The organism is Collinsella sp. AM10-26 (assembly GCF_003472525.1).
GTDB lineage: Bacteria > Actinomycetota > Coriobacteriia > Coriobacteriales > Coriobacteriaceae > Collinsella.
On the sequence record NZ_QRMC01000005.1, the window covers coordinates 114,293 to 227,220 of the forward strand.

The following is a 112,928-nucleotide window of genomic DNA, read 5'->3' on the forward strand; positions in this document are numbered from 1 at the left end:
CCACCCGCTGCGTCCGTTTGAGTATGCACTTAGCAAAGCACGCGACTTCTCGTTCTCGCAGATCGACACCGGCTACGAGGTGCAAAACCCCACGGGCGGTACCATCAACCAGGAGATTCCCGAGGGCAAGGCGCTGTGGTGGGCCGGTATGGTCTCGAGCGTGTCCAAGCGCGTGACCAAAAACGGCGACCCCATGGGCATTGTGCAGCTCGAGGACATGGAAGGCGAGGCCACGGTCGTGGTGTTCCCCAAGACCTACAAGGAGGCTGAGGGGTATCTGTACGGCGAGGTTGATCCCGAGACCGGCGCGCAGCTGTCCGATGCGTTTGTGCGCATTAAGGGCAAGCTCGAGCGCTCGGATCGCGGCGACCAGATCATCGCGCAGGAAATCGTGCCGCTGGAGCTTAACGAGGAGAACAACAAGCCCAGGGTGTTTGAGGTCATGGTGCCCAACAGCCGCTTTAGCCAGGGCAATATGGCGCGCCTGGCCACGGTGCTCACCACCAACCCGGGCGGCGACCGCGTGGAGATCTTTATCGAGCAGGTGGACGGGCGCGTGTTGCGTGCCGAGGTACCGGCCAAGGTCAACGCGCGCTCGATTCCGCTGCTGGCCGAGGCCAAGGCCATCGTTGGCAACCAAGGCCGCGTGACGGTTATCTAGGGGTGCCTTTGCCGGGGTAGCTAATTTGGGACGGGGCTATTTTAGCTATCCTTTGACTGACGGCGAATGAGTCGGGGTCGGAATGCGTCTCAACCGACATATGGGGGTAGCTAAAATAGCCCCGTCCCAAATTAGCTACCCTGTGTGGATTGGAGGAAGTGATGGCACAGGGGACGTTTGTGCAGGCGCTTCGCAAAGAGGCGGCGTTGAGCGGCACCTTTATGAAGGGGCGCTCGCTCATGCTCAATGGCGCCGTGCTGTCGATTGAGGACAGCGGCTCACGCTTCTCCAAAAACGTGACGGTCGAGGGCTCGGTGCGCGGCTCGCGCGGCGACCTGTACAAGACGCACGTGGCGCTCGACATGGACGAGCACGAGGTTGTCGACTACGACTGCGATTGCCCGGCCGCCTTTCGCTATTCCGGCATGTGCAAACACGCTATCGCCACGGCGTTGGCGTATCTGGATGCCAGTGGCGCCGAGCCCGTCGAGGGCTTGCGCACGCCGGTTCGCACGACTACGGTACCGCCCGCACAATCCAAGCAGTCCGCCCGCCCCGCGCCCACCGCATCCGCGGTCAACCCTAACTTTCCCTTCCCGGCGCCCGTTCCCACGAGCCCGAGCCTTATGGCGGCGCTCTCCGATCTGTCGGAAGCGCGCATGGACGAGCTCGTGGTCATGCGTCGCAAGCTCGCCGGCGCCATTGATCCCGATGCTCCCAAAGCGGTGCTGGAGCCCTCGTTGGTGCCGTACTACAATCCGCTGTTTGGCGAGCGCTTTAGCTGGGCGCTCGAGTTTCGCATCCGCTGCGGTTCGGTGTCCTATGTGGTTAAGGATATCGACGGCATGGCCGATGCCTATGTGCGCGGCGGCACATTTTCTTACGGCAAGAAGCTTACGTTTGCCCATGTGCCCGAGGCCTTCGATGACGTGTCGACAAAGTTGCTCGACCTTGTCACGATGACGGTTGCCTACCTGAGCGACATCACGAGTTCGCGCTCGGCGTCGTACGACTTTGCCCGCAGCGGTTTTGTCACCGAGCGTCAGTTGCCGCTATCCGAGTATTCCATCGTGTCCGTGCTGGACCTGCTGCGCGGTAGGACCATTTCCTTTGAGCCTGCCTGGTCGCGGGGGACGACGACGCATCGCTCCTACGAGGTGGCGGTCGAGCCGTCGCCGCAGGGAGAGGACGAAGCCCCGACTTGCCGCCCACCGCTCCTCGCCGCAAAGATTGCTCCGGCGGCGGGAGGTAGCTATGACCTGCGCCTGCCGGCCGATATGTATTGTTTCGCCTCGGACAACGTTGCCTACCTGGTCGACACACGCCGCGCGCGCCGTACCGACGCGGCGTTTGCCCAACACGCGGCGTCGTTCCTGTCGCGCTTGTTGCCCTGCCGCACGCCGGCCCATATCGCCGCCGACCAGGTGGGCGAGTTCTGCCGCATGGCGCTGCCGATCTTGCGCGACTACACCGACCTGACCGCTCCCGCCGCCCTTGATGCCGTGGCACCCGAGGCGAGCTTCCATTTTGAGATTGGCGTCGACGATGGGCTCGTGACCTGCATAATTACGGTTACCTACGGCGACTGGTCGGCAGATCTCTTTAGCCTGGGCGCTCCGGGCAGCCCCTTCGAAGAGCGGCGCCCGGGCGTTCCGCCGCGCGACGAGGTGGCGGAGTTTCGCGTTATGGACACGGCGGCCCTGTACTTCGATTTCTACGAGGGCGGCCTGGCGTTTGAGGAGCGCGATGACGAGAGCTTGTTCTGCCTGCTGACCGAGGGCCTGTCTGCCCTGTCCGAGTTGGGCGAGGTTATGCTCAGCGACCGCCTGCGCCAGATCTCGGTGCGCCCTGCACCCAAACTTTCGGTGCGCGCCACCGTTAAGAGCAACTTGCTCGACGTCGAGTTGGGCGCGAGCGGGCTTTCCGCGGCAGACCTTGCCGTCTATCTCGATTCGTACAAGCGTCATCAAACGTTTGCGCGCCTTACGTCCGGCGACATCATTCGCCTGGACGAGGGAGCCCGAGCCGCGTTTGGCCTCGCCGAGGACCTGGGTGTCGATGCTGTCGACCTGCTCGACGGTGTGTCGCTTCCCGCGTCGAGTACCCTGTTTGTCGATAGCATGCTTGCGCACACGCCGGCGCTCGAGGCCGATCGCGACGCCGCGTTCCGTCGTACCGTCGAGCGCCTGGACACGCTCGGCAAGATGGACTTTACGGTGCCCGCCTCGCTCAAGGCCACGCTGCGCGGCTATCAGGTCGACGGATACCAGTGGCTCGGCTCGCTCGAACACCTAGGCCTTGGCGGCATCTTGGCCGACGACATGGGCCTGGGCAAAACGCTCCAGATGATCGCGCATATCCTGGCGCGCGTGGAGGCGGGGGACACCAAGCCCACGCTCGTGGTATGCCCGGCCTCACTCGTGTACAACTGGACTGCCGAGCTGGAGCGCTTTGCGCTCTCGCTCGATGTGTGCGCCATCGTGGGCGCCAAGGCGCAGCGCCGCGTGCAGATTGCCGGCGTGGCCGAGCATAACGTGGTCGTGACGTCGTATGACCTTATGCGCCGCGATATCGATGAGTACGCCGGGCAGGATTTTGCCCGCGTGGTGCTCGACGAGGCCCAGTACATTAAAAACCCACTCACCCAGGTGGCGCGCGCCGCAAAGCGCCTGCCGGCCGGCGTGCGCTTTGCCTTGACGGGAACGCCTATCGAAAACCGCCTGTCCGAGCTCTGGAGTATCTTCGACTTTTTGATGCCGGGCCTTCTGGGCACGCGAGACTCATTTGCCAAGCGCTTTGAGAGTCCCGTCGAGCATGCCGAGGGCGACAGCGCCGCCCGCCTGCAGGCGCTCGTATCGCCGTTTGTGCTGCGTCGTGTCAAGGAAGACGTGGTGGCCGATCTGCCAGAAAAGATCGAGGATACGGTCATGGCGCAGCTCACCGGCGAGCAGCGCAAGCTCTACCTGGCCAACCAGGACCGCATCGCCCAGCAGGTGCAGCATCGCGAAGCATCCGAGTTTAAGAAAGACAAGCTCAAGGTGCTCGCCGAGCTTACCAAGCTGCGCCAGATCTGCTGCGACCCGCGTCTACACTACGAGGATTACAAGGCGGGGAGCGCCAAACTCGATACGTGCATGGAGCTCGTGTACGGCGCCCTCGACGGCGGGCATCGCATCCTGTTGTTCAGCCAGTTTACGGGCATGCTCGATATCATCGGTAAGCGCTTGGCCAAGGAGGACATCGCTTTCCTTAAGCTCACGGGCGCTTCGTCTAAGGAGAGCCGCGCCAAGATGGTCGCACAGTTCCAAGCGGGCGAGGTTCCGGTCTTTTTGATTTCGCTCAAGGCGGGCGGCGTGGGCCTTAACCTGACGGCGGCCGACGTGGTCATTCACTACGACCCGTGGTGGAACGTGGCCGCACAGGATCAGGCGACCGACCGCGCGCATCGTATTGGCCAGCAACACACCGTGACCGTGTACAAGCTCATCGCCAAGGACACGATCGAGGAACGCATTATGCAGATGCAGGAGTCCAAGCGCGATCTGGTCAACAGCGTGCTCGGCGGCGACGGCATCTCGTCGGCGCTGTTTGCCCGCGAAGATGTTCTGACACTGCTCGGCGGCGACGGGCGCTAGCTGCGCGCGGGGTGGGATTGCTGGAGTGGGCAGGACGGTCGACGCATTTTGGCCCGACCGCTTGCCTGATCCGTTATGTGTTCATTTGCTATGCCGTGGATGGTTTGTCTGCATTTGGGCATAAGAACCATCAGGAATATTGGCACATCAGCAAAGGAGAACATCATGGCGAAATTCTTTAAGGATCCCGACGGTAAGCTCATCGCCGCTCTCGGCAACGACGTTGCAACCCCTGCCGGCTGCACGGAGCTGACCGCGAACACCGAGGACGCGGCGCACGAGAAGCACGTGCCCGTCGTCGAGACCGAGCGTGACGGTCACGTGATTCGCGCACGCGTTGGCTCGACGGAGCACCCCATGCTGCCCGAGCACTACATCGAGTGGATTGCCCTTGAGGCCGAAGGCCGCCTGGAGGTCCATTACCTTGAGCCCGGCATGAAGCCCGCGACGTTTTTTGCCGGCGGCTCCAAGACCGGTACCGTCTATGCCTATTGCAACCTGCATGGGCTGTGGTCCGCGACGTTCTAGGAGCGCGCCCCCGCTCGGGGTATCATAGCTAGCATATGCACATGCGAGCGCCGGCTGCATTATGCGGCCGGCGCTTTTACTACGATAACGACGATTTACGACGGAAAGGGCTGGGCCATGAAGCTCGCACTTGCACAGATCGATATGCGCCTGGGTGATATTGAGGGCATTTGCGGCCGCATCGAGGACCAGGCTCGCCTGGCTCATGAGCGCGGCGCGCGTGTGCTGTGCGTTCCGGCCCCGCTCTTTATGGGCGCCCTGCCCGGCGGCCTGGTGGGCGCTGCCGACTTTGAGCACGACATGCTTGCCGGCTTGACTGGTGTCGCCGAGCGTATCCAGGAGCTTGACATGATCTGCATCGTGCCCGCGGCGGTTTCGTTTGAGGGCCAGCCGCTGCTCGACTACATGATGCTTAAGGACGGTCATGTGGTGCCGGCGCGTTCGAGCATTGCCCTGCAGCGTGGCGAGAACAACGACACGCGTTGGGCGCCGCCGGTGTTCGACGTGGACGGCGTGCGCATCGCCGTGATTTTTGACTTGGACCACGAACTCGAGATGTTGCCGACCGGTGTCGACCTCATTGCGTATTTCCAATTCAATGCGTTTGACATGACCGACCGCGAGACTGCCGCCATTGCCGCCGTTCGCAGCGGCGCCTACCGCAAGATCGCATCCAAGCGCAGCGTGTGGTTTGCCTGCATGGCGCCGGTCGGTGCCTATGACGAGTCGGTGTATACCGGCGGTTCGTTTGTGCTCGACGACTGCGGTCGCGTGGTGGCCCAGGCGCCGTGTTTTGAGGAGAGCCTGCTGGTTCAGGAGATTCAGCGCGGCGTGATGCTCGATGCCCTGGAAGATCACGAACTGCCCGAGTTCCGTTCCGAGGAGTGGCTGTGGCAGGCACTGGTGCTCGCCGTGCGCGACAACGCCCGAGCCCACGGTGCGTCGCGTGCTGTGGTGGCACTCGAGGGTGACTTGCCGTCGTCCCTGCTGGCGGCGCTGGCCGTCGACGCTCTGGGCCCGCGTAATGTGATTGGCCTGGTGCTGGGGCGCAACCGTATTTTTACGCCGGCGCAGGAGAAGGTGGAGGCCGCCCGCTGTGCCGCCGTCCGCGCCATCGCCGAGCGTCTGCACATTCGCACTGTCGAGCGCGATGCACCGGATGCGGCGCGTGTGCTCGATCGCGACGTGTCGGCGGGCGATGCCGAGCGTCTGCGTTCGCGCGCGCTGGGCCTCATGCTGGAGGATACGGCGCTCGAGCTGGGTGCTATGGCACTGAGTCCGCTTTCCAAGACTGAGTACGCGCTGGCGGCGCCCGCGCTTTCCGGCGGCTACCAGGGCGATTTTGCACCCTTTGGCGATGTGTACCTGTCGACGCTTGAGTTTGTGGCGCGTGTGCGCAACCGCACGTCTGCCGTGGTGCCCCAAGAGCTCGTGACGCTCAACGCGGTGGAAGATTGTATGGAGCGAGTGCTGGCGCAGGCGCTCTCGACGCTTGACGGTCCGGTCGATATGCTCGACCGCGCGGCACAGCTGCTCGGCGGGCTTGAGCCGGGTGAGGTCGATGGTGCACTCGAGGCGCACGTGGACCGCAATCGATCTTTCGACGACATTCCGATGGCCGCTGGCAAGCCTGAGGCCTGCTCGCTGCTGCTGATGCTCGTTCGACAGGGTGAGGCTGCCCGCCGCATGTTGCCGACGGCACCGATCGTCTCATCCCGCTCGTTTGCCGAGCGCTCTTGGCCGTACATGCTCGCGTGGTCCGACCTGGGGCTTAACGGCAAGGAGCGTATGTCGGTCGATTCGCTGGCGCGCGCCGAGGTGCGCCGTTTTGCTGACGAGGATACGAGTGAGCGTATGCGCGGCGAGATGATGGGCATACTGGGCGAGCTACTGGGTATTTCGCCCGAGCAGATGGAGGAGCTGCGCTCTGAGGACGGTCAGCGTCGTTTGCACGAGGGAATGAAGAAGTTCGAGGGCGAGGTTCAGGACGCCATCGATAAGATGATGGGCGGACAGGGCGGCTCGCAAGGTGGTCCCCAGGGTGGCCCGATGCCGCATCCGCCGGTTGATCCCCGACAGTTCCCATTCTTCTCGCAGAACTAAACTGGGGATGGGATTCGCTCCCAACCCCGATACTTCAACTAAGCATCTTGACCCCGTTGTGTTATTCTAGAACAGACGTTCGTGAATGATGCGCGAGGCCTTGCCTTGCGCCGTGCTTTTGGCGAGGGGAGGCTGGCTTGGTTATCTTGGGTATCGACCCCGGTTTGGCCCATACGGGTTGGGGGATTATCGAGGAGCGGCGTGGCGAGGTTCGCTGTCGTGCCTATGGCTGCATCGAGACCAGTGCTGGAAGTCCGCTCGCGGGGCGCCTGTCACATATCGCCCGCGACCTCAAGGGCGTCGTCGAACGCTACCGTCCCGATACCGCTGCTATCGAGAGCATCTACTTTGGCGCTAACGTCCGCTCGGCCATCCCCACGGCGCATGCCCGCGGTGCTGCGCTCGTGGCGCTTTCGGAGTGCGCGCTCGAGATCGGCGAGTACACGCCTATGCAGATCAAGCAGGCTGTGGTGGGTACCGGTGCCGCAGATAAGCGGCAGGTCGCCTACATGGTGCGCACGCTCACGCAGCTCGATCACGACCCGCATCCCGACCATGCCGCCGATGCCCTGGCCTGCGCCATCTGCCACGTTAACCTCAGCCGCACCCGGGCGCTTACCGGCGGCGAGTTCTATCAACAGAGAGGAACCGGATACTGATGATCTCCCAGCTCCACGGAACGCTTGTCGAGGCCACGATGAGCTCTGCTGTCGTCGATGTGTCGGGCGTTGGCTTTGAGCTCGGCATCTCGGGCAGCACTGCGGCCACGTTGCCGACGCCCGGCGGCGAGGTCCGCCTCTACACGCGTATGCAGGTGCGCGAGGACGCCATGACACTTTTCGGTTTTTCCTCTAAGGATGAGCGCACGATGTTTGACCGGCTCGTGTCTGTCTCGGGCGTTGGCCCGCGCTTGGCGCTCGCCGTGCTTTCCACCTATACCGTGGGGCAATTGTATTCGCTGGTGATGGCCGAGGACGACAAGGGCATGGCCAAGGTGCCCGGTGTGGGCAAAAAGACCGCGCAACGTCTGATCCTGGAGCTCAAGAGCACCTTTGCCAAGGACAAGGGCTTTGTGCCGGTCGATGTGATTCCCGGTCAGGTTTCGATGCCCGTGCCCGCCGCCGCTCCCTCGGCCATCGACGATGCCCGCGCGGCGCTCCTCTCCATGGGCTTTAGCCCGCAGGAGACCGATGTTGCCCTGAGCGGGTATGATGGGCAGAATATGCGTGTCGAGGATCTGCTCGGCGCGGCGCTTAAGCGACTTGGAATGGATGCGTGATGTGGGAAGCCGATGACTCTCAGGACCTGTGGGCGACGCCCGGCAACTCGCCGGCGGCATCCATGGCGCACGGTGAGCGCATGGTGGGCTCGGAGCTGACGCCGGAGGACCTCGATGTCGACCGTACCCTGCGTCCCCAGCGCTTGGATGACTACTGCGGTCAGGAGCATATCAAGCAGAGCCTGCGCGTGCTGATCGAGGCTGCACAGAGCCGTGGCGAGACGCTCGACCACGTGATCTTCTCGGGCCCTCCGGGTCTGGGCAAGACCACGCTGGCTACGGTTATCGCCAACGAGCTGGGCGCTCAGATCAAGACGACGAGCGGCCCCGCTATTGCGCGTACCGGCGACCTGGCGGCTATCCTTACCAACCTGCAGCCGGGTGACGTGCTGTTTATCGACGAGATCCACCGCCTCAACCGTTCGGTCGAGGAAGTTCTGTATCCCGCGATGGAGGACTTTGCGCTCGATATCGTGATCGGCAAGGGTCCGGCTGCGCGCTCGATTCGCTTGGATATTCCCAAGTTTACGCTGGTAGCGGCAACGACCCGTTCGGGCATGTTGACCGGCCCGTTGCGCGACCGCTTTGGCATTTCATATCGCCTGGACTACTACACGGTCGAGGAGCTCGCCCAGATTGTGACGCGCTCGGCGACTATCCTGGGCGTGACGATCGACCATCCCAGTGCGCTCGAGATCGGCTCGCGTTCGCGCGGCACGCCACGCCTTGCCAATCGCCTGCTCAAGCGCGTGCGCGATTACGCGCAGGTGCGCGGCAGCGGCCCCATCGAGCTCGATATCTGCCGTCAGGCGCTCGAGTTTTTCGAGATCGACGAGCTTGGCTTGGACTGGATGGATATTCGTATCTTGGAGACGCTTGCCAAGACGTTTTCCGGTCGTGCCGTGGGACTTACGACCCTTGCCAGCGCGGTGGGCGAGGACCCGGGAACGCTTGAGGATGTCTATGAGCCGTATCTGCTGCAGTGCGGGTTGATGATTCGCACGCCCCAGGGCCGCCAGGCAACGCTTCGTACCTTTGAGCACCTGGGGATTGAACCTACCGTTTAGGGCGCTTTGTTATGGCGGGCTGTTGGGCTATCGCTGGGCATCGGGTAAACAAATCGCCGTTCATCGGTTATGGGTGTTTTACTATTGCGCGCCCGTGCTATGCTGAATTGGTCTTTTTCTCATTCGGTAACGAAAGGACCGCCCATGCCTACTGACATCGAAATCGCACGTTCTATCACGCCGCTGCCTATTACCGAGGTGGCCAAGAACGCCGGCGTCGACGTTAAGCACCTTATTCCGTATGGCTTCGACAAGGCTAAGGTCGACTATTCACTGCTCAACGAGCCGACTGATCACCAGGCTAAGCTCGTCCTCGTGACCGCTATCAACCCAACGCCTGCGGGCGAGGGCAAGACCACCACGACCATCGGTCTGGCCGACGGCCTGCGTCGTCGCGGCGTCAAGAGCGCCGTGGCCCTGCGCGAGCCTTCGCTCGGTCCCGTGTTTGGCGTGAAGGGCGGTGCCGCCGGTGGCGGCTGGGCGCAGGTCATCCCCATGGAGGACATCAACCTGCACTTTACCGGCGACTTCCATGCTATTGGCGCCGCCAATAACCTGCTGGCCGCCATGCTCGACAACCATATTCAGCAAGGCAACCAGCTCGGTATCGATGTTAAACGTATCACTTGGAAGCGCGTCGTCGATATGAACGACCGTCAGCTGCGCCACGTCATCGACGGCATTGGCGGTAAGGCCCAGGGTGTGCCGCGCGAGGACGGCTTCGATATCACTGTTGCCTCCGAGGTCATGGCAATTCTGTGCCTGTCTACGAGCATCAGCGACCTCAAGGAGCGCCTGGGCGAGATCGTCGTCGGCTACAGCTTTGCCGGCGAGCCCGTCCGCGCACGCGACCTTAAGGCCCAGGGAGCTATGGCCGCACTGCTCAAGGATGCGCTCAAGCCCAATCTGGTGCAGACGCTCGAGGGTACGCCCGCGTTTGTCCACGGCGGTCCCTTCGCCAATATCGCCCACGGCTGCAACTCCATCATGGCCACGCGTATGGCTATGCGTTTTGGCGATGTCGCCATTACCGAGGCCGGCTTTGGTGCCGATCTGGGTGCCGAGAAATTCCTGGACATCAAGTGCCGCATGACGGGCGTTCGTCCCAACGCCGTCGTGGTTGTCGCGACCGCTCGCGCCCTTAAGTACAACGGCGGTGTTGCCAAGGCCGACCTCAACGAGGAGAACCTCGAGGCCCTCAAGGCCGGCATGCCCAACCTGCTGCGCCACGTCGACAACATCCAGAACGTCTACGGTCTGCCCTGTGTGGTCGCCATCAACCGCTTCCCGACGGACACCGAGGCCGAGCTTGCGCTCATCGAGTCCGAGTGCCAGAAGCTGGGTGTCAACGTGAAGCTGTCCGAAGTTTGGGCCAAGGGCGGCGAGGGCGCGCTCGATCTGGCCGATGAGGTCATGCGCCTGATTGAGCAGCCGAGCGAGCTCAAGTTTGCCTACGAGGACGGTGCCGATGTGGCCGACGCCCTGGAGGCTGTCGCCACTAAGGTCTACCGCGCCGATGGCGTCGACTTTACGCCGGCTGCCAAGCGCCAGCTCGCCGAGCTGCGCGAGAACGGCTTTGGCAACCTGCCGGTGTGCGTTGCCAAGACCCAGTACAGCTTTAGCGACAACGCCAAGGCGCTGGGCGCTCCTGAGGGCTTCCGCATCACGGTGCGCGAGCTCAAGGTTTCCGCCGGTGCCCACTTTGTGGTCGCGCTGACCGGCAGCGTTCTGACCATGCCGGGCCTGCCCAAGGTTCCCGCGGCCGAGAACATCGACGTCGACAACGACGGCAACATCACCGGCCTGTTCTAAGCCTGCTGCTCATAGCCGCTTGCCCGCCCCGCCGCGCCTACCAAGGCCCGGCGGGGCTTTTGTTTCTGGCCGCGCTTGTCTTGTAGATACCGACGGGCTCTGCCCATCATAGGCTTTTGCGCGGGTAGAATGCATGGATAACTTGATGCTTACAGGCGACGGAAAGGAATCGCTGCATGGATCAGGACAAGACAACCGTGATGGGCGGCTACGGTTCCGCGCAGGCTGGCGATAGCGCCGATGCGACCCGCGTTGTTCCCAACCCCGGCTATACCGACCCCGCCGCGACGCAGCCTTCTGCCGAGCCCACCCGGGTTATGGACTATGGCGACACGGCGCAGGATTCTTACGCTGCATCTTCGCATGGCCCCTATGGCAACGCAGCTCCGGACCCGTTTGATTACGCGCCGCAGGATTCTTATGCCGCCTCGACGCCGAATCCCTATGATGACCTGCCGCAGAATCCCATTTCGCAGCCTCAGCAGACGACGTATATGCCTCGCACGGCGCAGCCTCGCTACGAGTCGCGGGAGCCGTATCGCGAGTACCCCAAGTCGATTCCGCAATATGGCGAGGACGAGGAGAAGAAGCCGTCGCGTTCGTCGAGCGTGATCAAGAAGATCCTCATTGTGCTGGCGATCTTCTTTGCCCTCTCGATTGTGTTCGCCATTGTGTCGGGCGTGCTCAACAAGCGGGGCGCCACGACTGATACCACGGCCGAGCAGGCCGAGACTACCCAGTCCGGCACCGTCGACCTGAGCGATATCCCGGGTCAGTACTGGTCCAACGCCAAGAAGCTCCTCAAGTCGCGCGGGGCCGATCTTTCGAACGCCGTGATCCTGACCGATGACGGCTCGACGCCCGTTGTCGATGCTAACTGGGTCGTGACGTCTGCCTACTACAACGGCGATGGCAACCTGGAGGTCCAGCTTACGCACAAGGACGGCTCGTCGGGTAATGCGCCCGGCGACCAGGGCGGCGCGGACAGCTCGAGCTCCAACACGCTGGAAGACCTGAGCAACAAGGCACAGGAGCTGGGAGATAAGGCCCAGCAATTGGGCGACACGGCTCAGAACCTCGGCGATACCGCACAGAACCTGGGCGATATGGCAACGAACGCCTGGGATGCCCTGCAAAACGGCATTTCGGGCGCGCAGGGGAACTAGCGGTCGAGCAGCTAGAGCCTGAGCAGTGCAAACAAAAACGGGGCGCAGGATCGCGCGACCGGCGCGTAGGCGCGTTGGTCGGCGGTTCTACGTCCCGTTTTGCTGTCGGTTACAGCTGCTCTGCCGGACGCTCGGGCGAGCTAAAGCCCGAGTCAAATGTGACGACGCACGAGACATCGGGCCGGCGCTCGTGCACGATGCGCGTGACGAGCTCCAGCAGCTCCTCGTCGGATATGTCAAAGTCGTCGGGACGCACCAGGTCAAACGAAACGAACCCGTCGTGCTCGTGCAGGTCGTGGATGGAGAGCGCGGGATCGATCTGCATGACGCCGCGCTTGACCCAGCCGCGCAGGTCGTCGCCGGTGGTGGCGATGGGGTCGCAGTGCAGCGTGATGTCGATGCCCATCTGGCGCTTGATGTCGTGCTCGATGGTGTCCAGGATCTCGTGGTGCTCAAACGCGTCGCCCTCGCCGGGCATCTCCACGTGGGCGCTGGCAAACTGGCGGCCGGGACCGTAGTCGTGCACCATGAGGTCGTGCGTGCCCAGGACCTGCGGATACGACATGATCTTGTCGCGAATCGCTTGAACAAGCTTAGGGCTGGGTGCCTGTCCCAACAGTGGACTGATGGCGTCGCGCACGAGGCCCATGCCGCTGATGCAGATGAAGATGCCCACGCCCAGGCCTGCCCAGCCATCGAGGTCAAAGCCGGTCGTTTGCGAAATAAGTGCTGCCGTCAAGACCGCGCCCGAGGTGATGACATCGTTTTTGGAGTCCTGTGCTGTGGCGATGAGCGTCTCGGAATCGATTCGGTTGCCCAGTGCGCGGTTGAACGCGGCCATCCAGAGCTTAACGAGCATGGACAAGACGAGGGCGGCTAAGGAGAGCACCGAATATGCGGTGGGGGAAGGCTTGATGATCTTAGTGACCGACTCGAGGATCAGGTTGATGCCGACGGCGCAAACCAGGACGGCGACGAATAGGCCGGCTAGGTACTCATAGCGGCCGTGGCCATAGGGGTGGCCTTCGTCTGCCGGGCGGCTGGCAAGGCGGAACCCAAGCAGGCTCACGATGTTGCTCGAGGCATCGGAGAGGTTGTTGAAAGCGTCGGCGATGAGGGAGACGGAACCGGCGAGCAGGCCCGCGATGCCCTTGGCCAGGCACAGGGTGATGTTGAGGCCAATGCAGATGAGGCTTGCGGCAAAGCCCGCGTTGGTGCGGGTGCCGGCATCGACCGGCTCGCCCTCGCTGCCGGGAACAAGTTTATGTACCAGTCGATGAACAAATAGCATGGCGATCGTCCTCACAATCATTGTTAAGGGGATAGTGTAGCTCGCGCGGGGGCGCCGTGCACCGATGCTCAGAAAATGCAGCAATAGTCTGCCGGTGCTAACGAGCGAGCCTTCTCGTCTGCCTGGGTGGTCCATTTTGGGCCACATGGGTATGGGCATGTGACTGTTTGCTCGACATACTTAATGTCGACAGTCCCTGTGCAAAGGAGGACGTTTCCATGGACGAGATGTTTGCCATTAAATGTCAAAACTGCGGTGGCCCTATGTACTCGCACCAGGCTAAGCGCAGCTTTGAGTGCGCCTATTGCGGTGCAGTCACTCCGTGGCAGGCCGATGCGGGGGAGCCCAAAAGCGCCCTGGGTATTCGCCATACGCCGCTGACGGTGGTTGACGGGCTGCTCAAGCTCACGCACGTCTCGCAGCTCGAGCGCCCAGAGGACCCGGACTGGTATTTCTTTAATTCACACTGGCGCAATCAGTCGGTTCTGGAGCATCTGCTGTGGGAAGATCGCGGAACGGCGCAGGAGTTCCAAGAGGCGACGCATGTGAGCATTCCCTGCCCCTTCTGCGGCGCGTCCTTTGAGGGGTCATCGACCCAGCGCGTGTTTGAGTGCCCGTCCTGCGGCAACAAGATCGGCGTTGCCGACCTGCTCAAGCCCGGTACGTTTAGCAAACGCCTGACCATGGGCGTGGGTGCCGAATACGTTCCCGAACAGGGCGTCCCCTGTGAGATATCGCCACAGCAGGCGCGTGCCAACGCACTGCAGCTGGTGCGCCAGTACCCCGACGCCTTTGCCGGGCACGACGTGGAAGACGCGATTCAAAATGACATGATGCTCTTCTACTTTCCCATGGCGCTCGCGGACTTGCGCATGATGGCGTCCTTCCCGAGCAAGGGCCTGAGCAAGGAGACCCTGGTGTACTACGAGGTGCTCGACTGGGCGTATCCGCGGGCAAACTACCTGGACGTTCGCCTTATGGGCATTCTGGAGCCGTGGGACTTTGGCAAGGTGGGGCCGTTCGATCCTGCCATGCAGGAGGGCGATTTCCGCGTTGTCTCCGTCGATGCGTCCACCAAGGACCAGGTGGTCATTGATAAGCTGGCGCTCGACGTTGCCGGCAACGATGCCGAGGCGGTGCTGGGGCTCAATAAAAAGAGCATCCGCACCTGGGCGCGTAAGGCCCGCAAACATAAGGACGGCCTGGTGATGGTACCGGTCTACTTTGTCGATCGTCCGGCGACGGACAGCCGCGATGGCGAACAGGTGCGCATTGCCGTAAACGGCCAGACGGGCCGCGCGGCGGCGGTAGTGTTTAGCGACAAGCGCGAGACGCATGTGGTGGCACCGCTCAATCCCAACGTGATGCTGTCGAGCGAAAGCACCGTGCACGCCACGCCCATCGAGGTCAAATACGTTAAATCGCCGTTCCTATACCAGATCGTGCGCCGTGGAGACGGCGAGCAACCACGTCAGGTGGCGGCAGCTGCCGAGGGCTCTTACCGAGAGGAAAAGCCCAAACGAAAGGGCTTACTCGCTGCGATCTTTGGTAAGTAGGGGAGTGGTGCCGGTTGGCTCGCGAGAGTGCAAAACATCCCGCCCGTGATGGCAGATGTAAATAAACGGTGGAACGGCTGTAAAAGAGTCTTGCCACTGGGTAAAATCAGGATGTGCCGCGGAACCCGCTCCTTAGCTAGTCACACTTCGGAGACGCGGGCAACGCAGGTACAAGTGTTTTAAGGGCCGGCTGCAACCGGCCCTTTCTTTATGACTCCCTTCGCTATCCGTTACTGCTTATATTCCTGCCAGATCGAGTAGAGGTTCCGTGCAATGCCGGTCACATACATCGAGAGGCGCAGGATTTCAAGAAACAAGTTCATAGGCTTCACCCCAATCGGAGATCGGAGCGTTGCCCGCAGGCGGATTCCGCGGCAATCATAATTCTACCTCACGGGCCGCGGTGGAGGATAGCCTGCCCCCTGGTTTGGAGCAGTGTCGATCTAACGGGCAATCAAGCCTCTAGCTCTCTTTGAATTGGGCAAGCATCTGCCCGAAGAAGCTTAGTTCGGATGGCTCATAAATGAGCGAGCCGCCATCTTCGGTCCGGTAGACCCCGCAGGGGAGGTAACGCCCGTCGGGGAGGACATAGAGGTTGGCTTCTTCCTTCAGTCCTGCTGGAAATAGCGGAATCCCGTTTTCGTCCACTTGGAACTCGTCTATATTTGCGATCTTCCTCTCCATGACGCCTCCTGCCTTATTTCTTGAATGGCGCCCTAAAACAGGCAGCTCTCAATCAGCTCTTTTCCGCGTAGGGCGTCGACCCACTCCTGTGGGATGGTTTTGAGACCGTAGGCCGTGCCGGCGAGGGCGCCGGCGACGGCTGCGGTGGTGTCGGTGTCGTCGCCCAGGTTGACGGCGGCAAGCACGCAATCTTCGTAACTGTTGGTGTTGACAAAGCACCAGGTAGCGGCTTTAAGCGTGTCGCGCACGAAGCCGCCGGACCTGATTTCGTGCTCGGGCACGCCTTTCAGATGGAGTGCCCACGAGGGGAGCACGTCGTTCATCACATCCCTCATCAGCTCGACATATATGATGCATGCGTCGGTTGACGTTCTGTGGGCGTGCGTAATCGCGGAGACCTTTCTGACCTCTTCGTCCGTCGCATCGGTGAACGCCAGGGGAGCGATGCGCATGAGCGATCCGTTGCCATTGTCGCGCTCGCCGGAGCCACCTTTGCCGGCGTGCAAGGCGCAGGCGGTCGTACCACCGTAATCGAAAACGCCGTCAATCGTATACTCGCCACGGGCAATCCAGCTTACGAACTTGTCGCGCATGTCTGCGGTGTCGATATGCCCGAGCTCCCTAATCGAGTCGCAGGTGGCAAGCGTCATAGATGTGTCGTCGCTCCAAGTGCCGGCGGGCTGCCCATGCGTGCCGTAGCCGATCATGTCCGTGCATTCGAACGTGTCGCGGGGCCTGAACTCGTAGGGAACGCCCAACGCGTCGCCGACGGCAAGCCCGTAAATACAGTCGCGTAGCGTTGTTTTCGGTCTGTCTGTCATGGGAAACACCTCTCGTACTTTGGATTGAGGATGCGCGGCTACCTGCGGCAATATGTTCAGTTCGATTCGCGACGCAGTGCGTCGCGAATCGAGAGAACTCAATAGTCAATATGCCAAAATGGTATGCCTAGACGTCTCTTTACACGGCAACAGGCATTTCTTTTGGGCGTCCTGCCTTTGGAGCGTCGGCGAGTCGTGCCTCGATGGAAGCTTTGGACACCATGCGCTTGGTGCCATCCTTCCATGAATCCAACAGTCCAGCATTTATCAGTTGCGATACTCTTGCCGAGCTAACGCCAAGTATGCGCGCGGCATCCGCTGCGGTGACGGCGGGGATATCGTTGAGTTCGCGACTGACGGCCACGGCGATAATCTTGCCACCGTGCTGCGGCTCGTGGCCAAAGTCCGGCGCAGGCAGGTCAACGCCGCCCATTAGGTGGTCATCGACCATGCATGCGAGAAAATCAGCGGCGCTTTCGACAGCGTCGTTTAGGTCGGATCCGAACGTTCCACCTCCGCCCAGCGAGCCACATGGCACAGCGTCGACAACGCCGTCCGAATCAAAGAACTCGAATTCCCATACGTAAACCATGTAAGACCTCCTTTAAAAGGCGATACGAAATGTGATGAGGATGAGCTATCGAAGCCCTGCCTGCCTTAGGATTCTTTTGGCAATTTGCTCCTCGATCTCTCGATGGCGTTTCACGAGCACGAGCTTGTCGCCTTTGACGAACTTCTCGTGATTGGTGCCTCCTTTCGAGATGAAGCCGGCTTCTTCGAGGATACGGATCAATTCGCGTCTCTGCATCTCAGCCTCTTTCAATAACTATATATTAGCACTTACTAAGGGTTTTAGACTTAAATCTTAGCCATTGCTAATCCCTTGTTTTATTTCACCATCCTTGGATAACGGCTTATAGTCCTTGCGGTATTAGTTTATTTGCTCGTGCGAACACGATTTGATGCTCCGTGCGCGACCGCGAAAAGGGTTTGCGGTGACTAAAATGTGACCATAGAGACAGTTTTAGCGAGCCCCACGGGAGTGACGCGCATGGACAACAATACGCTGCTATTCCAGGACAAAGGTTCGGGTAGGTTTAAAGACGTTAAGATCTACCCGAATCGCCTTGAGGTGCTTAAGAAGGGCGTTCTCGGCGGCAAGCACACCGAGATTGTCTATCTTAAGGACATCACGGGGGTCAACAGGGTCAAGGGCCGCGACGTTTTCCTGCGCAACAGGTTGTTGACTGCTTGTGTCTTTAGCCCGAGCAGCCGCTTCCAAGCTCAGGAGTTTGTGAATGCGTTGAACATGGTGATGTGACCGGGCGCTTTCGAACACAAAAAGCCGGGATGCAAGGAGTCGCACCTTGCATCCCGGCTGAGCTAAAACGGCGCTGCTGCATGCCGTTGGAGCTTTAGCGCTTGATCTCGATATCCTCGAGCTTGACGTCCATGGCCTCGGTCTTTGCCTTGGCGATGTCATCGGCAAATTCCAGGGACTTCATCATGGCTTCGACGGCGTCCTTGTGCTCCTCGACGTTGTCGATGCGCACGTAGACGCTGCCGCCCTCAACGTCGGTGAAGTACTCAGTCGTTACGCCGCCCGAGTGCGTGAAGTAAGCACTGCGCCAGGTCTTGCCGTTGTATTTAACGGGGTCGTTTTCGGTCCATCCGGAGTTGGCCTTCCACTTTGCCTCGTAGTCGAACAGCTCGTCGGCGTTCTTGTCAGAGTCGAAGACAGGGATGAAGCGGTCGCTGGCGTGCTCGCTCTCGGTGAACTTAAACTGGGCCCTGTCGGCGGTATCGCCTGCGACGTCGGTGATCTCGACGCCCTCGGGGACCTCGACCTTAAACCAGATGAAGTCGGTCCTCATGTCCACGGCCGGCTTTTCTGCGCCGCCGCCCCCACCGCTGCCGGCGGCGCCGCCGCTTCCACCACAGCCTGCCAGGGCAACTGCGGCAAAGAGACTGATGCAGAGGGTGAGAATCGCAAAGGCTTTCTTTTTCATGGTCGTGTCCTCCTCGGTCTGTAACCGTCCATGGATTACCTGTCTTTACTGTACGCGCGAGCGGCTCGTTCGGGTGGGCCACATGTCCCATTCTTGGGGCCGGATTTGCGCCGACAAGTGGCAATATGTCGCGATATAAGTAGGGGAGGACCGGCTGATCCGATCCTCCCCCGGCTGGGCGTCCGATCATGTAATGACTGCGCATGCGATGCTGCGTGCGAGCCCCTAATGCTTGATCTCGATGCTCGAAATCTCGACTTCGCGTGCCTCGGAAACCGCCTCCGCCATGTCATCGGGGAACTCGATGGAGTTGAGGAGTGCCTCGGCTTCTTTCTTGTGCAGTTCGAAGTTTGAGATAAGGACGTAGACGCTTCCCGGTTCAACGTCGGTAAAGAGGAGTGTTGAGATGCCACTGTTGTCCTCGTACGTTTCGACGAGCCATGTCCTGCCGTTATACTCGACGGATCCGCCATCCTTCCACTGGAACGTATCCCCCTTCTTTTCTGCCTGGTCGGCGTGGGACTCCTCAGCTGTCAGCGCTTTTTTCCAAACGGGGATAAAGCGATCGCCCGAGGCGTTCTCATCTTCGGGGAAGGTGAGCTGAATCCTATCTGCATTCTTGCCGGCGGAGTCGCTTACGCCGACGCCCTCGGGCATCTCGACCTTAAACCAGATAAAGTCGGTCTTCTTGGCAACGGGGGCTTTTTCCTTGCTCTCGCTCTTGGCGGCGCTGCCGCCCCCGCCCGATGCGCTCCCGCCGCAGCCGACAAGGGCAAATGCGGCAAAGAGGGCGATGCAAAGGGAAAGGATTGATAGGGTCTTTTTCTTCATGGTGGCGTCCTCCTTGTCTGTTAGGGGCATCGTGTGCAGCGGTTCGCCAATCGGCGGTTGCGCATGCACTGATGGCTTTATTTGCTGTGCGGTGATTCCTCCGTTCTTTGTCCGGCGCCGTGGCGAGCGTTGCCCCAGCATGGGGCTCCTTATCTATATGTATGCCCCAGTTGCCGCCGTCCGAGAGTCCCGAAACGTGGGCCATGTGTCTCATGTTTGCGTCGCTGCCGCCTATCGTGTGCCATAGAAATCCGCGATGGCCAGGTGCGCTGACGCTCATGTGCTTATGGGCTAGACTTAGCACCATTACGTGTTCGATGCGGTTGGTTGGCGGTTGCCGCCCGATCGATGTATATGACTTGAAGGTGCGTGCGTATGAGCCAAGAGATGATGGATAAAACCTGTCGAGAGTTTGCCGAGGCGCTTGCCGCACGCGAGCCGGTGCCCGGCGGCGGCAGTGCGAGCGCCTTTGTGGGCGCGCTGGGCGCCTCGCTTTGCGGAATGGTCGCTCGTTATGGAGCAACCAATCCCGCGCTTGCGGATCGCGCGGACGATCTGACGCGCACATTTGCCCAGGCAGACGAGTTGGCGCAGGAACTTGTGGGTCTGGTTGCCGAGGATGTTCGTGCATACGGCCAGGTGTCCGCGGCATACGGTATTCCTCGTGATGATCCGGCTCGACCCGCGGTGATTCAGGATGCGTTGCGCGTGGCGGCCATGCCACCGTATCGGATTATGGATGCCTGCGGACGCGCGCTGGCACTGCTCGAGGACATGGCCGACAAGGGCTCGCGTCAGCTGCTGTCAGACGTGGCGTGCGGTGCCGTGTTCTGCCGCGCCGCCATGCAGGGCGCGAGCCTGACGCTTTTTGCCAATACCACGTCTATGAAAGACCGGGCGCGCGCCGAGGAGCTCGAGGCGGCGTGTGATGAGCTGCTGGATACGTGGCTGCCGCGCGCCGATGCGCTGGCGCGCCGTGCCGCCGACGCCGCAAGGAAGAGGGGATAGCCATGGCCGTGCTGCTTAAAGGCGCTCCCGTTGCCCGCGCTTTGACTGAGGATCTCGCTGCTCGCTGCGCGGCTTTGCGCGAGCACGGCGTTGTTCCGACGCTTGCTATCGTTCGCGTGGGCGAGCGCGAGGACGATCTATCCTACGAGCGCGGCGCCCTCAAGCGCTGCGAGAAGGTTGGCATCGAGGCTCGCCGTGTTTTGCTTCCTGCCGATGTTTCGCAGGACGAGCTGATGGCTGCTATCGAGGGCATCAATGCCGACCCTGCTGTTCATGGCTGCCTGATGTTTCGTCCGTTGCCCGCTGGGCTTGACGAGGATGCAGTTGCCGCAGCACTCGATCCCGTCAAGGATGTTGACTCCATGACGCCGGCCTCGCTGCTTACCACGCTTTCGGGGCGAGGCGAGGGCTTTGCCCCCTGCACAGCCGAAGCCGTGCTTGCTTTGCTTGATCATTACGGCGTTGAGCTGGATGGGGCCAAGGTCGCGGTCGTTGGTCGGTCGCTGGTGATTGGCCGTCCCGTTGCCGCCTTGCTTACGGCTCGCAATGCCACCGTGACGACGTGCCATACGCATACGCGGGACCTTGCTGCCGAGTGCCGTGCTGCCGACATTGTTGTTGCCGCGGTTGGACGTGCGCGCACGATTGGCGCGGATGCGGTTCGCGAGGGCCAGACGATCATCGATGTTGGCATTAACTGGGATGAGGACGCTGGCAAGCTGGTGGGTGACGTCGATTTTGTTGCCGCGGAGCCGGTCGTTAACGCCATCACGCCCGTGCCGGGCGGCGTGGGCGCTGTGACGACGGCGATTCTCGCTAAACACGTGATTGAGGCGTCGGAGCGCGCATCGAAATAGGCGTTTTGGGCTGTTTGAGGGGTTAGCGATATACCACGTGGTCAAAAAACGTCAAATATGAGTACTGTTGCCAAGATAGTCACATATGTTTTTATGTCTTTTGGGCTCCCTAGCGATATTTATTCTCGCTAGGGAGCCCATTTTATTGAACCTATGGGGAATAACGTTGTCCTACTTTTAGACAAATGGGGATTTTCGGCACCTATTACAAGGAAATTTGCTGCTACTAAATTGGTGACAGTACTCATATTTGGCATTTTTTGACCACAGGGGTTGCCAGCGCCGTGGTTTCGCCCTTTCTGCGGCGAAGCGATACACTGTTATCGTTTGATTTCTTCGCTCAAGGAGGATGCGCATGCCGTGCACAACGATTTTGGTTGGTAAGAACGCGAGCTACGACGGGTCGACCCTTGTCGCCCGCAACGAGGACTCGTCCAACGGGGTGTTTGAGCCCAAGCGCATGTGCGTGGTGCATCCCGACGAGCAGCCGCGTGTCTACACGAGTGTCCTGAGCCACCTAGCCATTGAGCTGCCCGACAATCCCATGCGTTACACAAGCGTCCCTGACGTTATCCCGGGCCACGGCATCTGGGCCGAGGCCGGCTTCAACGAGCTCAACGTTGGCATGTCTGCAACCGAGACGCTTACCACCAACGAGCGCGTCCGTGGCGCCGATCCGCTTGTCGACTACGTGCCCGCCAAGGGCAACGAGGGTGAGGACGGCTATGTGCCGGCGCAGTCTGGTGGCCTGGGCGAGGAGGACATGGTGACCCTGGTCCTGCCGTACGCTAAGTCTGCCCGCGATGGCGTTCGTATCCTGGGCGACCTGCTCGAGCGCTACGGCACCTACGAGAACAACGGCATCGCCTTTAGCGACGTGGACGAGATCTGGTGGCTCGAGACCATCGGCGGTCACCACTGGATTGCCAAGCGTGTGCCTGATGACGCCTATGTGACCATGCCCAATCAGCTGGGTATCGACAGCTTTGACCTGGATGACGCCGAGGGCGCCCAGGTCAACCACATGTGCTCTGCCGACCTGCGCTCCTGGATGGCCGAGTGGCATCTGGACCTGACGCTGGGCGTTGAGGGCGACGGTCCGGCTGTGGTCTTTAACCCGCGCGAGGCCTTTGGCTCGCACAGCGACAGCGATCATGTCTACAACACGCCGCGCGCGTGGTACATGCAGCGCTGCCTCAACCCCAGCGATGTGTGGGACGGCCCCGACGCCGACTACACGCCCGAGAGCGACGATATCCCCTGGAGCCGCGTGCCCGAGCGCAAGGTGACCATCGAGGACATTAAGTATGTGCTTTCGAGCCACTACCAGGGCACGGAGTACGACTGCTACGGCAGCAAGGGCACGCCTGCCACGCGTGGCGCTTATCGCCCCATCGGCATCAACCGCAACAGCCAGCTCGCCGTGTTGCAGCTGCGCCCCTATGCGCAGCCGGCCTATCGCGCCGTGCAGTGGATGGCCTTTGGTTCCAACTCGTTTAACGCGCTGGTTCCGCTGTACGCCAACGTCGAGACCATGCCCGAGTACTATGCCGATACACAGGCTCGCGTGACGTCCGAAAACTTCTACTGGGCCAACCGCCTGATCGGCGCGCTGGCTGACGTTCGCTTCCATGAGTGCGGCCGCGCCGTGGAGGACTATCAGGAGAAGGTCGGTGGCATGGGCCACAAGCAGATCCATGACGTCGATGCTGCCGCAGCCGTTCTGCCCGAGGCCGAAGTGCCTGCCGAGCTCGCCCGCGCCAACGAGGAGTTTGCCGAGCGCGTGCGGGTGGAGACCGATGCTCTGCTGGGCAAGGTGCTCTACACCACGAGCTGCGCCATGAAGAACTCTTTCGCGATGAACGACAACGTGAGGTAGGGATTTCCCGTCGATCGTATAGCACTAAAACGCTTTGTCGCTTTCGCTCAATCTTGGGTACAAGAACGCCAATGCAGTTGTTTGTGATTGGAGCCAACCATGGTTATGAAACTCGATCAGCTTGTTAACGGTGCCATCAACGTGGGCTTCGGCGCCGCCGCCGTTGCCGTCGAGGGCAGCAAGAAGGTTCTCGACGACCTTAATACCAAGGGTGAGCAGGTGCGCAAGGACGCAGGCGCCCCCGATATCGCCCGCAGCGTGTCCGACATGTTCGAGCAGGCTGGTGGCACTATCTCCGACCTGACCGAGCGTCTGGGCATGCAGGGCGAGACCGCGGCCCAGCGCGTGCTCGACGAACTCATTCTGGCTCGCGTCCGCGTTATGACCGCTCCCGAGCGCACGGCCTTCCTGGCCCATGTGCGCGACATCGTCGATTCGGTCGAGGACAACGTGACCTCGGTGCCCGTCGAGTCCGTTGAGCCCGACGATGCGAAGGATACCGAAGAGGCCGAGTAGCAGCGCAGATGGCAGATTCCACCACCGATTACAACAATCTAGATCCCTTGGGTGACGAGGCGGCGGTTGTCGATGAGGTCGATGCCGCCGTCTCGGGCGCTCGCAAGAAGCCGCGCGCTGTCGATATGGTCCCCGAGGAGCCCGAGGCGATGGCGCCGGATGAGGAATACCAGCTCACGCCGGCGGGTCGCCGCGAGCGCATCGGGCAGATTGTTCGCCTGGTCAAAAAGTACCGCGTGTGGGATAACCTCACGCCGGTTCGTTTGCGCCGCCTGCTCGAGGAACTCGGCCCCATGTTCGTTAAGATGGGGCAGATTCTGGCCAACCGGTCCGAGATTCTGCCGCAACGCTTTTGCGACGAGCTGCGTCGTCTGCGCTCTGACGTGGAGCCGGTGCCGTACGAGGTCGTACTCAGTTGTCTGGAAGAAGAATACGGCCTGCGCCTGGGGGAGATGTTCGATGCGATCGACCCAAATCCGCTTGGTAGTGCATCGCTTGCGCAGGTGCATCGCGCCCGCCTGGTGACGGGCGAGGACGTGGCCGTTAAGGTGCAGCGCCCAGGTGCGCAGCAGGTTATGGCACAGGACATCGATATCATCCGCTCGGTGGTGCGTATCGTTTCCAAGTTCGTCAACACCGATCAGTTTGTGGACCTGCACGGCGTGGTCGAGGAGCTGTGGACCTCGTTTCGCGAAGAGACCAACTTTTTGGCCGAGGCAAAAAACCTCAACGACTTCTACGAGTTCCACAAGAGCGTTCATGGCGTGACGTGCCCTAAATCCTATCTGGACCTGTGCACCGAGCACGTGGTGGTTATGGACTACGTCGACGGCATTTCGATCGCCGATCCTGAACGCTTGGTGGCCGAGGGCTATGACTTGGAAAAGATCGGTGCCGCGATTGTCGAGGACTACTCGACGCAGGTGCTCGATGACGGCTTTTTCCATGCCGACCCGCATGCGGGAAACATCATCCTCAAGGACGGCATCGTTTACTTTATCGACTTGGGCATGGTCGGACGCATGTCGAGCCACGATCGTGGCATCGTTAAGGACATGATTTTCGCCGTGGCCGAGGGCGACGTGCCCAAGCTCAAGGATTCGCTCATGCGCTTCGCCGTGACGCGTGGCGACTCGGCCGAGCTCGATCATTCAGCGTTTTTGTCCGATCTTGACTTTATCGTGGCTGACTTTGCGGGCCTTGACCTGAAGGATCTGGATATCGGCGAGTTTTTGACCTCGCTGTTAAACCTCGCGCGTAAGAATGACGTTGAGCTGCCGAGCGTGGTGACGATGTTCGCGCGCGGCATGGTGACGCTCGAGGGTTTGCTGACCGAGTACATGCCCAACGTCAACATGATCCAGATCATCCAGACGCATATTAAAAACGAGAAAAGCACCTATGCGCGCGTGCGCGATATGGGGAGCGATCTTGCCGCGAGCAGCTATCGCGCGGCGAAGGGCTCGCTCGAGGCGGCCGAGTATCTGGGCTTGGCTTCGCGCATGCTCACGCGCGGCCAGCTTAAGGTGAACACGCAGATCATGAGCAGCGATAAGGCGCTGCGACAGCTGGGTGGAATTATCGACCGCATGTCGATGGCAATTGTGATCGCCGGTCTGTTTATCGGTTCGTCGGTGGTGTACTACGCACGCATCGAGCCGGTTGTGTTTGGTATCCCGGTCATTGGCTTTATGGGCTACGTGAGCGCGCTGGTGCTGGCGCTTATGCTGGGCCGCAATATCTGGCTCAACAGTCACGGCGGCAAGCACTAGAGGCTGCGACTGTCACCGCATTTTCCTATCGCAAACAATAGCTTTTACCTTGGGCTTCGCCTGCGTGCGAGGCCCTTTTGCGTGATAGCATATTGACAGTAATAATAGATGGCCTAGATGGTGGTGCGGAGACGCACGAATGCGCGGTTTACCTGCGCGTTTGGGAGAATCGGGGTGCAAGTCCCCGGCTGTACCAGTAACCGTAATTCCTCTTGGCTCGGGATGTTCGCGTCGCAGATCGGACGGCGCGCCTGAGCCGTTAAGGTTAAGTCGGATCGCCTCCCATCTTGCACGCGACCGCGGCTCATGCCGTCGGTGTGCATAGGGCTCTGGAGGGAAGGGGGACCCCGATGGGGGTACTCGAGCGCAACATGCGCGATGACGTGGGGCAGCCTCAAGGCAACGCTTCAAGTACAGACAATGGGGGACAAATGGATATGTTTGAGGACGAGCGCGAGCGCGCCTCGTTGCATCGCCGTGGCGCGATTGCACGCGGTGTAGCCAAGCGCGGCCTGGTGGCATTCCTGGCCTTCGCGATGGTCTTTGGCACCATGCCGGCTCAGCTGTGGGCCGAGGGCGCCGAGGGCATTGCCGAGGCTGTGGCTCAGGCTGCGACGCCGAGTGAGGGCGCGGGGGCCGCGGGCGGTACTGCCGACCAGGGCAAGGCCGAGGTTTCGGATTCCGGGAGCGCGCCTGCAGCTAGTGCCGACACAACAGAGGCAGCAACTGGCGACGAAGGCTCGGCGACGGGGGAGAGCCCTGCCACGAGTGAGCAGTCTTCGACGGCATCCGCTGGCCAAGCAGGATCTGCCGCCGCGGCTGCCGTTCAAACAGAGAACCCGACAGAAACCGGCGATGTCGCCAAGAAGCAAGTCGAGGTCTCGTTCTCGATTATCGGCACCGATGCCGACGGCAAGGCTCAGACCTGGGTGGCACCTACGCAGCTTAAGCTCGACGAGGGCTCGACGGCTGCGGACGCCTTCGTTAAGCTGCAGCAGAAGGTGGGCTTCAAGGCGAAATACGATCCGAACACGGCATACGGTTTCCACCTCGAAAGCATCACGTCCCCGAGCGATGGCCGCACGCTTGCCTTCGATCCGGCGACTTATGCCTACTGGCAGCTGTTTGTCGACGGCGCGTCTTCCTCGGTTGGCGCGAGCGGCGTCAAGCTCACCCAGGGGCAGAAGATTGAGTTTGCCTATACGGCTGGTAGCTCGTCCCCTGTCGTTAAGGACCAGGTTGCCGCAAATGTGACCGTCATTGGTCGCGATGCCCAGGGCAAGACTCAGACTTGGGTCGATAATGCGCAGTATGTGGTGACGTCCGGCTCGAGCGCACTTGACCTTACGAAGGTCGCGCTTGAGGCGAATGATATTGACGCCGTTGCTGCGGGCTCCTTCATTCTGAGCCTTAAGTACAACGGTGTTGAGCTGGGTACGCCGCTCGATTATTCGACCTATTGGCAGCTGTTTATCAACGGCAAGTCGAGCGACTACACGGCAGACAATGTCACCATCCATGCCGGCGATACCGTCACGTGGTTCTACGGTGGCTGGGGCGACCAGTTGCCCTCCGATTCCGTCCATGCTTCCGTTCAGGTCCTCGGTAAGGACAAGGACGGCAAGCAGCAGGTTTGGGCTTCGACGGGTCAGATGAGTCTCAAGGTGGGCTCTACTGCCAAGGATCTGCTGGAGCAGACCGGCCTTAGGCTCGATTCTAGCGAATCGTCTTGGGGCTGGTTCCTCAACGGCATTTATTCGCCGTTCGACGTCGACGGTAAGCCCTATGTCGGGGATGCTGCAACCAATAGCTATTGGCGCTTCTACGTAAATGGCGAGTTCAAGAACGTTGGCGCTGGTGCCTACGAGCTCCAAGAGGGTGACGCCGTCACCTTTATGTATGGTGCTGACGCCGATGCCCTTCCCGGTCAGGTTCTTGGGTCTGTCGATGTTATCGGCCCCGATGTCAACGGCAACAATACTCGCTGGGGCTCGGCAAGCAATGTTTCTTTGCCCGAAGGCTCTACTGCCCAGAACCTTATTGAGACGGTTCTGAAGGCCAAGGGCGTTACGTACGACGGCTCCCAGAATGGTGAGTACTGGTTCCTCAATTCCATCAAATCGCCGTTCGAAGACAAGGCGTACGGCTATGATGGTGCGACCAAAAAAAATTGGCACCTGTATATCAATGGAGAGCCCTCCTTACTCTGCGCCAACCAGATTACGCTCAAGAGCGGCGATAAGGTTACGCTTGCCTATACCACTGACGATTCGCCCATGCCTGATCCCGACAAGATTGTCGTGGACCCGAGTGCGACGACTCCTGATTGGGATGCTGAGTGGGCTGGCTACGGCAACAGTGGCAACGGTTCGACCGTAACGGATGCCAAGACGCCTGTGCAGGCCGCCGGTCTTAAGTGGGCCTTCGATTGGAAGGCCGAGTCTGGCCAGCAGTATGCCAACTGCAGCGAGCCCGTTATTGCCAATGGTTTTGTGTACATCGCGACCGAGAACGAGCTCATTAAGATCGATTCGTCCACGGGCAAAAAGGTTGCCTCTGCGCCGCTTGCCTCCAAGGTGAGCTATACCTCTCGTCCGATCTATACCAATGGCCTTATCATCGTTCCGCTCAACGGCGGTGCGGTCCAGGCGATTACTGCAGACAAGCTGATCTGCAAGTGGCTGACGCCTGGTTTGACGGACCTGACGCAGAGCTCCTGCACCGTCGTTTCGGACGGCGAGTACGTCTATGTAGGCTCGGTCGATATTTCGTATGACGAGAATTACAACGCGACCTACGGCAATGGATCCTTTGCGTGCATTAAGATTGCCACGGGCGAAGTTTCTTGGCAGAACATCGACCCTGCCGAGGGCTATTACTGGACTGGTGCGGCTTTGACGGATAAGTATGCCATCGTTCCTACGAGCGCGGGTACGCTTAAGTGCATTGATAAGACGACGGGCGATGTCGTTTCGACCATGAAGCTCAGCGCTGTCGCAAATGCCGATTGCATTGCCGATCCGTCCAATGGTTCGACCTTCTATCAGATGACGCACGACGGAAAGCTCCATGTGATTTCGCTCTCGGCGAAGGGCGTGTTGAGTGAACAGAATACGGTTGATCTAGGCCTTACGAATAATCTGAGCGCCCCTGCGGTGTCTGGTGACAATCTGATTGTCGGCGGACAGACGGCTACTGGCTCTGCTCTGGTTCTCTATAACCTGAAGACGGGTAAGACCACGATGGTCGCTGCTGCCGACGGCAAGGCGCTGCCGGCTGGCCTCAACGGTATTGCTGCTACTCCGCTGGTGAGCGTTCAGGGCGGCAAGACCTATGTGTACTTCACTGTTAACAGCGCGGATAGCAAGGATTACGTCAACTACTCTGCTGGTGGTGGCGTGTATCGCTATACGCTCGGCGATGCAGAGGCGACGCAGATTTATGATGCGGCTGGCCATTACCAGCACTGTGACTCTCCGGTCATTGCCGATGCATCTGGCAACCTGTACTACATCAATGATTCGGGCACGTTGTTTAAGCTTGGAGCTGTCGAGTCTTGGACGGTTGCCTTTAATTCCAACGGCGGGTCTGCTTGCGATACTAAGTTTGTTGCTACGGCCGATGGCAAGCTGGTCAAGCCGGCCGATCCGACGCGCGACGGCTACACTTTCGGCGGTTGGTATGCCGATGAGGCTTGCATGCAGGCGTATGACTTTAGCACGCCGGTGACGGCCGACCTGACGCTGTATGCCAAGTGGACCAAGAATGCCACCAACCCTGGCGGTAATGGCGGCGCTGGTTCCAATGGCGGCAGCGGTTCTGGTACCGGTACTGGTTCCGGCGCTGGCGCTGGCGCGGGTTCTGGCTCCGGCTCGAAGGGCGGCGCTATCGCCCCGGGTCATAAGCCGACGACCAAGACGACGGTGTCGACCAAGACCGAGACCAAGGACAACAAGTCCGACAAGAAGTCCGATTCCAAGTCCGATACGGGTGCTGCTTCCACGACCACTGCTAAGAAGTCCTCTGGTGCTTCCGAGCAGGAGGCTGGCACCAACCCGCTCGCCATTGTTGGCGTTGCCGCCGGCGTCATCGGTCTCGCCATCGTCGGCGTGTTCGTGTTCACCAAACGTCGGTAGGTGAGGGCTGTGTCCAATAAATCCAAGGACGCTGACCCCAAGCAACCAGATTCCTCGTTCATTCAGTTCGACGATGCAAAGCAAAAGGGCGCCGCTTCGGCGGCGTCCGCCCCTCGCCGCAAGGCGCTCCTCGGCGTTCTGACTGCCGCGTGCGCCATTCTGATCGTCGTCTCGCTGGGCTTCGTCCATCCTTCCGAGAGCGGCGCCTGGTCCATCGACTGGATCGTTCAGACCGTGACGGGGGAGAGCGTTGTCACCAAGGACACCAAGGCGTCTGGCTCGACTACGACTTCGGGCGAGACCAGTTCCAAGGATTCCAAGTTATCGAATGACGCAAAAGATGAGTCCAAGGACTCTGATGGGTTCAAGTCCAAGGACGATTCCGAGTCTTCAAACAAGGAATCGGATAAAAGCTCGGATAGCAAGAAGTCCGATGGTCAGGACGGCAAGAAGTCTGGAGATAAATCCGCTGTCCAGAATACGGGAGCCGGCGATACTTCCAATGTGTCTGGCGGTGCTTCTTCGGGCGGCGGTCAGTCGTCTGATGGAGCCTCCAGCTCTAATGGCGGAAGCGCTCCCTCGGGCGGCCAGGGCGGCTCGCAGGAGTCCAACTACGTAACGGTGACGGTTTCGGTCACATCGAGCGCCGTGGGCAATCCTGTGTCTTCTGGTGGCACCTTCACCTTTAACGAGGGCGCTACGGCCTACGATGCCCTGTGCGCGCTGGGCCTTTCTGTCAACGCACATGGCTCGTCGTACGGCACGTATGTCTCCGCGATTGGTGGTTTGGCCGAGAAACAGTACGGCGGAACGAGCGGCTGGATGTACTCCGTCAACGGCACAACGCCCATGACGGCCTGCAGCAACTACGTTCTCTCCAACGGCGACAACGTGGTCTGGTATTACGTTGCAGGCTAGAGGCCTCGACATAGCGCGCCGGACGGGCGGTTCGGACTAACATCCGGGCCGCCCGTTTTTCATGCGAATTGGACTGGGTCGCCGGGGACCTCGACAAATAAAAAACCGGTTGGAATGGGAATTCCAACCGGTTATACATTCAAGCAAATATTGAATCGACTATGAGCGAGCGCCTTCGAGGAAGAAGCGGCGGCTAAAGTAGTTGTACCAGGTGACCAAGAACGTGGCGATGGCCTTCATGGCCTGGTAGCCGATGCTCAAAAACGTGACGCCCACAAACATGTACAGGTCGTTGAGACCCAAACCGATCACCGACAGGATGGTGAAGATCGTGAACTCGCGCTTGCGGCTCATGCCCTCGCGGTGGTCGAACACGTACTTCATGCTGAGCCAGTAGTTGACCACGACGGACGTGATAAACGAAACCGTGGTGCTCATCAAAAAGTCGAGGTGGAACAGCTCGACGAGCGCAATGAGCATGCCCCAGTCGATGCCAAAGGAGATAAGGCCCACGACAGCGAACTTGAGGAACTGCTTGGTATGAGGTTGTGCCAGTGCCTTGCGCACGTAATCACATCCAATGCGTTGATGAATCGAGCAACGAGTTACTTTAGAGCTTTTGAAAGGGAAACGTAAGGTCTTTGGCAAGAACTATACGAACTCGCCAAATATTCAAGAGGTAATCCGCGAGCGTTACAAATTTGCCCGTAAACGAGCAAGGCCCACGGACAACGCCGTGCTCGACGAGCGCCGTCCGTGGGCCCCGTAGCGCAAGGATGTCGAGCTACTTAGTCTCCTCGCCCTCCAGGAAGATCTTGCGCGTTACAAAGTTGTAGACCATGACAAGCGCGGTGGCGCAGATCTTGGCGATATTGGCCTCGAGCCCCAGACCGGCGTTGAGTGTCAGCACGATACCGTCGTTGAGTGCCAGGCCGATCACGGACAGCACGACAAAGATGATGAACTCGCGGCGGCGGCTCATGCCTTCCTTGTGCGCAAACACGTACTTCATGCTCGCAACGTAGTTAAAGATGAGCGAGACGATAAAGCCGCTGGTGTTGGCGATCAGGATGTTAAGGCCCAGACCGTAGTGGAGCAGATTCATGATGCCAAAGTCGATGACGGTGGCAATGACGCCGACGACGCCAAACTTCATGATCTGCGCAAGGAGCTTTTGCATGGTACCTGCCTTAGGGTGGCGCCGCTGCGCCGCGGGGATGACAAACTCAGCAAGTTTAGCCAATCCCCGCAAGCGGGGCTAGGCGCGCTTCTCGATAGCACCGTTTCTATATGCATCGAGCAGTTGGCGTAGGTCCTGGATCTGGCTGCGGATCTTGGCGCCGGTATCGGTGTCGCTCACCATGCGGCGACGGTCGGCCTCGTCAAAGCGGTTGGTCTCGCTTTCGATATCGATGTTGCGGGTGAGCGCTTCGGCAACGGTGGTAAAGGCCTGGTGCGACTTGAGGCGGCATCCTCGCGAGCTCGAGATGAGCGTATAGCCGGCGATGCCCGTTTTGGGATGGTAGGCGCGACAGAAACCGCCGTCGATGACCAGCAGCTTGCCGTTGGCGCGGATGGGCTGCTCGCCCTTGGTGGTCTTGACCGGGGTGTGGCCGTTGATGATGTGGCCCGTCGGCGAGCAGGCCATGGGGGCGACGCCAAACTCGCGCATGATGTCGTCGCAAACGGACGAGGACGTGGTGAGCGTATAGTACGGGTCCATCGGCTCGACCCACGTGCTCTTGTCGGCGATGTAGGCGCGCTCGAACGTGCGCACCACGCGTCCGCTGGCGGGCGAGTTAAAGCCGATCCACAGGTACCACATCCAGTCGAGGGCATCGCGGTCGCCGACGCGCCAGGCGCGGCGGGCGATATGGTCGCAAAAATCAAAATAATCGCGGCCGGCGTGCCAGGTGCCCAGACAGTTCATGCTGCCAAAGGTGCCGTCTTCGTTGAGCGGTACGCAGCCGTGGAACAGCAGATTCCCGTTGGCGACCTTATACAGGGAGCCGTGGGTATAGAGGAAATCGATGTGGCGATGCAGGTGATCGGCGGTGACAAACTCGGATACGAGTTTGTCGATGATGTGCTGTTCCTCGGGCGTAAGCGTGTAGGGGTCCGCAGGATCGACGGTGGGGAAGTCGTTGGTCGTGAGCGGCCATACGCTGCCGTCGGCAAGCGTGACCGTGCCGGTGTCGTGGTCGATCTTGTCGAGCAGCAGACGGTCTGCCATGTCGAACTCGGGGTGGCGCTGGATAATCTGGCCCTCGAGCTTAAAAAGCAGGACGTTGATGGCTTTGATCAGCGGGCTGATGGGCTCGCCGGAGGTATAGGTAGCGTCGGCGAAGGCGACAAGCTCACGCAGCGAGATGCCGTAGTCGTTCTCGAGAATCTCGTAGTTGTCGTAGCGCAGGTTGTTGCGCAGCACCGTGGCGATGCAGGCGGGCTCGCCGGCGGCGGCGCCCATCCACAGCAGGTCGTGGTTGCCCCACTGAATGTCGAGCGAATGATAGGTGAGCAGGCGGTCCATAATCTTGGCCGCGCCGCCACCGCGGTCGAAAATGTCGCCCACCAAGTGCAGATGGTCGACGGCGAGGCGCTTGATGAGTGAGGCGAGCGACTCGATAAAGTCGTCGGCGCTGGCGGTCTCCAAGATGGATTCGATAATGCGCTCGTGATAACGCACGCGGTAGTTGTTCTCATCCGGATGCGTGTGCAGCAACTCGTCGATGATGTAGGCGTAATCGCGTGGGATGGCCTTACGCACCTTGGAGCGGGTATAGCGGCTCGAAAGCGAGCGGGCAACCACAATGAGTTGGTCGAGTATGGTCTTGTACCAGGTGGGCGAGTCCTCGCGCCGGCCGCGGACAAGATCGATCTTCTCGCGCGGATAGTAGATGAGCGTGCACAGCTCGCCCTTTTCGTCAAAGGAGAGCGTGTCGCCAAAGATCTCGTCGACATGCTCGCGCACGACGCCCGAGCAGTTGTTGAGGATGTGCATAAAGGCTTCGTACTCGCCATGCACATCGCTCATAAAATGTTCGGTGCCCTTGGGCAGGTTGAGGATGGCCGAGAGGTTGATGATCTCGGTGAATGCGGATTGCTCGGTGGGGAACTGTCTCGACAGCAGGCGCAGATACTTGAAGTCTTGCGGATTGCGATCGAATGCGACCATGAAGCACCTTCCGATGTGGTTGGTAAAACTGATAAAACAGCGTCAAACGTTTATCAGTATGCGCCGCTTTTGTTTCGATTGGGGATAGGCGGCCGAATTGTTGGCCGAACGGTTTGATAAATCGATTTAGTTGAGGTAGATATGGCGGTTGGATGGAGACGACAGAGGGTGTTTTCTCAGATATTTATGCGTGGGGTCGGTGGAGACGATGGTGGTAAAGATGTTCGCTATCTTTGGTTCGATTTGGTAAATAGTGAACATATGTACCGTATGTAGGCTCACTGTGCGATAATTTGCGCAGCAATGAGTAAGGAGCCTCATATGAGTGATTTTGTCCTGACCTGTGAATCTGCCGCCGACCGAACTCGGGAGTTCTTTGCGTCGCGCAATATCCCTGTCGTGTGTTTTCATTACGAGATCGACGATGTTGTCTATACGGACGATCTGTATCAGTCGATTACGCCGGACGAGTTTTTTGCCCAGATTGCCGCGGGTGCCATGCCCAAGACGTCTCAGGTGAGCGTGGGTGAGTATGAGGAGTTTTGGGAGCCGATTGTTGCCGAGGGTAAAGACGTGCTGCACCTGACGTTGTCGTCGGGTATTTCGGGCACGTATGGATCGGCCTGCGTTGCGGCACAGATGCTCGCGGATCGCTATCCTCAGGGCGGCACGGTGCGCGTCATCGATTCGCTGGCGGCGTCTTCGGGCTTTGGCCTGTTGCTGGAATATGCCGCCGACGTGCGCGATAGCGGGGCTTCACTCGATGAGACGGCTGCCTGGATCGAGGAGCACAAGCTCAACCTGCACCACTGGTTCTTCTCGACCGATCTGTCGAGCTACCTGCGCGGCGGTCGCATTTCGGCTGCGAGCGCGATCATCGGCACCGCGCTTAAGATTTGCCCACTTATGACGGTCGATTGCGAAGGTAGGCTGTCGCCACGTGAAAAGATACGCACTAAGAAGCGCGCGATTTCCGAGATGGCTAAGACCATGTTGGCACACGTGCAGGACGGTGCGGACTATTCGGGTAAGTGCATCATGTCGCACTCGGCGTGCCGAGAGGATGCCGAGGCAGTTGCGGCGCTGATTGAGGAACAGGTTCCGCAGCTCAAAGGCAAGATTGAGATCAACAATATCGGTGCTCTGATTGGTTCGCACACCGGGCCTGGTACGGTGGCGCTCTTCTTTATGGGCGACAAGCGCGTGGATTAATTTGCCCCATCACGTCGCCGCATGATTGCTCAAACGAAAACGGCCCGCCTCACGTTTGTGGGGCGGGCCAAGTTGTTTTGCTAGCGTTTCTTTCCGCGGAAGAAAAAGCCGTGTAGTGAAGGCTTGAGGCCGCGGTTGGCGCGACGTTCCTCAACACGCTCGTGGATCGAGGCGACGCGCTCGATGACCTCGTCGGGAATTGGCACGTCGGGATTCATATTCTCGACCTGACTGACCTCGGCGGCGGCGACCTGATCAATAATGGGTACATTTTCGCGCGAAATAACGGGCGTGGCGTCTTCCTTCATCTTGCGATAACGCTGCATCATGTCGGTCTGTAGCTGTTGTGCCGAAGGCGGCGTCCAGATGATGGCGTTGGCGCCGGCGGCGATGGTCTCGCGAATGCTTTCGGGCGTCTTGCCGCCCGGCGCGATGAGCGGCAGGTTGGGATAGTGCTCGCGCAGCTCGCGCAGGACCTGCGGCGTGTTCTTACCGGCTGCGATGTTGAGGATCTTGGCGCCGGCGCGCACTTTGGCGTGAGCATCGTCGTCGCAACGAACGACCGTGGCGATGACGGGGATGTCGGCGATGTTGGTGATGTGCTCGACCATCTCGGCGGTGGCGGGGGAGTTGACCACGCAGCCCGCCGCGCCCTGCATCTCGGAGACGGCTGCCATCTGCACGGAGCGCTTGCCGGTGGTCGTGCCGCCGCCAACGCCCACAAAGACCGGGCACTCGGCAACTGTCAGCAGCGCCTGCGTAATGGCGGGCTGCGGCGTGAAGGGGTAGACGGCAAAGACGGCATCGGCATTGGAGTTGCGGATGACCGCCACGTCGGTGGTGTAGATGAGCGATTTGATGCGGCGGCCAAAGAGCGTAAAGCCGCTGGCCTCCTCGATCTCATCGGGCATGCGGAGGGCCGCCTTGCGCAGACGCCCGTCGATGGGCAGCGGCTCCATGGGCAAAAGGCCATTGGGGGTTACGGCTACCTGGGGCTCGGTAAATTCGTCCGCAAGCTCAACCTCGGAAAAATCGACCGAGGCGACGATGTCCTCGTGAACCTCGGCGGGAACATCGATGGGGGCTTGGTCGTTTGTCGCGGTGGGCGTGTCGAAGGAGCTGGTGCCGACGAAGGCATCGACGCGTTCGTTTAGATCGTTGAGGGTATCCATGGAGGCTCGATTCTATGTGATGACGGCCGGCAGGGTGCCGGCAGCGTTGTGCTTGCTAAATCGTTTGACGAGTTGATTTTTCCCCGCCGCGTCATCCGTTAGACCGAAGAGCCGGCGAACGTGAAGGAGCTGTGGTGGCGGGAATCGAGGTGCTATCTTGAAAGTCCCGTATGCAAAAGAAAGGTGACGCGGTATGGAATTCTCGGCAATGTTGGGCTCGATTGGCCTGTGTGTGGGCGCAATCGTTGCCGCCGCGGTCATCTACTTTGTGGTCACGGCCATTAAGGGTAAAAGGGCCGAACGCAAGGAGCGCGCGATGCTTAAACAGCATCGCGACCAGCGGGGCAAACGCGCACGGAGATAGCTTGTTGAGTTTTGGATCCGTGCGCTAGCTGCGTTTTCGGATCAGGGCAATGTAGAAGCCCTCAAAGTCGCGGCTAGGCGGAATGGTGAGCGTGCCGGGCATACCGTTGGCGACGGACGAGACATGGCCGGCGGCGATGGCCTCGGTGAGGGCGTTGCTCTCGATACGTGGCTCCTCACCAGCTTCCTGGGCGCGGCGTGCCTCACTTTCGCTTGGCGTGCCGTCGAGGGGGATGAGCTCGCAGTCCATATGCTTGTCGAGGGCCTCTTGCAGGGCGTCCTCGTTTTCCTGCGGCAAGATCGAACAAGTCGAATAGACGAGCGTGCCGCCCGGTTTGAGGGCTCCCATGGCGCGGTCCAGAAGCGCGCGCTGCGAGCGGGCGCACTTGCTCAGCAGCTGCTCGGTGAGGCCGCGTAGGCTCTTTTCGTTGTCGCTGATAACGGTGCCCGTGCCGGTGCAGGGGGCGTCGAGCAGGATACGGTCAAAGCGGAAGAACTCGTCAAGCTCGCGCGCGTCAATGCGCATGACAGGCACGTTTTTCGCGCCCTGGCGACCCAAATTTGCCTCGAGCTTTTCGGCGCGGGGAATACTCATCTCGCAGGCGGTGAGGTGTGCCTGTCCCTGGGTGAGGGCGGCGATCTGCGTCGTCTTGCCGCCGGGGGCCGCACACATGTCCAGGATGTCCTCGCCGGCCTGGGCGCCCAGCACGAGCGGCGGCATCATGGACGACAGGCTCTGCAGGTAGATCTTGCCGTCGCGATAGATGTCGAGGCCCCACAGGTCGGAAACCTGGGCCTCGGGCAGGATGAAAGCGTCTGGGTACCATGCGACGGTGCGATGGACGATGCCGGCGGCGTCGAGTGCCGCGGCAATGTCTTCGGCGGATGCCTTGAGCGTGTTGGCGCGCAGCGTGACGGGGCGTGTGGCCGCGGCGCCGAAGCCCTCGATCATAAGCTCGGCATCGGTGGGCGCATAGGCGCCGGCAACCGTGTCGACCATAAAGCGCGGCAGATCGGCGGCGGAGGGTTGGGCGGCAAGCTGGTCGGAAAGCTCGGTAGCGGCAAACTGCCTGAGCTTGAGCTCGGGCTTAACCTGCTTTTTCTGCTTACGACGACGCGGCTTGGACATCCGTCTTTCCTTCCTGTTCCACTCAAGTAGTCAATTTGGGACGGGGCTTTTTTAGCTACCCCGTCTGTTTTGGCAAGCGCTGCAGCCAAGGATGGGACGGGTAGCTAAAAGCCCCGTCCCAAATTGACTACAGTGCCCTACTGGTTGTCTAGTACTGGCTCTCGTGCTTGCTAAAGAAGTCGAAGCGCGGGGGCAGCGGCTTCACGCGGTGCTCGCCGGGCTTCTCGCCCAGGCTCTCCACAAGCTCGTCCGTGGAGGCAAAGATGTTATCCCAGCTGAAGAAGGCGACCGGGTCGACGTCGAAGTACTCGCAGATGAGCTCGCAGCCGGCCGGCACAATGCCGTGCATGAGGACGGTCGCCACGCGTAGCTCGGTAAAGGCGTCGATGAGGGCCTGCGTCATGGCGGCGTTGGTCTCGGCGCCCTCGAGCTTGTTGGCGGCCTTGGAGGCGTCGCTCCAGCGCTTGTTGGCGGCACGCAGGTAGTCGTCGCACACGGCGAGCGCGCGGTGCGTCTCGAACTTGTACATGGCCTGCTCAAAGGCAAGGGCGGCCTGCTCGGCAGCCTCGACCACGGCGGCAGAGGCCGCGCCGGCAGGAATGCAGCCGTTGCGATAGGGGCTCTCGTCGCCTTCCTTGACGGCAACGCCGTAGAAGCAGCTGCGGGCCAGGCGGTTGAACACGCCGGTCAGCAGCGCGCTCTCCTTAAGGGCCGGGTCGATAACGCGCTTGTCGTCGCAGGCGCGCACCTCGTTGCCGTCCTTGTCCTTGCCGGTCACGCGCGTGTCATATGCCTTGGGGCTAAAGCTCACCGGCTTCTCGGAAAGGCCGAGCGACAGCCAGTGCGCACGCATCTGCTCGCAGGTGTAGTGGTTGAGCAGGTCGTCTGCCGGTGGGGGAGGCGTCTGCGAGGACGAGCTGGCCTTTTTGCCCATGTAGAGCAGGTGGTAGCATGCGCTGACGGTGCTCTGCGTGAGGTCCCAACCCAGGGCCTCCCACATGGCGGTCTGCGCGATGCAGTAGAAATAGATGTTGTCCTGACCGATAAACTGGTAGATCTGAGCGTCGTCAGAGCACCACCAGTCGCGCCAGTCGAGCGAGCTGTGCTGGTAGGTGGGCACGGGGACCTGCGTGGAATCGGCGGCTGGCTCGCCCATGAGGGCGGCGTCCTGGGCGGCGACACCCTCGGTCACGCCGGCGGCGCGGGCGTCGCGGGCGAGTATGGTACGGGTGTAGCTGATGGGCGCCCACAGGCTTTCGGGCCAGCACCAGCAGGTGACGTCGGTCACGCCGTCGACCTCGGGCACCGGAACGCCCCAGTCGATGTTGCCGGTGATGCGGAAGGGCACGAGCGCCTTGCCGCTGCGGAAGCGCACGCCGCCGTTGGCGAGCACTGCGTGGGCATCGTCGCGCTCCTTCCAGCTGGGGAAGGTGACGGTAAAGCTGCTCTTGTTGCCCTCGGGCTCCAGGACGGTGTGCTCAGGAAGCTGATCCTCGACGGCATCGAAGGCCTCGCGGAACTTGTTCTGGATGTAGAGCTGAGCCGGCAGCAGCCATTCCTCCATGGTCTTGGAGACCACGGAGCGAACCTGCGGGTTCTGGGCGAGCTTGGCGGTATAGGTCTTCATAAAGTCGAGGTAGGCCGGCAGGTCAAAGTAGAGGTTGTCGACCGGGCGCAACTCGGGCACCTCGCCGGTGAGCTGGCTCTTGGGCGCGATGAGCTCCTCGGGCTCAAACTGGTGGCCCAGATCGCACTCGTCAGCATAGGCCTTCTCGGACTTGCAGCCCTGGATGGGGCAGCGGCCGATAACCTGGCGGCCGTTGAGGAACGTGCCGGCCTTGGCATCGTAGAACTGCAGCGTGGAGCGCTTGGAGATGGTGCCCTGCTCGTGCAGGCGCTCGATAATCTCGGCGGTCACCTCGTTGTGAATCTGCACGGCCGGCTCAAGACCCGAACCGCCGTAGATATCGCAGCTGATGTTGTAGTTGTTGAGGGTCGCGGCCTGGCGGGAGTGATTGGACTCGACATACTCGCCGATGGACTTGTCGAAGCCCTCGTTCTCCTTGAGCTTGCGGTAGCTCTCCATGATGGGCGAGCCGTAGCAGTCGGTGCCCGAGGTGAAGATGACGTTCTCGCGGCCCAGGCGGTCGCGCAGGAAGCGGGCGAAGAAGTCGGCCGGGACAAAGACGCCGCCGACGTGGCCAAAGTGCAGGCCCTTGTTGCCGTAGGGCTCGCCAGCGGTAACGATGGCGCGGCGCGGCCAGCTGGGACGGTCGTTCATGGAGTATTTAGATGCCATGGGACTCCTTCGCATAGGTGAAAGCGCGGCCGGCGCAAGGCCTGGCGGCGCGGTGGTCAATTCGTGCATATCGTTCGACATTATCGCACATGCGGGTGGGTGCGTGGCAGGGGCGCTATCCTAAGATGCTATGAATGAGATTTCCAACATACATGCGTTTGAGGACGAGGATTTTCTGCACGCCTGCTTCGTGTGGGGGATGGCCGTGCTTGGCGTATTTGCCGTGTGCCTGGTGCCGGTGTTTATGCTGCTGGGCGGGCCTGCGGACTTGGATGCGGCCGAAGCGGGCGGCTGGATGGCGGTTGTGGGCTGGATGGTCGGTGTGATCGCGGTTTCGGCGGCGGCATTTGCCGTGCACGAGCTGTTACACGCCGCGTTTTTTAAGCTGTTGGCGCCTGCGGGCGCGCATGTGACCTTTGGGGCGAATCGCGAGACGGCGATGATCTACGCCTGTGCCGAGGGCGTTGTGTATTCGCGCCGGCGCTACATTGCCATTTGCCTGGCGCCCACGGTGATCCTGACGGCGGCGTTTGCCTTGGGGTTTGCATTTTCGGGCTATCCGCTGCTGTGCTACCTGGCGGCTGGCCTGCATTTGTCGGGCTGTGTGGGCGATTGGTATTACGTGTGGACCATTTTGCGCGACCGCCGTATTGTCGCCTGCGAGGACACGTCCTTTGGCGTGCGCTTTTTCGCAAAGTAGTCTTTTTGGGACGGGGCTATTTTGACTACTTTCCTGTTGATACAGATATTTGGAACTGCTTTACATCAAAAGTAGTCAAAATTGACCCGTCCCAAAAAGACTACCCTGGGCAAAGATTGGGAGGAGATGTCCATGAAGCCGTTGTTGCTGCATGCTTGCTGCGCGCCGTGCTCGCTTGAGCCGGTTCGCCTGCTGCGCGAGGAGGGGTTTGAGCCCACGATCTGCTGGACTAACCCCAATATTCAGCCGCACGATGAATGGCGGCGGCGTCTGGACGAGCTGCGCCGGTGGTGTGCCGGCGGCGACATCGAGCTTATCGAGGCCGGAGAGGACCGTGAGCGCTGGGAGGCCGGCGTGGCCCCGCTGGGCGCCGATCGGCCCCGTCGCTGTCGCACGTGCTATGCCCTGCGCCTGGCCGAGGCATGCCGTGTGGCTCAGGAGCGCGGGTTTGAATATGTAGGCACGACGCTCGCTGTCTCGCCCTATCAGCTGTTCGAAACGTGCAATGATGTGCTCGAGCGCCTGGCTGCCGCCCGCGGGCTCACGCCGGTGATTCGCGATTTTCGCCCGTATTATCCCGAGGCCACGCGTCGTTCGCGCGAGCTGGGCATGTATCGGCAGAACTACTGTGGCTGCCGCTTTTCGGCCGTCGAGGCGGCCATGGACCGCGCCCGCATCCGTGACGAGCGCAAAGCTTCCAAATAGTAGTTCTTTTGAGCTGGCAGCCTGCTAGGATGTAGAGCGGACTTTAGCTATATAAGGAGAATCCGACGTGTCTATGCGTACTGATGATTTTGACTATAACCTGCCCGAAGAGCTCATCGCCCAGGCTCCTGCCGAGCCGCGTGACTCCTGCCGCCTGCTGGTGGTGAATCGCAAGGGATCTGAGGCGGGAACGCCGCTGGAGCACGGCGGTACCGTTGAGCACCGTATCTTCCGTGACATCATCGACTATATCGAGCCGGGCGACGTACTCGTCATCAATCAGACGCGCGTGATGCCGGCCCGTCTGATCGGTCGCAAGGCGGGCTCGGGCGGCGTGGTGGAGACGCTGCTGCTTAAGCGCCGCGAGGACGTGGATCCACTGGGTCACGTGTGGGAGTGCCTGGTTAAGCCTGGCAAGCGTCTGAAGCCCGGCGCTCAGATTGAGTATCGTGCCGGTGGCGCCCATGCGCCCGAGGGGGCTCCCGTGGTGCTGACGGCCGAGGTCGTCGACTTTGTTACCGATAGCCGCGGCGGACGCCTGGTGCGATTTGAGCCGGCCGGTTGCAATGCCGCCGGCGACCCGCGCACGCTCGACGAGGCCATCCATGCTGCCGGCCACGTGCCGCTGCCGCCCTACATTACCGATTACGAGGGCGATCCCGAGAAGTACCAGACCGTCTATGCCATGAAGGAGGAGCACTCGGCTGCCGCCCCCACGGCGGGCCTGCACTTTACCCCCGAGCTCATGGCTGCTATCGAGGCCAAGGGTGCGAAGTTCGCCGCTGTCGAGCTCGAGGTGGGCATCGATACCTTCCGTCTGGTGGAGGAGGACGACCCCACGCAGCACGTCATGCACACCGAGCGCTACCACGTGTCGCAGGAGGTTGTCGACGCCGTGCACAAGGCCAAGGCCGAGGGTCATCGTGTGATTGCCGTCGGCACCACCGCAGTGCGTTCGCTCGAAAGCGCCTTTGATGCGGATGCCCCGGTGTTCGATCCGGCTGTGACGGCGCGCTATTTTGAAGGCCGCGAGGACGGCGCCGACACGCTCGGCCGCGGTGACATCGTGGTGCGCGAGAATGCGACGACACAGCTCTACCTCATGCCCGGCTCGACCTATCACGTGGTCGACGCGCTGATCACGAACTTTCACGTGCCGCGCTCTACGCTCATGATGCTCGTGAGCGCGCTTGCCTCCCGCGACCAGATCATGGATGCCTACGCCGCCGCCATCGAGGAGCGTTACCGCTTCTTCAGCTTTGGCGACGCGATGCTCATTTGTTAGTTACGCGGTTCTACGAACCGCGTAACCACCTGACGCTGCCAAAGCATCGGCCTTGCCTTGGCTGTCAATGTGGCACTCAATGGACGTTCTTGTTTGACTGGTCGTTTAAGAACGTCCCCAAAGACTACTTGCTTGCGAACAGCCAGACTAGGATGATTACCAGGATTGCGGCGACGATGCAGACAATGGCGCCGGTGAATTTGATGCGGGAGTCGCGGGTACGCTCGCGCACCGCGTCCTCGGCGGCCTCGAGCTGGGCGACTTCTCGCTCGGTCTCGGCATGCTCGGCTTTGTCTCGGGCCAAGGATCCTGCAAGCGACTCAGTGATCTCTGGGTGGTCGTGCACCTCGGTCGCCTGTTCGATGATCGACTGCGCATGTGCGGCATCTGCTTGGGCATTGGCGATGGTCTGCTCCTGGTCACGGCGTGCCTTGTCCTCGGCAGTGATCTTCTCGCGCAGCTCGCGCTGACGAGTCGCGGCGGCCGTTTTCGCCGTCTGCAGCTCGTCGCGCGCGGCATCGGCTTCGGTCGTCACGGCTTGGTGCGCGCGCTTTGCGTCGGCGATAGGGGCTTGAGCCTGCTCGACGGCCTGCTCGGCTGCGGCAAGCGAGTGCTCAAGGTCGGCGGTGATGCGCGGGACATCTTCTTCGGCTTTACGCAGGGCATCTGCCGTGTCGGAGATCTGCATCGAGAGCTCGCTGGTGCGTACCGTATAGTTGGCGGGATTTGCCGAGGGATTGCGTTGCAGCTCGGCATACTCATGACGCAGCGTCTCGAGCTGGGCGCGCGTGGCGTCGACGGTTTGTTGTGCGGCCGCAATGCCGGCGTCTCGCTCGGTCTTCACCTTGTCGCGGATGCGCTTGGAATCCTCAAGACGTCGAACGAGGCGGTTGCCGGTCTCGCGCGAGCTCGCCTCGCGGGCCTCCACGGCGTCGAGCGCGGCCTTCAAGCGGAGTTCAGTCGCGTCATCCTCTGTCTTCATTTGTTCGAGCTGGCCCTTGAGCTCTGTCGCCTTGGCGGCGTGGGCATCACGGTCAATCTCAGCGGCCGCTGCAGTCTTTTGGGCCGTGGCAATCGCCTGGCGCTGGTCGGCGACGATCTGGTCGTAGCGGCCTGCGATATCCTGGCGCGTCTCGAGTTCCTCGGCCTGATCGGCAATGCGCTGCTCAAGTTCGGCCAAGTGGGCGCGGGCGTCGGAAAGTGCCTTTTTCGCGGCGTTCATCTCACGCATGGCCGAGGCGCCCTGGGCGATAAAGGTGCCCACGGCGTTCGCAGTGTTCGAGACAGCGGTCCCCAGATCGCGGCTCGCGGCGGGGGAATGCGGGGCGGTCGGGCGAGCGGTGTCGGCAGCATCCGCATCGGCAGCCTGCGGCGCGGCGATATTGCCGGTACCGCCCTCGACCACAGAAAAGCCTGCTGCGTGCGGATCGACCGCGTCGGCGCCAATCGTGGGGTGCTCGAGCTGCAGAAACGAGGGCATGGTGCTGCCCTGGTCGGCGACCGGAGTCTCGCCGGGCACGAAGGTCGAGGCCGCCTCGGCGGCCTCCTCTTCCTCGGCGTCCACGTCGGCATCGGCGACGGCGTCTTTCATCGCTTTGACAGCATCCATCATGGAGTCCATGACGGCATCGAGCTCTTCTTCCGAAGACACCTCGATGGGGCCCGCCGCCTGTGGTGCGGGTTCCGTGTCAGGTTCGGCATGGCTCAGCTTCGGCTGCTCGCTTTCGTCATGCTCAACAGTATCGTCTGTGTCTGTTGCCTTATCCGCACCGGCGTGCGCATCTGCACCGGCGTGCGCATCGGTGGAGGCGTCGACGCAGGTAGGAGTATCGCAGTCGTCGACGGCGCCTGCTGAATCATCAATATGCTGTTGAGTCTGGGGGTCCAGCTCGTCTGTCATAGGCACGTGCTCCTCATCGTTGTTTGTCACCCTATGATAAAGTTTCGCGCCGACATCCCACGCGCCGCAGCAAAGTTTCAAAACGTGTTCGATGGCTCGATCTGATAACAATAACTCGGCCGCTTTATCCAGTTTTTACTTGACAATCCCTTCGCCGAACGACGTGGTGCCGTTCGCCTACCGCGGTCTTTTATTTTCGCTTGAACACGCTAAAGTTACATTCCAGCTTTTGGCGCGTGAATTTGGATGCGCGCAGTCGGCGGGCGTGTCCGCCGCGATTTGAAAGGACTTTATATGGGACTTTTCACTGGTAAGACCGTAATCGTCACCGGCGGCGGCAAGGCCACGCTTAAGGACGGCTCCGCTGGCTCCATCGGCTACGGCATCGATATCGCATTTGCCAAGGAGGGCGCAAACCTCGTCATTACCGGCCGCAACGTTGCCAAGCTCGAGGCCGCCAAGGAGTCCCTCGAGGCGGAGTACGGCGTCAAGGTGCTGCCTGTTCAGGCCGATGTCTCGGCTGGTCAGGACAACGAGGCCGTCGTGCAGAACGTTATCGACAAGGCGATTGAGGAGTTCGGTCGCATCGACGCCGTCGTCAACAACGCTCAGGCCAGCGCTTCGGGTGTGACCATCGCCGACCACACTATGGACCAGTTCAACCTGGCCATTTACTCTGGCCTGTATGCCACCTACCTGTACATGCAGAAGGCCTATCCGCACCTGAAGGAGACCAAGGGCTCCGTGGTCAACTTTGCCTCGGGCGCCGGCCTGTTTGGCAACTATGGCCAGTGCAGCTATGCTGCCGCCAAGGAGGGCATCCGCGGCCTGACCCGCGTCGCCGCCAACGAGTGGGGTCCCGACGGCATCAACGTCAACATCGTGTGCCCGCTTGCTTGGACTGCTGCGCTCGAGAACTTCCAGGATGCCTATCCCGAGGCGTTCAAGGCCAACGTCCACATGCCGCCGGCGGGCCACTACGGCGACGTCGAGAAGGAGATCGGCCGCGTGGTCGTTCAGCTCTGCGGCCCCGACTTTAAGTACATGAACGGCGAGACTGTCACCCTCGAGGGCGGCATGGGCCAGCGGCCGTAGGGTTACGCGGTTTTACCAAACTGCGTAACAGCTCGACGCTGCGCGGGCCGCATTTGGACAATCTGACGTTCAACTTCAAGGGCGCGACCAGAAGGTCAGCGCCCTTTCGTTTCACGTCACCTTGCCTCAAATGCGGCCCGCTCGCTGACTTATGCTCAACCTGCGGCGCCATTTTGCTTGAAGGCACCTTGCTCGATCTGGCGGGTTTTCGCTGTCGGAAATGATCCGTTGGGGACGGAGGAAAACGGATCATTTTTATCCTGGTGCATTGGTGCAGGGGGCAGGTTTCCTTTGCACTAGTTTCTGTCGAGTCGGTGCTTCTTGCGGGTTGCCCGTATAATGGTTTGCGTATGAACCGCAACCAAGGAGTTCCAGTTTATGGACCAGAGCCTTTTTAAATTCGACCTGATCGCCGAGGACCCGACCACGCACGCGCGTGCCGGCGTGCTGCACACCCCGCACGGCGACATCGAGACGCCGATCTTTATGCCCGTAGGCACCAAGGCAAACGTCAAGGGTATCCCTACCGAGACCGTCAAGCAGCTCGGCGCCCAGATCGTGCTCGCCAACACCTATCACCTGTCCATGCGTCCCGGCGAGGACACCATCGCCGAGCTGGGCGGGCTGCACAAGTTTATGAACTGGCACGGCCCCATCCTCACCGACTCGGGCGGTTTCCAGGTCTTTAGTCACAACGACGCCGTCAAGCTCACCGACGAGGGCGTGCGCTTTATCGTCAACGATTACGACGGCCGCCACGTGTTCTGGACGCCCGAGGACAACATGGAAATCGCCATGAAGCTTGGCTCCGACATCTGCATGCAGCTCGACCAGTGCCCGGGCTATCCCGCCACGCGCGCCTACGTTGAGCGCGCCGTTGAGCTGTCGAGCATGTGGGCCGAGCGCTGCTATAAGGCTCACACCCGCGATGACCAGGCGCTCTTTGGCATCGTTCAGGGCGGTATGCACCTGGACCTGCGCCTTCGCTCGCTGCGCCATCTGGAGGAGTGCGGCGATTTTCCGGGTTATGGCATCGGCGGCTACTCGGTGGGCGAGGACCACGAGACCATGTTCGAGACGCTGGCGCCGCTGGCTTCCGAGTACATGCCTAAGCACAAGCCGCGCTACCTGATGGGCGTCGGCAACCCCACCACCCTCGTGCGCGGCGTGGGCGTGGGCATCGACATGTTCGACTGCGTGCTGCCGACGCGTACCGGCCGCATGGGCACGGCGTTTTCGAGCGAGGGTCGCCTCAACTTCCGCAATGCCCGCTTTGCGCACGACGACGGCCCCATCGATCCCACCTGCACCTGCCCGGTATGCACGGGCGGCTACAGCCGTGCGCTCATCCGCCACATGGTCACGCAAAAGGAGATGCTCGGCGGCATTTTGCTCTCGATGCACAACATCTACTACTTGCTCAACCTTATGCAGCAGGCTCGTCAGGCCATTATCGAGGGCCGTTACGGTGCGTTTGTGAGCGACTGGATGAACAGCCCTGCGGCGGTGGATTACTAAGAGCTCCGGGCTCGCTTACGAGCTGTTCGCGGCCGGCGGCGGGCATTGCATTCGCTGGCATCGGCTGCGCGACCGCTGACCGATGGCTTGCAAGCACTTGATGCATCGTGGGTACCATACCGAATGGTTGATGTTCGGGCGGGTGTTTGGCGCATGGCGTCGACCCCGCCCGTTTTCTTTTTCTCGATAGGAGTACCCATGATTAAAAATGAGAACGTCGAGGGCGAGCCTGCCTACGACGAGACGTACCGACGCGGTCCCGTGGTCATGCGCGGCCCCATGATTCCTAAGGACAACACCTACGCCAACCTGCTGGCACCCGAGGAGTCGACCGACTGGCTGCATGCCGATCCGTGGCGTGTACTGCGCATTCAGGCCGAGTTTGTCGACGGCTTTGGCGCGCTTGCCGAGCTCGGACCTGCGGTGACCATCTTCGGTAGCGCCCGCACGCCCAAGACCGATCCGCTCTACAAAGCGGCGCGTACCGTCGGGCGCAAGATCGCGCAACGTGGCGTGGCGGTCATCACAGGTGGCGGCCCCGGCATCATGGAGGCAGCCAACAGGGGAGCGGCGAGCGCCAACGGCAAATCGGTCGGCTTGGGGATCGAGCTCCCGCACGAGCACGGGCTCAACAAATACGTGAACTTGGGCATGGACTTCCGTTACTTCTTTGTGCGCAAGACCATGTTCGTCAAATACAGCTCGGGCGCCATCGTGTTCCCCGGCGGTTTTGGTACGCTCGACGAGATGTTCGAGGTCCTTACGCTGGTGCAGACGCACAAGGTCAAGCGCATGCCGCTCGTGCTGGTGGGCAGCGAGTACTGGCAGGGCCTGTTCGACTGGCTCAACGGCCCGGTGATGGACGCCGGTATGATCAGTCCGCTCGATCCGGATCTAGTACACATTACCGACGACCTCAACGAAGCCGTCGACATTGCGCTCAGCGGGTTGATGTAGAGCAATCGTGCCCACCGCGACATGAATATGCATGGCAATCTGATGCTTTCTAACGTCAGGTTGCCATTTATATTGGGTATACTGATGCAAAAGACGAGGGCGAGGAGGTCGCGTATGTCTACTGCAACGGTTAAGCCTACGACGGTTCGCATCGAAGAGGGGCTCAAGGAGCAGGCGACCGAGTTCTTGGATTCGGTCGGCCTCAGCCTCAATTCCTATCTCAATCTTGCCGTTCGGCAGCTTGTAAATCAGCGAAAGATTCCTTTTGAGATTGTAGGAAGGGCGGAGGTGCCCAACGAGGCGACGAGGCGTGCCATGGTGATCGCCGAGGCTCATGAATTGGGGATTCTGCCAGACGACAGCCCGTCATTCAATAACGCTGATGAGCTTATATCATTCCTCGATGAGGGCTAGCGATGTTTGAGATTGAAATCGAGGCTCAGTTTAAGGCGGATTACAAACGGACGATGCGCATCCATCCGCAGCTAAAAACCGAGTTTAAGGCGGCAGTTGCAGAGCTTGCGGCTCACGGCTCGCTTCCCGCGGAATATGGTGCCCACGAGCTTTCAAACCCGGGCGGCAACTACAACGGTCACATCGATTTCCATCTATCCGATGGCTTGGTCGACGTGGTCGTTCTCTATTTGCCGCATAAGACTAATCCTGTGATCCGGTTGGTCAGAATGGGCTCGCATGACGAACTGTTTCAGGGTTCGCACGGCTGATTGCTCGCTTATGATTCGCGAGGGAATAGTAATTGATTCACGAGCGATTGAGCAAGGCAGCTCCTATTCCACCGCAACAGCTGGGGACGTCCCGTTCGTGGCTGCGACCTCCGGTTCTCCTCTTCGCTGGATTTCGCTTAAAAGCTCGGCTGCAACTTCGCTGCTTTTGAAACGGATGCTGCAGTCTTCTTTCTTAGGAAAAGCCAGTAATGGAATAGCTCCGTACCAGACGGTTTCCTCGTCAATTACTGACGCGCACAGGCGCCCTTCGGCTTTGATGGAATAGTCGACGTTCATCTCGGCAAAAATCGCTTTTACGTCATCGCGCGGAGTCGAGGCAATTGAAATCTCAAGGGCAATCCCACGGACAATAGCGCTCGTGAGCGCGGCGGCGAGCTTCGCGAGGCATGCGGCGGATGCGTAGGGCGCGGCAATAAAAATGCTTTTCGTTGCGCTTGCGATGTCGTCCGCTAAAGCCTCCACGGCTGTTGCCGACCTAACGAGGATGTTTCGATCGGCCTGTTTGTTGTCATTTGCTGCAAAGACTTCATACCCCAGCTTGGCATAGGTCTTGAGTCTCTTCTGGTACATACGCGCGAGCATGGGTATCGACAAATCAACATAGTCGAATATCTCAACCCGCTGCTTGCCCTCGTGACTTCTATGTAGTCTGCCTGCCTGCTGCGTTATGCTGCCGTCCCAAGATATCGGTGTGGCAATGAGCAGAGTGTCAAGGTAAGACAGGTCGAAGCCCTCGCCCAGAAGGCCTTCGGTTGCGATGATAATTCGATGCTCATGCTCGAAGCCGGGAAGGCTGTTCAGTATTGCCTTTCTTTCTTTGGCGTCGATTTCTCCGGTTAAGAGTATGGGTTCGTGTCCGCGGCTTTGAAGCAGCCTATATAGCTCTTCGGCATGTTTTTTCCTTTTGGATAGCACAAGCGAATGTCGACCGTTTGACGCGGTATCGAGGGCATCGTCGACAATTGCTTCGTTTCTCGCTGTGTGCGCACACAGGAGATCGAGAACTTGATTAAAGGACGCCCCTGGTTTGTAGGCGGGTAGTCGAACTCCGGTAAAACGCGGCCTAACAACGCGCTGAATTCCCTGTTGGATTGCTTGCGTTTTTGGATCAATGACATGGCGAAGCGGGCCGCAGAGCATTGAGAGTGCTCGCGTGAGTCCGTCCGAGCGTTCGGGCGTCGCAGAAAGGCCGTATACATATTTGGCTGGAGCGGACTTGAGGACAAGCTCAAGCTGTGGTGCGGCTGCATGGTGACATTCATCACAGATGACGAGGCCGTAATCACGAACGAACTCCTTGGCTATTGGTTCTCCGGTCTGGGGGTCCTTGCTGGACAGAGACTGGAATGAAGCAATGTCGATGAGATGGCTTATGGCGGTTTTACCTCCTCCGATTTGGCCAATGAGCGGCGGCTGCCTTTTACTGATTCGTCCTTTTGGGGTTCGGACTGGCTTTCTGTTATCAGTAATGTCGATAAACCGTTCGAGCTGGGATTTCCATTGGGCAATGAGCGCAGTCTTGGGAACGATGACGAGCGTTGGAAGACCGATGGTAGCAATAAGATAGGCTCCGATGACGGTTTTGCCGAAACCCGTCGGTGCAGACATGATTCCGTCTTCATAGCCGAGCATCTGTTCGGCGGCAATTTGCTGTTCAGGGCGAAGAGTCCCTTTAAATGCCATCACAATTGGATTGCCAGACTTGCGCTTGTCAGAATAGTGGGCAGCAACGCCGGCTTCTTGAAACAGCCACTCAAGCTGAGCCTTGCAGCCTCTGGGAATCGCGACGCAGCTGTCTCTAAGTTCGCTGAGGTCTATGTACCGCGGTTTGCCGAATACCGATTGATGCATAGATTGCGCGCGGAAGAATTCTGGGTTGGCAAATGTTGCAAGCCTGCGAACTTCCATTTGAGCTGCGGGACTCAGAGATTTTTCGGGGATATAGAGCATATCGGCCTGCGTGACGGACAGCGATGACGGGAAGTCCTGCGGCGTGAGCGGAAGCCGCTTTCGCGGCCTCTGAGAATGTGGCGCGGCGGTGTTTCCCACCACTGCAGCAGATATTCCATGCGGTTTATTGTCGATGCTCTCAATCAGATTTTGCACTGTTGCATGTGGAATCAGCTGAATTTGCGAAAGGTAAAGCCATTGATCGGGAAAGGGCTCAAATTGCTCGTCAACAAATACACTGTTCCCTTTTCGCTGCGCTTTTCCTTGAAAAGGCAGTGCTATGAGATTTCCAAAGCCGCCCTCAGGAATGGTGGACTGCGCGGGCAGCATCCGGTCAAAAGCTTCAAAGGTGATTGTCTTGTTGAGCGCCGCTGCTTCGGTGATAAGGCTGCTTCCAAATTCTCGTGCGATCTTTGCGCTGGTGAGCTCTAGGAAGAAAAACCAGACATGTGTGCCGTTACCTGATCTCGATCGCTCGACCGCAGCATCGATTCCATGGTTTTTTGCGACACGCCGAATGGCGTTTGTCGCTTCTTTCCAATCGGCTCCGTCAAAGTCGATGACCAGGACTTTTGTGTTGCTGTCATTATCGAGAACATATTGACCTATGACGTCTCGGAGTCTGTCGTCACTGCCCTTGAAATGGGAGATGATCGCGGTATCGCTCAACTCGGGGAAGACGCGGTTGCCACATTCAGCGCATTTGGATTTCTGACGATTTGCTTTGGGACAAATGCCTGACTTCCACTCGTTTGCGCAAGCGGGCGTATAGCCGATTCCCCCGTCTTTTCTGCGGTACCCATGGGCGTAAACATCTTTGCGGCCAGTAAAGAGATTGCGAAAGAGCTCGAGTTTGTCGCGCGCTGGACTCGCACTGGTGACGATACCCTCGACCTGCGTCCGTCTATCGAAAGATGTGCCAGCTTTCTCCCATTCTTCGAGCGTTGCGTAACGGATGTCTGGGCCATTGCTGCAGATGACGATTTGGCCGTGCGGCTCAGATACATGAACGACTGCTTCCTTGAATTGGAATACCGTGTCCCCGATGAGGGCGTATTGATGCGTGACGGTGCTCATGTAAATGCCGTTCTTGTTGGGGTTCATTAAAATGAGAGTACGTTACTTTGGTTTTTTGGGCATCCGATTCTGATTTTGGTTCGGTGATAGTGGAGTGCGGCTCCGTGAGTGGTGTTTGGCTGGTGCTAAAATATGTGGCAGCTGTTATTGAGTGGGTTTTAGCGGCTGCGGGGCGAGCTGGAGATCCTGGGAACTGCCTTCGAATAGGACCGGTGGGCAAAAAATGGCAAATATGAGTACTGTTGTTGCGACAGTATCATATCATCTGTAAAGTATTTAAGACCAATCGAGTGAAATCGAATATAACCAACCCTCTAAACATGACGATTTGGGGCATTATGGCGCTCGAAATTGGCGGTGAGATGCAAATTCAGCCAGATTTCGCTGCTACTAAATTTGTAGCAGTACTCATATTTGCCATTTTTTGACCAAGGGGTATCGCAAGGGGGTTGGATAAAGCATCGATCGCCTGCAATGGCTCAATTGGGCAGTTGTGCGGCAATTGAGTTGCGGCGTAATGGGAAGCTATTCGCAGCCTTTCGACTAAAACGGTCCCTTTACCGCCGCCATTCCTAAAGAGATGCCGGCGCGCCTTAAGTTGGGGCGTGCCGGCGTGATGGCTTTGCTGTGGCTGGGTGTACCTCGGCTGTTCGACTGTCCCAGCTTGTCCTGTCTAGCTAGGCAGACCTTTCTTAGCGTTTAACGTTTGCCCAGATAAAACCTGCCAAAATAAACCTGTCCCTAATTGGCAGGTTGGTAGCGGGGGCAGTAGCTGATGGCGATGGCATCGACGCCTACGTGGGTGGCGATGGTGCAGCCGATGGGACCGGTGCCCGCATCGACGCAGTCCTGGCCCGCGAGCGCCTGGTTGACGAGCTCTTGCTCTTCGACGGCGCCGGTTGTGAGCACGCGTACGCTCGCGCCCGGATGCTCGGCCAAAAAGTCGAGGCAATCTGCCATGGTGTTGGCAACGATGCGCTTGGCGCCGCGGCCCTTTTTGATGACTTTGATCTCGCCCGATTTCCACTCCGGCGAAACGGCCAGGCGAATGTTGAGCATCTGCGTGAGGTGGCCGGCAAGCTTGGGCGCGCGGCCGTTCTTGACGAGGTTCTCGAGTGTGCGGGGAATCACTAGCAGGTGGGCGTCGGGCAGCGTCGCGCGGATCTGCGCCTCGGTCTCGTCCAAGCTGCGGCCGTCATCGCGCATGGCGAGCGCGTATTCCACCAGCAAGCCCTCAGCGCCCGAGCCGGTGCGCGAGTCGACGCAGCGCACGTCGAGCTCATGGGTGTCAGCCACCAGACATGCGTTGGCGTAGCAGGCGGACCACTCGCTGCACAGCGAAATGAAGATGGCACTGTCGTGGCCGTCGGCGAGCACGCGGTCAAAGAGCGCCTTGAACTCGCCAGCGCTCGGCTGCGACGTGTGCGGCAGCTGCTTGGAGCCGGCCATGCGGGCGACGTACTCCTCGGCGGTAATCTGCATCTGGTCGAGCAGGTCCTCGCCTTCGATAACCACATGCAGTGGAATCACGTAAATGCCGAGTTCTTGGGCGCGGGCGGGGGAGATGTCCGACGTGGAGTCGGTTATGATGGCAAAAGACATAATTGCACCTTTCGTCGGGGCGCTTGTGTGCCGCCTTCTGAGAGCAAAGTGCGACAAGTATAGTGGAGTTGTTCCGCATTGCTAGGTTCAATTGTTGAATAGTCAACAGTTTTTAATGTTGGTGTGGAAATCATCAACTGGGGAAGAGGGATGCCGATGGGGGCACTGGAGATATGCAGGCGGCCGGTCGTGCTGTTTGATTTCGATGGTACGGTGGCCGATACGGGCCGGGCGGTGATGACCTCGACGCGCAAGGCGCTGACTGCGCGCGGGTTTTCGGAGGCGCAGATGGGTGACCTGCGCCGTATGATCGGGCCGCCCCTGTGGAAGAGCTTCCACGACTTTTACGGCTTTACGCGTGAGGAGTCGCTCGTGGTGGCCGACGAGTACCGTGCCTTTTTTGACGAGCTGGGTCCGGAGGAGTATCCCGTGTTCGATGGGATCCCCGCGCTGCTCGATGGTCTTGCCGCTCAGGGACATCGCTTGGCCGTGGCGACCTCTCGTATGGAGGCAAAGTGCATTGACATGGTGGGCGAGCTGGGGCTTTCGCAGTTTGAGGCGGTGGTCGGCATGAATCCGTCGCAGGGGCGCGAGACCAAGGCCGATTCGGTTCGCGATGCCCTGGCGGCGCTCGGCGCGACGGCGGGCGATGCCGTGATGATCGGCGATCGCTTTAACGATGTGGAGGGCGCGCACGCAATGGGCGTGCCGTGCATCGGCATCTATTCGGGCGCGGCGGCGCCGGGCGAGCACGAGGCGGCGGGTGCCGACGCAGTGGTGCACTCGGTGGCCGAGCTTGCTAAACTTTTCGCTATCTAGGGACTTAATGTGAGGGGCGGGCGTGCTCGCCGCTCATTGGTAAGGAGGTCGTCCATGAATCAGGTGGAGCAGAGTGTTGCCGAGTACGTCGACGAGGTCTGGGAGGACGTCGTCGCCGATATCGAGCAGCTGGTGAGCTACCCGTCTGTTGCCGTTGCTGCCGATGCGGAGCCCGGTGCGCCGTTTGGCCGCCCGGTCCGTGACGCGCTCGATTGCGCGCTCGGCATCGCACAGAACCTCGGCTACCAGACGAGCGACGACGAGGGCTATGTGGGCATTGCCGATATCCCCGGTCGCGGCGACAAGCAGCTCGCGACCATCTGCCACGTGGACGTGGTGCCCGCCGGCCCGGGCTGGAACACCGACCCGTTTGCGATGGAGCGTCGCGAGGGCTGGCTGCTCGGCCGCGGCGTGATCGACGACAAGGGTCCGACGGTACTGTCGCTCTACGCCGGCGCCTATCTGCTCAAGCACGGCATTACCCCGCGCTATACCTTCCGCGCCCTGCTGGGCTGCGATGAGGAAGTGGGCATGTCCGACGTTCACCATTATCTGGAGAACCACGCAGACCCCGACTTTTTGTTTACGCCCGATGCCGAGTTCCCGGTCTGCAATGCCGAGAAGGGCCAGTTTGGGGCGACGTTCGTGAGCTCCAAGATTGACGGCGGGCGCATTGTGTCCTGGGGCGGTGCCGAGGCGAGCAACGCTATTCCGTCGCAGTCTATCTGCGAGCTTGCGATTGCCGCCGATGAGCTGCCGGCGCCCGTTGAGAACGCCGACCGCCTGGAGATCACGGCGCTCGAGAACGGCCATGCCCAGATTTTCGCGCACGGTATCGGTGGCCATGCCTCGATGCCCGAGGGGACGATCAACGCCGTTGGCCTGATCGTGACGTACCTGCGCGAGGTCGAGGATGCGTTTGCCGCACGCGACGAGCGCTTGCTGACGCCTGTCGAGCATGAGTTTGTCAAGTTTCTGGCCTTTGTACATGCGGATGCCTATGGCCGCGGCCTGGGTATCGACGCGACGAGCCCCGCGTTTGGCCCGCTCACGTGCAACCCCGGCGTCATCCGCGTGGCGGATGGCCACATTGAGCAGGTCATCGACGTGCGCTTCCCCGATAGCACGAGCGCCGATACCATCCGTGGGCAGCTCGAGCCGCTCGTGGGCCGCTTTGGCGTGACGTATCGCGTCGGCCGCGCCAAGGTACCGTTCTCGGTCTCTGCCGATGATCCGGCCGTGAAGGCGCTTATCGATACCTATAACGAGTTCACCGGCAAGCATGCCGAACCCTTTGCCATGGGCGGTGGCACGTACGCACGCAACTTTGCCCGCGCCGTGTCGTTTGGCCCCGAGGAGACCGGCCTGGAGCTGCCCGCATGGGGTGGCCAGATGCACGGCCCCAACGAGTGCGCCAACGAAGAACAGCTCAAGCAGGCGCTCAAGATCTACATCGTGGCGATCCTGCGTCTCAACGAACTCGAACTTTAAGGTTACGCGGTTTTACCAAACCGCGTAACGGGTCGACGCTGCAAACGCCCCTAAGCGGCAATCTGACGTTCAATCGTCGGTCGCGTACCGAAGTACGCTTCCCTCCTCTTTCACGTCACCTTGCTCGCTTAGGGGCGTTTTCGCTGACTTATGCTCAACCTGCGGGGTTTCCAAGGTAGTCGTTGGGTGTTCTTAAATGGCTAGTCAAACAAGAACGTCCCCGATGACTAGTCGTTTAAGAACGTCCCCAATGACTACCTTGTAAAAGGTGGACCATGCTTGTCGGCGGGTTTGTTATTTGTTTGTAAAGCTGAACCGCGCTTGCGGTAAGGGTCTATCAAATGCCCGTAAGAAAGCGCAGTTGGCGCGGGCGTTGCCTGGTCGGGAACGTATCTTTCCATACAGCAAAGCGGGCAGGGTGCCCGCGAGTCGCATGTATGAAAGGAAGATCATGCTCGATCAGGCTTATTCTCGTCGTCAGTTCCTCGGCCTCGCTGGTGGTCTTGCCAGCATCGTCGGTCTCGGTCTCGTTGGTTGTGGCGGTTCCAATGCCGCTGACACCGCCAAGGGCAGCGTCGCCGCCGAGTCCGTCTCCGGCGAGGTGACCTACGACGGCGCCTCTTCGTTCCAGGCTCTCGTCGAGGCTGCTGCTGAGAAGTTCATGGATGCCAACCCCGACGTTTCCATCTCCGGTTCGGGCAACGGTTCGGGCAAGGGCCTGACCGCTGTCGCCGCCGGCACCGTCACCATCGGTAACTCCGACGTCTTCGCCGAGACCAAGCTCGAGGCCGACCAGGTCAAGAACCTCGTCGATCACGAGGTCGCCGTCGTGGGCATGGGCCCCGTCGTCTCCAAGAACGTGACGGTCGACGATCTGTCCCTCGAGCAGCTCAAGGGCATCTTCTCTGGCCAGATCACCAACTGGAAGGAGGTCGGCGGCGACGACGCCACCATCGTCGTCCTCAACCGCAAGGCCGGCTCCGGTACCCGCGCCACCTTCGAGGCCGCCGTCTTTGGCGACGAGGCCGTCGACTTTAAGGGCGACGCCGAGCTCGACAAGTCCGGCGACGTCCAGACCCAGATGGCCAGTACCGACAACGCCATCTCCTACCTGGACTTCTCGCACTTCGACGACTCCAAGTTCAACGCCGTCAAGGTCGAGGGCGTCGAGCCCAAGAGCAAGAACGTCACCGACGACTCCTTCAAGATCTGGGCTACCGAGCACATGTACTGCGCCAAGGACGCAGACGAGGCCACCAAGGCCTTCCTGGACTTTATGCTTTCCGACGACGTCCAGGGCAAGCTTGTCGAGGAGCAGGGCTTTATCCCCGTCTCTGCCATGAAGGTCGTCAAGGACGCCAGCGGTAAGGTCTCCGCTAAATAGGTAATCGCCCCCGGAAAGGTTTGCAATGGCAAAACAGCTGCCAAAGCGCGACCTTGAGAACGTGGGCCTGGGCGTCACGGGCGCGTGCGTAGCGCTCGTGACGCTTGTTGTTGCCGCGCTTATCTTCATGGTCGCCCAAAAGGGCCTCTCGGCTTTTGTTAAGGATGGCGTTTCGGTCGTCGAGTTCTTCACTGGTACCAAGTGGGACCTGGCTAACACAGCCGAAAACGGTCTGCCTTACACCGGCGCCCTGCCCCTGATCGTCACCTCGTTTGCGGTCATGGTACTCTCCACGCTCATCGCACTGCCCATCGCTATCGGCTCTGCCATCTTTGCGGTCGAGATCCAGCCTAAGTTTGGTTCCAAGGTCTTTCAGCCGCTTATTGAGCTTTTGACCGGTATTCCCTCGGTTGTCTTTGGCCTGATCGGCTTTCACGTGGTCGTCGGCCTTATGAAGAGCGTTTTCCACGTAAGCACGGGCTTGGGCATCTTGCCCGGCGCCATCGTGCTGGCCGTCATGATCCTGCCGACGATGACCACGCTTTCGGTCGATGGCCTGCGCGCTGTGCCCGATAGCTACCGTCAGGGCTCGCTCGCGCTGGGCTACACCCGCTGGCAGACCATCTGGCACGTGGTGCTCAAGTCCGCCATGCCGTCGCTCATGACTGCGGTCATCCTTGGCATGACGCGTGCCTTTGGCGAGACGCTCGCCGTGCGCATGGTCATCGGCGGCATCGAGGCCATGCCGACGTCGCTGCTGTCGCCGGCGTCCACCATCACCACCACGCTCACCACGTCCATGGCGGTCTACGCCGAGGGCTCGGCCCAGGACGACGTCCTGTGGGCACTCGGTCTGCTGCTGATGGGCATGAGCCTCATCTTCATCCTGATCATCCATCTCATTGGCCGCAAGGGGGCGAAGGCTCGTGGCTAGCACGCGCATCCACATCGACGAGGCGAGGCTCGGGCGTGTCCAAAAACAGGATCGCATCGCCACGGGCGTGCTGACGGCGATCGTCGCCATCGTCATGCTCATCGTCATCTCCATGGTGGCCTATATCCTGTTCGAGGGCATCTCGACGCTGTTCCAGCCGGGCTTTCTCACAGAGCCGTCGCGCGCCAACGGAACGCAGGGCGGCGTGCTCTACCAGCTGTTCGACTCGTTCTACCTGCTGCTGATCACTCTGATCATCTCGGTGCCCATCAGCCTAGGCGGAGCGGTCTTCCTGGTTGAGTACGCGCCGAACGGCCCTATCCGCGACATCGCCTCTACCGCCATCGAGACGCTGTCCTCGCTGCCTTCCATCGTCGTCGGCATGTTCGGCTTTCTGGTGTTCTCGGTGCAGCTGGGCTGGAAGTACTCCATCATCTCCGGCGCTGTCGCGCTCACCATGTTCAATATCCCCATCCTGGTGCGCGTGATCCAGCAGGCGCTCGAGGACGTGCCACAGGCCCAGCGCGATGCATGCCTGGCCATGGGCCTTACCCGCTGGGAGGCCACGCTGCACATCCTGATTCCCGAGGCCATGCCCGCCATCGTGACCGGCATCGTGCTTTCGGCAGGCCGCGTCTTTGGCGAGGCCGCGGCGTTGCTCTTTACCTCGGGCATGAGCTCGCCGGTTCGTCTGAACTTTTTGAGCTTAAACTTGTCGAGCCCCACCTGCGCCTGGAACGTCTTTCGACCCGGCGAGTCGCTCGCCGTGCACATCTACAAGATCTATGGCGAGGGCAGTCCCGAGGCTCAGCAGATCGTTTGGGGCACCGCCGCACTGCTGATGATCTGCGTGCTGCTGTTTAACGTGATCGCCCGTATCGTGGGCAAGCAACTGGCAAGGAGGATGACGGCCGAATGAGCGAGATGAGCACAACGCCCGCAACCGAAGCAGCATCGTCCGAGACCCGGGACTTCCTGTCGAGTGTGGGGGAGAGCGAGAAGCGCGTGCGCGTGAGCGGCAAGGCCGCGAGCGACGAGGTCGTGCTCTCTACCAAGGACGTCAACGTGTACTATGGCGACCACCATGCGCTGCACGACACGTCGCTCGACTTCCACAAGGGCGAGATTACGGCGCTCATCGGGCCTTCAGGCTGCGGCAAGTCGACCTTTTTGCGCAGCCTCAACCTCATGAATCGCGAGATTCGCGGCTGCCGCGTGGAGGGCGAGATCAACTACCGCGGGCGCAACGTGAACACCAGGACCGAGAACACGTACGAGCTGCGCCGTTCCATTGGCATGGTGTTCCAACAGCCCAACCCGTTCCGCAAGTCCATTCGCGACAACATCACGTTTGCGCCTAAGCGCCACGGCATCACCGACCGCGACGAGCTCGATCGCATGGTCGAGGAAAGCCTGCGAGGCGCGGCGCTGTGGGACGAGGTCAAGGACAAGCTCGACAAGAGCGCCTACGCGCTTTCGGGCGGACAGCAGCAGCGTCTGTGCATCGCGCGCACGCTGGCGCTCAACCCAGACGTGATTCTGTTTGATGAGCCCTGTTCGGCGCTCGACCCCATCTCGACGCTGGCGATCGAGGACCTGATGTCTTCGATCGTTGCCGACCGCGCCATCGTCATCGTGACGCACAACATGGAGCAGGCGTCGCGCGTGTCCAATCGCACGGCGTTCTTCTACATGGGCGATATGGTTGAGTACGACGAGACCGACGAGATTTTCCAACGGCCCAAGGATAAGCGGCTGAATGATTACCTCACCGGCATGTTCTCCTAGTCCGGGACATGCTTGAGGCCCGTGGCGGCCATGGTTGCCGTGGGACTGATTGGAGAGGCGGGTCATCTCTTTTGCGAGATGGCCCGCCTTTTTGCTCTGCGACCGAATCGACCACCACAAAGGGGACAGGCACCTTCGTGGTGGTTTTTCGAATAACGAGGCGCCTGCCCAAAACCACCACGAAGGTGCCTGTCCCCTTTGTGGTGGTTTTCGCTATCATGGACAACGTTGAATTTCTACGAAGGAGCAGGGCATATGGCGATTCTTTTGGGATGCGATTCCGTCAGCCTAGAGTTTCCCACCAAGCATATTTTCGATAGCGTGACGCTCGGCGTGGGCGAGGGCGACCGCATTGGTATCGTCGGCAAAAACGGCGACGGCAAGTCGACGCTGCTGAGCGTGCTCGCCGGCACGCTGGAGCCCGACGACGGCCGCGTGACGCATCGCCGCGGCACCACGATCGGCCTGCTCGGCCAAAAGGACGACCTGGTCGATATCGACACAGTGCACCATGCCGTCGTTGGCGACACACCGGAGTACGAGTGGGCTTCGAGCCCCCGTACGCGCCAGATCCTCGCCGGCCTCATTAGCGATGTGCCCTGGGAGGGCACGGTGGGCGAGCTCTCGGGCGGCCAGCGCCGTCGCGTGGACCTCGCGCGCCTGCTGATTGGCGACTACGACGTGCTCATGCTCGACGAGCCCACCAACCACCTGGACATGCGTACCATCAACTGGCTCGCGCGTCACTTAAAGGCTCGCTGGCAGCGTGGTCAGGGCGCGATGCTCGTGGTCACGCACGACCGCTGGTTCTTGGACGAGGTCTGCACCAGCATGTGGGAGGTCCACGACGGCCAGGTCGACCCCTTCGAGGGCGGCTACTCCGCATATATCCTGCAGCGCGTGGAGCGCGACCGCATGGCCGCAGTCACCGAGGAGCGCCGTCGCAACATGGCGCGTAAGGAGCTCGCGTGGCTGAGCCGCGGCGCCCAGGCGCGTTCCACCAAGCCCAAGTTTCGCGTGGATGCCGCTCGCGAGCTCATCGCCGACGTGCCGCCCGTGCGCGACGAGTTGGAGCTCAAGCGCCTGGCGGTGAGCCGTCTGGGCAAGCAGGTTATCGACGTGGTCGACGTGGATGCCGGCTATGCGGATGCCGATGGCGCGCCCAAGCAGGTGCTTTCCGACGTGACCTGGCTTATTGGCGCGGGCGACCGCTATGGTCTTTTGGGCGAGAACGGCGCCGGCAAGTCCACGCTGCTCGAAGTGATTCAGGGCAAGATTGCGCCCACGCGCGGCCGCGTGAAGATTGGCCAGACGGTGCGCTTTGGCGTGCTCTCGCAGCAGCTCGAGGAGCTCGAACCCTACATGGGCGACACGATCCGCGAAGTGCTCAGCAACTACAAGAGGTACTACGTCATCGACGGCAAGGAGACCTCGCCCGAGAAGCTTTGCGAGCGCCTGGGCTTTACGACGCAGCAGCTCTGGAGCCGCATCGGCGATCTTTCGGGCGGCCAGCGCCGTCGCCTGTCACTGTTGCTGACGATTCTGGACGAGCCCAATGTGCTTATCCTGGACGAGCCGGGCAACGACTTGGATACCGACATGCTGGCGATTGTCGAGGACCTGCTCGACGGCTGGCCCGGCACGCTGATCCTGGTGACGCACGACCGCTTTTTGATGGAGCGCGTGACCGACCAGCAGTGGGCGCTGCTCGATGGTCACCTGACACATATGCCCGGCGGCGTGGACCAGTACCTGCGCCTGTGCAACGCTACTGCCGATGGCGAGCCCGTGGGCGCACCGAGTGCCAAGACCGGCACGTTCGACACCGGTGCCGCGGCGGTTGCGGGCGAAAAGCCCAAGACGAGCGGGCAGCCCAACGGCCTTTCCAACGCCGAGCGCCAGAAGCTCCGCCGCGAGGTGAGCTCGCTCGAGCGCAAGATGGAAACACAGCGCGCTCGCGTGGAGGAGGCCGAGGCCGCGATGGCCCAGGTCGATCCCACCAACTACACGGCGCTGGGCGAGCAGCAGGCAAAGATCGACGAGGCCCACGCCGCCATGGACGAGCTGGAGATGGCGTGGCTCGAGGCGAGTGAAAAGCTCGAGGGCGAGGAGTAGGCGAGGATGATCAAGGCCGCATTTTTCGATATCGACGGCACGCTGCTGAGTTTTAAGACGCACCGGATTCCGGCGTCGGCGCAGCAGGTGCTCGACAGCTTTCGCGGGCAGGGGATTGCGTGCGTGATCGCCACGGGCCGCCCGACCTATCAGATGCCCGATTGGCTATTCGACCTGGGCTGGGATGCGTACATTACGCTCTCGGGCCAGCACTGCTTTGATGCCAAGGGCGTATACCGCAGCTGCCCGATTGACCCGGACGACGTTGCGGTGATTGTGGACCAGGTGGCGCAGGGGCGCTATGACTCGCTGTGCATGCAGGGCGAGAATTCGTTTGTGAACCGCCTGTCCGAGCGCGTGGTGACGGCAGGCAGCAACGCGGGAATCGTCTACCACGAGGAGCCGTTTGAGCACGCCTTCGATGCGCCGGTTTACCAGTTCTGCGCCTTTGTGGACCCCACCGACGAGCATATCGTGACCGACGCCGTGTCGCATTCGCTCACCACGCGCTGGTGCGATCTGTTCTGCGACATTATTCCCGCTAACGGCGGCAAGGACCTGGGCGTGGCGGCAACGCTGGAGCGCCTGGGCATCGACGCGAGCGAGGCAATCGCCTTTGGCGACGGCGAGAACGACCTGTCGATGTTTGCCGCCGTGGGCACGAGTGTGGCCATGGGCAACGCGCAGGACACCGTGAAGGCAGCAGCAACCTACGTGACAACCGCCGTGGACGACGACGGAATTTACAACGCCGCAAAGCACTTTGGGCTGCTATAGCTGCGGCTCGGCACTTGGGGACGGTCCTTTTCTGCCGGCAGCTGGGGACACTCCTTGCGGGGCGTTCCCATTTTGTTTCATCCCGCACGTTTTGTGAAACACGGCTAACTTTTAGGTAAAGTAGTAAGACATGGGCAACTTTTGCGGTAAAGTAAGCCGTGGAAAGTATCCAACGGCTAACTAGCAATCATCGCGAAAGGCGGCCCATGGCCCTACGTGAATCCGGAGAAGACTATCTCGAATCGATCTACGTTCTGTCGGAACGTCAGGGCATCGTGCGCTCGATCGACGTCGCGGAGTACCTCGGCGTAACCAAGGCGAGCGTTTCCAAGGCCATGGCGACGCTGGAAAGCAACGGCTATGTCGAAATGGGCAAGCGCGACGTTCATCTGACGGAGCGTGGTCTGGAGGTCGCTCGCCAAATGTGGGAGCGTCACTGCTTTTTCGTGGGGCTGCTGGAGGATGCGGGTGTTTCGGCTGAGGTCGCGTCGCAAGAGGGCTGCTACATGGAGCACTGCCTGAGTGAGGAAAGCTTCGAGAAGCTGAGGGCTATGCTCGCCAGGGAAGAGACGTCGAACTCAACAACGGAATCCTAACAGGTCCTCAGTAGCGCGGAGTTCGCGCAAAGCGCGAACCAGCGAAAAGGGGATAGAGACTTCTAGCAGAAGGGACTTTCTCCGAGTCCACAGTAAACCTGTCGGGATGTAGCATCCTTTCAGCAGCGCCGCCCTTCCATCCCAAAGAGACGCGTCTCCCGCGCCGAAGGCGCGGGACAGCGGCCGGGACGAATGGTCCCGCCAACCAAATTCAGCTCAGACAAGGAACCTCGCCAGCAAGCGATGCCCAAGAACCGCCAGCTGTGTCAATGCAGGCCGGGACCGGGCTTGGTTTTGAAAACCCTCCGCAGCGCGAGGCCCGTCTTTCCGTTGCTCCGTAGGAGCAGGAAAGACGGGCCTCATGCGCGAGGACGTTTTCAAAACCAAGCCCGGTCCCGGCCGGACAGCCCACGAACGCTACAGGTTCTTGACACCCATCGCGCGCATGGTGTTCAGGATAGCGATGATCGCCACGCCCACGTCGCCAAAGACAGCGAGCCACATGTTGGCGATGCCGAGCGCCGCGAGCACAAGGATCAGCAGCTTAATACCCAGCGCAAAGATGATGTTCTGCCAAACAATCGACATGGTCTTGCGAGCCACGCGGATCGCGCGGGCGATGTTGGACGGCTTGTCATCCATCAGCACGACATCCGCCGCCTCGATCGCAGCGTCGGAGCCCATGGCGCCCATGGCTATTCCGACGTCGGCTCGCGTAAGCACAGGCGCGTCGTTGATACCGTCGCCGACAAAGGCGAGCTTGCCCTTGCCGCTTTCGGCCGCGATCAGCGCTTCAACGCGCTCGACCTTGTCGCCCGGCAGCAGCTGCGCGTGGAACTCGTCGAGGCAGAGCTGCTTGGCCACCGCAGCAGCCACTTCCTCGCGGTCGCCCGTGAGCATGACGGTGCGCTTGACGCCGGCGGCGTGCAGGTCGCTGATCGTCTGCTCGGCATCGGCCTTGACGGTGTCTGCAATCACGATGTGGCCGGCGTACACGCCGTCAACGAGCACATGCAGAATCGTGCCGACGACCTCGCAATCGGGCGCTTCGACTCCGGCCGCGGCGAGCATCTTTGCGTTGCCAACGACGACGTGCTTGCCGTCGATGGTTGCCGTCACGCCATGGCCCGCGTCGTTGGTGGAGTCGCTTACGCGCTTGGGGTCGACCTCGCCCTGGTAGGCGACACGTACGGACTGCGCGATGGGGTGATCGGAGAACGACTCAGCAAGGGCTGCGACTTCGAGCAACGACTGCTCGGTATAGCCGGCCTCGGGGTGTACCGCGACCACCGAGAACGTGCCGTTGGTGAGGGTGCCCGTCTTGTCAAAGACGACGGTGTCCACGTCGGCGAGCGTCTCGAGGTAATTAGAACCCTTGATGAGAACGCCCAGCTTGGACGCGCCGCCGATGCCGCCAAAGAAGCTCAGCGGCACGCTGATCACGAGCGCGCACGGGCAGCTGACGACCAGGAAGGTCAGGCCGCGCAGGATCCAGTCGGACCAGGCGCCGGTGACCAAGCCGCCGCCGAGCGCGAGTACCGCGGCAGCGCCGGTGACGGCGGGCGTGTAGATGCGGGCAAAGCGCGTGATGAAGTTCTCGGTGCGCGCCTTCTTTTCGCTGGCGTTTTCTACGAGCTCCAGGACGCGCGCGACGGTGGACTCGCCAAAGGGCTTGGTGGTGCGCACGTGGATGAGCCCCGTCATGTTGATGCAGCCGCTGATGATATCGTCTCCGGTTTTGGCCGGGCGGGGGACCGACTCACCGGTAAGGGCGGCGGTGTCGAGCTGGGTTTCGCCTTCGACGATGACGCCGTCGATGGGCACGCGCTCGCCGGGCTTGACCACGATGACGGTGCCGACGGCGATGTCATCGGGGAAGACCTGTTCGAGTGTGCCGTCGGGTTGTTCGACGTTGGCGTAGTCGGGTGCGATGTCCATCATGGCGCTGATCGATTTACGGCTCTTACCCACGGCGTATGCCTGGAACAGCTCGCCGACCTGGTAGAACAGCATGACGGCGGCGCCTTCGGCCATGTGCGGATCGGTGTCGGGGAAGAGCACCATGGCAAACGCGCCGATGGTCGCGACGGCCATGAGGAAGCTCTCGTCGAAGGCCTTGCCGCGGCGGATGTTATTGAATGCCTTTTGCAGTACGTCGTAGCCGGCAATCAAAAACGGCACGAGGAACAGCACAAAGCTGGCGTAGATGTCGCCCGGGGTGCCGAATGCGGCAGTGAGGGTGCCGAGCTCATCGAGGGCGTACACCACGGCAAAAATGCCCAGCGCTACCAGGATGCGGTTGCGCTTATGCTCGAGTGACTCTTTTTTCTTGCGCTTCTTCTTTTTCTTCTTGGGGTCGGCGGTGGCCATGACTCGTATCCTCCCATTTGAATGTATGAACACTCGCTCATACAATTTCGCGAGCAAAGGCCGCGGCAAGCGCGGCCTTGCGTGTTGGCGTAAACCTGGGCTAGAGAATGATCTCGCAGTCCGGCTCGGCGTCGGCGGTGAACTCCACAACGCGGTCGAGGACCTCGTCGAACTCGGCTTCATCGGCCTCGAGCGTTAGCTTCTGGGTCATAAAGTTGACCGAAACGGACTTGACGCCCTCGAGCTTGGCCAGCTCGTCCTGAAGCTTACGCGCGCAGTTGGCGCAGTCGATCTCATCGAGCTTAAACTGCTTTTTCATGGTGGGTTCCTTTCCCTGTATTTGCGGCTTGGGTGCAGGCCGCGCTGGTACCGTGGTTAGTCGCTATTCGCAGATGTGGCTCATGCCCTGGTTGAGCATGGTGTAGACGTGGTCGTCGGCGAGCGAGTATAGGATATTGCGCCCGTCGCGCCGGAATTTAACCAGGTGCGACTGCTTGAGTGTACGCAGCTGATGCGACACCGCGGACTGCGACGTCGCGGTTGCTTCGGCGATGTCTGCCACGCAGAGTTCGCGGCCCATGAGAGCGTAGAGAATCTTGATGCGCGTGGTGTCGCTGAAGACCTTGAACAGGTCGGCGAGGTCGTAGAGAAGTTCCTCGTCGGGAAGGTCCTCGGGCGAGCAGGTGGTGGGGATTGCGGGTTCGGTGGCCTCGATGTCGGGTTTCGTTTCATCAACGCGGATGCTCATTGCAATATCCTTTCATATGAACATGCGCTCATATAACCTACTTCCGATTATATGAGCGCATGTTCACATGTCAATACAATTTGCGATAATTTCGATGGCTGCTTGCCGCCTCTGCGATTTTCTGTGGGTTGGGATGCATCGACGCAATGCTCGCCAGCATATTTTGAGATGTTCGGCCAGCATGCTAAGAAAGCCGCCTCGAGAAGCATTAGAACTGTTCATATTTGTACTTAATCTTGTTAAATATCGTGAGAATCAGTTCTTTCTCTACGGGAGTTCCTGCAGAATCAGTTTTATCTAAAGTTATATTGAGCATTGCTGCGGCAAATCCGGCACATCGGCGGCCGAATAAGTCGAAAAATGTAGGTGGACATCCGCAGAGATCGACTTTAGAAGAGTGAATTCTCAATTAGATCAATAATCGTGTCGTCTTCCGTGCGGTTTTCATCGATTTTTGCGGACATGTCGCATTCCCAAGGCCCATTGATTTCCTCAGCAAGGGCCCCGACGTGTTGCATGTCGTCGGGTTCGGGCACATCGTTGATGCTCGGGTCATCAGCTTGCGGGTATTGGCTTGCAATTTCGCGCTTGGTGGCCTCTTCTTCTTTGAGTGCCTCCAGGACGCGGCGACCGTATTCGAAGTAGCGCCGCAAGACAAATTGACGAAGAGTTTCTTGCAGGATGGCGAAGTTATCCGGGAGTCGACCGGGCCAGATCTTCTCGCGAATGCGAATCGCTTCCATGACCCGTCTAAAAGCGGACTGCTTGAAAAACGAATGACGACTAACTGTGATAACGGCATATCCCATGTTTCGCAGCGTGTTGCGGCGTTCCTCGTCAATTGATTGCTGCTCGGGCTCGTCGTGGTAAAAGCCGTTGTATTCGATATCGGTCATCGAATTCTCGAGTAGCGCGTCGAGGTAGAAAACCGTCCGTCGCGTTAGGGCGGCGTATCTTTTGGGGACTGGAATCGGATAATCCGTTTTGATAGCGCGTATGGCTAAGCCACCCATTGACTTGGGCATCGTCAGCATCATGACAAACGCCGTTTCGAGTGGGGAGCGACAGCCTTCGCGTACATAAGAAAGTGCCTTAAGGGCTTTATTAGATCCACGATACCCCGACGCCTTTGAAAAGAAGGCTCTGAGCTCTTCAACGCTGGTTAGGGCCGGGCGCTCGCGATATTGAGTTTCGTTGGACGTTTCAAGCGCGTAGGAGCCGCAGATTTCAAAGTAATACTCAACGAGCTCCGAAAGGTTGAGGTCGGCTGTTGCTTCTAACGCGCACAGCTTGATATCGACGATGAAGACGTTCGGCTCGAGTTCTAGGTAGCTTTCTGCATCAAACGTATAGCGCGTGCAGTGGCAGATGCAGCCCTTGCGGTGCCTTTTGGAATTATTGGAAAACGTCAGCACATGGATGCTTTCAGAATCGACATTCTTTCTGTTGAGCCATGCTCGTGCCGCTTCCAGGTCGGATGTGGTCGGCGCAGACGCCCTGATCTTTTCCATAGGTATGGGATCGGTCGCGTAGCTTGCGAGCGAGTTGGCTGTTTGGTATACAGCGCGTGCCGTGGTATGTGACAGAACGATTCCCATACGCGCATGATGGCATAGCGGACGCCACATACGCCCGAAACTTCGGGCAACGGTATTGGGGTGCGGCTTATCTTCTGCGAACGGTGGGTTTTTGAGCTGTCGTATTGAGGGGGGCAGCTTCGGCCGGGGAGGTTTCTGCCAGCTGCGCCTTTTTTGGTGAACTTTAGTTGCGGGTTCGTAGCTTCTAAGCGTTTTTGCCGACCGCCCAGATGCCTCACCAACATAATTTGAGTTATTCGGCCTTTTCCTATACGAATGGTGCGATCACAATGTCCTATTTGAATTGATTCAGGTAGATTAATGGGGCTTGGTTGCGAAATTAAGGCGACTACAGCGCTCGATTGCGGTTCAAGGGGCCTTGACTAGTGGTTCAGCTGGCCGAACAACTCGAAAAATGTAGGTGGGCCAACCTGTCGACTGTGTGAAGCACGCGTATTTGCTTGTTTTGATGAAAACTAGGGTGCAGCCATAAGGCTGCGCCCTAGTTTATTGCGTGCCGGTGCGCCCAGACGGATTGCGCTGTGCCTGGCAGGCGCTCCCGCAGATGGATCGGTTATTTCGCGAATAGGTTCTTGAGGTTGAACTCGGCTTGGACGGTGCGGAGCATGAGGTCGGTGTCGTCCAGACCCAGATGCTGCTCGTTGGCATCGGCGGCGAGGGTTCCGCGGCGGCGCGCCCAGTTCTCGAGCGCGGCGGGGGCGGACTCGCGGGGGAGCGAGCGGACGTCGGCATCCAGGCTGCGGCAGATCTGGCGCGAATCGATGACGATAATCTTGCCGGCACGGCGCGCCTCGGCGTAACCGTCCAGGTGAATTTTGAACCAGCTGTCCTCGAACGCGGCGTTATGCGCCATGTACGGGTACTTCTTCATAAGCTTGAGCAGCTGCTTCTGCAGTTCCTTGTTCTCGCGGAACGGCTTTTTGCCGTCGATGTCGTCCCAGGTGATGTGGTGGATATTCGACAGCGGCACATCTTCGCCGCGGTAGATGTCGGGCAGGCCACAGTAGTGCGCCTCAGCGTCATGCGGGACGGCGTCGCTAGTGAGTTCCATGATCTCCCAGCCGACGTTGATGATATAACCGCGTTCGGGTGCACGGCCGGTGGTCTCGATGTCGATACCGAGCACGGTGCCCTGGATGGGCTTACGGGCGTAGGCCACGCCGAGCGCGCCGCGGTCGCCGCGGATCTCGCGCATAACGGACGCGGCGGTGCGCTTTTGCATCTTGCCGATGGCGGCGCAGGTGTCGGCATCGGACAGGCCGCGCGAAAGCGTCGCGGGCGTCACGTTGCGCAGGCGCGCCTCGCCGATCTGATCGCACAGGTCGCGGTTGCGGTCGGCCAGGTCGCGCACGGTGGCAAAGTCGAAACCGGGGTCGCCCTCGGCGGTAAAGTACTCGGTTTCGAGCACCTTAAGGGCCTCCTCGCCCTTCTGGCGCTCGGACTCCATGGCGCCGTGATCGCCATAGATAAACATGGGAATAAACGGCTGGCGCTCGTATTCGAGTGCTTGCGAAACGTTCATAGGCTGCTCCTTGGACGGGCCGCGTCGCGCGGCTCGGGGTTACTGAGTTGTGGCGAGATGATAGTTTACCATGGGCAACTATTGGCACCGCGCCCGGGACTACTACAATACCCTAGTTGACCGCTAGGACTTTTACAATGCTGCCGAAAGACACGAAAGGTTCCATCCGTTATGGATTTACTGATAGATATTCTGCTCGATGCCGGCAAAGACACGCTCTCGCTGGTGCCGTTTTTGTTGGTGACGTACCTTGCGCTCGAGACGCTCGAGCATGTTGCGGGCGACCGCGTTAACGGCGCCATCAAGCGCGCTGGCGCTGCGGGCCCCGTGGTTGGCTCGTTGTTGGGCATGGTGCCGCAGTGCGGCTTTTCGGCCATGGCGGCCACGCTGTACGCCGGTCGCGTCGTGACGCTGGGCACGCTGGTTGCGGTGTTCCTCTCGACCTCAGACGAGATGCTGCCGCTGTTGCTAGCCGAGCAAGTTCCCGTGCAGACCATGGCGATGCTTTTGGCTTCGAAGGCGCTGATCGCGCTGGTCACGGGCTTTATCGTGGATGCCGCCATTCGCGGCCTGCGTCGTAACGCTCGCGCGCATGCGGCGATTCGCCGTACCGTGCTGGGAACCGCGGCCAACCCGGCCCACGTGAACTGCGCGCACGATGACCACACTGGCGGTGACATCATCGACGAGGTGGCCGAGGCGGGCGTGAGCGCCGACCACATCCACGAGTTGTGCGAGCGCGACCATTGCGGCTGTGATGAAGACGAGGACGAGCACGAACACGGACATGGCCACGATCACGGTCATGAGGGCGAGCATGAACATCATGATGGCCACGGTCGCTCCCACTCACACGAAGGTGCGCCCGCCGTGTCGATTATCCGCAGCGCCATCTCGCATACCGTGCAGGTATCGGTATTCATTTTCCTGGTGACGCTGATTCTGGTCGCCGTGCTCGAGACCTTCGGCGAGTCCGCAATCGAGCAGTTCCTGCGCGGCAACGAGACGCTCGCCGTCCTGGGTTCGGCGCTTGTCGGCCTGATCCCCAACTGTTCTGCGAGTGTGGTCATCACGCAACTGTACCTGGAAGGCGCGCTGCAGCTGGCCCCGATGCTCGCCGGCACGCTCATCTCTGCCGGCGTGGGCTACCTGGTGCTGTTCCGCACCAATCGCAGCGCCCGCGAAAACGTCCTGTTCCTGATCATGATGTACGCTATCGGTGCCGGCTGGGGACTCGTTCTCTCTGCCTTTGGTCTCTAAGCCCAAAATTCTACCTTGGTCAGCGTAGCAGCTCGGTGAGGTTGCGCTTAAAGCGGGCGCGATCTTCGCTGGTGAAGGCTGCCGGCCCGCGGGTGCGACCGCCAGCGCGGCGCACCTTCTTTTCTTCGTGACGAATAAACAGCTGCATATCGATGGTCGCTTTGTCGTAGACGCGCCCGCGCACGCCGATGGCGGCGGCATCGCGTCCGAGCACCATGCTCGCCAGACCTATGTCCTGCGTCACGACCACGTCGCCAGTCTGCAGGCGCTCAATAATGGCAAAGTCGGCGCTATCTGCTCCCACACTCACATCGAGCGTCGTGACCCAAAAGCCCCGACGCGCATGCTCGGCGTCGCGCGGATCGTCGCGGCGAATGTGGCGTTCCAGGTTTTGCGTGCTGTTGCCGGCGATAACGACGGCAACGCCCGCCCTCCGCGCGCAGTCGATCGACTCGCGCGTGACCGGGCAGGCGTCGGCATCAATAAAAAGCGTCTTTGGCATCTAGCGCACCAGTTTGCCAAATTGAATAGCGCGAACAATCAGTGTCACGCCAAACACCAGCAGCGCGGCGCCGCTAAAGATGACGAGCATCTTTGCCGACCACAGCGGATAGATAAACACGAACATGCCCGCAATGATGGAGAGTGCGCCGCTCAGGATGGCGAGGGCGCGGTTGGCGGAAAGTTCGGATTCCAGAATCGACATGACGCCCTCGACGATCCAGCCAAAGCCGGCCACGACCACCACAAGCGTGCTGAGCGTCGCGGTCGAGAAGGCCTGATTGCGCAGGATTATGACGCCACCCAGAATGATGAGCAGGTTGGAGATGATGCTCGCAACGCGCCATCCGGTGGGCAGAAGCGGCTCAAAAACAGCGGTAAACAGCCTAATGGCAGCGGTGATTACAAAGTAAAAACCCAGGACGGTCGTCAGGAAGATGAGGGACTTGGCGGGCGCAAACAGCAGCGCGATGCCGGCGATGAGCGCGATGACACCCGTGATGGCGTAGATCCAGCGCACAGCCTTGATTGCCTTACCTGCCATGCTTTTCTCGTCAAATCCAAACAGGTTCGGCTGCTGGCCATCGTCCTTAAAGATGCCCATAAGGTCTCCTTTCCGTGTGGTGCACGTCGCGTTCATTGCTCTCCGTGCGGCGTGTGCCAAAAGTGCTGCATCAAGTATCGCCCAAGGGCGCCGTCGCGTGGGGTGGGAAGGGCGATTGGGAGCCTCATCTTCCCGAATTGTTACCTTTGTTCCCGTTTGGATGTGGGATATTCAACAGGTGTAGAACATTATGCCGTTGAGTGTAATTGCCTACGTTTTAGGTTAGATTTTCTTAAGAACAATTGGCTTTTATTGGGGGGTCCCTATGAACGAAGCAGTTCCCGTGGTGCCGTTGAGCGTGGAGTCGATGGCAAAGCAAGGTTGCGAAAAGCTTGGCCTGGACACGTTTGACGCGCTGGTCCGCCGCGCCCGTACGTGCCGCCGCTTTGACGAGTCCATGCGCGTGCCGCGCGAGTTTTTGCTCGAGCTGGCGGAGCTGGCGCACCTGGCTCCCTGCGGCGCCAACGCTCAGCGTCTGCGTTTTCATGTGGTGAGCGGTGCAGAGGACTGCGCGCGCGTATTTGATGAGCTCGCGTGGGCCGGCGCGCTCAAGGATTGGCCGGGTCCCGATGAGGGCGAGCGCCCGACCGGCTACATCGCGATTCTTGCCGAGCGCCCCGTTCCCGGCAAGCCCGCCGCGCCTATCACCGAGGTCGACGCGGGCATAGCGGCTCAGACGATGATGCTCGCCGCTCGCAGCGCCACGCCCGAGGTGGCGGCCTGCATGTTCAAGGCCTTTACGCCCCGCGCGATCGACGCCATGGGGCTCGATAACGACAAGTATGAGCTCAAGCTGATCATGGCGTTTGGCGTTCCGGCCGAGACACAGGTGATCGATGCGATCGATTCCAACCCGGATGGCTCTATCAATTACTGGCGCGACGAGGCGCAGGTGCATCACGTACCCAAGCGTCCGCTTGCCGACGTACTGGTGTAGCTGCGCGTCGTTGCGGTGCAATCCGGCGGCAAAACCACCACAAAGGGGACAGGCACCTTTGTGGTGGTGCGAGGGGAGGGCATGTGGCCGATCTGTTTTTGGTGCGGCATGGGCAGACTGAGTGCAATGTGAAGAACATTTTGCAGGGCTGGCACGATTCGCCGCTTACGGCGCGCGGGCGTGAGCAGGCGCTGGCGACGCGCGCGGCGTTCGAGGACCGCGGCGTGACCTTTGACCATGTGTATTCTTCTCCGTTGGGCCGGGCGCGGCGTACGGCTGGGCTAATTGCTGGTGAGGGTCGCTCCATTGAGCTGGTCGACGACCTGCGCGAGTGGCATTTGGGCTCGCTGGAAGGTACATCAAATCGCAAGATGCCGCCGCAGCCCTGGGGCGATTATCCGGTGGCCTTTGGCGGCGAGTCGGAAGCGCAATTCCGGGCGCGTATGGTCGCGGCGCTGTCCCGCATTATGGCCCGACCGCAGCACAACTGCGTGCTGGCTGTCTCCCATGGGTCTGCCTGCCAGGAGTTTCTTGAGTACGTGGCCGGCGGGGGAGAGCAGCCCGACAACGGTGCCGTGCTCCATTTTGGCTATTGCGACGGGGCGTTTTCGCTCCTTGATTGGTAACGAACGGAAGGACTCCCTATGAATAAAGACTTGTATCTGGTCCGTCATGGACAGACAATATTTAACCTTAAGCGTATCATTCAGGGGTGGAGCGATTCGCCGCTTACGCAGTTGGGCTGCGACCAGGCGGCGCGCGCCGGCATGTTCTTGCGAGCGCGCGGCATTGAGCCCGATCATGCCTACACCTCGACGCTGCATCGCACGGAGCAGACCATCGCCAGCCTGTGGCCGGGCCTTGCCTACGAGCGCCTGGATGGCCTGCGCGAGTGGTTCTTTGGCGACTTTGAGGCCGAACGCGTGATGCTCATGCCCGAGCGTCCGTGGCGTGACTTCTATCGCCAGTTTGGCGGCGAGGGGCAGATGCGGGTGCGTGAGCGCATGGTGGCGACGTTGACCGATCTGATGCGACGCCCGGACCATTCGTGCGTGCTCGCGGTGAGCCACGCCTCGGCCATCAAGGAGTTTTTGGATCATGTGAGGGGAGCGGCGGCCGACGAGCGCGAGCGCGTGCCGGGCAACTGTTCGGTGCTGCACTTTGCGTTTGACGATGCGACCGAAACGTTTGAGCTGGTTGAAGTCTTTACGCAGGAAGATTATGCGCGTGAGCTGGGTCTTGAGCCGTTGACGGCGGCAGCGGGTCCACAGCGCGGGTAACGCAGGCGTGACGATACGGGTCGCCGACATACTTGCTCGATGCAAAAGGGGCGGAGATGCATGCGCTGGCATTGCATCTCCGCCCTTCGTTTGTTGGACTGCCGAGTCTTTGCGCTAAGCGTTTAAGTCCTGCTAGTATCGTGCAATCTGGTGAGTGAGCAGACCCGTTGGAACCTGCGGCGCGCCACCTGCGACCTGCGCGGTAGGGAACAGCGCGGAAATGACAAAGTTGAACGGCTCCTTGCCCGTGTAGGTGCCGGCCGCGCGGGCCTCGTCTGCCAAGAGCTGTGCCGCCCCTGCCAGCGCGGCGACATAGGCCGGATCGTCTGCGGGGGCAGGCTCCGGTGCCTGGTCGAGCATGGCGTGGATGGCGGCAACGGCGTCATTGCGTTTGACCTCCCACACGCGATGCGTAATGCCGGCGGGGTCGGTGACGGCATAGAGCGACGCGCCCTCTTTGGCGGCGCCGAGGATGATATCCATGACGGGCGAGGCTTCGTAAGCAAGCGTTACAGGGCGGGGCTGCACCTTAAACTCGGTGATTGCACGGGCGGCTGTGGCCGCATCTGCGGAGGCCGCGTCGCCGCCCGCCAGCACGCTGACTGGGCAAATCGCCACAACGCCCGTCACGCGCCCTGGCTCTCCGGAGCATTCGTACACGTAATATGCCGAGCCCGGATCTTTGAGCATGAGCCCGTCGGCAATGGCACCGCGCAGGGCATCGTTGCCGCCCAAGATGGCGTCCATCTGCGGCAGCGCCTCGAGCACGCGGTCCTGAGCCGGGCGGATGCAGGGAAACGGAAGTGCTTTCATGGGCGGTCCTAACGCGCGAGTCGGTTTGTTCGCGGCTTATTATGCCCCAACTTTGCCGCTCGCGTCCCAGAGCGTGTTATCGACAAGCGCGATCAGCACGTTCTGGCAGCGAACGATATCGGCGTGGGGCACATATTCGTTGGGCTTGTGCGCGAGTGCCAATGAGCCGGGGCCGTAGCTCATGCAATTGCGGTTGCCCGTCTTGCCGGCAATGACGGCGGTGTCGGTGTAGCCGGTAAAGAAGCCGACGGTCGTGTCCGCGTTCGTCGTATCGTCTGTTGCGCGCTTGAGTGCAGCTAGAAGGGGAGAGCTCGGGTCGCGCTCGATGGCGGGGCGATCGCCCGTCACAACATAGCTGCCGTGACAGCCGGGAACCGCAGCTTCGGCAGCGGTGATGGCCTGCTCCACCATGCGTGTCGCGGCGGCCGTATCGGTCGGCGGCGTCAGGCGCATGTCGACCCAGACCTTGGCGTGGTCGGGCACGACGTAGGGGCGATAGCCGCCCTCGATTTGTCCAAACGTAATGGTCGAAGGCCCCAGCTCATCATGCACGGGCAGCGCCGCGAACGCATGGCGAAGCGAACACACGACCTCGGCCATGGCGGCGACGGCGTCTGCACCCTTCCAAGGCTGACTCGCATGCGCCGTGCCGCCGGCCATCTCAATTTCGAACCACGTGCGCCCCTTGTGCGCCACCTGAATCTGCCCGTCGGTGGGCTCGGTGTCCAGCACCCATTCGCGCGAGCCGATCCAGCCGGAACCGATGGCGGCCTCGGAGCCGGCATAAAGTCCTCCTCGTCTACCGAGCAGATGAGTGAGAAGCCACGGCGGGGCAGCTCGCCGCTTGTCGCTATGCGCTCGAGTACGTGGACAATCACGGCAATGGCGCAGGCCAGGCCACCCTTCATGTCGCAGGCACCGCGGCCATAGAGCTTGTCGTTGCGCACGGTTGCCCCGAGCGGTGGGGTGCTCGCGTCCCAACCATCACCCAAGGTGACGGTATCCATATGGCAGATATAGACCAGCCGCGGCTCGTCGCTCAAACCGGGCGCGGTGACCATGAGGTTGCGGCGTCCGGGGAGCACTTCGAGCTCCTCAATCTGCACGGCATCGAGCGCAGAACTATCAAGTTGTGCCAGCTGCTGCTCAATGAGCCTCTTAATGAAGCGCTCAATCTCGTCCTCATATGCGCCCGGGTCTGAGCTGTCAATCTTCACAAGGTCCTGCGCAAGCCGCCAGGCAAAGTCCTCATCAACCATATGCAACCTCACAATCAGTCTGTTTTCCAAACTGATTGTAAGCCTACTGAGAGATCCGCGGCGCGCGCGTGGCGGTATTTACCGTTCGCAGGCGGAGCCATCGCGTTTGCCGTCCGAGCGGGCTCACAAACGACGTAGTGGGTACGTACCCTTCATGGACGACATGCTGTGCGACATATCTGCCTTTCGGTATCACCGGATACCTCCACAGGTCTTGGCAATAATGCCAGACCTGCCCGATTCTGCGGACGATCCGCGCAGGGAGCATCTTTGTGAGCACCCACTCGTCAAGCATTTCCTGGGCACCCCGTTGCACGTTTTGGCGCAGGGCAGCTGCGGACGTAAGGGCGATCGCATCGTCAGGCATGTTTGGAACGGGGAGAGGCCGTTTGGCTCCGTGTGGCAGACAGAGTTTGGTCTCGATATCGCGTCCCCGCTCTTTACCTTGCTGACACTGGCCTCCTCGGTCTCAAACGAGCGACTGATCATGTGCATGTATGAGATGTGCGGCACCTTTGCCGTGTGCAAGATTGCGTCTCAGGTAAAGTCGGCGCTTGAACAGGCATACGGGGACCGGTGGGGCGATGCCCGGCTGGGCTGGGAAAACGTAAAGGATGCCTCGGGGAATCCAACGGACTTGTGGAAACGACCTCCCTTGATTGAGCTCTCTGAACTTGCAGAGTACGTCGATAAGATCCGAGGGCTTCGCGGTGCTAAATCGTTCACACGTGCCGCAAAATGCGTTACGGGGGTGGCGGCATCGCCGCTCGAGGTCCAGGCTTCGATGCTGTTTGGTCTTTCGAGGTTGCGCGGCGGTGAAGGGCTGCGCCTTACCAATAACGTTGAGATTCGTATGACGCGCAGTGCCCGTCTGATTTCGGGGCTTGATAGGCGCTATGCCGATATCCTGCTGGCAAATAAGGACGGCAGCCGAGAGTGCCTGGTTGAATGTCAAGGTAAAGCCATTCATGGATCCATAGAATCCAAGATCTCGGACTCCGATCGAACGACGGCCTTGCAAGCGATGGGATATCCCGTCGTTCTGATGACCTATGGCCAGCTGGTTGACTCCGATGCCTTCCGCGTAGTGATGGAACTCATCATGTCCTATCTCGATGTGCCGCTGAAAGACAAGACGTCGCGGCAGCAGGAGCTCGAACGGCGGCTTCGTGAGGAAATTTTTATCGATTGGGCGGGAATATAGTCGCGCAGGTAGAAAACGCTCGCGCGAGCTAGAGTTTTGGTCGCAAAAAGGCTTCAATTTTGCCTTGGAAGGGCTTTAAAAATGCTATCCATAAACAGTTGTTTCGGAAAATCGACAGTCAACTTGAATGTGGTATATAGAGATTGATTTTTACCTACTAAAGTCCCTGATAAAGCTGTTTATCAAAGCGGGTGTGCTTGGTGATTTGGGTCTTACTGTCGATTATCCGAAAAAACTTGTTCTGGGTATCATTTTAAAGTCGTCCGGAGCAACGAAATCGGCCCCCGTTTCGCGAAAACGGGGACCGAATGGGGCTTCATGGCCTGCCTGGCAGGCTTGCCGCCGGCGCTATTTGATCACGCGCACGCGATACATCGACGGAATCTGCTTGAGCGCCTCGATGGTGCTGCTGTCCAGGTGCTCGTCGGTGTCGAACATGGTGTAGGCGTTCTCGCCGGCGGACTCGTTGGTCATGCGCTGCACGTTGGCGTTGTCCTTGGCGAGGATTGCCGTGATCTGGCCGATCATGTTGGGCACGTTGGCGTGCAGGCAGGCGATGCGGCTCGCGGCGCGCGCCTTGCCCATGCTGCAGGCGGGGTAGTTGACGCTGTGCGCGATGTTGCCGTTTTCCAGGTAATCCTTGAGCTCGCTGATGGCCATGTCTGCGCAGTTGGCCTCGGCCTCGCCGGTGCCGGCGCCCGAGTGCGTGGTGATAAACGTGTTGGGCATCTTGACGGTCTTGGGCGTGGCAAAGTCGCAGCTAAACCAGCTCAGCTTGCCCGCGCGCAGGGCGGCGTCGACGGCGTCCTCGTCAATGATGGTCTCGCGCGCGTAGTTAATGAGGACGGCGCCCGGTGCCAGCAGGTCGATCTGCTCGGTGCTGATCATGCCGATGGTGTCGGCCTTGCTGGGCACGTGTACGGTGAGGTAGTCGCAGCCGCGGCAGAGATCTTCGAGCGTGCCCACGCGCTGCACCTCGCGGCTCAGCACCCACGCGTGCTCGACGGAAATGAACGGATCGTAGCCGTAGACGTCCATGCCCAGGTCGACGCAGGCGTTGGCGACCTTGGAGCCTACGTTGCCCAGACCGACGACGCCGATGCGCTTGCCTTTAAGCTCGCGGCCCACAAAGGCCTTCTTGGCCTTTTCGGCATCGACCTGAATCTCGGGGTCGTCGGCGTTGTCACGTACCCAGTTCATCGATTGCACCACGCCGCGGCTTGAAAGCACCAGCATGCCCAGGACGAGCTCCTTGACGGCGTTGCTGTTGGCACCGGGGGAGTTAAAGACGACGACGCCCTTTTTGGCGTACTCCTCGACGGGGATGTTGTTGACGCCGGCGCCGCAGCGGGCGATGGCGCGGATGCCCTCGGGCAGCTCGTAGCCGTGCAGGTCGGTTGAGCGCATCAGGATTGCGTCGGCCTCCTCGGCGGTGCCCACAAACTCGTAGCCCTCGCCAAACTCGACTTTGCCGTCTTTGGTGATGTCGTCGATGGTCTTAATCTTGCGCATGGAAAACTCCTTAGCAGGTTTTGATCTAAACAGGGTGGTCTGAGGTGGCTGGTCGGCCCGCGTGTTGCGGGCTAGTTAGATCGCGGACTCAAACTATGCTGCGCTTCGAAGTCCTTCATGTACGTGGCCAGTGCCTGCACGTCTTCCATGGTTACGGCGTTGTAGACGCTGGCGCGCATGCCGCCCACCAGACGATGGCCCTTGACGTTTTGAATCTGGTGCTCGGCCGCGCCTGTGACAAAGGCCGTGTCGAGTTCGGCGTCGACGGTGCAGAAGGTGACGTTGGCGATGGAGCGGCTGTCGGGTTGCGTGGTGCCATGGAACAGCTCGCTGTGCTCGAGCAGGTCGTAGAGCAGGTTGGCCTTGCCCCAGTTGCGCTCGGCCATGGCGGCAAGTCCGCCGGTTTGCTCTACCCAATGGAACACCTTGCCGCATACGTAGATGCCAAAGGTGTTGGGCGTGTTGAGCATGGAGCCCTTGGCGGCCTGGGTCTTGAGGTCCAGGTACTGCGGCGTCTGCGTAAAGGCGGGGCGATCTGCGATGAGGTCGTCGCGCACGATGACCACGGTCACGCCCGCGGCACCGGCGTTTTTCTGCGCGCCGGCGTAGATGAGCCCGTAGCGTTCAACGTCGAGCGGCTGCGACAGAAAACAGCTCGAGACATCGGCGACCAGCGGCACATCGCCGCAAGCGGGCAGCTCGTGGTACATGGTGCCAAAGATGGTGTTGTTCTGGCAGATGTAGACGTAGTCGAGGCCTTCGCCCGCGGCCTCGGCGGCAATGCGTGCGTTGACGTCGGCCATGTAGGGAATGCGGTCGAAGTTGGTGTCCTCGGAGCTCGCGAGCAGCACGGCCTCACCGTACTTGGCGGCCTCTTTGTACGCCTTGTTGGCAAAGTTGCCGGTCACGATGTAGCCGGCGCGGCCGCGGCGCATGAGGTTCATGGGGATGCCCGCAAACTGCAGCGTGGCGCCGCCTTGCAAAAACAGGACACGGTAGTTGTCGGGGATGCTCAGCAGGCGGCGCAGGGTTGCCTCGGCGTCGTCGATGATCTGCTGGTACATGCTAGATCGATGACTCATCTCGAGCACGGACATGCCGCAACCGCGGTAGTCCATCATCTCGTCGGCGATCTCGGCGAGCACGCTTGTAGGCAGTGCGGCCGGGCCAGCTGAGAAGTTGTGCACACGTGCCATCTTCTAGTTCCCCCTCGTAGTCGTTTGAACGTTCGGGATACTTTAGCACAGTGGAGCGCCAGGCGCGACCGCATCATGGTAAAACTCGACTGCGCCGCTATGATTTACAGGATGGTTACATGGGGGAGGGCTATCTCGAGGCTCGCATCCGATCCGCCTCGGCCTTCGCCTGTTTCCAGGGGCGCACGCGACCGTTGGTGAGGTCGTTGTAACCACGAGCGATGGCACGTTGAATGTGATCTTCGCGTTCCTGAATGATAGTCAGCGCGCGCGTCTGATCAGAAATAGGCTTTACGACAGGCATACGAAACTCCTTACATAGAAGCATATGTATAACTCTATGTTGAATATAGCGGAGGATGGCGTTGGGCGTGTGCGTGCCTGCATTCGTAAGCGCGGTTGTCTGGCAAGTGTGATTTGGGGCGACCTCGTCAAAGCTTCTGAGCTGCGAAAATAACCGTTAACCGGATTTAATTTTGTTGCTCAACATTTGACACTCTGGGCGTGGTAACTTTTTTACCAACAGGTATGATTATTGTCATGTGCGCCGCACCTGCCTGCCGGGTTGCGGCGCACTTGTGACAGCCTTTGACACCCTTGGAGCGTGTACTGTGGATATAACCACAAAAAGCGTTCGGGGGGGGGGGGCTCACCCGCGAGCAATTCCTCCCGCATGAGATGCGCATCGTCGCTGCCCTTCGTATGCAGGGCGCAAGCGACGAGCAGGTCATTGTACGCGTAAAGAGTGAGAACCTCTTTCAATATCCCACGGAGCGCATGGTCGCCAACCGCGCAACCGTGTGCCTTCGACGCCTCGACGCCATGGTGCCCACGGACGCCGCATGCGCCGTGCGTGGCATCGACTCCAATATCGCCGTCGAGGCTGTGTCATCCCTAACCAGGCTCATGGCATCCGGCACTCCCACGCAGGCGGACCAGGCCATCTTCTACAGCATGATCTGCCGCTACGATATCGTGCGCGAGCTCGTGCTCGTCGAGGTAGGGGAGCGCCTACAAAACTTCGATTATGCCTTTACGGCGGTTGACCTCAACGCCTTTATAACACGCTTTACCACGGAGTATCCGGACGCGGCCCGCTGGACTGAGGCCACGGTCAAGCGCATTAAGGGCTCGCTCCGCCAGACGCTCCGCCATGCTGGCCTTATCGGCGAGGGCCAGGGCCCGGAGTCCGAGCGCCTGTCACCACTCTTCCTCGATTCCGATGTCGAGCGAGCCTTGGTTCTGCTGGGCGAGCAGTCGCTTATCGCGGCCCTTACCGGCAGGGTGGTGATGTAGCGTGGCTCCCGTCAACAACGCCGCCGAACCGGCTATCACCCCGGCGACCGATCTCACCACCAATATCGGCATCCATTCCCGTAAGAGCGTCGTGGCGGCGCATGTCCGCTCCGAGCACGCCCGTCAGGAATTTGAGCGACGCGCGCAGCTTCTGCGCGAGTGCCTGTGCAGCGAGGACTTTTTGGCCAACAAGGGCATAGGCAATGAGATCGGCTTCCACACCTTTTGCTATGACCCCGCGCTTGAGTTTGAAGCGCGTGCATTATTTGACGCCCTTTCGCGCGATGCCGAGGCCGACAAGCTTCCGTGCACGCTCAAGGTCGTGAACCTTTACGACGCCGTGCTGGCAATTCTCGAAAAGCGCCGTGTCCTCAAGGCCATCTCGCGCCAAGAGGAGCGCCGCGGTACCCAGCGCGTGCTCGAGGACGTGGCCAAGTTCGCCTCGCCCGAGAAAGTCGCCGCGTACATCCTTGAGCAGACCGAGCCGCACGCGCCTGGAGACGTCGTTCTCCTCACCGGCGCGGGCGAGGTTTTCCCGTTCTTTCGCATACACACGCTTCTCCACTGCATGCTTGCGGATTTTGATGAGGTGCCTGTGATCGCTGCCTATCCGGGCAGCTTCAACGGCTCTTCTTTCCAACTCTTTAACCGTCTGCCTGCCGATAACTACTACCGCGCCATCGATATCTCGTAAGCACGGCTCCCCGCAGATAAGGCCCTGCCACCGGTAATAACCCTTTGCCATAACGTTCCCAAACCCAAAGGAGCACCCATGGACAACACGATCATTCGCGACCTCTTTGCAAAAGACATCAACCGCTCCATCAATGGCGTGGTCAAGGTCCAGGATTCAAAAGATGGGTCCATCCGCCAGGAGCTTGACGAGTACGTGGTGACGCGCGAGTTGCAGAGGCACTTTGCCACGTTCTTCAAGGCCTACGGCGATGCCATCGATGCGCGCACCGACAAGATCGGCGTGTGGATCAGTGGTTTCTTCGGTTCCGGTAAATCGCACTTCCTCAAGATGCTGAGCTACCTGCTCGAGAATCGCCAGATCGGTGGTAAGAGCGCCATCCGCTACTTTGACGGTAAAATCGTCGACCCCATGGTCGCGGCTGCCATGGAGCGCGCGTGCTCGGTGCCCACGCAGGCCATCCTCTTTAACATCGATAGCAAGGCGGGCCAGTGGAAGCAGGGTGATACGGCTCCCACGGCGCTGCTTCGCGGCTTTGAGCGCATGTTCTACGAGGCGCGCGGCTTCTACGGCGAGGACCTCAAGCTTGCAAAGCTCGAGGACTACATCGATTCCCTGGGCAAGACCCAGGAGTTCCGCGAGGCCTTTGAGCGCGTCAACGGCGAGTCCTGGCTCCAGACCCGCGACACCTACAGCTACTTTGAGGACGACGTCGTCGAGGTGCTGCAGAGCGTGCTCGGCATGAGCGAAAAGGCCGCATGGAACTGGCTCGAGGGTTCTGAGGACGAGGTTTTGGCCCCTGATGTCTTTGCCAAAAAGGTCAAGGACTACGTGGACGCTCAGGCAGCGGCCCACGGCGGCAACTTCCGTTTGCTCTTTATGGTCGATGAGGTGGGTCAGTTTATTACAAACGACCAGGACCCAAGCCTTATGCTGAGCCTTCAGACCATCGTCGAGGAGCTGGGTGCCGCCTGCGGTGGCCGCGTGTGGGTGATGGTCACGAGCCAGGAGGCCATCGACAACCTGAGTCTGCCCGTGGGCAACGACTTTTCAAAGATTCAAGGCCGCTTCAATACCCGCCTTTCGCTTTCCAGCTCCAGCGTGGACGAGGTCATCCAGCGCCGTGTGCTCGAGAAGACCGCGCCGGCGGCCGATATGCTTGCACGGGTCTACGAGCAAGACACCGCCGTGCTCAAAAACAACTTTACCTTTGAGGGTGGCTCGCGCTCCGACCTTGCCGGCTACGCCAACTCCAAGGATTTTGTGGCCGGCTACCCGTTTGTGGGCTATCAGTTTAAGCTCCTGCCCGACGTGATGACCGAGGTGCGCAAGCACGGTGTCAAGGCCAAGCACATGTCCACGGGCGAGCGCTCCATGCTGAGCGCATTTCAGGAGAGCGCTCAGGTCATCCAGCATGACCAGACCGGTGCGCTCGTGCCGTTCTGGCGCTTCTTCGACACTATCTCCAAAGATCTTGAGCACGGCATCAGCCAGGTGGTTGACCGCGCGGTCCGTGCGGCCGAGAACGCGGAGGGCCTTGAACCCTACGACGTTCAGGTGCTCAAGCTCCTGTACCTGATTCGTTACATCGGCTACGTCAAGGCCACGGTCGAGAACATCTCCATCCTCATGATCGATAGCCTCGACGTGGACAAGCGCGCCCTCAAGGACCGCGTCAAGGAATCCCTCGCCCGTTTGGAGCGCGAGAACTACGTGTCACGCCAGGGCGATACCTATAGCTTCCTCACCGACGAGGAGCAGGAGATAGCGCAGGAGATCGCACGCACCCCGATCGACATCGCGCAGGTGATCGAGTCTATCAAAAAGCGCCTGTTCGACAGCATCTACACCGCGCGCAAGCTCAACCGCGGGGCCAACGACTTCCCGTTTGACCGCTATGTGGACGGCTCAATCCACGGTACCAGCATGGGCGGCATGGAGCTTAACGTGGCGACTATGGCGAGCGACCTGGGCCGTGCGGACGATACCGAGCTGGCCTTGGCTTCTTCGGGCAAAGCCATCGTGGCCTTGAGTGACGAGGCGGATTATTGGGAGACGCTCGTCAGCGCCGCCAAGATCCGCAAGTACGCCAAGACGCGAAATCTCCAGGAGCTTCAGCTGAGTACGCGCCAGATCGTCGAGTCCAAGATGCGCGAGGCGGCCTATAACGAGAAGGAGGCCGATACCCTTTTGAGCGAGGCCGTGCTCCATGCACGTTGTGCAGTCAACGGCCGCATGGTTGAGGTCCGCGCGGCCAAGCCCGCCCAGGTCTTTGAGCAGGTGCTGGCGCAGCTGTGCGATGTAGTCTTTGAAAAGGCCGACTATATCGGCGCGCCGGTCACGAGCGATTCCGATATCCGCTCCACTCTGGCGGGCAACGTCCAGGCGGGGCTCGCTGGCATGGACGCGGGCAACACGCGTGCGCTCAAGGAGGTTGAGGACTACCTCAAAGTTCAGCACCAGCGCCACCTGGATACCGCTATGGGCGATATCCAGCGCCAGTACCAGCAAAGGCCCTTTGGCTGGCGCGAGGTCGATATCGCAAATGTGGTGGCGCAGCTTGTGGTGGAGCAGCGCGCGCAGGTGCTGTTTGGCGGTCAGACGGTTCAAGCTAACGACAGCCGCATGGTGGCACTCCTGCGCAAGGATGCCGATAAGGCCCAGGTGCGCTTACGCGTGCGCATGAGCGACCGGTTGCTGCGCGCCACGGGCGAGCTCATGCGTGATCTGTTTGATCTCAAGACCGTGCCCTCCAACGAGGATAAGCTCGTGGCCGAGCTCAAAGAGCGCCTTGAGGGCTTGCGCGAGGCGTGCCTCGCCATGGCACGCGACTACTACACGGGCATCAAGCCGGCCTACCCGTATCCCGGTGAGGACGAGTGCGAGAAGATGCGCTCGGAGGTGGCCGACGTCCTTAAGGACCAGAACGAGGCCGAGGCGTTCTTGACCACGTTCACCAAGCATGAGGACCGCCTGCTCGATGCCAAGGAAGACTTTGACAGGGTGGTTGAGTTCTTCGGGTCCAACCAACGAACAGCGTTTGACCACGCCAAGGATTTCTTGAGCCGCACCGAGGGTATCGAGTATGCCTCCGATGACATTCCCGGCGCGGTGAAGAGCGTTGCAAAGGTGCGCGAGATCCTCAAAGATCCCAAGCCCTACGGCCATATTAAAGACCTGCAGCCGCTTATGGATCCCGTCGAGGACGACATGAAAAAGCTGTTGGGCATCCGCCGCAATGAGTTTTTGTGTCGCATCGAGAGCGATCTGCAAGACCTGCGGGCGCAGGCCGAGAGCCAAAAGGGCTTTGTCAATCAGGCCAAGGATGCCATAGCAGGCGCCGGCACCAAATACGAGTCGTTCAAAAACCGTGCCCACAGCGCTCAAAGTCTCAACGAACTGAGCGTTGTTGCAACTAACTGGGGCGACTGGCTCAGTGCGGCGGCCAACGAGATGTACGACGCTGTGGATGAGGCCCGCGTGCGTATGGACAACGAGCGCCGCACCACTGAGGTCACGAGTACGGGTGAGGTGGTCAAGAAGGTCTCCAACAAGGGCGCCGCATCGTCTGCTCCCGTGCCCGCGCCCAAGCTCCAGCGCAAGATCAAGACCGTGCGCCGCGCCGATCTGGCCAAGCCGAGTCGTCTCTTGTCCGCAGAGGACGTGGAGCGCTACGTGGACGACCTGCGCTCCCGCCTTATGCAGGCGCTCGCTGCAAACGACGAGATCCGTATCAACTAACCCGCGGAGCCACCGGTGCCAAAGCGCGCACCGGTGGCTTATGGCGTTTAGAAAGGCTCATCAACCATGAACGATTCTGCTCTTAAGAGCTTCTGCACCTGGGCCCGTACGGAGCTCATCAAAGGCGTGGAGGCGCAGATGGTGCGCTACGGCATCACCGAACCTGCACCCGCGCCCGTTGGGTCCGAGACCGTCAACGGCCTGCCCCTAAGTCCGGCTGAGATTGAGCAACGCGACGAGCTGCTGCGCATGCAGGCAGAGGTGGGTCACGAGGCGCTGCGCGACCGTGCGGCCTACACCTGGTTCAACCGCATCGTGGCCATTCGCTTCATGGATGCACGCGGATGGCTTCCCAGCCGTATGCGCATGCTAAGTCGTGCGGACGGCAGCCATGGCAGCGAGGCCGTGGAGAACGCACTGGATGTGGAGATAACGACGGCCGATACCGATCACATAGCCGAGCTCAAGATGGCGGGCTTGGATGAACCGTTGTGGCGCTACCTGTTTGTTGCTCAGTGCGAGGAGCTTGCCGATTGCCTGCCGGGCGTCTTTGAACGCGTGGGCGGAGCCATGGAGCTGCTGTTGCCCCAGGGCCTCATGATGGCTGACAGTGTGGTGGGCAAACTCAATGCCGGCCTCGCTGACGAGGACTGGCGCGAGGGCGTGACCGTTCTGGGCTGGATGTATCAGTACTACAATGCCGACGTCAAAGACGAGTTCTTCAAGTCCAAGCGCAAGGCAGCGGCGGCGGACATCGCGCCCGCCACGCAGCTCTTCACCCCCGAGTGGATCGTACGCTATATGGTCGAGAACTCGCTCGGCCGTCTGTGGATGCTCAACAATCCGGGGAGTTCGCTACGCGAGCGCATGGAGTATTACATCGCGCCCGATGCTGAGCACGAGGACTTCATCCACATCTCGAGCCCCGAGGATATAACCCTCTGCGACCCAGCGTGCGGCTCGGGCCATATCCTGGTTTATGCGTTTGAGCTGCTCTTTGCCATGTACGAGGAGCGCGGCTACCGCGAGCGCGAGATCCCGGAGCTTATCCTGACCAAAAACCTCGCTGGCATGGAGATCGATCCCCGTGCGGCTCAGATCGCCGAGCTGGCGCTTGCCATGTGCGCTCGCGAGCACGACCGTCGCTTCTTTAGGCGTGGCGTTCGCGCCGATGTTACCGTGCTCACGAGCATTCCGCTGGGGGAGGATGAGCTGCCGGGCAACAAGAAGCTCGCCGAGGAACTGAGCCATTTGGGCGAGATCGGCTCGCTTCTTAATCCTTCAGAGGACGAGATTGACGAGCTTAAGGCCGCCGCCGTGAGCTGTTCCGACGATCTTTTTGCTTCTGCGACCAAAACTAAGCTCGAATGCGCTGCCGCCATCTGCGAGAAACTGTCCCGTCGTTTTACCTGCGTCGTGGCGAATCCTCCGTATATGGGCAGCAGCAGCTTTAATCCATTCATGAGCAAGTGGATCAAGAAGAACTACCCCGACGTGAAGAGCGACCTCTTCTCCAGCTTTGTCGTTCGCATGTTCAGTCTCGCCAAGGACCACGGCGAGTGCGGAGTCATGTCGCCTTTCGTCTGGATGTTCATCGGAAGCTATGAGAAGCTCCGCAACGAGATTATCGACAACAGAACGCTAACCTCTCTCATCCAGCTTGAGTACTCGGGCTTCGCTGGCGCGACCGTGCCCATCTGTACCTACACGTTCCACAATTCGTTCGTCAAGGGCTACAAGGGCGGCTATGTGCGCCTTTCGGACTTCGTTGGTGCTGCTGTCCAGGCCCCGAAGGCCCTCGAGGCGATCCGAAACCCCGGCTGCGGCTGGTTCTACCGCCGCGACGCCGAGACCTTCAAACAAATCCCCGGCACCCCCATAGCCTACTGGCTTGGACAAGGGGCGCGTCTTTCGTTCAAGGAAGGAACGCCATTGTCTGTGATCAGCTCACTAGCGCAAGGGCTAAAGTGCGGCGATACCGATCTTTTCGTTCGATGCTGGTTCGAGTGTTCGAATCGGGACGTCCTAGGCGTTACGGGAGATCCATCTCGAGCGAAGTGGCACTTTATGCTTGATGGGGGTGACTACAGAAAGTGGTCAGGGAATCAGATAGATGTTGTTAATTGGCTGGATGATGGGCATGAGATTAAGACTAATAGGGACAAAAATGGAAAAGCAAAAGCCCGTGTCCAAAATGAACGTTTTTATCATAAAAACGGCGTGTTAACCTGGTCAGCGCTTACAAGTGGTCCGATTAGTGTTCGAAATTGTTCGGACAATTCTATTTGTGGCGGAGCGGGCTATTACATTGTTCCGGTTAAACAGGAAGACAGGTTATTCATTCTTGGCCTGCTTAATAGCTCTACAGCGCAATATATTAAGCTGGCGTTGAGCCAGACTTTTAATAATGAAGTTGGAGACCTTAAACGTATCCCTGTCCACGGGATGGATTCCTCTAATGAGGAAGTTTTAGAATTGGTCCAGAAATCGCTCCAAGCATCCGAATTTGACTGGGATTCGTTTGAGACCTCTTGGGATTTCAAACGTCATCCTTTGGTGTAGGTGGCAAATGTCTACGGATCGGTTTAATAGGCTTAAAGACAATTTGTCTCGCGTTGACAGCCTTCTCGCTCTTTATGAAATTTTACAAAAGGAAGAAGCCAGACGTCTGGTTAGCACCAAGCAAGATGCACGTTCTGCTGACATATTGAGGGCTGCCGTTGTTCTGCTTCACGGATCTCAGGAAGATTATGTTCGGGGGATGCTATCCGACTGGTTATTCGATAGGGCGGACTCAAAAGAACTCGAAGGCATTTCGTTGCCTGGTTCTGCTCAAAAGAGAGCTCAGAAATTTACGCTTAGGGATCTGGCTCAATATAAGAATGAACAGGTTTCAGATTTGATTCAATCGTCAATCGAATCACAGCTTTCATTGGTCTCTTTTAACCAATACTCGGAGATATGCAGCTGGCTTTCCAAGATCGGGATTTCGCTAACTCAGTTTAAGAATCAATCATTAATTGAGAACCTGATTAAACGTCGACACAAAATAGTTCATGAAGTCGATTTAAACAAGAAGTCTGGTAAGACCGAGAGTATTAAGGCTAGTACGGTCAGATCGTGGCGAGAAGCGGTTGAGAACATGCTTCGAATTGTAGATGAGCAAATTGAGGGATGGGACGCTTCCTGATGCGCGCCCTGAGTTCGTTTGTATATATCACAAGAGAGAGGCGCATAATACGCGATTTATTCGACTTCTATCTGCAATCAAGGCTTCAACGTTGCCTCTTGAGTGCGGTTTTCGGGTCAACATTAGAGAAGGACTACCATGGCCACTTTACTTCAAGAAAAATACGAGGCTCGCAAGGCCGAGGTCAATGCTCGCTTTGAGCAGCTTCGCGCTAACGAGGAAGAGCTCAACCGAATCTTTGCCAAGATTTACAACATGGAGGGGGAGGTGCCCATCGAGGTTGAGGATAAGTACGTTTCGGTGGCGCGCATCTTTGATACCGCCGACGAGATTCCCGAGAGCTATAAGGGCAACAAATACGTGCGTACCAAGCGCGACGAGATCACCTCGCTTATAAGCTATGCCGTGGGCTGCATGTTTGGCCGCTATTCGCTGGATGTGGACGGGCTGATTCTGGCCGATCAGGGTGCCACGGTTGACGACTACTTGGCCAAGATGCCCGATCCCGCGCATGTGACCTTTATGCCCGATAGCGACAACGTGCTGCCCATCACCGACGACGAGTACTTTGACGATGACATTGTGCGTTACTTTATCGACTTTGTGCGCACTGTGTACGGCGAGGAGACACTCGAGCAGAACCTGGCCTTTATTGCCGAAGCGGTCGGCGGCAAGGGTACCTCGCGCGAGGTAATCCGCTCCTACTTTTTGAAGGACTTCTTTAAGGACCACTGCCAGACCTATAAGAAGCGTCCCATCTACTGGCTGTTCGACAGCGGCAAGAAGAATGGCTTCAAGTGCCTTGTTTACATGCATCGCTACCAGCCCGACCTGCTGGCTCGCATCCGCACCGACTATGTGCATGGGCAGCAAGAACGCTACCGTGCCCAGATCGGCTATGCCAACGATGCCCTTGTCAGTGCCGAGCGCGGCGAGCGCGTGCGCTTGGATAAGCGCATCAAAAAGCTCAACGACCAGCTCAAAGAGACCATTGCCTACGAGGAGAAACTGCACCACTTGGCAGACCAGATGATTAAGATCGACCTGGATGACGGCGTCAAGGTCAACTACGCCAAGTTTCAGGATGTGCTGGCAAAGATTAAGTAACTGCAGATATGGTAAGGATATTCATGCCCAAGATCGATGTAGAAGAACAGCTCAAGCTGCGATTTTTGCAGCCGTTGTCCTCATGCGCGCCGCGCCGTGTGGTGGTTTGGCACGATGCAGACGGCGAGTTTGCTCCTAAGTTTGAGCGATTGGCTGCCGAGGGTTTCGACGGCGTGGGGGCCGATGCCGGCGTAATGCCTGCTCACGGTGACTTTGAGCGCCCGGTGCGCTTTGTTGAGGCCTGCGAGGGCCGTATGTTTGCCGTCAAGAAGCTCATCAACCGCGATGACCTTGCGAGCGATATCTTGCTGTATCGCCGTTGCCCGCGCGGCAGGCTTGAGGGTGATTGGCTTGCCGATGTTGAGCTGTATGCCGATCAGTTCCAGGCTGACTATCTTTCGCTTTTGGCCGATCAGCTGGGCATCGAGAATATCGACGCCGTGCGCGAGAGCCTGCGCGAGCACAAGACGTTCTTTGATGCCAAGACCCGCTGTGCTAAGTTTGCCGCGTGTGTTCCGCACGCCTCGGGCGCATCCGATATCGAACTCGGCATCCTTGCGGTGATATTTGGCGGTAAAGAGTTTGTCGACGCGCGGCCCGCGTTTGTACTGCGCGGCTGTATGACCACGCTGCTGCACGAGGGCCCCGAGGCGCTGGCCGAGTTGGTGGACAAGTACTGCGTGCGTGATGTGCTCTCTGCCTTCATCGTGCGTTGCTATGGGTTTGATGGGCCGCTTTACGAGCGTGACTCATTGCTTATGCTTGCATCCCATGTGCTCCTTACGGCGGCATCCACCGCGCTTCCCGAGGGAGCGCTCAAGGGGCTTGAGAGCCATGTGGCTCCCGCCTACGGGCCCTATTGCCTTGAGGCGGTGCGTACGTGGGACCAGACAGCCGATACCCAGGCATCGAGCGAGGACCTATTTGAGATTTGCCGTTTGGTTGAGGACGCCCGCGGACTCTTTGCACGGTTCGAGACCTTGCCGATCGAAGTGCTGGCCTCGCTTGATGTGTTTCCGTGCGTCAATGAGGCCGTGCTCTCGCAGCTGTTCTGCTCGTTTGCCCAGGGCGCGGACCGTGTTGAGGATGCGCGCGCATTTGCTGCTCGTCGCTGCGACCTAAGCTGGTACCGTCGTGTCGAGAGCTACTTTGACTTGCTTGCCGCTGTGGCCGATATGTGCGCGTTTAGGCAGGCACACGCGGGCGGGTTCCATCTGGCGCAACCCCAGCAGGTATGGGATGCCTACACGTCCGATTGGTATGCCATGGACGCTGCCTATCGCCATATGTGCACCGCGTATCTGCGGGCGCGCTCCGCCGAGTGCGATGTGCTCGAGGAGCCTGCCCGAGCTGTGGTGGACTGGGCGGAGAATCTCTACAGCAACTGGTTCTTGGCCGACGCCAATGCCTGCTGGGCGACCGCTGCGCAAGGGGAGTGGGCCGATTGCGGCTACATCGAGGGTCCCGAACGGCAGGATGAGTTCTACTGGCATGTGTTGCCCACCTTTGTGGGCTCTGCCAAAACGACGGTCGTTATCGTGAGCGACGCGCTGCGCTATGAGGCGGCCCGCGACGTTGCGGCACTGCTCGAGCGCGAGCGCGGCGGCAACGTCAAGGTCTCTAGCATGCAGGCGGTCTTTCCCTCCATTACCGAGGTGGGCATGCCCGCGCTACTGCCTCACCAAGCGCTTGAGCTTGCAGCGGATGGTTCGTTTGTGCTGGTTGACGGCATGCCAACTGCGACGACTCCGCAGCGCGAGGCCGTGCTTGCCCATGTTGAGCCCACGGCGCGCGCTTTGCGCTCGAGCGTATACCTCAACATGGTGGGAACCGAGCGTAAAGCGTTGTTCAAAGACTCTAGGCTCGTCTATCTCTTCCACAACAAGATCGATGCCACGGGCGAGAAGGCCGCTACGCAGGATGACGTTTTCGATGCCTGCGCGGACACCGTGGAGGAACTTGTCGCGTTTGCACGCCGCGTGTGCACCGACGCCCCGGGTGCGCGTGTCGTTATAACGGCGGACCACGGCTTTATCTACACGCGTCGGGAGCTCAGCGAGTGCCAGATGCTCGGCAAGCCAGACCTTCCCTTCCTTGACGCTCCTGTCATGCACGGCAAGCGTCATCTGGTGGTGCCCAACGAGGCCGTGGCCAAGCTTTCGGAAGAGGCATGCGAGGTGTTTGTTAATGTTGACATGGGACGTTTGGGTGCCGGTTTTGAGGGATTTGCCCCGCGCGAGAACGTGCACTTCAAGCGTCCCGGCGGCACTAACAACTACGTCCACGGCGGCATGAGCCTGCAGGAGCTCTGCGTGCCCGTTATCGGATTTTGGCGTGCGCGCTCGGGTTCCAAGGACTTTGTCGATACGCGCGCAGCGACGCTGCGCGTGCTGAGTGAGGGACGTCGAGTGACCAACTCGCTCTTCTCGGTCAACTTGATCCAGGAAGAACCTGCCCAAGGCAAGGTCTTGCCGTGCGAGTACGAGCTGGTGTTTACCGATGCAAGTGGCAACGAGGTGAGCGATACGGTCAAGGCGCATGCCAACAAGACTTCTGTTAACTCGCAGGAGCGCGTGGTGCATGCCAAGTTTGCGCTGCATGCAGCGGATGGATTCTCGGCCAAGGGTCCGTACTATCTGGTCTGCCGCGAGCGCGAGACGGGCAAGATCGTTTGGCGCGAGACGTACACCATCGCTGTTTCGTTTGCCCCTGTTGCTGACTTTGGTTTTTAGGAGTGTGCCCTATGTTTGATGGCAATGACGACGATCTGTGGGAAGTTCCCTCGATTGATGTGAATGTGCCGGTGCAGGCTGCGGTGTCTGCAGAGGAGGCCGTGGCTGCCGCGCCTGCCCCGGAGCCGACGGTGGCCGCGGTACCCGATGAGGTTGCGGCGCCCGCCGAGGACGAGTCCTCGACCGACGGCTATGCCCAGGCTGTGGCCGAGGCTCCCGAGGACGACGGCTACGACATGGATGTGCTGGACGGCAAGCTGCTCGAGCACTTTGGCGGCAAGATCGTGCGCAAGGACCTGACGGCCCTCATGAAGCGCGGCGCCAACGTGCCCACCTTTGTGCTGGAGTACCTGCTGGGCATGTACTGCTCAACCGACGACGAGGACGCCGTGGCGGAGGGCCTGGGGCGCATCCGCAAGATCCTCACCGATAACTACGTGCGTCCCGACGAGTCCGAGCGCATTAAGTCCAAAATCCGCGAGCTGGGTCGCTTTACCATCATCGATAAGGTGACGGCCAAGCTCGACGAGTACAAAGACATCTACGTGGCGTCGTTTGCCAACCTGACCATTGAGCCGTTTGTGATGCCGGCCGAGTACGTGCGCGACTATTCCAAGATTCTCCAGGGTGGTATTTGGTGCATTATGAGCATCGAGTATCGTCGTCCCATGGAAGAGGAAGACGAGTTTGGCATGGAGGTCTTTGGCGACGATGCGCCGCGCCGCTCCAAGGCCAAGCGCAAAAAGCGCGGACCCGAGGACTCTCCGTTTAGCGTGGCGTCGCTCACGCCTATCCAGATGCCCAACCTGGACCTGGACGCTATGATCGAGGAACGTCAGTATTTCTCGCGCGACGAGTGGCTCAACATGCTGCTGCGCTCTGCCGGCTATGAGCCCAGCGAGCTTTCGGAGAAGGAGCGCCTGCACTTTATCGAGCGCATGGTGCCGCTGATCGAGCGCAACTACAATCTGTGCGAGCTTGGTCCCCGCGGCACCGGCAAGAGCCATATCTACAAAGAGGTTTCGCCCTACGCCATTTTGCTTTCGGGCGGGCAGACCACCACGGCCAACCTGTTCGGCCGTATGAACTCCATGCGCGCCGACCGCGTGGGCTTGGTGGGCCATTGGGATTGCGTGACGTTCGACGAGGTCGCCGGCATGCGCTTTAAGGACACCAACGCCGTACAGATCATGAAGGACTATATGGCGAGTGGCAGCTACGCGCGCGGCCGCGACCAGATTAACGCCGATGCCTCCATGGTTTTTGAGGGCAACATCAACGACACCGTGCAAAACGTCCTTAAGACCACGCACCTGTTTGATCCGTTCCCGCCGGAGTTTAACAACGATTCGGCCTTCTTCGACCGTATCCACTATTACCTGCCGGGCTGGGAGATTCCCAAGATGCGTTCGAGCCTGCTGACCGGGCATTACGGCTTAATCACCGACTGTCTGTCGGAGTTTTGCAAGGAGATGCGCCGCAAGGACTTTACGCATCATATCGATCGCTACTTCCGCTTTAACAGCGACTTTAACAAGCGTGACGAGATCGCCGTGCGCAAGTCCTTTAGCGGCCTGGCCAAGCTGCTGTTCCCCGACGAGGCTATGGACAAGGACGACGTTCGTTGGCTGCTGGACTACGCTATCGAGGGCCGTCGCCGCGTAAAGGAGCAGCTCAAGATTATGGCGGGCGTCGAGTTTATCGACGTCAACCTGGGCTATATGGATGCCGACAATCCGCAGGACGTGCACGTGGTGCGTGTGCCCGAGCAGTCCGAGGATACGTTGATTCCCGATGGCCCGCTGCTGTCCGGTCACGTGTTTGGCGTGGGTAGGTCGCAGGGCGGCGAGGTTGCCGTGTACAAGCTGGAGAACAAGGCCGTTGCCGGCGAGTGCAAGTTTAAGCACGAGGGCGTTGCCTTTAATAAGCCGGTGCGCGATACGCTGGAAGCCGCGTTTGACAACTTTGTGAACCTGGCGAACCGTGTGGCGCCGGGCATGCACATTGGCTCCAAGGACTATCTGCTGTTCTATAACGACCTGCAGAGCAAGGGCCTGTCCGAGGAAGTCTCGCTTGCCGAGTTTGTGGGCCTGTGCTCCGCGGCGTGCAACCGCCCGGTGATGTCCGCGCTAGCGGTTCCGGGAATCTTGCGCATGTCGGGCTCTATGGATGAGATCCGCGGGCTCGAGGACATTATGCGCGTGGCCAAAAACGCCGGCGCCAAGCGCGTGATATTGCCGCTGAGCGCCATCGCGGGCCTGCAGAGCGTTTCCTCCGAGATTATCTCGGGGTTGAGCCCGGTGTTCTACATGGATGGCGACCCGGTCGATGCTGCGAAGAAGGCGTTGGATTTATAGGAATGCGAGCGTGCGGGCTTGCGTGCGCGAGGCGTTTGATGCGCACGTGAGCCCGCGAGCATGTTGGCGCGCTGCGCGTGAGGAGGCCTTGCCATGGCGGAAGAACGTTCTGCTGGCGAACTGCTCGATGAGTTGTTTGGCTTTGAGTCGGTAGCCAAGCGTCAGACGGCGCTTGAACAGTACGATCGCGGGGAGTTGGTGCGTAAGGCGCGCTCCCGCGAGCTGTTGGGTGTGCTTAGGGGCGTCGAGGCTGCTGAGCGCGCCGCGCACGACTCTGCCGTACGGGCTGTTGACGGGTATGTTCGCCGTGTTGAGAGCGCTGCGCTTGCACGCGCTCGCAAGCAGGCGGGCATTGTTGGGCCGCTGCGGATGGAGCGGCGCTACGCTGCTTTTTTGCGTATGGAGGACAAGGCCGAGCTGTTGGCCCGCCTGGAGCAGACGCTTGCGTTTATCGAGGTAAAGCTGCGTGCCAATACGGCGGACAGGGTTCGTGCGGCGTACGATGCTGCGGGGGCTTTGGTGCTGCAGGGCGCGGCGCGTCTGAGTGACGTGTGCGTTGTGGATGCGGTGCCCCTGGATGCCGATCTGCTGTGCACGCAGTTGGAGCAGCTGCGTTGTGCCGCCGACGCAACGGACCTTGCCGGCATGATCACGGCGACGTTTGAGTCCGAGCTGAGTGCGACCGGCCCGCAGGGTGCTGACGCGTTTGCGAGCGATGTGGCTGGCGATGTGGCGCTGGAGCGCGAGCTTACTAACGTGCGCGGTGCCGCGCAGCGAGCGCGCTTGGCAGCCCAAGCGTATCGGGCCGAACGCGCTGCCCGCGTTGCAGGGAGCACGGTGGAGCCGGTATCGTTGCCGGGACTTGTTTGCATTACGTGCGAGACGGGGTGCGATGCCGGGGAGCTTGACGAGTTGCTCGCTCAGGTTAAGAAGTCGTTTGAGACCTATAGGCGCGTTGTTGCCGACGGCGGGTTGTTCTGTGCCTTTGGTGCCGGTTCGCCGCATGGGATTTGCCGCGGCAGTAGTTATTTCGACTACGATGATCGACTTGACGAAGACGTATTGGTGGGCGAGTACGACGGTGCTACCAGGCACAATGTTCGGCGCGAAGTTACGATTCCCGAGCTTGTGGACGAGGCTTCGGCCGACGGCGGCGATTCGCTCGAGGTTGCCGTGGCGCGCATGCGTGAGTTTAACGGACGGCGCTACGATGGTGTACTGGACGAGGATCCTGTGCGCCATGTGAATGCGTTTTGGTATGGACTCAAAAAGCTCAGCCAGTATTGCGAGGACGCTGTGCGTGTGGATGAGCGTGCTTGGGATTGCTTTATCGATAAGGTGCAGTTTGCCTACGACGAGCCTGTGGGGCGTTTGGCCACACAGATGGATGACAAGCAGGTTGCGGCTTTCGTTGCAGCCGTGAATGTGCTCGGCGCTGCTGAGTAGGGGCCTGATCCGGTAGGGGGTTTCACCATGAAGATCGACGTTGATGTGGACCAGTTGCGCGAGAGCCTGCTCGACCGCGCAGGGAGTGCGGCCGGCGTGGGCTTTCCGGCCGCTATGCTCGACGTAGTGGATATCGAGGACGAGTCGCCCCAAGAGCTGCTGGCACGAGCCGAGCGCGAAGGCCTCGATCTCCGCGACTTTGCTGTCGACGATGACTATTAATGTGACAAAGGGACTGTCCCTTTGTCACATTCGGCAACGTTACACATAAAAAATGCCGGGGGACAGCCCCCGGCTCTTGGAGGTCCCCCTATTCGAGGGTACCGGAATCTTTATAGCAGAAGCCGCGCGCCGGGTCTACACGAGACGTTTCGCCCGAATCTTTCTAAGATGATTTTTCTTGAAATCACGATAGTTTCCAAAGAAGATTTGCTCGGTATTTGATTGCTCGGAGTGTTCATATTTAATTTGCGCTAGTTCGATTTCGCAGATGTAGTCAGCAATTTGCTGCAGCCTAAAGAGCTTCGGGTCACATTCTTTATAAATGACCGTCTGCTTTCCGAGGACGTATTCGAATGCGGCGTGAGGGATGGCCGTTACCTCGTTTTGCCCGTCGTCGTAATAGATTTTGACAGCGTCATAGCTTTGGAAACACTGAAGTCTGTCGAACAAAAAGAGGATTACGTCACGACGCATTCTTGCGAACATAGTCGCATCGCTTTTGAACTTGTTTCTTTGGTAGCTGAACGTCATGTATGTGACGGGGCATTTGTTGGCAAATGTTGCAAAACTCGACAAAAGGCGATTCCGCAAGTGGGTGCCCATGCCCCTGTAGGATTCATTGCCATGCATCAGGGGATTCATGTGCAGGGGGATATCGGGAAGCCCACGCGATCTAAGCGCGTGTTCGTAGCGATAAATAATCTCAGCAACTGACGCTGACTGGTCATGGAAAACAAGCGTAACGAGATAGTACTTAGCGCTTTGCCCTCCGTAGTTGCCGGATTCGTCGACGAAGACGGAAAGCTCCCTCATGATGCAGTCTCCCTAAAAACAAAAATGCCGGGGGGATCCCCCGGCCCTTGACTGCCCTCCATAAAGGAACGCAACCCTTTTATACCACGAGACGAGGAGTCTATTCAAGTAGAAATTATAATGACCAAACACATGTTCGTCAATCTACCTGCGGGTATGGGAATATGACAAAGGGACTGCCCTTTGCCATATTACTGCCTCTGGCCGCTACGATGCCAGCGTGGCGATGACGACTTCGTCGCCGGCGTATATGAGGGTGTTGCCGTCGGGGATGATCGTTTGGCCGTCGCGCTTGAGCATCACCACGATAAACGGATGCTTGCCTTGCGGCACGTCTCGCAGACGCTGTCCAGCTAAGCGGCCGTGGGGCGTCGCGGTGACCTCGCGCAGCGTAACCTCGGCACGTTCTTCAAACGTCGGCGCGGCCATCACCAACAGGTCGCCTTCCTCAATCACGGTATCGCCATTGGGCAGCACCGGGTGCGCGCCATCGCGCAGCACCAGGACCACGAGCATGTCCGTGACGCTGCCAATATCGGCGAGCGAGCGACCGGCAAACGGATGGCCCGCGCCCACCTTAAGCTTGACGAACGACATGCCGCCCTCATCGCGGTAATCGTTAAAGGTGCGGCGCACGTCGCCTTCCGCGTCGATCATGTCGAGCTTCTTTGCCACCGCCGGCAGTAGCGAGCCCTGCACCACAATGCTCGACACGGCAATCACAAACACCAGGTCAAATAGGTCGTGGCCACCGGGAACACCGGCCACAACGGCAAAGAGGCTAAATACGACCGAAGCCGCGCCGCGCAGGCCCGCCCAGCTTACGAGCGCGATCTGACGAGGGTTCGTCTTAAAGGGCGCCAGTAGCACGCCAACGGCAATGGGGCGGCTCACGAAGAGCATAAACGCCATGAGCGCCAGGCCCGGCAACAGCATTTGCGGCAGGCGGGCGGGCGTCACGAGCAGGCCGAGCAAAAAGAAGATGGTCATCTCGGCCATCTCGGTGAGGGTATCGAAGAAGTGCGCCATCTCGACCTTGCCGGTGATGTCGCTCGCACCCAGCACAATGCCTGCCAGGTATACGGCCAAAAAGCCGTTGCCACCCAGATAGCTCGGCAGCGCGTAGGCCACGATTGCCACAGCAAACAAAAAGATGGTGTGCGCGCCCTCCGCCGTTGCGTGTGCGTGTTCAATCAGACGGCTGGATGTCCAGCCGATGGCAAGGCCCAGCCCCATGCCCAGGATGATCTGCTTGGCCAGCAGCACGGGAATGTCGATATTGCCGCCGGCCGCGAGGGTGGCGAGCACGGCGGTGAGCATATAGGCGACGGGATCGTTGGAGCCCGATTCGACCTCGAGCAGCGAGTCGGTGTCGTCCCTCAGAGACAGGTTGTGCTCGCGCAGCACGCTAAAGACGCTTGCCGCATCGGTCGACGCCACGACCGAGCCCAGCAGCAAGCCGCCGATCCAGTCGAAGCCCAGCACGAAGTGCGCAAAGGCGCCCGTGATGCCGGCGGTGGCGACAACGCCGAGTGTGCTCAGCAGCACCGCCGGCGCGGTGACGGGCTTGGCGCGGTCGATATTGGTGTTAAAGCCGCCGTAGAACATGATGAACAGCAGCGCCGTGCTGCAGACGGTTTCGGTGAGCGCGTAGTCGCTAAAGTCGATGCGCGCCGGGCCGTTGACGCCCAGCAGCATGCCGAGCACGATAAAGATGAGCAGGGTGGGGAAGGGGAGCTTTTTGCCGACGGGTTTGATGGTCAGGCACAAAATGATGACGAGGCCGATAAAGAGAAGTATCTGGTTCATGGATAGTGTCCGCTCCTGGATGGTTGGCGTGGCACGGTCAGTTGTCTGCGGTTATTTGTACCCAAAGGTGGTGGGTTTATGGGCCTGGATTGCGGGCGTGCGCATTTTCGACATGAGGCTGCGACGCGAGCGTCGCTGGTCGGGGCGTTGGGCTAGGCGGTGTGGCGTGAGCGGTGCGGGTTGGCAGGCGTGCACTGGCGACCGTTGACGGCATGCAACCCTTCCCAGCTTTATTGCAACGGAGTACAATGGATAACGTTTAAGTTCAACTTGAAGTTTTAGTCGTGGCATCGGGCTTCGGCCGCAATGCAGGGAAAGGCGTTCCATGGCGATCTATGTGACATCCGATGCTCACGGGCACGTGCGTGCGCTTGACGAGGCCCTGTCCAAGATTTCGCTGGCGTCCGACGATACGCTGTATGTGCTGGGCGACATGATCGATCGCGGGCCCGATCCGGTCGGCGTTATTAAGCTTGTGCGCTCGCTGCCCAACGCTCGCGTGCTCAAGGGCAATCACGAGCAGATCATGCTCGACGCCATCATTGGCCAGGATCCGCTCGATGCCGAGACCTGGGATATCAACGGCGGTTGGACTACCCGTCAGCAGCTCAACGACATGGAATTTGAGGCGTACGAGGAGCTGATCCGCTGGGCTGCCGCCCTGCCGCTCTATGCAGTGGCCCAGACTGCCGAGCGCCCGTATTTGCTGGTGCATGCCGGCATCCAGACCGAGGCTGCTCGCGCGTTTTTGCTTGAGCACGGTGTCGATTGCGGCAACGGCAGGGGAGCGGTCGATGCCGATGCCGAGTTGCTGCAGCAGATGCTTGCGGTGCAGTCGTCCGATGACCTGCTGTGGATTCGCCATGGCTATTGGGATGCGCCGACGGGGCTGCTTTCTGTCGAGGGCAAGGGCCCGGTCGTGGTGAGCGGCCACACGCCCACGGTGTCGCTCGGGCGTTATTGCGAGGTCGGCGGCCTGGCGGGGCTCGATGAGGAGTCGGGCCGCGGGCAGATCGTGCGCCTGGGCGGCGAGGATACCGCCGGCGTGCCCGATCGCATCGACATCGACTGCGCCGCCGCCACTGGGTCGGAGTTTGGCCGCGTAGGTATCCTGCGCCTAGACGACGGGGCCGAGTTCTACGCGAACATCAATCCGGGCGAATAATCGGTGCAAAGGGTAGCTAATTTGGGACGGGGCTTTTTTGACTACTTTCGGAGAGTAGCGCCTTCTTGCTCGGTAAGCGCTAGAAACGAGGAGCGGCTGCGTCCGCGGCAGCGCGAAAATGCTCGAAAAACCGTCGCAACGGAGTCAAACGACGTCGCGACGGTTCTTTTTTGGCTGCCCGCTGGCTAAGTGAGTAGACTTTTTTGGAAATGCCGAGCAGCCGGCAAATTTGCCTCAACAAAACCGCAGGTAACTGACTTGTGTTTTGCCGGTGTGGTCAGGGATTCGGCAAAAGTCTACTCACTTAGTTTTGCGTGTCGCAAATCGTCCGCAACGAGACCCCCCATTGCACCATTTAGGCGCCGTACGGGTGGCGGTCGCGTTCGATGCGTTGGCGGATGTGGGCGTACTCGATTATCAACAACACCAGCAGTAGGGCCATGACCGCCAGGTAGCTCACGACGGCGCCCATCAGGCCGAGCAGATTGATCAGAATCACCGGTAGCACCACGCTTACGGCGAAGCAAATCAGGTAGATCTTGGTGACGTCGCCGGCATGGCGCAGCACCGTGATGATGGCGTAGATAAAGTCGATTGCCGCGGTGACGCCGCCGGCGACAACCATCAGCAGTGCCAGCGTGCGGTAGCGCTCAAAGTTAAGGCCGTACATAAAGCTCATGATGGGGATGCCGGGGCCTGCCATAAATGCGGCGCACGCTCCGGTGATGATTACGATCAGCGCCATAACGGCAACAATAATCAGGTCAAAGCGGCGACGCTTGCGCGGATTCGCCCAAATGCTCGATAGACGCAGGAGCTGCGGTTTATAGATAAATCCAATGCTCAGCAAAATAGCCTGCGCCGGAAAGAACAGGGCATTAAAGTACAGCTGATATTTGTAGGCCAGTGTGCCTTCCATCACAAACTTGGGCATGCTTTCGATAAGGTTGAACAGGAACAGCGCGCCAAAAAGCGGGGCGCACTGGACAAACAGGTGACCGACCTCGCGCAGACTCATGCGGCGTGATTTTTCGGTCTCGAGCAGGGCGAGCGGCGCCGTGATCAGCACAAGTGAGGCGATCGCGGCGATGCCCATTGCCATGGCTGCGATGGGCATGCTGCGCGTGAGGAGCAGGGCAACGCCAAAGACCGCGATGACGCCAACGGAACGCAGCGTTTGGCTCATACCGGCCAGGTAGAGTTTATCGGCTTGCTGCAGGCGGCCTTCGTACGCGTCGGCGACGCCGTCGATGACCTTGTAGAGGTAGACCCCAAGGCCGATCGTCGCCATATGCGCGTCATAGCCGCGGACGCTGCTATAGAGCAGGCCGCAGCCCAAGGCTAGGGCCCCGCAGATCCAACGATTGAGCTGGTAGGAGGCGAAGGACGTCTTTTCGTCGATGTCCGAGACCTGAAAGTTGCGCACGCCGTAGTTGCACGCGATCATGATGAGCGTGCCGGTGACAAAGGCGATGGAGAACTTGCCGGCTTCCTCGGCGCCCACGAGCTGCGTCGACACAATGGTGAGCAGCGGAAACGCCATGCCCCATACGGCGGTGCCCAGGGTATTCCAAAGGTAGTCGCGATGGGTGGCGTGATCTTCGTACTCGGCTTCTTGCGCGGAGAAGCCGCCGCCGTAGACGGCTCCGAGCAGGCGGTTCCACCAGGCATTGACCATGCGGTGGATGGGGCTGGCGATCGCGCTCGCGGCGACGGCGTGTGGCCTGGCCGTTGTCGGGACCGCCGGCGTTACGTTGGCTTAGCTCTTGGATGCGTGCGAGCTCCTCGGCGGTGTGAGACGCGGGGAATAGACCGTTCTCGATGCGTCCGCCCTGCCCGTGCGCCCCGCCCGATACGGTGGGGTCGGTGACGCCGTTACGGCGGGCGATGGCGTGGCGAATGCTGTCGAGGGGCGTGATGCTCAAGGCGAGTCCTTTCTATTACTGCGCTCTAGTATAGACGCGACGGCGTCCGCTCGTGTTTTTGAACCGGTTGTTCAATAATTTCGGCGGGCGGCTGTAATTTGTCGGCAAACGTGCGGTATCCTGATGAAGTTTTGTGACACCCCTATGCCGCCCGCGCGGTAGCAAGGAGCTATGAACCATGGACGTCGCCGCTTTCCTGCTGGCTCTTGTGCCGATCATTTGGCTTGTCGTGATGCTGCTGTGCTTTAAATGGCCAGCTTGGAAAGCCGCTATCGGATCGTTTGTCCTTTCGTGCGTGCTTGCCCTTGCGTGGTGGCATTTGCCGACGGCGCAGATAGCCACGGCCTCGCTCGAGGGCTTTTTGATGGCCCTGTGGCCCATCGTGCTCGTGATTATCGCCGCCGTCTTTACGTATAACCTGTGCGTGCGCACGGGTGCCATGGACGTGATCGGCAGCATGATCACCTCCATCAGCAGCGACCGTCGTCTGCTGGCGCTGCTCGTGGCGTGGTGCTTCGGCGGCTTTATGGAGGGCATGGCCGGCTTTGGTACCGCCGTTGCCATTCCCGCCGGCATGCTCGCGGGCCTTGGTTTTGGGGCCGTGCCTGCCGTGCTGATCTGTCTACTGGCCAACGGCGTGCCCACGCCCTACGGCTCCATCGGCATCCCCACGGTGTCCGTTGCCGACCTGGTGGGCCTGGACCCGCTGCATTTGGCGACCGTTCAGCTGGTGCAGCTCGCACCGTTCTTTGTGGTGATGCCGCTGCTCATTGTATTGGTCGCGGGCCGTGTCGCCGATGATCAAGGCAACGTAGCGAGCGTAAGCGAGCGTCTGCACGGCGTTGCCGGCGTGGCGCTGCTTTCCGGTGTGTCCTTTGTCGGCGCGGCCTTGGTCGTTGCCATGTTTGTGGGTCCCGAGCTTGCCGTCGTCGTCGGTTCCATCGTTTCGCTCGCGCTGACAGCTGCGCTTGTCATGCGTGCCGAGAAGTCGGGGCATCTGGACGCACGTTTCCACATGAATATCGAGGCCGGCGAGCAGCTCACCGCTAAGTCGGCGCTTTCGGCTTGGTCGTGCTTCATCCTGATCTTTGTGCTGCTGTTGGGAACGTCTAACCTGGTGCCTGCCGTGCATGCTGCGCTCGCACCGTTTGCGAGCCAGGTGCAGGTGTATTGCGGCGAGAACCCCGGCACGCTCACGTTTTCGTGGATCAACACGCCGGGCGTCTGGATTTTCCTGGCGGCGTTTGTCGGCGGCGCCATTCAGGGTGCTTCGCCGCGCATGATGGGCAAGGTACTGGCCGCGACCGTCAAGCAGATGATGCCGACGGTCATTACCATGCTTTCGGTTCTGGGCTGTGCCAAGGTTATGGGCTATGCGGGCATGATCTCTTCGATCAGCGCGTTTTGCATTGCGGTCGCCGGTGGCCTGTACCCGATTCTGGCTCCGTGGATCGGCGCGGTCGGTGCGTTCGTGACCGGTTCGGGCACGTCCTCAGGCATGCTGTTTGGCCCCATCCAGAGCCAGGCTGCCGCCGCGCTGGGCGTGAGCGACTACTGGATGGTCGCGCTGAACGCGCTTGGCGTCGCCGCCGGCAAGATGATCTCGCCGCAGACGCTCGCCATCGGCCTGGCCGCCGTGCATGTACGCGGTAAGGACGCTGAACTCCTGGGCGCGGTGCTGCCCTACGCTGCCGGCATGCTGGTCCTCATGAGCGCCATCGCCATGCTCGGCCAAGGCCTGCCGCTATAGTTGGCACTTAGGGACGTTCCTTATGTGCCGGCACTTTGGGAACGTCCCTAAGTGCCGGCATCTGGGGACACTCCTTGGTTGTTGCCTGTTCAAGAATGTCCCGAATGGCTAGTCGTTTAAGAACGTCCCCAATGACTAGGCCGCTTGCGTGCGATTTTTGACCGTTGGGCGGGTGCTTCGCGGTTGCCGCAAAAACGTTTTTGCATATCGGGTACAACGGGCTTTATGTGAGTAAAGTGCGCGCCGCGTCCACGTGCCGCGTTTTTAAAGGAGGCCCCATGCCTGGTGTTACCCCTGCAGAAGTTCTGTCCAACTTTGGCATTACGCTGGTCGAAGATCCCGCCGAGAACGAGCCCCGTCTGCTGGTCGATCTACCCGCCGCGGAGCTCGTCGAGCACGCCATCCGCCGCGAAGAGGGCCGTATGGCGTCCAATGGCGCACTCGTGATAGAGACGGGGGAGCGTACTGGCCGCTCGCCCAACGACCGCTTTATCGTCGACACGCCCGATGTGCACGACAAGATTGCCTGGGGTGCCGTCAACCGCCCGCTGTCTGTCGAGAGCTACGAGGCCATCAAGGCCGGCGTCGTCGACTATCTCAACGAGCGCGACGTGTTCGTCACTCGCGGTATGGCCGGTGCCGACCGCAACTACACGCGTCGCCTGCTCGTCGCCTGCGAGCGTGCCAGCCAGGCGCTCTTCATTAAGCAAATGCTCGCCCGTCCGCTCGCTCGCGAAATTGCGCGCACCGGTGAGCCGGACTTTTGCGTGCTTGCCGCCCCTGGCTACCAGTGCGACCCTGCCCTCAAGGGCCTCAACTCCAGCGCCGCCGTGGTCATCAACTTCCAGGAACGCGTGATTCTGGTCGCCGGCACCGGCTATTCCGGCGAGATCAAAAAGTCCATCTTCAGCGTCATGAATTACCTGCTGCCTGTCGAGGACGATGTGCTGCCCATGCACTGCTCGGCCAGCATGGATCCCGTCACGCACGAGACCGCGGTGTTCTTTGGCCTGTCGGGCACCGGCAAGACCACGCTTTCGGCCAACCCCACGCGACTGCTGATCGGTGACGACGAGCACGGCTGGTCCGACATGGGCATCTTCAACATCGAGGGCGGCTGCTACGCCAAGTGCGAGGGCCTGGACGCGTTCCACGAGCCCGAGATCTTCAACGCCGTTCGCTTTGGCGCCATCTGCGAAAACGTGGTGCTCGACGAGAACCGCAAGCCCAACTATGATGACGTCTCGATCACGCACAATACGCGCGTGGCCTATCCCGTTGAGCATATCCCCAACGCGTGGACCAAGGGCATGGGCACCACCCCGAGCGTCGTGCTGTTTTTGACCTGCGATGCCTTTGGCGTGCTGCCGCCCATCTCGCGCCTGACGGCCGATGCCGCCATGTATCACTTTGTGACAGGCTTTACGGCCAAGATCCCCGGCACCGAGGTCGGCGTCACCGAGCCCACGCCCACGTTCTCCTCGCTGTTTGGCGAGCCGTTTATGCCGCTCGACCCTATGGTCTACGCCAAGATGCTCGGCGAGCGCATTGCCGACGGCCGCACGCGCGTGTACCTGGTCAATACCGGCTGGATCGGTGGCGGCTACGGCGTTGGCCATCGTATCGAGCTTGCCTACACGCGCGCCCTGGTGGCCCGCGCCCTCGACGGTACCATCGAGGACAGCGAGTTCGTGCACGACGATATCTTTAACGTCGACATTCCCACCACGTGCCACGGTGTGCCCGACGGCATCCTGGTGCCGCGCCAGTACTGGCAGAGCACCGCGCGCTACGACGAGGCCGCGCACAACCTGGCGGTGATGTTCGAGGAGAACTTCGAGAAGAAGTACTCACACCTGCCCGAGTCCGTCAAGGCCGCCGGCCCGCACGCCCAGGTGCCCGCCGAGGCCCGTCATCGCGGCCGCGGCCTGCTGGGACTTCGTCTCTAGCATCGCCGCGAGTTCAAAACCACCACAAAGGTGCCCTTTGTGGTGGTTTTTATGTTGATGGGTTAACAAATGGGGCGCGTGGGGCTGCCGGTCGCTGAGTACGGCTAAGATGTTTACTCGTTAGCATTATGCAAGCGAAAGGCGGTTGTCTCCCATGCAGCAGAGCGACGAGACACGTTTCGAGGACTTTGTCGGACTGATCAGCGGTCTCTACAAGGAGATCCAGCGCATTAAGGCATCTGAGGGCGCAAGGCTGGGCCTCAAGGGCTCCGATGTTATGTGCCTGTACTATCTGGAGCGCAGCAAGGACGGCTTGACTGGGGCCGACCTCGCCCGCATGGCAGGCGTGACCCGTGCCGCTGTCTCGCGCACGCTGGCGCATCTGGAGGAGGGCGGCTACGTCGAGGTCGAAGATTCGGGCGATGCTGCCGTTAAATACCGTGCCCCGGTTCGTCTGACCACGTTGGGTGGCGAGAGCATGAACGAGGCCGATCGCATTATTCGCGAAGTGCTCGACACCACCGGCAAGACTATGGGCGTGGAGCAGCGCGAGCAGATGTACGCGTCGTTGCGCACGATTCTCAACACCCTGCGCGAGCTGTAGAGCCGCTGGGGCATTTGCTTCCGATAAACAACTGCAGAGTCCCGTTTGAGCGCGTTCGCCGTGCCGGGGCATTGCTGTCAAAATTCCCTGCGCGAGGCCCGCGCAAGAAAGGATCAACTATGTCTGTCCGCATTATTACCGATTCCGCAAGCGATATGTCGCCGGCCGAGCATCCGGCGCTGGCCGTTTTGCCGCTGTCCGTCACCTTTGGCACCGATGTGTACATGGATGGCGTCGACATCGACCACCAGCGTTTTTACGAGATGCTCGTGGAGCGCGATGAGCTGCCCATGACCGGCCAGGTCAACCCGTATGCCTTTTCGCAGGCGATTGCCGAAGCACGTGAGGCCGGCGACGAGGCTGTGATTATTACCGTGGGCGCTAAGCTTTCGGGCACCAATCAGAGCGCCCGTACCGCACTTGCCGAGGCTCCGGGCGGCGACGTGTTTATCGTGGACAGCAATAACGTGACCTTGGGCGAGCGCGTGCTGGTTGAGTATGCCCTGCGCCTGGTGGACGAGGGCCGCAGTGCGGCGCAGATTGTGGCGGCTGTCGAGGCCGTGTGCGACCGAGTTGTGGTTATCGGCCTGCTCGAGACACTGGAGTATCTGGTGCGCGGCGGTCGACTGTCTGTTGCTGCGGGCGCCGTGGGTACGCTGCTCAACGTAAAGCCCGTGGTGGCTGTGGAGGATGGCCTGATCGTGCAGCTGGGCAAGGCACGCGGTTCTAAGAACGGCCGTAACCTGCTCAACCAGAAAGTCGAAAAGGCGGGCGGCGTCGACTTTTCCATGCCGTTGGCGCTCGGCTATACGGGCCTTTCGGATGCGGTGCTCAAGAAGTATATTGAGGACAGTGCGGCGCTGTGGGCTGGCCACATCGAGGGCGAGCTGCCCGTCCACACCATCGGTGCCACCATCGGCACCCACGTAGGTCCCGGCGCCGTAGCCATAGCCTTCTTCCAGCCTACCAACTAACCGACCTGCCATAAACCACCACAAAGGGGACAGGCACCTTTGTGGTGGTTTATGCTTTTCCGGATGGAAAGGAGTGAGCAATGGCGTCTGAGGGCTTTTTTGAACGGGTGTACGAGGTGGTCGAGCAGATCCCCGAAGGGATGGTCGCCACGTACGGCCAGGTGGCGCTGCTCGCCGGTCGTCCGCGGAGCGCGCGTTTTGTGGGCTATGCGCTGCACAGCAATCCGCGCCCCGGCGAGATTCCCTGTCACCGCGTGGTGTTTGCCGACGGGCACATTTGCGAGGGTTTTGCTTTTGGCGGTCCCGATGCTCAACGTGAGCTTTTGCTAGGGGAGGGTGTGGCGTTTAAGGACGACATGCACGTCGATCTGGGCGCCTGTCGCTGGCCTGCCGGACTCTAACGGTTCTGCCGTGGCTAAAACCACCACAAAGGTGCCTGTCCCCTTTGTGGTGGTTTCTTTCCTGTAAGCATGGGGCAAACCCATCAGGTCTGTTATCCCATAATGAGGTACTGACGTTTGGTTTTAGGGGGGCACTAACTTTGATTGTTAGTCCCGCTTACAGCAACCGATCTTGGTAAATCCCTGCGGCGCTTCTTCGCCTGCGGGGATTCTTGGGCTGTCGCTTCCCAGATATGCTTCTACATGCCGCGCGAACGCTTGCCACGACCACTCGTCTTTATCGGCATCAAGCCGATCGGGAGAAATCGCGTTGAACAGGCACGTTGGAATCTCGTGCTCGTGCAGATTCTTAGCGATACATGGTGTGCAGCCCTTGTCGTGGTTGACAGGGTTAAATGGGCATTTCCGGTCGTTGCAGGTACAAAATGCAACTGAGCTCATGGGACTCCTTCCGGTCGGTCGGGTCTGCCGTAAAAGCTGCCGCATGTTAAACAATAGGGTGTCATTGCTTAACAGTATATAGCCTCAAGGTGCTTGCGACTTAGGGGTTCTGCCAAGCGGCTGAATATCTCGGCGACCGACCTCTGAAGAAAACAAAACCGCCGCAACGAGGATTGTGCTCATCGCGGCGGTTTAGTTTGAGTGTTGTTTATTGCTCTCGACTAGTACACCATGCCCATGGCGTCCTGAACCTCGGCCAGGGTCTGCTCGGCAATCTCGTTGGCACGACGGTTGCCCTCGTGCAGCACGTCCTTCACATAGTCCAGGTCGTTCTCATAGCGCTGGCGACGCTCGCGGATCGGCGCGAAGTACTCGTTGACCGCCTCGGTCACGTACTTCTTAAGCTGACCGGAGCCGCCCATGCCAATCTCTTCGGCGATCTCGACCTCGGAGCGGCCGGTGCAGATGGCGGCTGTCGAAAGCAGACCGGACACGCCGGGGCGGTTCTCGGGGTCAAACGTGATCATGCGCTCGGAGTCGGTCTGGCTCTTCTTGATGCGCTTGGCCGTCTCCTCGGCGGTCATCGAAATATTGATGGCGTTGCCGTAGCTCTTGCTCATCTTTCGACCGTCCAAGCCGGGCAGCAGCGGCGTGTCGGACAGCAGCGCGTCGACCTCGGGGAACACCTTGCCGTAGCGGTTGTTAAAGCGGCGGGCGATGGTGCGGGTGAGCTCGATGTGCGGCAGCTGGTCGCGGCCGACGGGCACGACGTTGCCCTTGCAGAACAGGATGTCGCAGGCCTGATGCACCGGGTAGGTGAGCAAAAGGCCGGTGAGCTCATGGCCGCTGGCCTCCATCTCGGCCTTAACCGTTGGGTTGCGCGCCAGCTCGGCCTCGGAGACCAGCGACAGGAACGGCAGCATGAGCTGGTTGGCGGCGGGCACGGCGGAGTGCGCGTAGATCATGGTCTTGTCGGGGTCGATGCCGCAGGCAAGGTAGTCCATGACCATGTTGTACACGTTGTCCTGGATGTGCTCGGTGGTGTCGCGGTCGGTGATGACCTGGTAGTCGGCGATGAGCACGTTGGTCTTGGCGCCCATGTTCTGCAGCTCAACACGGCCCTTGAGGGTACCGAAGTAGTGGCCCAGGTGCAGACGGCCGGTGGGGCGGTCGCCGGTGAGCATGGTGAACTTCTCGGGCGTCTTGGCCAGGCCCTCGCGAATGGCGTTGCTCTTTTGCAACGCGACTTCGTAGCTGTTCTCGTTTGGCATGATTGCTCCTAACGTTCGTTCGCAGGTCTTGATGATAGCGTGTTTATTGAGGGGTGGGCGTGAGTGGGTGAGGGACTGTCGGGAGCCGGCTTTCATGTCCGTCACGCCGTCCGCGCGAACGGCTGCCAACGCCTAGCCCATCCTCGCCAGCAAACCCTAGCGCCTGTGGTGCCGCTCTTCCTTACGCTCTTCCGCCGCCTGCTCCTCCTGCTTAAAGGCGGGGTCGTCGGGGGTTACCAGCTCGTCCTCGTGCGTGCGCTTGTTGTAATGGTGGCGCAGCACGGACTCAAACAGGTGCAGGTGCTTGGCGAAGGCTGCCGAGCCAATGGCGAGCACGGTAAAGATGAGCACGCGCATGGGGACCTCGACCTGATTAATGGCGGCGGCGCCGGCCGAAAGCATGATGCACCAGGCATAGATGAGCAGTACGGCCTGCTTTTGGTTGTAGCCCTCCTGAATCAGGCGATGGTGGATGTGGCCCTTGTCGGCCTGCCCGATGCTAATGTGGGCGCGCTTGCGGCGCACGATGGCGCTAAACGTGTCGATGATGGGCACGCCGGCAACGATGAGCGGGATGATAAGCGAGGTGAGCGCGGCGGTGCGGCTCACGTTGAGCAGCGAGATGGAGCCCAGCGCAAAGCCCAGAAGCAGCGACCCCGAGTCGCCCAAGAAGATGCTTGCGGGGTTGAAGTTGTAGCGCAAAAAGGCCAGGCAGGCGCCAAAGAGCGCAATGGAGAGCGCTGCGGCGTCGATGCGCCCCGAGAGAACGGCCATCGAAAACATGGTGAACGATGCGATGCCGCAGATGCCCGTGGCCAAGCCGTCGAGGCCGTCGATGAGGTTAATGATGTTGGTGAATGCCACCAGATAGATCACGGTGATGGGGTAGGCGAGCCATCCGAGCATGATTTCGCCGGGGGCAAACGGGTTGACGATGACGACGATCCGCAAGCCGCCGATACAGGCGATGAGCGCGGCGAGTACCTGACCGGCCAGTTTTTGTTTGGGCTTGAGCTGATAGACGTCGTCGATAGCGCCGGTCGCAAAGATGACGGTAAAGGAGAGCGCCAGCATGGGATAGCTAATGTGAAGGCGTGGGTGCGGTACCAGGACGGGCGGCCAGCCTAGGTGCCAGGTGCCTAGGATTTGCACAATGCAGGCAACGACCAGGCCCAAAAACACCGCCGTTCCGCCCAAACGCGGGATGGGCTTGGTGTTGATGCGGCGCTTAGAAGGATAGTCGACGGCGTCGAGCTTAATTGCCAAGCGCTTGACCAGGGGCACCGTGAGGAAGGTCGTGATAAAGGCCGCCGCTGCCACGCATAGATACGGTATGTAGCTCGGGGATAAAGCCATGAATCTAAAAACCGCCAAGCGTCGAAGGAAAAGGTCAAAGGTTGCTGCGCAAAAAAGGCGTAGCTGACCCATGATACTCGACCGAGGGGGTGCGGAGGTTTGCACCGTGCGATTATCACGCGCTTACCAGATATTGGGATGTTGGTGGGGATTCTGCTGGATGCCACTGAGCGTCCATGTGGGGCCTGCAGTGGCGGTATTCAGAAAAATCGGCAAAAGAAAACCACCCCCCACGTTACGAAAATGAACCCACCTAAAACAGGTGGGTGCCCTCATCGACTGTTCCAGCGTCCTTAACAACGAAGGATACCTGTACTAGGTACGACTGTGTGGGCTCCCTAAATAAACGCGACGGTTCACCCAGTTGCTCCGCGGGGGGCGGAATACCTACATCATAAAGCGGCACTTTGTGGATTCCAGTCTTGACATTACAAAAATCGTGTCGGACGATTACGGCGCCTTAGGGACGGAGCCGTCTACGCGGCCTGGCCCTTTACGTTTGAGCTGCTGAATCGTTGTTTTGGAGCATGTTTTTATGCCGACGTCGTTGACCGAACTTTTTTCGCCCGCCTGCCATTTGTGTCCGCGCCGTTGCGGTGCGGCGCGCGATGAGGGCGCGCGCGGCGTATGCGGTGCTAACGACACGCTCAAGGTGGCCCGCGCCGCACTTCATATGTGGGAGGAGCCGCCTATCTCGGGCGAGGCCGGATCGGGCACGATCTTCTTTAGCGGCTGCTCGCTCAAATGTATCTACTGCCAGAATCACGAGATCTCGACCGGCAATTTTGGCCTTGAGATTTCGCCTGAGCGCCTGGTCGAGATTATGCTGGAACTGCAGGACCAGGGTGCCAACAACATCAATTTGGTGACGGCGACGCACTATGCGCACCTGTTGCCTGCCGCGATTGCTGCGGCGCGGACGCGCGGGCTGGTCATCCCGATCGTCTACAACACGAGTGGCTACGAGCGCGCGAGTGCCGTGGCGGCGCTGGGCGACCTGGTCGATGTGTGGCTCACCGACTTTAAATATGCCGATGCCGGGCTTGCGCAGTCGCTTTCTCATATTAAGGACTACCCGCGCGTGGCCGTGTCGGGTCTGGCCCAGATGGCGCGCGAGATCGATCGCCGCGGGGGGGAGCTGGTGGATGAGGGCGGGCTCATGAAGCGCGGCATCATCGTGCGCCACCTGGTGCTGCCGGGGCATGCGGATGACTCGTGCCGCGTGTTAGACCTGGTGTGGCAGACGGTGGGCGACGTGCCGATCTCGGTCATGAACCAGTACACGCCCAATGCACTCATGCGCGAGCAGGGCGGCGACCTGGCGCGCGCCGTGACGCGCGAGGAGTACGAGCTGGTGCTCGACCATGCCGACGACCTGGGCTTTACGACGATGTTTTGGCAAGAGGGCGGCGCGGTAGACGAGAGCTTCACCCCGGCCTTCGACACCACTGGTGTCCTCACCAGCGCAAAGTAGTGCGTTCGTCGATGATTTTTCTGGGACGGGGATTAAAAAAGGCTCTGTTAGACCAGGATTGACATTCCGCCCCGTCATCTTCTTGCGAT

The 112,928-nt window shown here is 60.1% G+C and carries 93 protein-coding genes and 2 pseudogenes (1 of these 95 cut by a window edge); 60 read left to right on the forward strand and 35 right to left on the reverse strand.

Going from position 1 to position 112,928, the window contains the following annotated elements; translation table 11 throughout:
• The 9 genes from dnaE to DW123_RS05835 form a co-directional block, all read left to right on the forward strand.
• Positions 1–661: the final stretch of a DNA polymerase III subunit alpha gene (gene dnaE, locus DW123_RS05795; protein ID WP_117734442.1), read on the forward strand. The gene continues 3,143 nt to the left of window position 1, outside the view; the window shows 661 of its 3,804 coding nt (coding positions 3,144–3,804); its start codon lies off the left edge, out of view; the stop codon is at positions 659–661.
• Between the two features lie 161 nt (positions 662–822).
• The gene (locus DW123_RS05800) at positions 823–4,296 is read left to right on the forward strand and encodes an SNF2-related protein (RefSeq protein ID WP_118273177.1); all 3,474 of its coding nucleotides are present in this window, start codon (positions 823–825) and stop codon (positions 4,294–4,296) included.
• Positions 4,297–4,461: 165 nt separating this feature from the next.
• Entirely contained in the window at positions 4,462–4,824 is a 363-nt protein-coding gene (locus DW123_RS05805) for a desulfoferrodoxin family protein (protein WP_117734444.1), read from the forward strand.
• Positions 4,825–4,941: 117 nt separating this feature from the next.
• Positions 4,942–6,927, forward strand: a complete 1,986-nt coding sequence (locus DW123_RS05810) for a hypothetical protein (RefSeq protein ID WP_118273176.1) — start codon at positions 4,942–4,944, stop codon at positions 6,925–6,927.
• 137 nt (positions 6,928–7,064) lie between these two features.
• Positions 7,065–7,586: a crossover junction endodeoxyribonuclease RuvC gene (gene ruvC, locus DW123_RS05815; protein ID WP_118273175.1), complete on the forward strand. Its 522-nt coding sequence runs from the start codon at positions 7,065–7,067 to the stop codon at positions 7,584–7,586.
• Positions 7,586–8,206 carry a Holliday junction branch migration protein RuvA gene (gene ruvA / locus DW123_RS05820; RefSeq protein WP_118273174.1) on the forward strand — a complete coding sequence of 207 codons (621 nt, stop codon included), beginning with the start codon at positions 7,586–7,588 and terminating at the stop codon, positions 8,204–8,206. The genes ruvC and ruvA overlap by 1 nt, the downstream gene beginning before the upstream one ends.
• On the forward strand, positions 8,206–9,273 hold the full coding sequence (gene ruvB / locus DW123_RS05825; protein ID WP_118273173.1) for a Holliday junction branch migration DNA helicase RuvB: 1,068 nt from the start codon (positions 8,206–8,208) through the stop codon (positions 9,271–9,273). The genes ruvA and ruvB overlap by 1 nt, the downstream gene beginning before the upstream one ends.
• A 144-nt stretch (positions 9,274–9,417) precedes the next feature.
• Positions 9,418–11,085 carry a formate--tetrahydrofolate ligase gene (locus DW123_RS05830; RefSeq protein WP_118273172.1) on the forward strand — a complete coding sequence of 556 codons (1,668 nt, stop codon included), beginning with the start codon at positions 9,418–9,420 and terminating at the stop codon, positions 11,083–11,085.
• Between the two features lie 176 nt (positions 11,086–11,261).
• Positions 11,262–12,251, forward strand: coding sequence for a hypothetical protein (locus DW123_RS05835; protein WP_118273171.1), 990 nt, complete (start codon positions 11,262–11,264; stop codon positions 12,249–12,251).
• Between the two features lie 109 nt (positions 12,252–12,360).
• On the opposite strand, the gene DW123_RS05840 is transcribed toward DW123_RS05835, so the two are convergent.
• Positions 12,361–13,542 carry a cation diffusion facilitator family transporter gene (locus DW123_RS05840; protein WP_118273170.1) on the reverse strand — a complete coding sequence of 394 codons (1,182 nt, stop codon included), beginning with the start codon at positions 13,540–13,542 and terminating at the stop codon, positions 12,361–12,363.
• 218 nt (positions 13,543–13,760) lie between these two features.
• Between DW123_RS05840 and DW123_RS05845 the strand changes: the two genes are divergently transcribed.
• Positions 13,761–15,098 carry a hypothetical protein gene (locus DW123_RS05845; protein WP_118273169.1) on the forward strand — a complete coding sequence of 446 codons (1,338 nt, stop codon included), beginning with the start codon at positions 13,761–13,763 and terminating at the stop codon, positions 15,096–15,098.
• Positions 15,099–15,560: 462 nt separating this feature from the next.
• Here DW123_RS05845 and DW123_RS05850 read toward each other — a convergent pair whose 3' ends face one another.
• The 4 genes from DW123_RS05850 to DW123_RS05865 all read right to left on the reverse strand — a co-directional run bounded on the left by DW123_RS05850 (position 15,561) and on the right by DW123_RS05865 (position 17,411).
• Entirely contained in the window at positions 15,561–15,782 is a 222-nt protein-coding gene (locus tag DW123_RS05850) for a hypothetical protein (RefSeq protein WP_117743010.1), read from the reverse strand.
• Between the two features lie 32 nt (positions 15,783–15,814).
• A complete protein-coding gene (locus DW123_RS05855) occupies positions 15,815–16,603 on the reverse strand; it encodes an ADP-ribosylglycohydrolase family protein (protein ID WP_118273168.1) in 789 nt (262 codons plus the stop codon).
• Between the two features lie 139 nt (positions 16,604–16,742).
• Entirely contained in the window at positions 16,743–17,195 is a 453-nt protein-coding gene (locus DW123_RS05860; protein ID WP_118273167.1) for a helix-turn-helix domain-containing protein, read from the reverse strand.
• 45 nt (positions 17,196–17,240) lie between these two features.
• Positions 17,241–17,411 (reverse strand): type II toxin-antitoxin system HicA family toxin, encoded by a 171-nt coding sequence (locus tag DW123_RS05865; protein ID WP_117734454.1) that lies wholly within the window; start codon positions 17,409–17,411, stop codon positions 17,241–17,243.
• A gap of 243 nt (positions 17,412–17,654) precedes the next feature.
• Here DW123_RS05865 and DW123_RS05870 point away from each other — a divergent pair, with 243 nt between their 5' ends.
• Positions 17,655–17,924, forward strand: a complete 270-nt coding sequence (locus DW123_RS05870) for a hypothetical protein (protein WP_117794557.1) — start codon at positions 17,655–17,657, stop codon at positions 17,922–17,924.
• A gap of 94 nt (positions 17,925–18,018) precedes the next feature.
• Here DW123_RS05870 and DW123_RS05875 read toward each other — a convergent pair whose 3' ends face one another.
• Together DW123_RS05875 and DW123_RS05880 are read right to left on the reverse strand one after the other, a co-directional pair.
• The gene (locus DW123_RS05875) at positions 18,019–18,612 is read right to left on the reverse strand and encodes a hypothetical protein (RefSeq protein ID WP_117763151.1); all 594 of its coding nucleotides are present in this window, start codon (positions 18,610–18,612) and stop codon (positions 18,019–18,021) included.
• A gap of 225 nt (positions 18,613–18,837) precedes the next feature.
• The gene (locus tag DW123_RS05880; protein WP_118273166.1) at positions 18,838–19,443 is read right to left on the reverse strand and encodes a hypothetical protein; all 606 of its coding nucleotides are present in this window, start codon (positions 19,441–19,443) and stop codon (positions 18,838–18,840) included.
• A gap of 375 nt (positions 19,444–19,818) precedes the next feature.
• Between DW123_RS05880 and DW123_RS05885 the strand changes: the two genes are divergently transcribed.
• The 7 genes from DW123_RS05885 (at position 19,819) to DW123_RS05915 (ending at position 30,529) form a co-directional block, all read left to right on the forward strand.
• Positions 19,819–20,451 carry a cyclodeaminase/cyclohydrolase family protein gene (locus tag DW123_RS05885; RefSeq protein WP_117763149.1) on the forward strand — a complete coding sequence of 211 codons (633 nt, stop codon included), beginning with the start codon at positions 19,819–19,821 and terminating at the stop codon, positions 20,449–20,451.
• Positions 20,452–20,453: 2 nt separating this feature from the next.
• Positions 20,454–21,308, forward strand: a complete 855-nt coding sequence (locus DW123_RS05890; protein WP_117763148.1) for a bifunctional 5,10-methylenetetrahydrofolate dehydrogenase/5,10-methenyltetrahydrofolate cyclohydrolase — start codon at positions 20,454–20,456, stop codon at positions 21,306–21,308.
• A gap of 355 nt (positions 21,309–21,663) precedes the next feature.
• A complete protein-coding gene (locus DW123_RS05895; RefSeq protein ID WP_117763147.1) occupies positions 21,664–23,187 on the forward strand; it encodes a C69 family dipeptidase in 1,524 nt (507 codons plus the stop codon).
• A gap of 99 nt (positions 23,188–23,286) precedes the next feature.
• The gene (locus DW123_RS05900; protein WP_055250902.1) at positions 23,287–23,703 is read left to right on the forward strand and encodes a hypothetical protein; all 417 of its coding nucleotides are present in this window, start codon (positions 23,287–23,289) and stop codon (positions 23,701–23,703) included.
• A gap of 8 nt (positions 23,704–23,711) precedes the next feature.
• Positions 23,712–25,475, forward strand: a complete 1,764-nt coding sequence (locus tag DW123_RS05905) for an AarF/ABC1/UbiB kinase family protein (RefSeq protein WP_118273165.1) — start codon at positions 23,712–23,714, stop codon at positions 25,473–25,475.
• A gap of 431 nt (positions 25,476–25,906) precedes the next feature.
• Positions 25,907–29,611, forward strand: a complete 3,705-nt coding sequence (locus DW123_RS05910; protein WP_158570716.1) for a DUF4430 domain-containing protein — start codon at positions 25,907–25,909, stop codon at positions 29,609–29,611.
• 9 nt (positions 29,612–29,620) lie between these two features.
• On the forward strand, positions 29,621–30,529 hold the full coding sequence (locus DW123_RS05915) for a DUF4430 domain-containing protein (protein ID WP_233540138.1): 909 nt from the start codon (positions 29,621–29,623) through the stop codon (positions 30,527–30,529).
• Positions 30,530–30,688: 159 nt separating this feature from the next.
• On the opposite strand, the gene DW123_RS05920 is transcribed toward DW123_RS05915, so the two are convergent.
• From DW123_RS05920 to DW123_RS05930, 3 genes are all read right to left on the reverse strand, one after another.
• Positions 30,689–31,096: a GtrA family protein gene (locus DW123_RS05920; protein WP_022095123.1), complete on the reverse strand. Its 408-nt coding sequence runs from the start codon at positions 31,094–31,096 to the stop codon at positions 30,689–30,691.
• A gap of 217 nt (positions 31,097–31,313) precedes the next feature.
• The gene (locus tag DW123_RS05925) at positions 31,314–31,709 is read right to left on the reverse strand and encodes a GtrA family protein (protein ID WP_118273163.1); all 396 of its coding nucleotides are present in this window, start codon (positions 31,707–31,709) and stop codon (positions 31,314–31,316) included.
• Positions 31,710–31,787: 78 nt separating this feature from the next.
• On the reverse strand, positions 31,788–33,704 hold the full coding sequence (locus tag DW123_RS05930; RefSeq protein ID WP_117794548.1) for a fructose-1,6-bisphosphatase: 1,917 nt from the start codon (positions 33,702–33,704) through the stop codon (positions 31,788–31,790).
• 321 nt (positions 33,705–34,025) lie between these two features.
• Here DW123_RS05930 and DW123_RS05935 point away from each other — a divergent pair, with 321 nt between their 5' ends.
• Positions 34,026–34,916, forward strand: coding sequence for a DegV family protein (locus tag DW123_RS05935; RefSeq protein WP_118273162.1), 891 nt, complete (start codon positions 34,026–34,028; stop codon positions 34,914–34,916).
• 80 nt (positions 34,917–34,996) lie between these two features.
• On the opposite strand, the gene DW123_RS05940 is transcribed toward DW123_RS05935, so the two are convergent.
• On the reverse strand, positions 34,997–36,088 hold the full coding sequence (locus DW123_RS05940) for a hypothetical protein (RefSeq protein ID WP_117734467.1): 1,092 nt from the start codon (positions 36,086–36,088) through the stop codon (positions 34,997–34,999).
• A 193-nt stretch (positions 36,089–36,281) separates the two neighbouring features.
• Here DW123_RS05940 and DW123_RS09595 point away from each other — a divergent pair, with 193 nt between their 5' ends.
• On the forward strand, positions 36,282–36,452 hold the full coding sequence (locus DW123_RS09595; protein WP_158550195.1) for a hypothetical protein: 171 nt from the start codon (positions 36,282–36,284) through the stop codon (positions 36,450–36,452).
• Positions 36,453–36,476: 24 nt separating this feature from the next.
• On the opposite strand, the gene DW123_RS05945 is transcribed toward DW123_RS09595, so the two are convergent.
• A complete protein-coding gene (locus DW123_RS05945) occupies positions 36,477–37,580 on the reverse strand; it encodes an RsmB/NOP family class I SAM-dependent RNA methyltransferase (protein ID WP_118273161.1) in 1,104 nt (367 codons plus the stop codon).
• Between the two features lie 148 nt (positions 37,581–37,728).
• Positions 37,729–39,879: a class I tRNA ligase family protein gene (locus DW123_RS05950; RefSeq protein WP_118098906.1), complete on the reverse strand. Its 2,151-nt coding sequence runs from the start codon at positions 39,877–39,879 to the stop codon at positions 37,729–37,731.
• Positions 39,880–40,009: 130 nt separating this feature from the next.
• Between DW123_RS05950 and DW123_RS05955 the strand changes: the two genes are divergently transcribed.
• The 3 genes from DW123_RS05955 (at position 40,010) to queA (ending at position 42,569) form a co-directional block, all read left to right on the forward strand.
• Positions 40,010–40,579 (forward strand): DUF3267 domain-containing protein, encoded by a 570-nt coding sequence (locus DW123_RS05955; RefSeq protein WP_117794545.1) that lies wholly within the window; start codon positions 40,010–40,012, stop codon positions 40,577–40,579.
• 132 nt (positions 40,580–40,711) lie between these two features.
• Entirely contained in the window at positions 40,712–41,284 is a 573-nt protein-coding gene (locus DW123_RS05960; RefSeq protein WP_118273160.1) for an epoxyqueuosine reductase QueH, read from the forward strand.
• Positions 41,285–41,357: 73 nt separating this feature from the next.
• Positions 41,358–42,569, forward strand: a complete 1,212-nt coding sequence (gene queA, locus DW123_RS05965) for a tRNA preQ1(34) S-adenosylmethionine ribosyltransferase-isomerase QueA (protein WP_117742995.1) — start codon at positions 41,358–41,360, stop codon at positions 42,567–42,569.
• A gap of 124 nt (positions 42,570–42,693) precedes the next feature.
• Here the strand turns inward: queA and DW123_RS05970 are convergent, their stop codons facing one another.
• Positions 42,694–44,469 (reverse strand): hypothetical protein, encoded by a 1,776-nt coding sequence (locus DW123_RS05970; protein WP_118273159.1) that lies wholly within the window; start codon positions 44,467–44,469, stop codon positions 42,694–42,696.
• Positions 44,470–44,763: 294 nt separating this feature from the next.
• Between DW123_RS05970 and DW123_RS05975 the strand changes: the two genes are divergently transcribed.
• The 5 genes from DW123_RS05975 (at position 44,764) to DW123_RS05995 (ending at position 48,764) form a co-directional block, all read left to right on the forward strand.
• On the forward strand, positions 44,764–45,564 hold the full coding sequence (locus DW123_RS05975; protein WP_035137314.1) for an SDR family NAD(P)-dependent oxidoreductase: 801 nt from the start codon (positions 44,764–44,766) through the stop codon (positions 45,562–45,564).
• A 378-nt stretch (positions 45,565–45,942) separates the two neighbouring features.
• A complete protein-coding gene (tgt, locus tag DW123_RS05980) occupies positions 45,943–47,082 on the forward strand; it encodes a tRNA guanosine(34) transglycosylase Tgt (protein ID WP_117742993.1) in 1,140 nt (379 codons plus the stop codon).
• Between the two features lie 198 nt (positions 47,083–47,280).
• Positions 47,281–48,039: a TIGR00730 family Rossman fold protein gene (locus tag DW123_RS05985; protein WP_117734475.1), complete on the forward strand. Its 759-nt coding sequence runs from the start codon at positions 47,281–47,283 to the stop codon at positions 48,037–48,039.
• Positions 48,040–48,153: 114 nt separating this feature from the next.
• Positions 48,154–48,453 carry a type II toxin-antitoxin system RelB/DinJ family antitoxin gene (locus tag DW123_RS05990; protein WP_117734476.1) on the forward strand — a complete coding sequence of 100 codons (300 nt, stop codon included), beginning with the start codon at positions 48,154–48,156 and terminating at the stop codon, positions 48,451–48,453.
• 2 nt (positions 48,454–48,455) lie between these two features.
• Positions 48,456–48,764: a type II toxin-antitoxin system YafQ family toxin gene (locus DW123_RS05995; RefSeq protein ID WP_117734477.1), complete on the forward strand. Its 309-nt coding sequence runs from the start codon at positions 48,456–48,458 to the stop codon at positions 48,762–48,764.
• A 63-nt stretch (positions 48,765–48,827) separates the two neighbouring features.
• On the opposite strand, the gene DW123_RS06000 is transcribed toward DW123_RS05995, so the two are convergent.
• On the reverse strand, positions 48,828–51,812 hold the full coding sequence (locus DW123_RS06000; protein ID WP_158564776.1) for a DEAD/DEAH box helicase family protein: 2,985 nt from the start codon (positions 51,810–51,812) through the stop codon (positions 48,828–48,830).
• 741 nt (positions 51,813–52,553) lie between these two features.
• Positions 52,554–53,414 (reverse strand): DegV family protein, encoded by an 861-nt coding sequence (locus DW123_RS06005; RefSeq protein WP_117763137.1) that lies wholly within the window; start codon positions 53,412–53,414, stop codon positions 52,554–52,556.
• 156 nt (positions 53,415–53,570) lie between these two features.
• On the opposite strand from DW123_RS06005, the gene DW123_RS06010 reads away from it, so the two are divergent.
• The 9 genes from DW123_RS06010 to DW123_RS06050 all read left to right on the forward strand — a co-directional run bounded on the left by DW123_RS06010 (position 53,571) and on the right by DW123_RS06050 (position 63,318).
• On the forward strand, positions 53,571–54,233 hold the full coding sequence (locus DW123_RS06010) for an HAD hydrolase-like protein (protein ID WP_233540137.1): 663 nt from the start codon (positions 53,571–53,573) through the stop codon (positions 54,231–54,233).
• Positions 54,234–54,287: 54 nt separating this feature from the next.
• A complete protein-coding gene (locus DW123_RS06015) occupies positions 54,288–55,724 on the forward strand; it encodes a M20 family metallopeptidase (protein WP_118273157.1) in 1,437 nt (478 codons plus the stop codon).
• Between the two features lie 451 nt (positions 55,725–56,175).
• A complete protein-coding gene (locus tag DW123_RS06020; RefSeq protein ID WP_117794536.1) occupies positions 56,176–57,108 on the forward strand; it encodes a phosphate ABC transporter substrate-binding protein in 933 nt (310 codons plus the stop codon).
• Between the two features lie 25 nt (positions 57,109–57,133).
• Positions 57,134–58,042, forward strand: coding sequence for a phosphate ABC transporter permease subunit PstC (gene pstC / locus DW123_RS06025; protein ID WP_117735562.1), 909 nt, complete (start codon positions 57,134–57,136; stop codon positions 58,040–58,042).
• Positions 58,035–58,961, forward strand: coding sequence for a phosphate ABC transporter permease PstA (pstA, locus tag DW123_RS06030; RefSeq protein ID WP_199570195.1), 927 nt, complete (start codon positions 58,035–58,037; stop codon positions 58,959–58,961). The genes pstC and pstA overlap by 8 nt, the downstream gene beginning before the upstream one ends.
• Entirely contained in the window at positions 58,958–59,830 is an 873-nt protein-coding gene (gene pstB, locus DW123_RS06035; protein ID WP_199570194.1) for a phosphate ABC transporter ATP-binding protein PstB, read from the forward strand. The genes pstA and pstB overlap by 4 nt, the downstream gene beginning before the upstream one ends.
• Before the next feature lie 255 nt (positions 59,831–60,085).
• Positions 60,086–61,945 carry an ABC-F family ATP-binding cassette domain-containing protein gene (locus DW123_RS06040; protein ID WP_118273155.1) on the forward strand — a complete coding sequence of 620 codons (1,860 nt, stop codon included), beginning with the start codon at positions 60,086–60,088 and terminating at the stop codon, positions 61,943–61,945.
• Positions 61,946–61,951: 6 nt separating this feature from the next.
• On the forward strand, positions 61,952–62,722 hold the full coding sequence (locus DW123_RS06045; protein WP_117742984.1) for a Cof-type HAD-IIB family hydrolase: 771 nt from the start codon (positions 61,952–61,954) through the stop codon (positions 62,720–62,722).
• Positions 62,723–62,928: 206 nt separating this feature from the next.
• Positions 62,929–63,318 (forward strand): metal-dependent transcriptional regulator, encoded by a 390-nt coding sequence (locus DW123_RS06050; RefSeq protein WP_117735567.1) that lies wholly within the window; start codon positions 62,929–62,931, stop codon positions 63,316–63,318.
• A 417-nt stretch (positions 63,319–63,735) separates the two neighbouring features.
• Here the strand turns inward: DW123_RS06050 and DW123_RS06055 are convergent, their stop codons facing one another.
• The 5 genes from DW123_RS06055 to DW123_RS06075 form a co-directional block, all read right to left on the reverse strand.
• Positions 63,736–65,688, reverse strand: coding sequence for a heavy metal translocating P-type ATPase (locus DW123_RS06055; RefSeq protein ID WP_199406658.1), 1,953 nt, complete (start codon positions 65,686–65,688; stop codon positions 63,736–63,738).
• 100 nt (positions 65,689–65,788) lie between these two features.
• Positions 65,789–66,007 (reverse strand): cation transporter, encoded by a 219-nt coding sequence (locus DW123_RS06060; RefSeq protein ID WP_117735568.1) that lies wholly within the window; start codon positions 66,005–66,007, stop codon positions 65,789–65,791.
• A gap of 63 nt (positions 66,008–66,070) precedes the next feature.
• Positions 66,071–66,436 (reverse strand): helix-turn-helix transcriptional regulator, encoded by a 366-nt coding sequence (locus DW123_RS06065; RefSeq protein WP_117639712.1) that lies wholly within the window; start codon positions 66,434–66,436, stop codon positions 66,071–66,073.
• Positions 66,437–66,825: 389 nt separating this feature from the next.
• Positions 66,826–67,947 (reverse strand): hypothetical protein, encoded by a 1,122-nt coding sequence (locus DW123_RS06070; RefSeq protein WP_118273154.1) that lies wholly within the window; start codon positions 67,945–67,947, stop codon positions 66,826–66,828.
• 640 nt (positions 67,948–68,587) lie between these two features.
• Positions 68,588–69,556 carry a 3'-5' exonuclease gene (locus DW123_RS06075; RefSeq protein WP_118273153.1) on the reverse strand — a complete coding sequence of 323 codons (969 nt, stop codon included), beginning with the start codon at positions 69,554–69,556 and terminating at the stop codon, positions 68,588–68,590.
• Between the two features lie 171 nt (positions 69,557–69,727).
• On the opposite strand from DW123_RS06075, the gene DW123_RS06080 reads away from it, so the two are divergent.
• Positions 69,728–70,816, forward strand: coding sequence for a putative manganese transporter (locus DW123_RS06080; protein WP_118273152.1), 1,089 nt, complete (start codon positions 69,728–69,730; stop codon positions 70,814–70,816).
• Between the two features lie 19 nt (positions 70,817–70,835).
• On the opposite strand, the gene DW123_RS06085 is transcribed toward DW123_RS06080, so the two are convergent.
• Both DW123_RS06085 and DW123_RS06090 read right to left on the reverse strand, forming a co-directional pair.
• A complete protein-coding gene (locus tag DW123_RS06085) occupies positions 70,836–71,318 on the reverse strand; it encodes a DUF188 domain-containing protein (protein WP_117742979.1) in 483 nt (160 codons plus the stop codon).
• Positions 71,319–71,921, reverse strand: coding sequence for an HdeD family acid-resistance protein (locus DW123_RS06090; RefSeq protein ID WP_118273151.1), 603 nt, complete (start codon positions 71,919–71,921; stop codon positions 71,319–71,321). It abuts the gene before it with no gap.
• A 265-nt stretch (positions 71,922–72,186) separates the two neighbouring features.
• Between DW123_RS06090 and DW123_RS06095 the strand changes: the two genes are divergently transcribed.
• The 3 genes from DW123_RS06095 to DW123_RS06105 all read left to right on the forward strand — a co-directional run bounded on the left by DW123_RS06095 (position 72,187) and on the right by DW123_RS06105 (position 74,138).
• Positions 72,187–72,858 carry a nitroreductase family protein gene (locus DW123_RS06095; RefSeq protein WP_199570193.1) on the forward strand — a complete coding sequence of 224 codons (672 nt, stop codon included), beginning with the start codon at positions 72,187–72,189 and terminating at the stop codon, positions 72,856–72,858.
• Between the two features lie 83 nt (positions 72,859–72,941).
• On the forward strand, positions 72,942–73,484 hold the full coding sequence (locus tag DW123_RS06100) for a histidine phosphatase family protein (protein ID WP_118273150.1): 543 nt from the start codon (positions 72,942–72,944) through the stop codon (positions 73,482–73,484).
• Between the two features lie 18 nt (positions 73,485–73,502).
• Positions 73,503–74,138: a histidine phosphatase family protein gene (locus tag DW123_RS06105; RefSeq protein ID WP_117735576.1), complete on the forward strand. Its 636-nt coding sequence runs from the start codon at positions 73,503–73,505 to the stop codon at positions 74,136–74,138.
• A gap of 132 nt (positions 74,139–74,270) precedes the next feature.
• On the opposite strand, the gene DW123_RS06110 is transcribed toward DW123_RS06105, so the two are convergent.
• The 3 genes and pseudogenes from DW123_RS06110 to DW123_RS09755 all read right to left on the reverse strand — a co-directional run.
• Positions 74,271–74,951, reverse strand: a complete 681-nt coding sequence (locus tag DW123_RS06110; RefSeq protein ID WP_118273149.1) for a DUF1015 family protein — start codon at positions 74,949–74,951, stop codon at positions 74,271–74,273.
• A 39-nt stretch (positions 74,952–74,990) separates the two neighbouring features.
• Positions 74,991–75,683, reverse strand: a complete 693-nt coding sequence (locus tag DW123_RS09750; RefSeq protein ID WP_233540136.1) for a M20/M25/M40 family metallo-hydrolase — start codon at positions 75,681–75,683, stop codon at positions 74,991–74,993.
• 119 nt (positions 75,684–75,802) lie between these two features.
• Positions 75,803–76,012 (reverse strand): annotated as a pseudogene (locus tag DW123_RS09755) (M20/M25/M40 family metallo-hydrolase); the annotation flags it as partial.
• On the opposite strand from DW123_RS09755, the gene DW123_RS09760 reads away from it, so the two are divergent.
• Both DW123_RS09760 and DW123_RS06120 read left to right on the forward strand, forming a co-directional pair.
• Positions 75,959–76,153, forward strand: coding sequence for a hypothetical protein (locus DW123_RS09760; protein WP_233540135.1), 195 nt, complete (start codon positions 75,959–75,961; stop codon positions 76,151–76,153). The pseudogene DW123_RS09755 and the gene DW123_RS09760 overlap by 54 nt on opposite strands.
• Before the next feature lie 211 nt (positions 76,154–76,364).
• On the forward strand, positions 76,365–77,414 hold the full coding sequence (locus DW123_RS06120; RefSeq protein WP_118291494.1) for a hypothetical protein: 1,050 nt from the start codon (positions 76,365–76,367) through the stop codon (positions 77,412–77,414).
• 348 nt (positions 77,415–77,762) lie between these two features.
• On the opposite strand, the gene DW123_RS06125 is transcribed toward DW123_RS06120, so the two are convergent.
• The 3 genes from DW123_RS06125 to DW123_RS09600 form a co-directional block, all read right to left on the reverse strand.
• The gene (locus DW123_RS06125; RefSeq protein ID WP_118273147.1) at positions 77,763–78,926 is read right to left on the reverse strand and encodes a phosphoglycerate dehydrogenase; all 1,164 of its coding nucleotides are present in this window, start codon (positions 78,924–78,926) and stop codon (positions 77,763–77,765) included.
• A gap of 71 nt (positions 78,927–78,997) precedes the next feature.
• Positions 78,998–80,122: a 3-phosphoserine/phosphohydroxythreonine transaminase gene (gene serC / locus DW123_RS06130; RefSeq protein ID WP_118273146.1), complete on the reverse strand. Its 1,125-nt coding sequence runs from the start codon at positions 80,120–80,122 to the stop codon at positions 78,998–79,000.
• A 130-nt stretch (positions 80,123–80,252) separates the two neighbouring features.
• Positions 80,253–80,426 (reverse strand): hypothetical protein, encoded by a 174-nt coding sequence (locus DW123_RS09600; protein ID WP_158570715.1) that lies wholly within the window; start codon positions 80,424–80,426, stop codon positions 80,253–80,255.
• A 353-nt stretch (positions 80,427–80,779) separates the two neighbouring features.
• On the opposite strand from DW123_RS09600, the pseudogene DW123_RS06135 reads away from it, so the two are divergent.
• The 10 genes and pseudogenes from DW123_RS06135 to DW123_RS06180 all read left to right on the forward strand — a co-directional run.
• A pseudogene (locus DW123_RS06135) lies at positions 80,780–81,418 on the forward strand (BrxA family protein); the annotation flags it as partial.
• 1 nt (position 81,419) lies between these two features.
• Complete coding sequence (locus tag DW123_RS06140; RefSeq protein ID WP_118273144.1) at positions 81,420–82,112, forward strand: DUF1788 domain-containing protein; 693 nt, start codon at positions 81,420–81,422, stop codon at positions 82,110–82,112.
• A gap of 78 nt (positions 82,113–82,190) precedes the next feature.
• Positions 82,191–85,853 carry a BREX system P-loop protein BrxC gene (gene brxC / locus DW123_RS06145; protein ID WP_118273143.1) on the forward strand — a complete coding sequence of 1,221 codons (3,663 nt, stop codon included), beginning with the start codon at positions 82,191–82,193 and terminating at the stop codon, positions 85,851–85,853.
• A gap of 66 nt (positions 85,854–85,919) precedes the next feature.
• Entirely contained in the window at positions 85,920–88,415 is a 2,496-nt protein-coding gene (pglX, locus tag DW123_RS06150) for a BREX-1 system adenine-specific DNA-methyltransferase PglX (RefSeq protein WP_118273142.1), read from the forward strand.
• Between the two features lie 7 nt (positions 88,416–88,422).
• The gene (locus DW123_RS06155; protein WP_118273141.1) at positions 88,423–89,043 is read left to right on the forward strand and encodes a HEPN domain-containing protein; all 621 of its coding nucleotides are present in this window, start codon (positions 88,423–88,425) and stop codon (positions 89,041–89,043) included.
• Positions 89,044–89,181: 138 nt separating this feature from the next.
• Positions 89,182–90,150, forward strand: a complete 969-nt coding sequence (locus DW123_RS06160) for a hypothetical protein (protein WP_118273140.1) — start codon at positions 89,182–89,184, stop codon at positions 90,148–90,150.
• A 23-nt stretch (positions 90,151–90,173) separates the two neighbouring features.
• Positions 90,174–92,882, forward strand: a complete 2,709-nt coding sequence (gene pglZ, locus DW123_RS06165; protein WP_158570714.1) for a BREX-1 system phosphatase PglZ type A — start codon at positions 90,174–90,176, stop codon at positions 92,880–92,882.
• Between the two features lie 11 nt (positions 92,883–92,893).
• Complete coding sequence (gene brxL, locus DW123_RS06170; protein ID WP_199570192.1) at positions 92,894–95,239, forward strand: protease Lon-related BREX system protein BrxL; 2,346 nt, start codon at positions 92,894–92,896, stop codon at positions 95,237–95,239.
• Positions 95,240–95,332: 93 nt separating this feature from the next.
• On the forward strand, positions 95,333–96,685 hold the full coding sequence (locus DW123_RS06175) for a hypothetical protein (RefSeq protein WP_118273138.1): 1,353 nt from the start codon (positions 95,333–95,335) through the stop codon (positions 96,683–96,685).
• A 27-nt stretch (positions 96,686–96,712) separates the two neighbouring features.
• Positions 96,713–96,907, forward strand: coding sequence for a hypothetical protein (locus DW123_RS06180; RefSeq protein ID WP_118273137.1), 195 nt, complete (start codon positions 96,713–96,715; stop codon positions 96,905–96,907).
• 135 nt (positions 96,908–97,042) lie between these two features.
• On the opposite strand, the gene DW123_RS06185 is transcribed toward DW123_RS06180, so the two are convergent.
• Together DW123_RS06185 and DW123_RS06190 are read right to left on the reverse strand one after the other, a co-directional pair.
• The gene (locus DW123_RS06185; protein ID WP_118273136.1) at positions 97,043–97,720 is read right to left on the reverse strand and encodes a DUF3800 domain-containing protein; all 678 of its coding nucleotides are present in this window, start codon (positions 97,718–97,720) and stop codon (positions 97,043–97,045) included.
• A 207-nt stretch (positions 97,721–97,927) separates the two neighbouring features.
• Positions 97,928–99,529: a potassium/proton antiporter gene (locus DW123_RS06190; protein ID WP_118273135.1), complete on the reverse strand. Its 1,602-nt coding sequence runs from the start codon at positions 99,527–99,529 to the stop codon at positions 97,928–97,930.
• A 325-nt stretch (positions 99,530–99,854) separates the two neighbouring features.
• On the opposite strand from DW123_RS06190, the gene DW123_RS06195 reads away from it, so the two are divergent.
• Positions 99,855–100,694: a metallophosphoesterase gene (locus tag DW123_RS06195; protein ID WP_117735593.1), complete on the forward strand. Its 840-nt coding sequence runs from the start codon at positions 99,855–99,857 to the stop codon at positions 100,692–100,694.
• Between the two features lie 355 nt (positions 100,695–101,049).
• On the opposite strand, the gene DW123_RS06200 is transcribed toward DW123_RS06195, so the two are convergent.
• Positions 101,050–102,372, reverse strand: coding sequence for a lipopolysaccharide biosynthesis protein (locus DW123_RS06200; protein WP_118273134.1), 1,323 nt, complete (start codon positions 102,370–102,372; stop codon positions 101,050–101,052).
• Positions 102,373–102,797: 425 nt separating this feature from the next.
• Here DW123_RS06200 and DW123_RS06205 point away from each other — a divergent pair, with 425 nt between their 5' ends.
• The 5 genes from DW123_RS06205 (at position 102,798) to DW123_RS06225 (ending at position 108,297) form a co-directional block, all read left to right on the forward strand.
• The gene (locus tag DW123_RS06205) at positions 102,798–104,369 is read left to right on the forward strand and encodes an L-lactate permease (RefSeq protein ID WP_118273133.1); all 1,572 of its coding nucleotides are present in this window, start codon (positions 102,798–102,800) and stop codon (positions 104,367–104,369) included.
• 278 nt (positions 104,370–104,647) lie between these two features.
• Positions 104,648–106,318 carry a phosphoenolpyruvate carboxykinase (ATP) gene (pckA, locus tag DW123_RS06210; RefSeq protein ID WP_199570191.1) on the forward strand — a complete coding sequence of 557 codons (1,671 nt, stop codon included), beginning with the start codon at positions 104,648–104,650 and terminating at the stop codon, positions 106,316–106,318.
• 154 nt (positions 106,319–106,472) lie between these two features.
• Positions 106,473–106,922 (forward strand): MarR family winged helix-turn-helix transcriptional regulator, encoded by a 450-nt coding sequence (locus DW123_RS06215; RefSeq protein WP_117735596.1) that lies wholly within the window; start codon positions 106,473–106,475, stop codon positions 106,920–106,922.
• 119 nt (positions 106,923–107,041) lie between these two features.
• Positions 107,042–107,896 (forward strand): DegV family protein, encoded by an 855-nt coding sequence (locus tag DW123_RS06220; RefSeq protein WP_118273132.1) that lies wholly within the window; start codon positions 107,042–107,044, stop codon positions 107,894–107,896.
• Between the two features lie 80 nt (positions 107,897–107,976).
• Positions 107,977–108,297 carry an MGMT family protein gene (locus tag DW123_RS06225; protein ID WP_117735598.1) on the forward strand — a complete coding sequence of 107 codons (321 nt, stop codon included), beginning with the start codon at positions 107,977–107,979 and terminating at the stop codon, positions 108,295–108,297.
• 147 nt (positions 108,298–108,444) lie between these two features.
• Here DW123_RS06225 and DW123_RS06230 read toward each other — a convergent pair whose 3' ends face one another.
• From DW123_RS06230 to DW123_RS06240, 3 genes are all read right to left on the reverse strand, one after another.
• On the reverse strand, positions 108,445–108,738 hold the full coding sequence (locus tag DW123_RS06230; RefSeq protein ID WP_199570190.1) for a DUF6485 family protein: 294 nt from the start codon (positions 108,736–108,738) through the stop codon (positions 108,445–108,447).
• Between the two features lie 221 nt (positions 108,739–108,959).
• Complete coding sequence (trpS, locus tag DW123_RS06235; protein WP_117763107.1) at positions 108,960–110,009, reverse strand: tryptophan--tRNA ligase; 1,050 nt, start codon at positions 110,007–110,009, stop codon at positions 108,960–108,962.
• A 156-nt stretch (positions 110,010–110,165) separates the two neighbouring features.
• A complete protein-coding gene (locus DW123_RS06240) occupies positions 110,166–111,365 on the reverse strand; it encodes an MraY family glycosyltransferase (protein ID WP_118273131.1) in 1,200 nt (399 codons plus the stop codon).
• A 535-nt stretch (positions 111,366–111,900) separates the two neighbouring features.
• On the opposite strand from DW123_RS06240, the gene DW123_RS06245 reads away from it, so the two are divergent.
• Positions 111,901–112,839 carry a radical SAM protein gene (locus tag DW123_RS06245; RefSeq protein WP_117743958.1) on the forward strand — a complete coding sequence of 313 codons (939 nt, stop codon included), beginning with the start codon at positions 111,901–111,903 and terminating at the stop codon, positions 112,837–112,839.
• Positions 112,840–112,928: the final 89 nt, after the last annotated feature.

Bases quoted from the DNA above. Each gene is read 5' to 3' on its own strand.
- DW123_RS05800 (WP_118273177.1), top strand. From the start codon at position 823: ATGGCACAGGGGACGTTTGTGCAGGCGCTTCGCAAAGAGGCGGCGTTG.
- DW123_RS05805 (WP_117734444.1), top strand. From the start codon at position 4,462: ATGGCGAAATTCTTTAAGGATCCCGACGGTAAGCTCATCGCCGCTCTC.
- DW123_RS05810 (WP_118273176.1), top strand. From the start codon at position 4,942: ATGAAGCTCGCACTTGCACAGATCGATATGCGCCTGGGTGATATTGAG.
- ruvA (WP_118273174.1), top strand. From the start codon at position 7,586: ATGATCTCCCAGCTCCACGGAACGCTTGTCGAGGCCACGATGAGCTCT.
- ruvB (WP_118273173.1), top strand. From the start codon at position 8,206: ATGTGGGAAGCCGATGACTCTCAGGACCTGTGGGCGACGCCCGGCAAC.
- DW123_RS05830 (WP_118273172.1), top strand. From the start codon at position 9,418: ATGCCTACTGACATCGAAATCGCACGTTCTATCACGCCGCTGCCTATT.
- DW123_RS05835 (WP_118273171.1), top strand. From the start codon at position 11,262: ATGGATCAGGACAAGACAACCGTGATGGGCGGCTACGGTTCCGCGCAG.
- DW123_RS05840 (WP_118273170.1), bottom strand. From the start codon at position 13,542: ATGCTATTTGTTCATCGACTGGTACATAAACTTGTTCCCGGCAGCGAG.
- DW123_RS05845 (WP_118273169.1), top strand. From the start codon at position 13,761: ATGGACGAGATGTTTGCCATTAAATGTCAAAACTGCGGTGGCCCTATG.
- DW123_RS05850 (WP_117743010.1), bottom strand. From the start codon at position 15,782: ATGGAGAGGAAGATCGCAAATATAGACGAGTTCCAAGTGGACGAAAAC.
- DW123_RS05855 (WP_118273168.1), bottom strand. From the start codon at position 16,603: ATGACAGACAGACCGAAAACAACGCTACGCGACTGTATTTACGGGCTT.
- DW123_RS05860 (WP_118273167.1), bottom strand. From the start codon at position 17,195: ATGGTTTACGTATGGGAATTCGAGTTCTTTGATTCGGACGGCGTTGTC.
- DW123_RS05865 (WP_117734454.1), bottom strand. From the start codon at position 17,411: ATGCAGAGACGCGAATTGATCCGTATCCTCGAAGAAGCCGGCTTCATC.
- DW123_RS05870 (WP_117794557.1), top strand. From the start codon at position 17,655: ATGGACAACAATACGCTGCTATTCCAGGACAAAGGTTCGGGTAGGTTT.
- DW123_RS05875 (WP_117763151.1), bottom strand. From the start codon at position 18,612: ATGAAAAAGAAAGCCTTTGCGATTCTCACCCTCTGCATCAGTCTCTTT.
- DW123_RS05880 (WP_118273166.1), bottom strand. From the start codon at position 19,443: ATGAAGAAAAAGACCCTATCAATCCTTTCCCTTTGCATCGCCCTCTTT.
- DW123_RS05885 (WP_117763149.1), top strand. From the start codon at position 19,819: ATGAGCCAAGAGATGATGGATAAAACCTGTCGAGAGTTTGCCGAGGCG.
- DW123_RS05890 (WP_117763148.1), top strand. From the start codon at position 20,454: ATGGCCGTGCTGCTTAAAGGCGCTCCCGTTGCCCGCGCTTTGACTGAG.
- DW123_RS05895 (WP_117763147.1), top strand. From the start codon at position 21,664: ATGCCGTGCACAACGATTTTGGTTGGTAAGAACGCGAGCTACGACGGG.
- DW123_RS05900 (WP_055250902.1), top strand. From the start codon at position 23,287: ATGGTTATGAAACTCGATCAGCTTGTTAACGGTGCCATCAACGTGGGC.
- DW123_RS05905 (WP_118273165.1), top strand. From the start codon at position 23,712: ATGGCAGATTCCACCACCGATTACAACAATCTAGATCCCTTGGGTGAC.
- DW123_RS05910 (WP_158570716.1), top strand. From the start codon at position 25,907: ATGGATATGTTTGAGGACGAGCGCGAGCGCGCCTCGTTGCATCGCCGT.
- DW123_RS05925 (WP_118273163.1), bottom strand. From the start codon at position 31,709: ATGCAAAAGCTCCTTGCGCAGATCATGAAGTTTGGCGTCGTCGGCGTC.
- DW123_RS05930 (WP_117794548.1), bottom strand. From the start codon at position 33,704: ATGGTCGCATTCGATCGCAATCCGCAAGACTTCAAGTATCTGCGCCTG.
- DW123_RS05935 (WP_118273162.1), top strand. From the start codon at position 34,026: ATGAGTGATTTTGTCCTGACCTGTGAATCTGCCGCCGACCGAACTCGG.
- DW123_RS05940 (WP_117734467.1), bottom strand. From the start codon at position 36,088: ATGGATACCCTCAACGATCTAAACGAACGCGTCGATGCCTTCGTCGGC.
- DW123_RS09595 (WP_158550195.1), top strand. From the start codon at position 36,282: ATGGAATTCTCGGCAATGTTGGGCTCGATTGGCCTGTGTGTGGGCGCA.
- DW123_RS05945 (WP_118273161.1), bottom strand. From the start codon at position 37,580: ATGTCCAAGCCGCGTCGTCGTAAGCAGAAAAAGCAGGTTAAGCCCGAG.
- DW123_RS05950 (WP_118098906.1), bottom strand. From the start codon at position 39,879: ATGGCATCTAAATACTCCATGAACGACCGTCCCAGCTGGCCGCGCCGC.
- DW123_RS05955 (WP_117794545.1), top strand. From the start codon at position 40,010: ATGAATGAGATTTCCAACATACATGCGTTTGAGGACGAGGATTTTCTG.
- DW123_RS05960 (WP_118273160.1), top strand. From the start codon at position 40,712: ATGAAGCCGTTGTTGCTGCATGCTTGCTGCGCGCCGTGCTCGCTTGAG.
- queA (WP_117742995.1), top strand. From the start codon at position 41,358: ATGCGTACTGATGATTTTGACTATAACCTGCCCGAAGAGCTCATCGCC.
- DW123_RS05970 (WP_118273159.1), bottom strand. From the start codon at position 44,469: ATGACAGACGAGCTGGACCCCCAGACTCAACAGCATATTGATGATTCA.
- DW123_RS05975 (WP_035137314.1), top strand. From the start codon at position 44,764: ATGGGACTTTTCACTGGTAAGACCGTAATCGTCACCGGCGGCGGCAAG.
- tgt (WP_117742993.1), top strand. From the start codon at position 45,943: ATGGACCAGAGCCTTTTTAAATTCGACCTGATCGCCGAGGACCCGACC.
- DW123_RS05985 (WP_117734475.1), top strand. From the start codon at position 47,281: ATGATTAAAAATGAGAACGTCGAGGGCGAGCCTGCCTACGACGAGACG.
- DW123_RS05990 (WP_117734476.1), top strand. From the start codon at position 48,154: ATGTCTACTGCAACGGTTAAGCCTACGACGGTTCGCATCGAAGAGGGG.
- DW123_RS05995 (WP_117734477.1), top strand. From the start codon at position 48,456: ATGTTTGAGATTGAAATCGAGGCTCAGTTTAAGGCGGATTACAAACGG.
- DW123_RS06000 (WP_158564776.1), bottom strand. From the start codon at position 51,812: ATGAGCACCGTCACGCATCAATACGCCCTCATCGGGGACACGGTATTC.
- DW123_RS06005 (WP_117763137.1), bottom strand. From the start codon at position 53,414: ATGTCTTTTGCCATCATAACCGACTCCACGTCGGACATCTCCCCCGCC.
- DW123_RS06010 (WP_233540137.1), top strand. From the start codon at position 53,571: ATGGGGGCACTGGAGATATGCAGGCGGCCGGTCGTGCTGTTTGATTTC.
- DW123_RS06015 (WP_118273157.1), top strand. From the start codon at position 54,288: ATGAATCAGGTGGAGCAGAGTGTTGCCGAGTACGTCGACGAGGTCTGG.
- DW123_RS06020 (WP_117794536.1), top strand. From the start codon at position 56,176: ATGCTCGATCAGGCTTATTCTCGTCGTCAGTTCCTCGGCCTCGCTGGT.
- pstC (WP_117735562.1), top strand. From the start codon at position 57,134: ATGGCAAAACAGCTGCCAAAGCGCGACCTTGAGAACGTGGGCCTGGGC.
- pstB (WP_199570194.1), top strand. From the start codon at position 58,958: ATGAGCGAGATGAGCACAACGCCCGCAACCGAAGCAGCATCGTCCGAG.
- DW123_RS06040 (WP_118273155.1), top strand. From the start codon at position 60,086: ATGGCGATTCTTTTGGGATGCGATTCCGTCAGCCTAGAGTTTCCCACC.
- DW123_RS06045 (WP_117742984.1), top strand. From the start codon at position 61,952: ATGATCAAGGCCGCATTTTTCGATATCGACGGCACGCTGCTGAGTTTT.
- DW123_RS06050 (WP_117735567.1), top strand. From the start codon at position 62,929: ATGGCCCTACGTGAATCCGGAGAAGACTATCTCGAATCGATCTACGTT.
- DW123_RS06055 (WP_199406658.1), bottom strand. From the start codon at position 65,688: ATGGCCACCGCCGACCCCAAGAAGAAAAAGAAGAAGCGCAAGAAAAAA.
- DW123_RS06060 (WP_117735568.1), bottom strand. From the start codon at position 66,007: ATGAAAAAGCAGTTTAAGCTCGATGAGATCGACTGCGCCAACTGCGCG.
- DW123_RS06065 (WP_117639712.1), bottom strand. From the start codon at position 66,436: ATGAGCATCCGCGTTGATGAAACGAAACCCGACATCGAGGCCACCGAA.
- DW123_RS06070 (WP_118273154.1), bottom strand. From the start codon at position 67,947: ATGGAAAAGATCAGGGCGTCTGCGCCGACCACATCCGACCTGGAAGCG.
- DW123_RS06075 (WP_118273153.1), bottom strand. From the start codon at position 69,556: ATGAACGTTTCGCAAGCACTCGAATACGAGCGCCAGCCGTTTATTCCC.
- DW123_RS06080 (WP_118273152.1), top strand. From the start codon at position 69,728: ATGGATTTACTGATAGATATTCTGCTCGATGCCGGCAAAGACACGCTC.
- DW123_RS06085 (WP_117742979.1), bottom strand. From the start codon at position 71,318: ATGCCAAAGACGCTTTTTATTGATGCCGACGCCTGCCCGGTCACGCGC.
- DW123_RS06090 (WP_118273151.1), bottom strand. From the start codon at position 71,921: ATGGGCATCTTTAAGGACGATGGCCAGCAGCCGAACCTGTTTGGATTT.
- DW123_RS06095 (WP_199570193.1), top strand. From the start codon at position 72,187: ATGAACGAAGCAGTTCCCGTGGTGCCGTTGAGCGTGGAGTCGATGGCA.
- DW123_RS06105 (WP_117735576.1), top strand. From the start codon at position 73,503: ATGAATAAAGACTTGTATCTGGTCCGTCATGGACAGACAATATTTAAC.
- DW123_RS06110 (WP_118273149.1), bottom strand. From the start codon at position 74,951: ATGAAAGCACTTCCGTTTCCCTGCATCCGCCCGGCTCAGGACCGCGTG.
- DW123_RS09760 (WP_233540135.1), top strand. From the start codon at position 75,959: ATGGCAGATATAGACCAGCCGCGGCTCGTCGCTCAAACCGGGCGCGGT.
- DW123_RS06120 (WP_118291494.1), top strand. From the start codon at position 76,365: ATGGACGACATGCTGTGCGACATATCTGCCTTTCGGTATCACCGGATA.
- DW123_RS06125 (WP_118273147.1), bottom strand. From the start codon at position 78,926: ATGCGCAAGATTAAGACCATCGACGACATCACCAAAGACGGCAAAGTC.
- serC (WP_118273146.1), bottom strand. From the start codon at position 80,122: ATGGCACGTGTGCACAACTTCTCAGCTGGCCCGGCCGCACTGCCTACA.
- DW123_RS09600 (WP_158570715.1), bottom strand. From the start codon at position 80,426: ATGCCTGTCGTAAAGCCTATTTCTGATCAGACGCGCGCGCTGACTATC.
- brxC (WP_118273143.1), top strand. From the start codon at position 82,191: ATGGACAACACGATCATTCGCGACCTCTTTGCAAAAGACATCAACCGC.
- pglX (WP_118273142.1), top strand. From the start codon at position 85,920: ATGAACGATTCTGCTCTTAAGAGCTTCTGCACCTGGGCCCGTACGGAG.
- DW123_RS06155 (WP_118273141.1), top strand. From the start codon at position 88,423: ATGTCTACGGATCGGTTTAATAGGCTTAAAGACAATTTGTCTCGCGTT.
- DW123_RS06160 (WP_118273140.1), top strand. From the start codon at position 89,182: ATGGCCACTTTACTTCAAGAAAAATACGAGGCTCGCAAGGCCGAGGTC.
- pglZ (WP_158570714.1), top strand. From the start codon at position 90,174: ATGCCCAAGATCGATGTAGAAGAACAGCTCAAGCTGCGATTTTTGCAG.
- brxL (WP_199570192.1), top strand. From the start codon at position 92,894: ATGTTTGATGGCAATGACGACGATCTGTGGGAAGTTCCCTCGATTGAT.
- DW123_RS06175 (WP_118273138.1), top strand. From the start codon at position 95,333: ATGGCGGAAGAACGTTCTGCTGGCGAACTGCTCGATGAGTTGTTTGGC.
- DW123_RS06180 (WP_118273137.1), top strand. From the start codon at position 96,713: ATGAAGATCGACGTTGATGTGGACCAGTTGCGCGAGAGCCTGCTCGAC.
- DW123_RS06185 (WP_118273136.1), bottom strand. From the start codon at position 97,720: ATGAGGGAGCTTTCCGTCTTCGTCGACGAATCCGGCAACTACGGAGGG.
- DW123_RS06190 (WP_118273135.1), bottom strand. From the start codon at position 99,529: ATGAACCAGATACTTCTCTTTATCGGCCTCGTCATCATTTTGTGCCTG.
- DW123_RS06195 (WP_117735593.1), top strand. From the start codon at position 99,855: ATGGCGATCTATGTGACATCCGATGCTCACGGGCACGTGCGTGCGCTT.
- DW123_RS06200 (WP_118273134.1), bottom strand. From the start codon at position 102,372: ATGGTCAATGCCTGGTGGAACCGCCTGCTCGGAGCCGTCTACGGCGGC.
- DW123_RS06205 (WP_118273133.1), top strand. From the start codon at position 102,798: ATGGACGTCGCCGCTTTCCTGCTGGCTCTTGTGCCGATCATTTGGCTT.
- pckA (WP_199570191.1), top strand. From the start codon at position 104,648: ATGCCTGGTGTTACCCCTGCAGAAGTTCTGTCCAACTTTGGCATTACG.
- DW123_RS06215 (WP_117735596.1), top strand. From the start codon at position 106,473: ATGCAGCAGAGCGACGAGACACGTTTCGAGGACTTTGTCGGACTGATC.
- DW123_RS06220 (WP_118273132.1), top strand. From the start codon at position 107,042: ATGTCTGTCCGCATTATTACCGATTCCGCAAGCGATATGTCGCCGGCC.
- DW123_RS06225 (WP_117735598.1), top strand. From the start codon at position 107,977: ATGGCGTCTGAGGGCTTTTTTGAACGGGTGTACGAGGTGGTCGAGCAG.
- DW123_RS06230 (WP_199570190.1), bottom strand. From the start codon at position 108,738: ATGAGCTCAGTTGCATTTTGTACCTGCAACGACCGGAAATGCCCATTT.
- trpS (WP_117763107.1), bottom strand. From the start codon at position 110,009: ATGCCAAACGAGAACAGCTACGAAGTCGCGTTGCAAAAGAGCAACGCC.
- DW123_RS06240 (WP_118273131.1), bottom strand. From the start codon at position 111,365: ATGGCTTTATCCCCGAGCTACATACCGTATCTATGCGTGGCAGCGGCG.
- DW123_RS06245 (WP_117743958.1), top strand. From the start codon at position 111,901: ATGCCGACGTCGTTGACCGAACTTTTTTCGCCCGCCTGCCATTTGTGT.